This window comes from Kitasatospora sp. NBC_01246 (assembly GCF_036226505.1).
GTDB lineage: Bacteria > Actinomycetota > Actinomycetes > Streptomycetales > Streptomycetaceae > Kitasatospora.
On the sequence record NZ_CP108484.1, the window covers coordinates 5134637 to 5249979 of the forward strand.

Genomic DNA, 115343 nt, shown 5'->3' on the forward strand with positions numbered 1-115343 from the left:
CTCCAACCGCACCGCACCGCACCGCACCGCCAACGCCCCACGCCCCCGGCACGAGTGCCGCTCCCTGGCCGCCGGCCCGTTGAGCTGGAGTGGGAAGTCGGCGGGTCCGACTTCCTGCGCGCGTGCAGCGTGAGTCGGGCGAGCAGCGTGGCCCGTTGGGGCGGCTCGCCTGGGCCGGGTATGACTTTCGGCAGATTCGGTGCTGCTGCTCGCCTCCTACTGTCGTAGCCGTGAGGGTGAACGGTGAGTGGTGGAGCAGGTGGAGCAGGTGGCTCGACGGGGCGCTGCTGGTGGGTACGGCGGTGGCCACGGGGGCGTGCGCGGTGAGCATCTGGTGGGCGCTGCCCGCGATCGCCACGGCGTTCCTGGCCGGGTGGCGGACGGATCGCGTGCGCTGGGCCGTGACCGTGCTGGCCGCGGTCGTGGCGGGCGGGGTGACGGTGGCATTGGCGGTACCGGCCTGGATGGTCCCGGGGACGTCCTTCCTCTCGCTGGTGGTCTGCGCGGGCATGGCGCCCTGGATGGCGGGCCGGTTCTGGCGGCAGTCCCAGGAACTGGTCCGGGCCGGCTGGGAGCGGGCGGAGCGGCTGGAGCGCGAGCAGCAACTGGTGGCGGAGCAGGCCCGGCTGCGGGAGCGGGCCCGGATCGCCCAGGACATGCACGACGCCCTCGGCCATGACCTGAGCCTGATCGCCCTGCGGGCCGGTGCCCTGAAGCTGGCACCCGACCTCGCCCCGGCGCACCGGGAGGCGGCCCAGGAGATCCGCAAGGGTGCCGGAGCGGCCGTGGAACGCCTTGCCGAGGTGATCGGCATCCTCCGGGAGACGGACGCGGCGGGCGAGGCCGCCCGGGGCCCCGCCGACGCGGGGGTCGCCCACCTGGTGGAGGAGGCGGCCGCCGCCGGTCTGCAGGTCCGCCTGGCGATGACGGGCCCGGCGGACGCTCTGCCGCGCGCGGTGGAGCACGCCGTGTACCGGGTGACCCAGGAGGCGCTGACCAACGCGGCCAAGCACGCCCCACAGGCGAGGGTCGGCGTGCGGGTCGCCCACACGCCGGAGGGCGTCCGCGTCCAGGTGGTGAACGGGCCGCCACCGGTGGGTCCAGCGGCAGCACCGGCAGCACCGGCAGCACCGAACGCGGGCGGCCGTGGGCTGATCGGCCTGGCCGAGCGGGTCAGACTGGCCGGCGGCACCTTCCGGTACGGGCCGCGCGCCGAGGGCGGCGGGTTCGAGGTGCTCGCCCACCTGCCGCGCGCCGGCGCCGCCGTCACTCCGCCGCCCGGGCCCGCCCCGGTCTCCCCCATCCGTGAACTCAGCCGCGCCCGCCGCCGGGTGGGCCGGATGATGGCGGCGACCGTACTGGTGCCACTGGTCACCGTGCTGGCGCTGACCGCCGTCCTGCGGGGGTGGACGATCTACACGGCCGGCCGTGCCGTGCTGGAACCGGCGGACTACGCGTCGCTGCGGATCGGTCAGGACCGGGCGACGGTCCAGCGGTTTCTGCCTGCCCATCAGTTTCCGTACCATCCGTCCGTGGGGAACCCGCCACCCCGGGGAGAAGGAGTGACGTGCGAGTACTACGCGATCACCGCCGAGCCGTTCGACGACGACCGTTCCGGCGATGCGTACCGGCTCTGCTTCCAACGGGACGTACTGATCTCCTTGGAAGCGCTGATCGCGTGAGCGCCGGATGAGCGGCGGCGAGCGGGCCGCCGCCGGTACACCGATCCGGGTGGTGATCGCCGACGACGAGCCGATGGTCCGGGCCGGCGTCCGCGCCGTGCTCACCACCGATCCGGGGATCGAGATCGTCGCCGAGACCGGGGACGGCCGGGAGGCCGTCGAGCTGGTCCGCCGCCACCGCCCCGATGTCGTGGTGCTGGACATCCGGATGCCCGGCACGGACGGCATCACCGCCGCCGCCGAGATCCGCCGCTCCGGCGCGGCCACCGGGATCGTCATGCTGACGACCTTCGGCGAGGACGACTTCATCCTGCGGGCCCTAGGCGGTGGCGCCAACGGGTTCCTGATCAAGTCGGGTGAGCCGGAGGAACTGATCGCCGGGGTGCGGGCGGTGGCGGACGGCGCCGCCTACCTCTCACCCAAGGTGGCCGCGCGCGTGGTCGCCCACCTCGCCGCCAGCGGAGCCGGCGGGCCGGCCGACCGACGTTCCGCCGCGCTTGAACAGGTGGCCGCGCTGACCACCCGGGAGCGGGAGGTGCTGACGCTGATCGCCGCCGGACTGTCCAACGGGCAGATCGCCCGCCGGATCGGGGTCGTGGAGGGGACCGTGAAAGCCCATGTGAGCTCCGTCCTGGCGCGGCTCGGAGTGGCCAACCGGGCGGCCGCCGCCGTCCTCGCCCACGAGGCCGGCCTGACCACCGGCGGAACGTGCGCGGGCGGTCCGCGCGCCTGACGGCCGCGCCGCCGCCAGCGGGCCCAGCACCCGTATCCCGACCGGCGATGCCACCGCCGCCGTGGCGACCGGCAGGAGCGCGACGACCACCGCCGCGGTGATCGCCCCGCCGAGAACGGCCCCGGCGACCACGTCGTGCGGATAGTGCACCCCGGCGGCCACCCGCAGCGCGGCCGTCGCGATCCCGACCGGGACGACCAGCAGGGCCCAGCGCGGCCGCAGCAGGACCAGACCGGTCGCCAGGGCGGCGGCCAGGGTCGCGTGGTTGCTGGGGAAGGACCAGTCGCCCGGCGGCGGGCAGTGCGCGACGACGGGGTGTGCCGACAGGGCGTCGGGCAGGGCGCGACAGGGCCGCTCCTCGTCGACCACGACCTTCAGCACCTCGCTCGCCCCGTAGGCGAGGACGGTGCCGAGCCCGGTGAGCGCGACCCCCGCGACCGCGTCGGCGGCGCGTCGGCCGCGGGCCGTCCACCAGCAGAGCACCAGCAGCAGCCCGAGCACCAGCAACCCCGCCTCGCTGGCGGGCTCCAGCAGCGAGGCGAGCCGGTGCGGCGCGTCGACGACGACATCGGCCACCCGCCGGTAGCCGCCGGCGGACGCGCCGCCGGTCACCCGTACCGGCCCGCCGTGCCCGGCGGCCCGCCCACCGCCTGTCGGTGCCAGCCACCCGACCACGGCGGTGCCCGCACCCAGCACCGCCACCGCTACCGCCACCCGGGTGCCGGTCGCCCTGCTCGCCCCGACCCTTCCGGCCCCGACCCCTTCCGCCTCGACCGTCCTCGTCCTGACCGCTCTCTTCCTGGCCCTGTTCGTCATGGTCAGGACGGTAGGGGTGGCCGGGGGACCGACGCCCGGGTCGAAAGGCAGGGGGAGACCTGGACGATCGTCGGGGTTGACGCCGCACGCCGGGTGAGCCGTTCGGGGCACGGTCCGCGCCGAGGGGGCCGGGCCGCCCTACCCTCGGGACACCGTCCGGCCGCTCGCGGGAAGGCGCCTCCGAACGCCTGCCGCCCCCACCCCGGAGACCAGCCATGCACCGTCGGACCGCCGTCGTCGTCGGCGCCCTGCTCGCCGTCCCGACGCTGGCCGCCTGCGGGGCCGACGGGCTGACGCCGGGCACGGCGGCCGTGCTGGACGGCCGGCGGATCCCGGTGGCGGCCGTCGAGGCCCGGGTCGCGGAGCTGCGCGAGGCGGCCGGCGGCGCCTCCGCGGACGCCCGCCGGCCGCCGGACGGACTGGTACGACGGGCCGTCACGGACCTGGTGCTCGACGCGGTCGTCGCCCGCGCACTGGCCGACCGCGGGCTCGCGGTGGGCGGCGCGGAGGTGGCGGCGGCCCGGACGGCGGCGCAGGACCGGTACGGCGGTGCCGGCCCGCTCGCCCGCGTCCTGGCCGCCCGGGGTGTCCCCGGTCCCGGGGTCGACGACTACTTCCGTCGCGAGCTGAGCATCCGCCGCCTCGCCGCCGCCACGGGCCAGGACGCCGCCACCCCGGCGGGCGACCACACCGTCCGCCTCGCCCTGGCCGAAGCCGCCCTCCACCTGCGCGTCAACCCCCGCTACGGCACCTGGAACGCCGACCGGGTCGCCCTCCTCCCCGACACCCCGCCCTGGCTGGCCGGCTGACCCTCAGGCCCGACGAGCACAGGAAGTCGGACCGGCCGACTTCCCACTCCGCGCGCCGCGACCGGTACGCGCCCCTGCGGCGGAACGGGGCGGGCGGGGGCCCATGCCGGCTGGCCCTCAGGTTCGACGGGCACAGGAAGTCGGACCGGTCGACTTCTCACTCCGTGCCGCGCGACCGGCCCGCGCCGCTGCGGCCGAACGGGAGGGGCGAGGACCCATGGGCCTGCCGCCGTCCTTCGACCGAGGGGGCGGAGCCGGACCGGCACCGGGGCCTGCCGCTGCCCCTCTGTGTCGGGTGCGCCAGGCGGTGCGGGGCGGCGGGCCGGCACGTACCCCGACGTCGTCTTCCGGGTCGGGCGGAGGGCGGTGGGGCGCGGCCGACACCCGGGCCAGCCGTCGCCCTCGGGGGCGGGCGGAGTACGGCGGTGGGGCCAGTCCGGTGCCGTGGTCTCGCCGCCTCGGGGGCTGATGCCTGTCGCCCGTCGGGCCGGGCGGAGGGCGGTGCCGGACCCTGACCGGTACCCGCCCCCGGGCGATACCCGGTACGCGGCCTGACCGGCACCTGCCCCGCCGTCCCCCTGGCCGGGTGAAACGTGGAGGCGGGGGCTCACCGGGGCCGGGTAGGTTCGGGGTGTGACGAATCTTCCGGGCGCGAAGCTGATCCTGCTCACCACCACCCACCGGGTGGCTCCCGGCCTGCTGGCCTGGCCCGCCTGGGAGGCGCTGAGGTCGGCCGGGCGGGTGCTCGCCGGGGACGCCGCGCACCCGCAGCTGCCGGCGGTGCGGCAGGCGGGGGTCGAGGTGGAGGTGGTGGCGCCCGGTTCGGCGCCCGCGCTCGCCCGGCTGCTGACCGGACAGCCGGCCGCCTCGGGGCCGACGGTCTGGCTGGGCAGCCCGGACGGCGACCCCGGGCTCACCGACGCGCTGGCGCGCCTCGCGGTCGAGCACGCGGGCGAGGTGCCCGAGATCGAGGTGCTGCCCGGTTCGTACGACCTGCCGGGCGCGCGGCTGCTGGACCTGGTCTCGGTGATGGACCGCCTTCGCTCGCCCGGCGGCTGCCCCTGGGACGCCGAGCAGACCCACGCCAGCCTGGTGAAGTACCTGGTGGAGGAGTCCTTCGAGCTGGTCGAGGCGATCGAGGAGGGGGACCGCGACACGCTCCGCGAGGAGCTGGGCGACGTCCTGCTCCAGGTCTTCTTCCACTCCCGGATCGCCGAGGAGCACCCCACCGACGCGTTCTCCATCGACGACGTGGCGGGTGACATCGTCGAGAAGCTGATGTACCGCCACCCGCACGTGTTCGGGGATGTCGAGGCCGAGGGCGCCGCCGAGGTGGAGGCGAACTGGGAGGCGCTGAAGGCCGCCGAGAAGTCGGAGCGCGAGTCGGTGCTGGACGGCGTGCCGGCCGGTCTTCCCGCGCTGGCGTACGCGGCGAAGCTGGTGTCCCGGGTGCGCCGGGCGGGCTTCACCGGTGTGCCGGACGCGGCCTACGAGCTGCCCGCGGAGCTCACGGCGGAGTCGGCGGGCCGGCTGCTGCTCGCGGTGGCGCAGCGGGCGTTCGACGCGGGGGTGGACGTGGACGCCGCGCTCCGGGCGGCCGCGCGCGGCTACCGGGACGCCGTGCGCGCCGCCGAGGGGCTCAAGCCCGAGTAGCCCCGAGCGGCCCCCCGGAGCACGCCCGGGCCGAGACCCGCGCCCGGGCACGCCCGCACCGCGACCGCCGCCCGGGCACGCCGCCCGCACCGCGACCCGCCGCCCCCCGTCAGACCGCCGCGACGTCCTCCACCGCCCGGCGCTGCACCGGGACCACCTCGTCGACGACCTCGGCGATCGCCTCGCCGACCAGGGCGAGCAGTTCGGCCAGCCGCTCCAGGTCGAGGTGGTCCGGCAGCTCGGCGAGGGAGACGACGCGCTCGCCGCCCGGCCCGGCGACGCAGAACAGGTCGATCGGGCCGAGGTGCTTCTCGGTGGTGTCGACCAGGGCGGCGATGTCGCTCGGGCGGCGGATGTCGCCGCAGACGCCGACGACCGGGCAGCCCGGCCGGTCGAGTTCGGTGGCGAGGTCCTCGGCGATGCCGACCTGCTGGTCGGCGATGAGGACGCCGGAGGCGCCCGCGGCGGTGAACCGGCGGGCGAGGCCGGCTCCCGACCCGCCGGCGAGTACGGCGATGACCACGACTGCCCCGGTGACCCGCATGGTGCGCTCCTCCCTGTGGGCGGCTCCGCACCGGCGCCCACGCATTTTGCTTGCGGAGGATCGTAGGCAGGTCCTGACCCTCCGCAACAGGGATTACCCCTCAGGTGACCAGGCTCACGCCTGCCGCGCCGGGGTTCCCCACCGGATACGGTCGACACATGCCAGTTCAGCCCGATTCAGCCCGCCCGCCGCTCTTCACCTGGGAGTTCGCCGCCGACCCGTACCCGGCGTACGCGTGGCTGCGGGAGCACGAACCGGTGCACCGCACCACCCTGCCGAGCGGGGTGGAGGCCTGGCTGGTGACCAGGTACGCCGACGCCCGGCAGGCGCTCGCCGACAGCCGGCTCTCGAAGGACCCGGCCCACCACAGCGGGCACGCCCACCGCAGCGGCCGGGTCGGCATCCCCGGCGAGCGCCAGGCCAATCTGATGACCCACCTGCTGAACATCGACCCGCCGGACCACACCCGGCTGCGCCGGCTGGTCTCGAAGGCGTTCACGCCGCGCCGGGTGGCGGAGTTCGAGCCCCGGGTGCAGCAGCTCACCGACCGGCTGATCGACGGCTTCGCGGAGCGCGGCTCGGCGGACCTGATCCACGAGTTCGCCTTCCCGCTGCCGATCTACGCGATCTGCGACCTGCTCGGCGTGCCGGCCGAGGACCAGGACGACTTCCGGGACTGGGCGGGCATGATGATCCGCCATGGCAGCGGGCAGCGCGGCGGGGTGGGACGCGCCGTCAAGCGGATGCGCGCCTACCTGGCGGAGCTGATCCACCGCAAGCGGGCCGATCCCGGCGACGACCTCATCTCGGGGCTGATCCGGGCCAGCGACCACGGTGAGCACCTGACCGAGAACGAGGCCGCGGCGATGGCCTTCATCCTCCTCTTCGCCGGGTTCGAGACGACCGTGAACCTGATCGGCAACGGCACCTACGCCCTGCTGCGCAACCCCGGGCAGCGGGCGCTGCTCCAGGACTCTATCGCCCGCGGCGAGACCGCGCTGCTGGAGACCGGTATCGAGGAACTCCTGCGCTACGACGGTCCGGTGGAGCTCGCCACCTGGCGGTTCGCGACCAGCCCGCTGACCATCGGCGGCGTGGACATCCCGGTCGGCGATCCGGTGCTGGTGGTGCTCGCGGCGGCGGACCGGGACCCGGCGCGGTTCGCCGACGAGAACACCCTCGACCTGGCCCGGACGGACAACCCGCACCTCGGCTTCGGGCACGGCATCCACTACTGCATCGGTGCGCCGCTGGCCCGGTTGGAGGGGCGCGCGGCGCTCACCACCCTGCTCACCCGGTTGCCCGATCTGCGACTCGCCGCTAGCCCGGAGGAGCTCCGCTGGCGCGGTGGCCTGATCATGCGTGGACTGCGCGATCTCCCGGTGGAATTCACCCCCGAGAAGCCCTCCGCGGCACCGGTGGACGGGCTCTGAGCAAATCCGTCCGGCGACCCCCGGCGGTGTCTCGATCTCGTCGCGCCGAGACCCCGACACGCTGACGGGGTGTCGCCGACACGCCCTATCAGCGGGTATGAATCAGCATCAAACCGGACATAGCCCTGTCGTTGGTAGGCGATCGGCCACGCGCCGTAATTTATGTGTGATACCTGCGATATGAGCTTGTTATTGATGTGAGGATCTGTCTACCCTCCCTGGAGTTCGCAGCTGCGGACCTCGTGCGCGGAACGCCGAATCCTGCCCGCCGCGTTACGGGAAACCGACCAGAACCCTTGGGCAGGGGCGGGGGAACCAGGTTTGTTGCCGTCCCCCACGGCTTGGGGTGAAGCCGCCCGCGCGGGCAGAAGGCGTCCGCGTCGTGCGGCCGGGCCACCTCCCGGTCCGAACCCGACAGCTCACCTCGCAGGCGTGCGGAGAGGGACTTCCCCATGCTCTTCGTCGGAACCGGCCGTCACCGTCGTCGCACCCAGACCGAGAAGGCCATCGCCGTTGCCGGCGTGGCCGGCGTCGGACTCGCCCTGCCGCTCCTCACCGCCACCGGCGCCTCGGCCGCCCCGGCCTCGACCTGGGACGCGGTCGCCCAGTGCGAGAGCGGCGGCAACTGGGGCATCAACACCGGCAACGGCTTCTACGGCGGCCTCCAGTTCACCTCCAGCACCTGGAAGGCGTTCGGCGGCACCTCGTACGCGCCGCAGGCCCACCAGGCCAGCCGGGCGCAGCAGATCTCGGTCGCCGAGAAGGTCCTCGCCTCGCAGGGGCCGGGCGCCTGGCCGGTCTGCTCCCAGAAGGCGGGCCTGGCCAAGGGCGGGGCCGCGGCCTCGGTCGACACCTCCTCGGACGCCGAGCCGACGGCCGCCGCCAAGCCGGCCCAGTCGAAGCCCGCGCAGAAGCCGGCGCAGAAGCCCGCCCAGAAGCCGGCCCAGCAGCAGGCCCCCAAGCCCGCCGCCCAGCAGGACGACCGGGCTCCGGGCTTCGCCGGCCAGCCGGGCTGGGACGCCGACGCGAAGGTCTTCTGGTACCAGAGCGACGGCGCCTGGTACTGGACCAGCCACCAGAGCGTCTACCAGCAGTACGCCGGTCAGCAGGCCGCCCAGCAGACGAGCGGGTACGCGGGCCAGGACAGCCGCCCCGCCGCCGCCCACGGCGCCCCGGCCGCGGCCGCTCCCGCGGCCCAGCAGCGCACCGGGCACGGCTACACCGTCCAGTCCGGTGACACCCTGTCGACGATCGCCGCCGCCCAGGGCGTCGAGGGCGGCTGGCAGACGCTGTACGACGGCAACCGCGGCACCGTCGGCACCGACCCCAACATGATCCTCCCGGGCCAGCAGCTCGACCTCGGCTGACCGCCCGTGTGGTGACTCCCCGTGCGGTGACGCCACGAAGGGGGCCGGTTCGGCCCCCTTCGTCCGCATCCGGCCGCATTTCGTGGGACAACCAGGTGAACTACCGGTGGGTAGCCCGGCCACACGCTGAGACGGGACCGAGGTCGACGTGGTCCCGGGAGCCCGTGCGGTTAGGCTCTGGTCGTAACGACTCCGCAACCATCCGGCCGACAGCACCCATCGTCAGCCGAACCTGCTTCCGCTAGGAGATGCCTCGTGCCGTCCATCGATGTCGTCGTAGCCCGTGAGATTCTCGACTCGCGTGGCAACCCCACGGTCGAGGTCGAGGTCGGCCTCGACGACGGCAGCACCGGCCGTGCCGCTGTCCCGTCGGGTGCCTCCACCGGTGCCTTCGAGGCGCTGGAGCTTCGCGACGGTGACAAGAACCGCTACTTCGGCAAGGGCGTGGAGAAGGCCGTCCTGGCCGTCATCGAGCAGATCGGCCCCGAGCTGGTCGGCTACGACGCCACCGAGCAGCGCCTGATCGACCAGGCCATGCTCGACCTGGACGCCACGCCGGACAAGTCCTCGCTCGGCGCCAACGCGATCCTGGGCGTCTCCCTCGCCGTGGCGCACGCCGCCTCCGAGGCCAGCGACCTGCCGCTGTTCCGCTACCTGGGCGGCCCGAACGCCCACGTCCTGCCCGTCCCGATGATGAACATCCTCAACGGTGGCTCGCACGCGGACTCCAACGTCGACATCCAGGAGTTCATGATCGCTCCGATCGGCGCGGAGTCCTTCTCCGAGGCCGTCCGCTGGGGCGTCGAGGTCTACCACACCCTCAAGGGCGTGCTGAAGGAGCGCGGCCTGTCCACCGGCCTCGGCGACGAGGGCGGCTTCGCGCCGAACCTGGACAGCAACCGCGAGGCCCTGGACCTCATCACCGAGGCCATCCAGAAGGCCGGTTACGTGCCCGGCCGGGACATCGCGCTCGCCCTGGACGTCGCCGCCTCCGAGTTCTACCAGGACGGTGCCTACCAGTTCGAGGGCAAGGCGCTCTCCGCCGCCGAGCTCATCGAGTACTACGCCGAGCTCGTCGCCGCGTACCCGCTGGTCTCCATCGAGGACCCGCTGGACGAGTCGGACTGGGACGGCTGGAAGGCCATGACCGTCAAGCTGGGCGACAAGGTCCAGCTGGTCGGCGACGACCTGTTCGTCACCAACCCGGCCCGCCTGGCCAAGGGCATCGAGACCGGCACCGCCAACGCGCTGCTGGTCAAGGTGAACCAGATCGGCTCGCTGACCGAGACCCTGGACGCCGTCGAGCTGGCCCAGCGCAACGGCTACCGCTGCATGATGTCGCACCGCTCCGGTGAGACCGAGGACGTCACCATCGCCGACCTCGCCGTCGCCACCAACTGCGGCCAGATCAAGACCGGCGCCCCGGCCCGCTCCGAGCGCGTCGCCAAGTACAACCAGCTGCTGCGCATCGAGGAGATCCTCGACGACGCGGCCGAGTACGCCGGCCGCGGCGCGTTCCCGCGCTTCCGCTCCGCCGAGTAGTGACCGCGCGGCCGAGCAGTCGTCGGCCCGGGCCCGTCACGAGGGCCGATCGCGCCCAGTAGCGCAAGCCTGACCGGTGCCCCGCCGTTCACCCCGTAGGGTGGACGGCGGGGCACCGTCGCGATCAGGAGGGGACACGGGAGATGGCAGGCTGGAGGATCCCGGGCTTTGCCGCCCGGCCTCGCTTCACGAGCCGGGCGACCGTCCTCGTCCTGGTGCTCTGCTCCCTGGTCGCGATCCTGGCCTACCCGACCAGGCAGTTCATCTCCCAGCGTTCCGAGATCTCCGCCCAGCGGGCGAAGGCCGAGCACGCCCGGCAACAGGTCGAGCAGCTGCGCCGGGAGAAGACCCGCTGGCAGGACCCGGAGTACGTCAAGGCGCAGGCCCGCAGCCGGCTGCACTACGCGATGCCGGGGGAGACCCCGTACATCGCGGTGGATCCGGCGGGCCGGGGCGCCACCCAGTCCTCCGCCGTCCCGCCCGCCCCCTCCGACGGCGCGGCCAAGGCCGCCAAGCCCTGGTACTCGAGCGTCTGGGACTCGGTGGACGCCGCCGACACCGCCGCTCTCGCCCCGCCCTCTTCACCCGCCCCTGCCCCTGCTGGAGCCAGCTCCCCCCATGACCACTGAGAACCACCCCTCCGTCTCCGACACCGACGTCGCGGCCATCGCCGCACAGCTCGGCCGGGTCCCGCGCGGCCTGCGCTCGGTGGCGCACCGCTGCCCCTGCGGCAACCCGGACGTCGTGGAGACGGCCCCCCGGCTCGCGGACGGCACGCCGTTCCCGACGCTCTACTACCTGACCTGCCCCAAGGCCGCCTCGCTGATCGGCACGCTGGAGGCGGACGGCGTGATGAAGGAGCAGACCGCCCGGCTCGCCGAGGACCCGGAGCTGGCCGCCGCCTACCAGAAGGCGCACGAGGACTACATCGCGCGCCGCGACGCCATCGAGGTGCTGGAGGGCTTCCCCAGCGCCGGCGGCATGCCGGACCGGGTGAAGTGCCTGCACGTGCTGGTCGGCCACTCGCTGGCGGCCGGCGAGGGCGTCAACCCGCTCGGCGACGAGGCGATCGGCATGCTGGAGGACTGGTGGGCCAAGGGCCCCTGCGTCTCCCCCGACGAGGTCGAGGCCGCCGGCGAGCGGGTCGCGAGGAACCGTGCCAAGCAGCAGGACCACGAGGCCGTGATCGCCGCCAAGCAGCAGAAGGCCGCCGAACGCGCCGCCAAGCGGGCCGCGCAGGAGAATGCCGAGGAGCCCGACGCATGAGTGTCACCCGGGTCGCCGCGATCGACTGCGGTACCAACTCGATCCGCCTGCTGGTCGCCGACCTCGATCCGGAGACCGGGGCGATCACCGACCTCGACCGCCGGATGGTGATCAACCGGCTGGGCCAGGGCGTGGACCGGACCGGCCGGCTGCACCCGGACGCGCTGGCCCGCACCTTCGCGGCCTGCCGCGAGTACGCCGAGGTGATCGCCGGCTTCGGGGTGGCCCCGGAGCGGATCCGCTTCGTGGCCACCAGCGCCTCGCGGGACGCCGAGAACAGTGACGAGTACGCCAAGGGCGTGCGCGACATCCTGGGCGTCGGGCCCGAGGTGGTGAGCGGCGAGGAGGAGGCGCACCTCTCCTTCGTCGGCGCCACCAAGGAGCTCACCGGCGGCCAGTTCCCGGCGCCGTACCTGGTCTTCGACCTCGGCGGCGGCTCCACCGAGTTCGTGCTCGGCGCCGAGGACGTCCGGGCCGCCCGCTCGGTCGACATCGGCTGTGTCCGGCTGACCGAGCGGCACTTCGGCGGCGCCGAGCTGCCCTCGGCGGAGCAGGTCGCCGAGGCGCGGGCGCACGTCCGGGCCGAGCTGGACAAGGCGGAGGAGGTCGTCCCGCTGACCGGTGCGGCGACGCTGGTCGGTCTGGCCGGGACGGTCACCACGGTGTCGGCGATCGTCCAGGACCTGCCCGGGTACGACTCCGAGCGGATCCACCACTCGCGGATCACCCGCGAGGACGTGGCCCGGATCGCTTCCGAGCTGCTCGCCGCCACCCACGCCGAGCGTGCGGCCATCCCGTCGATGCACCCGGGCCGGGTGGATGTCATCGCGGCCGGCGCGCTGGAGCTGCTGGAGATCATGGAGCGGACCGGCGCCGCCGAGCTGGTCGTGAGCGAGCACGACATCCTGGACGGCATCGCCTGGAGTATCGCCTCCTAGCCCGGTGCGAGGCTTACCGCCCCGGCCCCGGAACCCCTTCGGGGGGTCCGGGGCCGGGGCGCGCCCGGGGCCCTGCGAGAAAGTTCGTGAATTTCTTCACATGGCGATCCAGCCATTCGTCGCGCTGACCGGTCCGCTACGTCCGAAATGTGGGACCGAAGGCCTGTCCGTCGTGTCGCCCGCTGGATCGCAGGTGACGCCCCCGTGCGGGTTTGAAAATCGAAATCACGCGCGGGAACCCAGGCGTGCCATGGATCGTTGCTGCTCAGCAGGGCCGTTCGGGTCCGTAGCCTCACGGGGAGGCGGGGAGGGCTGTGAGACGGCTCCCCGGGGCCGAGAAAGTGGCCGCGAAGTGTAGCACAGGGTGTCCAGGAGCTTGTGACGGGCCTCACGAAGGCTGCTCCGGACGGTGCTGGATACTTTCGGATATGAGCACCACGGAGCGTCCTCGCATCCTCATTGTCGGCGGTGGTTACGTCGGCCTGTATGCCGCGATGCGCATCCTCAAGAAGATGCGCTATGGCGAAGCGACCGTCACGGTCGTCGACCCGCGGTCGTACATGACGTACCTGCCCTTCCTCCCCGAGGCGGCCGGCGGCAACGTCGCGCCCCGCAACCTCGTCGCGCCGCTGCGCAGCGCCCTCAAGAAGGCGGAGGTGCTCACCGGTGCTGTCACCGGTGTGGACCACGCCCGCAAGGTCGCCACCATCCAGCCGGCGGCCGGCGACTCGTACGAGCTGCCCTTCGAGTACCTGGTCGTCGCGACCGGCTCGGTCTCCCGGACCTTCCCGATCCCGGGTCTGGCGGAGCACGGCATCGGCATGAAGACGGTCGAGGAGGCCATCAGCCTCCGGAACCACGTCATGGCGCAGCTGGACAAGGCCGAGTCCACCACGGACGAGGCGATCCGCCGCAAGGCGCTGACCTTCGTCGTCGTCGGCGGTGGCTTCGCCGGTGTCGAGACGATCGCCGAGATCGAGGACATGGCGCGCGACGCCGCCAAGATCTACAAGACCGTCAGCCGTGACGACATGCGCTTCATCCTGGTGGAGGCGGCCAACCGCATCCTCCCGGAGATGGGCCCGGACCTCGGTCTGTGGACCAAGGAGAAGCTCGAAGAGCGCAACATCGAGATCTACATCGAGACCTCGATGGACTCCTGCGTCGACCAGCACGTCGTGCTGAAGAACGGCGTCGAGGCGGACGCCTCCACCATCGTGTGGACGGCGGGCGTCAAGCCCAACCCGGTGCTGGCCAACTTCGGCCTCCCGCTGGGCCCGCGCGGCCACGTGGACACCGCCCCGACCCTGCAGGTCAAGGGCTTCGACTACGTCTGGTCCGCCGGCGACAACGCCCAGGTGCCGGACCTCGCCGCGGGCGAGGGCGCCTGGTGCCCGCCGAACGCGCAGCACGCCGTCCGGCAGGCCGCCGTCCTCGGCGACAACGTGATCTCGGGCATGCGCGGCTTCCCGCAGGCCGAGTACAAGCACAAGAACCTCGGTGCGGTGGCCGGTCTCGGCCTGCACAAGGGTGTGGCGATCCTCTTCGGCAAGTACAAGCTGAAGGGCCGTCCGGCCTGGTGGTTCCACCGCCTGTACCACGGCGCCATGGTCCCGACCATGAACCGCAAGGTGCGCGTCTTCACCGACTGGACGCTGGCGGTCTTCCTGAAGCGCGAGGCCGTCGGCCTGGCCCAGATGGAGAAGCCGTTCGAGGCGTTCCAGGAGGCCGCGGCGCCCGCGCCGAAGCCGGTCGAGGCCGCCAAGCCGGCCGCCGACAAGGAACTCGCCAGCAGCAAGTAAGCGACTGAGATCCCGGTGTGGGAGCACCGGGAAATGAGTCGGAGGCCCTCCGCCCGGCAGCGTCGCCGGACCACGACCTCCGTGGTGCTCAGCCGGCCGTGCGACCGGGCGGAGTACAGAAGTAGCGAAAGACCCCCACCGAACCCTCCGGTGGGGGTCTTTCCGTGTGCGGCGCCGGTGCGGTGCCCGGCGCCGGTGGGTCAGTCGGTCTTGATGCTCTCCAGGATGTCCAGCTTGGACGCCCGGCGGGCCGGCCAGATCGCGGCCACCAGGCCGACCAGGCCGGCGAGCAGGAGGAAGAGCAGCAGCTGGCCGTAGGGGAGCGTCGTGGTCAGGCCCGCCATGCTGGACTTCAGGGTGCCGAGGATCCCCCAGGCCGTGTAGCAGCCGAGCAGCACGCCGATGCCGGCACCGAAGACCGAGATCACCACCGACTCCAGGCGGACCATCCGCTTGATGCCGCTGCGGTCCAGGCCGATCGCCCGCAGCATCCCGATCTCGCGCTTGCGCTCGAAGACCGACATGGCCAGCGTGTTGACCACACCGAGGACCGCGACCAGCACGGACATCGCCAGCAGGCCGTACATCATGTTCAGCGCGATGGTGATGATCTGGCTGAAGTCGTCGCGGACGTCCTGCTTGGACTTGACCTCGATCACCGGGTTGGCGCCGGTGGCGTCCTTGAGCGCCTTCTTGAGCGAGTCGGTGGCACCGTCGGCGCCCTTGACCAGGACGTCGCTGATGTACGGCGTGGGCTCGTGCTTGACGATCTCGCTGTTGGCCAGCACCACCGGGCCGAGCATGCCGCCCGACTCGTAGACACCGCCGACGGTCAGCCGGCCCGTGGACTGGTCCGGGTAGGTGACGGTCAGGGTCGAGCCGGTGGTGACGTTGTTCTTCTTGGCGACGTCCGTGTCGATCAGGGCCTGGCCCTGGGCGAAGCCCGCGGTGGATCCGCTGGTCAGCTTGACGGAGACGAGCTGGTCGAAGGTGTCCGCGTCCAGGCCGCTGATCGACTTGGTGGTGCCGTTCAGGTCCCAGTAGACGGTGGTGAGCGGCGAGGAGGCCGTCACTCCGGCGGTTTTGGCGACCTCGGCGGGGACCTTCGGCGACAGGCTCATGTCGTTCGCGGTCGAGATCAGGTAGTCGGCCTTCATCGAGCTGGTGACGGCCTTGTCGAGGGCTCCGCCGACCGAGGCGCCGATCACCGTCAGGCCGGTGACCAGGGTCAGACCGATGGTGAGGGCGGCGGCGGTGGCGGCGGTGCGGCGCGGGTTGCGCACCGCGTTCTGCCGGGCGAGCTTGCCTGGCGTACCGGCCAGCTTGCCGAGCACCGGGCCGACCAGGGCGATCACCGGGCGGGAGAGCAGCGGCAGCAGGATGAAGACGCCGATCAGGGCGACCCCGGCGCCGAGGGCGACCGGTGCGCGGCCGTCGCCGTTGCCGGTGGAGGCGCCGTAGGCGACCAGCGCGCCGCCGCCCGCGGTGAGGATCGATCCGATGATGTTGCGGACCAGCAGGCTCTTCTGGCTGGTCGGCTGGTCCCCGCTGCTCATCGCGGCCACCGGGGCGATCCGCGAGGCGCGGAGCCCGGGCAGCAGCGCGGAGAGGACGGTGACCAGGACTCCGACCACCAGGGTGACCACCACGGTCAGCGGCTTGACCACCAGCGCGCCGGTGGGCAGGCCGTCGTTCAGCGAGTGGACGGCGGACTGCAGCCCGGCGCCGATCGCGATGCCGACCGCCAGGCCGGCCGCGGCCGAGAGGGCGCCGATCACCAGGGCCTCGATCAGCACGGACAGGGTGACCTGCTTGCGGCTGGCGCCGATCGCCCGCAGCAGGGCGAGCTCCTTGGTGCGCTGGGCGACCAGCATGGTGAAGGTGTTGGCGATGATGAAGATGCCGACGAAGAGTGAGATCCCGGCGAAGGCGAGCAGCATGGTCCGCATGCCGTCGGTGCTGCTCGTGATCATCTTCTGCTCGTCGTCCTTGAGCTGCTGACCGGTCTCGGCGTCGAACTGCCGGCCGGCCGGGAGCTTCTGCTGGGCCTCGGCGAGCAGCGCGGCCTCCGTGGTGCCGGGCTTGGCGGCGAGCACGACGCTGCTGTAGCGGCCCGGCTCCAGCAGCAACTGCTGGGCGGTGGCGCGGTCGAACAGGGTGAGCGTGCCGCCGGTGTTCACCACCGGGTCGTCGGTGGTGAAGACGCCGGTGAGCTTCGCCTCGGCCACCGGGCCGTTGGAGGCGATCCGGACGGTGTCGCCGACCTTGTAGCCGCCCTTCTCGGCCGTCCTGCGGTCGAGGGCGATCTCCTGGGCCTTCTTCGGGCCCTGACCCTCCGCCATCGGGTAGCGGACGTCCTTGCCGTCCGCGCCGGGCGCGAAGTTGGCGCCCTTGGCGGTCCAGGCCTGGCCGATCAGGTTGCCGCTCCGGTCGGCGACGCCGGTGAAGCCGCTGACCACGCCGCGGGCCGAGGCGGCCCCGGGGAGCGCGCCGAGTTGCTGGACGGTGGCGTCGGTCAGGGTGGCCGCGCTCGTCTCGCTCTTCTCCCGGGCGGAGGCGGAGGAGCCGGCCGACCGGTCGACGATCTGGACCGACACGTCGGAGTAGCTCTTGGAGTTGCTGTCCTGCATGGCCTTGCCGAAGGTGTCGGAGAAGACCATGGTGCCGGCGACGAAGGCGGTGCCGAGCATGACGGCGAGGGCCGTCATCAGGAGTCGGCCCTTGTGGGCCAGCACGTTGCGCAGTGCGGTGCGGTACATGGGGTGTCCTGAACTCTGCGGAGGGGCGGGCTGCTGTCGGCGGGGGGTCAGCTGGTGCGGCCCTTGGCGTCGAAGCGGCGCATGCGGTCCAGGACGGTGTCGGCGGTGGGGCCGGCGAGTTCGTCGACGATGCGGCCGTCGGCGAGGAAGACGACGCGGTCGGCGTAGGCGGCGGCGACGGGGTCGTGGGTGACCATGACGACGGTCTGGCCGAGTTCGCGCACGGAGTTGCGGAGGAAGGAGAGGATTTCGGCGCCGGAGCGGGAGTCGAGGTTGCCGGTCGGTTCGTCGGCGAAGATGATGTCGGGCTTTCCGGCGAGGGCGCGGGCGCAGGCGACGCGCTGCTGCTGGCCGCCGGAGAGCTGGCTGGGGCGGTGGCCGAGGCGGCCGGAGAGGCCGACGGTGTCGACGACGCGGTCGAGCCAGGCCTTGTCGGCCTTGCGGCCGGCGATGTCCATGGGGAGGGTGATGTTCTCCAGGGCGGTCAGGGTGGGGAGCAGGTTGAAGGCCTGGAAGATGAAGCCGATGTGGTCGCGGCGCAGCTGGGTGAGCTGCTTGTCCTTGAGCCCGACGAGTTCGGTGTCGCCGATGGTGGAGGAGCCGGAGGAGACGGTGTCCAGGCCGGCCATGCAGTGCATGAGGGTGGACTTGCCGGAGCCGGAGGGGCCCATGATGGCGGTGAACTCGCCCTGCGGGAACGTCACGCTGACGTTGTCGAGCGCGACGACGCGGGTCTCCCCGTCCCCGTAGACCTTGTTGAGGCCGGTGGCGCGGGCGGCCGCCCGGCCGGTACGGACGGCGGTTGCGGTCGACGTGGTCACGGGGTGCTCCTTGTGGTCGGGCTGCGGACGGCGCCGGGGTGCGGGACGGCTCCGGAGGGCCGGTCTGCGCAGGGGTTCGGCGGTATCTCCATGCTCGGCCACGTGGTCACGGCTTCTCGTCGCTCCGCCGGACGGTTGGCCTGACCACCGCTGGGCGTACGTCCGGAGAAAGCCCTCATCCTCGGGTATGACGTCAACCCTGACCGGATCCCGCTGGCCGGATAGCACGCTCGGATTGGCCAAATCACGAACTGTTCGTCAGATGGCAAGGAAACATGACAACTTCCCTGGCTGGGAACATGCGAAAGGGGGAGGCGGGCGACTAGGCTCGGGGATGGCCCGCACGGGGACGGAGCACCACCTCCGACTGTCGGCAGGGCAGGTCCTTGAAGGCCCGGATGGTGGAACGCAGACACGGGCAGCTTAAAACTGCTTGGCCGTGAGGCCGTGCCGGTTCGAGTCCGGCTCCGGGCACCGCTCGACCCGCGGGGACGCCACCGGGCGTCCCCGCCGGGCGCCGCTCCCCGGATCCTCCTTGCGGCGTATCCCTATTCTTTTGCCAACCCATTACCCTTGTGGTGCGGGCGGTGCAGTGCCGCCACGGAGGGAATGAGCAATGAGAAGCAGCAACCCGGTCTTCTCGCGGGAGGGGTCCTTCACCCGCGAGCCCGGCTACGCGGGTTTCGGTACCACGCAGGCCCCGCCGGCCGGGAGCCCGTACGCCGCAGGCCCCCCCGGCCAGAGCAGCCCGTACGGCGACAACCCGTACGGCAACAACCCCTACGCCCAGCAGCCGCAGGGCCAGGGTCCGCTGACCGACGAGCAGCTGGTCGAGATGTACGGCGCGCCGTCCGCCGGCCCGCTGGACACCGGGCGGATGACGCTCGACGACGTCGTCGCACGCACCGCCATGACGTTGCTCACCCTGGTCGCCTTCGGCGGGCTGGCCTGGTTCGCGCTGCCGGACCGGAACTTCGGCCTGGCCATCGGCGCCTCGCTGATCGCCTTCGTGGTCGGCCTGGTGATCTCGTTCAAGCGGAGTGTCAGCCCGCCGCTGATCCTGCTCTACGCGGGCCTGGAGGGCTTCGCGCTCGGTGCCGTCACCAAGGTGTTCAACACCATCTGGCCGGGCATCGCGATCCAGGCGGTACTGGGCACGGCGGCGGTCTTCGCGGCGATGCTGATCGCCTACAAGACCGGCCGGATCCGGGTCACCCCGCGGTACACGCGGATCGGCATCGCCATCGCCATGGGCTTCGTGCTCCTGCTGCTGGTCAACGCGGTCGCGTCGATGTTCGGTGCGGAGATGGGGCTGCGCTCCGGCCCGCTGGGCATCGTGGTGGGCCTGGTCGGCATCGGCCTCGGCGCGTTCTTCCTCTCGCTGGACTTCGCGGCCATCGAGCAGGCCATCGCCCAGGGCGCCCCGCAGAAGGAGTCCTGGCGGGCCGCCTTCGGGCTCACCCTGTCGCTGGTCTGGATCTACATCGAGATGCTGCGGCTGATCGCGATCCTGCGCGGCGACGACTGATCACCGCGCCCCCCGCGCACTGCCGCCGGGCCCCGGAGCCTTCCGCTCCGGGGCCCGGCGGCTTTCGTCTAGGCTCGCGCCATGCCTGAAGCAGCCTCCCTCGCCGAAGCCGTCGACGCCCTGGCGGACCGTTTCCGCTCGATGCCGCAGAGCCGGCTGCTGGGAGCCGTCCCCGGCCACCCCTCCCGGGCCGCCGCCGCGCTGGCGCTGGCCGGCCGGCTGGCGACGGCGGCGCAGGCCGCCGAGGGGGCGGCGGACGGCGCCGGCGGGCCGGCCGTGCCGCCGCGCGAGTTCCCGGACGCCGGTGCCTTCGCGGCAGGCGACCAGCTGGCCGTCGCCGGGCACGATCTGGCGGCCGCCCTGACGGCCCTGCCGGCCCAGGCGCTGGTGCCGCTCCCGGAGCCGCTGGGCGGCCCCGCGGCGGCCCCGGCGGTGCTCGCCCGGGCCCTGGCCGAGGTGGCCGCCACAGCCGCGCTCTGCGGCTGAGCCCGGGCCCGGCGGCAGCGGCCCGGCGGACGGCCGGAGTGGAACGGCCCGGTACGAGGGCCTGGTACGTGGGCCTGGTACGAGGGCCTGGTACGAGGGCCTGGTACGAGGGCCTGGGGGGCGGCCGGTGCGGGCCCCGGCGGGAAACGGCGGACGGGAACGCCGAGGGCCGACCGGATCGGTAACCCCTTGATCCGGTCGGCCCTCGGGTGAACGTCGGCCGCGGCTGTCGCGGCCGCGTCCGCGCGCGTGGTGTCAGATGCTGGCGACCACCCGGTCGGCGAGCACGTAGACGGCGTCGTCGTCGGTGGAGAAGGTCAGCGAGTACGAGCCGGAGAACCGCGAGCCGCCGAGCAGCCGGACGTCCTCGCCGGCCCGGACGGCGTCGATCAGCCGGTACGCGGCCTCCCGGTCGCCGGGGGCGACGCAGAGCGTGGTGCCGTCGGCGAAGGCGTACACGTCCAGCGTGCCGAGCGGGCCCGGGCGGACGTCCGTCAGCGCCACGCCCTCCTCGGCGAGGGTGGCCAGCCGGGTGTCGGTCCACTCGCGGGACGGCGCCTGGCTGGGCACGAAGTCCGGGTGCGAGGGGTGGCGGCGCGGGTCGGGGGCGGGCGCGGGCGCGTCCTCGACCATCGGCTCGGCGTCCAGCAGTCCGGCCTCCAGGCCGGTGGCCAGCAGGTCGGCCTCGCGGCGGGCCCGGGCGTCGCCGCCGCCCTCGGCGACCGGGACCCCCGCGGGGTGCCCCGGGCGCAGCGGGGCGCCGCCGTCGGTCCCGGGCGCGTCGGGCTCGGCGCCGCCCTCGTTGATCAGGTCCTCCAGCGCCGACCGCAGCGCCTCACCGAACTCCGGGTCCATGGTGCCCGCGTTGTCGGCGGCCTCCTGCGGACCGGTCGGCCGGGGGAAGAAGAGCGGCCACTCGTCGGTGGAGCCGAGCACACCGGCGAAGGGGGAGTCGAACAGTGGCGCGTCCTCGGCCGCGCGGGCCTCCTGCTCGGCCCAGAAGGCGCGGGCCTCGGTGATCTCCCGCTCGCGGTCGGCGGCGAGTGCCTCGGCGACGGCGCGGCGGATCGCGGCCTCGTCGACCGGTGCGGGCGTGGCGGTGGCCGCGGCCCGGGCGTCCAGCCGGCGGGAGAGCCCGCGGAGGTGGACCAGCACGGCGGTCGTCACGGCGATCAGTATCAGCAGGAGGAGGGTGTAGACGGCGCTCACGGAACGTACTCCTAGGGAGGAGTGGAACGGGGTTACCTCTCCACATTGCCCCATACGGGGCTGTTACCGCAGTGGCGAATGTCTAATTTGCCCGGGACTTTCGCTCTTGTCCCCAAATTGTTAGGTAACACCGTTCTACGCAGCGGAGTTGATCCGCTCCGCACTGTCGATTTCCGGGCCCGATTCGAAAGAAAAGAGGGCCGGATCGACCTCGCGGTGTGATCCGGCCCTCAATTACTGTGCGTCACTCCAAATGGGTGGTCTGGACCCTTCGGGGTTGACGCCGGGAGGTTCAGCTGAGCCGCTCGACGACCATCGCCATGCCCTGGCCGCCACCGACGCACATGGTCTCCAGGCCGAACTGCTTGTCGTGCCACTGGAGGGAGTTGATCAGGGTGGTGGTGATGCGGGCGCCGGTCATGCCGAAGGGGTGGCCGACGGCGATGGCGCCGCCGTTGACGTTCAGGCGGTCGAGGTCGACGCCCAGGTCCCGGTAGGAGGGGATGACCTGGGCGGCGAAGGCCTCGTTGATCTCGACGAGGTCGATGTCGCCGATGGTGAGGCCGGCCCGGCGCAGTGCCTGCTTGGAGGCCTCGACGGGGCCGTAGCCCATGATCTCGGGGGAGAGGGCGCTGACGCCGGTGGAGACGACGCGGGCGAGGGGGGTGATGCCGAGTTCGCGGGCCTTGGTGTCGGACATGATGACGAGGGCGGCGGCGCCGTCGTTGAGGGGGCAGCAGTTACCGGCGGTCACGGTGCCGTCGGGGCGGAAGACGGGCTTGAGGCCGGCGACGGCTTCGAGGGTGACGCCGGCGCGGGGGCCGTCGTCGGTGGAGACGACGGTGCCGTCGGGGAGGGTGACGGGGGTGATCTCGCGCTCCCAGAAGCCGGACTTGATGGCGGCCTCGGCGAGGTTCTGGGAGCGGACGCCGAAGGCGTCCTGGTCGGCGCGGGTGATGCCCTTGAGGGCGGCGAGGTTCTCGGCGGTCTGGCCCATCGCGATGTAGGCGTCGGGGACGAGGCCGTCCTCACGGGGGTCGTGCCACTCCCCACCGCCCTGCTCGGCGCGCTGGGCGGTACGGGCCTGGGCGTCGTCGAAGAGCGGGTTCATGGTGCCGGGCATGCCGTCGGAGGTGCCGTTGACGCTGCGGGAGACGGTCTCGACGCCGGCGGAGATGAAGACGTCGCCCTCGCCGGCCTTGATGGCGTGCAGTGCCATCCGGGTGGTCTGCAGCGAGGAGGAGCAGTACCGGGTGACGGTGGTGCCGGGGAGGTAGTCCATGCCCATCTGGACGGCGACGATCCGGGCGAGGTTGTGGCCCTGCTCGCCGCCGGGGAGGCCGCAGCCGAGCATCAGGTCGTCGATGTCGCGGGGGTCGAGCTGGGGGACCTTGGCGAGGGCGGTGGCGATGATGTGGGCGGTCAGGTCGTCGGGGCGGACGTCCTTGAGGGAGCCCTTGAAAGCCCGGCCGATCGGCGAACGGGTGGCGCTGACGATGACGGCTTCGGGCATGACGGGCTCCTCGCTGAGTGACCTTCGGGCGGTGGGGTGTCCGGGTGGCGGTCCGACGGGAACGACCGGGTGCGCGGGGGACGCCCGGGAGGAAAGTTACCGTCTGGTAGATCAGGCGTCACCCGCCCCGGCGTGTGAGCTGGCCGACGTGTTCCCGCGGTCGGGCCCGGCGGCCGGGGCCGACCGCCCGGCGGGCCCCTCGGCGGCCCAGGTGCCCGGCAGGCCGACTCGCAGCCGGTGGCGCAGCAGGGCCCAGCGCCGGCCCGCGCCCTCCGCGCCGACGGCGGCCACCTCGGTGCCGGAGCGGCCCGCCGCGGCGGCCGCGGCCACCGCCACCGGCAGCACCGTCTCGCCCGGCACGGCTCCGGCCGGCCGCTCGTCCTCGGGCCAGAGGCCCAGCACCGCGCAGAGCGAGGGCAGCACGGCCATCGCGGCCGTCGCGTACCCCTGGGCCGACGGGTGGTAGCGGTCGGCGGCGAACATCTCCGGCCGGGCCGCGAACTCCGGCCCGAGCAGTGAGCCCAGCGAGACCGTCCGGCCGCCGGCCTCCACCACGGCGATGGTCTGCGCCGCCGCCAGCTGCCGGCTGACCCGCCGGGCCACCCAGCGCAGCGGCGGCCGGACCGGCTTGATGGTGCCGAGGTCCGGGCAGGTGCCGACCACCACCTCGCAGCCGTTGGCGCGCAGCGCGGCGACCGCCTCGCCGAGGTGGCGCACCGCGAGCTGTGCCGGGCTGTGCCGGGTCACGTCGTTGGCGCCCACCATGATCACGGCGATGTCGGGGCGGTGCGGCAGGGCGAGCTCCAACTGGCCGGAGAGGTCGGCGGAGCGTCCGCCGGAGCGGGCCACGTTGACCAGCCGGACCGGCCGCTCGGCCACCGACGCCAGGCCGGCGGCCAGCAGCGCGCCCGGGGTGTCGCGGGCGCGCAGCACCCCGAGGCCGGCGGCGGTGGAGTCGCCGAGGAAGGCGAGCACCAGGGGCGGCTGGCCGGTGCTGCCGGCGTCGGCGAAGGCCTCGCCGTAGACGCCGTCGGCCCGGGGCGGGTCGCCCTCCAGGATGCCGATGGCCTGCACGGCCAGCTTGCTCTCGGTCAACAGCACGCCGACCAGGCCGACGCCCAGCAGGCCGAGCCCGCCGCCGCCGTAAGCCGCCGCGGTGGCGATGCGGCGGGCCACCCGGGCCCGCGACTCCTGTGCCCCTGGCATCCGGTGCCCCCTTCGCGTCCTCGTGCCGCCCCCAGTCGGAGCCGCCACTCGCGTTGCCTGTACACCTCCTACCCGTCCTCGGCCGTGCGCTATCGACGGGACTGGGCCATCCGTGGGCGCACCGCGCGGGCGGCGGTCGGGCGGCGGTCCGGAAGGGGGCCGCGTGGGGGCGGGGCGCAGGTGCGACGCAGGGGAGGGCCGGGGCCGGTGGCACGGCCTAGGCTTTGCAGTACCGAAAGCACTCGCATGCCCACAGACCGGGAGGACCCCCGTGCGGTACCACAACTCGATCATCGACCTGGTCGGCAATACGCCCTTGGTCAAGCTCAACAAGGTCACCGACGGCATCAGCGCGACAGTGCTGGCGAAGGTCGAGTACTTCAACCCCGGCGGTTCCGTGAAGGACCGGATCGCGATGCGCATGATCGAGGCCGCCGAGGCCTCGGGCGCGCTGAAGCCCGGCGGCACGATCGTGGAGCCGACCTCCGGCAACACCGGTGTCGGCCTGGCGATCGTGGCCCAGCAGAAGGGCTACAAGTGCATCTTCGTCTGTCCGGACAAGGTGTCCACCGACAAGATCAACACGCTGCGCGCGTACGGCGCCGAGGTGGTCGTCTGTCCGACCGCCGTCGCCCCGGAGCACCCGGACTCCTACTACAACGTCTCGGACCGGCTGGTCCGTGAGACGCCGAACGCCTGGAAGCCGGACCAGTACTCCAACCCGGACAACCCGGCCTCGCACTACCACTCCACCGGTCCGGAGCTGTGGGAGCAGACCGAGGGGCGGATCACCCACTTCGTGGCCGGCGTCGGCACCGGCGGCACCATCTCCGGCACCGGCAACTACCTGAAGGAGGTCTCCGGCGGCAAGGTCAAGGTCGTCGGCGCCGACCCGGAGGGTTCGGTCTACTCGGGCGGCACCGGCCGGCCGTACCTGGTCGAGGGGGTCGGTGAGGACTTCTGGCCGACCGCCTACGACCGTGGCGTCGCGGACGAGATCGTCGCCGTGTCCGACAAGGACTCGTTCCAGATGACCCGCCGGCTGGCCAAGGAGGAGGGCCTGCTGGTCGGCGGCTCCTGCGGGATGGCCGTGGTGGCCGCGCTGGAGGTGGCCGAGCGGCTGGGCCCGGACGACGTCGTGGTGGTGCTGCTGCCGGACGGCGGCCGCGGCTACCTGTCGAAGATCTTCAACGACGACTGGATGGCCGACTACGGCTTCCTGCCCTCGGCCACCGACGAGGCGCACATCGCCGAGGTGCTGGCCCGCAAGGACGCCATCGAGCACGAGGGCATCCCGCAGTTCGTCCACATGCACCCCAACGAGACCGTCGCCGAGGCGGTCCGGGTGCTGCGCGAGTACGGCGTCTCGCAGATGCCGGTGGTCTCCCCGGGGGCCGGCCACCCCGACATCATGGCCGGTGAGGTGATCGGCTCGGTCGCCGAGAAGCTGCTCCTGGAGGGCGTCTTCGCGAACGAGATCCAGCTGGACGACACACTGGACAAGGTGATGTCCAAGCCGCTGCCCGTGGTCGGTTCGGGCGAGACCGTCACCAACCTGATGACGGTGCTGGAGAAGGCCGACGCGGCCGTGGTGCTGGTGGAGGGCAAGCCGCAGGGCATCGTCACCCGCCAGGACCTGCTGGGCTTCCTGGCCGCCCGCAGCTCGCACTGACGGCGGCTCATCGAGGCCGCCCGCCCAAGCGGCTGAGGGCTCGTCCGGGGGCGAAGTGGTACACCGGCGTCACCTGCGCGCAGCACGCGCTTAACACGCGTCGGGCATCGTTGAGGTCAACGGCAAGACGCCGAACGAGGCGACGACAACCGTCCGGGAGCGGCTCCCCGGTGGTCGTGGTCGTCTCCGGACACGTCGGACGGCCCTGACCCGGCCGGCCGTGTCCTGCCCTTCGTGCCCGGTTGCGGGCGTGGAGGGGCCCACCGCGGGGGGCGTCGTCGTCCCGCCCCTGTCCGGCTCCGGCCGGTCATCAGGGTGCGGCGGCTCCCGCGGTCGTCACCGCGCCGTTTCGGCGCGTCTCCGCGGCTCCCGGGTGGGGGAGCCCCGGCGGAGACGGCAGGGCCGGTCCCTCCTCGGAGGGGCCGGCCCTTCCCGTGCGTCCGCCCGTCCCGTGGGCCGCTCGCCGCCGTGCCCGCGGGCGCCCCGGCCGGGAATCGCCGCCCCCCGGCCCCTCGGACCCGGCGTGCCTTCGGGCCGGAGCGGTTTCCCGTACGCTCGCACGCATGACCAGCACTGACACGACCGGCCAGGACGAACCGCGCTACGTCCGGCTCAGCATCGAGCTCATCGCCGAGATCACCGACGAGGGGGCGCTCAAGGCGGCGGCCCTGCAGCAGGTGGCGGACGACGAGTACCTCGACGACGAGGAGCGCGCCCAGTCCGTCGAGGCCATCGAGGTGGACCCGTCGGGTTCGCTCGCGCACTTCATCGACCCGGTCGCCCTGCTCGGCGACGTCCCGGGCGTCGAGCTCGCCTCGGCGACCTGGGAGTCCGCGCAGACCGAGTTCGACGCCGAGGGGGAGGGCTGGGACGAGTACACGGTGGACGAGCCCGCCGAGTAGTCCTCACCGACTTTCGTCACGGCCCGCGAGTGCCCGGTCTGCTTTCGCAGACCGGGCATTTTGTCCATATTTGGCAGGAAGTTGAGTAGTCTCATACGATCGCCACTCGTCGGTGATGGAACCGTGAAAGGGCGGATTGCGTTTCTCTATCCGTAATGCCCGGGATGATCAGCAGGGAGAAGGCGACGTGACGGCACGGGACGGGCAGGGTCGGGCGGCCGGCGGGAACTGGAGCCGGCGCGGTGTGCTGGCGGGTCTGATCGGCGCGCCGGTCCTGCTGCTGGCGGCGTGCAACGACAGCAAGGGCGACGGCGGGAGCGCCGCCGGCCCGGGCAGCGGATCCTCGGGCGGCGGCGCCACGGGCAGCGGCCCCGCGAGCGCGAGCAGCGCGCCGAAGACCTCCGTGGCCGTCATCACCGTCACCCCCGCCGACGGCTCCACCGCCGCCAGCTTCAGCGAGCCGGTCCGGGTCACCGTCACGGGCGGCACCCTCGGCTCGGTCAAGGTCACCGACTCGACCGGCAAGGCGCTGGCCGGGGAGCTCTCCTCGGACGGCACCGGCTGGACGTCCGCCGCCGCGCCCGCCAGCGGGACCAAGTACACCGTCACAGCCTCGGCCACCGACAAGGACAAGCTGGAGGCGGACGCCAACGCCGTCTTCACCACGGCGACCCCGGCCAACACCTTCGTCGGCTACTTCACCCCCGAGGACGGCTCGGTCGTCGGCGTCGGCATGCCGGTCTCGATCAACTTCAGCAAGCCGGTGACCGACCGCAAGGCCGTCCAGCAGGCGATCACCGTGACAGCCGAGCCCGGCGTCGAGATCGTCGGGCACTGGTTCTCCAGCACCCGCCTGGACTTCCGGCCGCAGGAGTACTGGGCCAAGGGCACCAAGGTCACCGTGCAGCTCCGGCTCAAGGACGTCCAGGCCGCCAAGGGCGTCTACGGCACCCAGTCCAAGGACGTCCGCTTCACCATCGGCCGCGCGCAGACCAGCGTCGCCGACCTCGCCGCCAAGAAGCTCACCGTCACCACCGACGGCCAGGTCAGCGCCGTCTACCCGATCTCCGGCGGCTCGCCGGAGTACCGCACCTGGGGCGGCAAGATGGTCATCTCGGAGCAGTACCAGCAGACCCGGATGAACTCGCAGACCGTCGGCCTCGGCAGCGAGTACGACATCGCCGACGTGCCGCACGCCCAGCGCCTGACCACCTCCGGCACCTTCATCCACGGCAACTACTGGTCCCCGGCGTCGATCTTCGGCAGCCAGAACACCAGCCACGGCTGCGTCGGCCTGAAGGACGCCAAGGGCGGCCAGGACCAGGGCCTGGACGGCTACAAGTTCTACAAGAGCTCGATGATCGGCGACGTCGTCGAGGTCGTGAACTCCGGCGACAAGACCGTCGAGCCCTCCAACGGCCTGAACGGCTGGAACCTGGGCTGGGCCGCCTGGAAGGCCGGCAGCGCGGTCTGAGGCCCCGGGCGGGCCGCCGCGGGCGCCGCGGGGCGGTCCGGGGCCGTCGAACGCGACGGCCGAAACCCGCCGGACACCGGGCGGTCCGGGCGGCAGGCTGGGCGGCATGAGCGATCCCACCGCACCCGCCCCGGCCGTCCGCCCGATCGAGCCGGCCGTCCACCTCGCCCTGCTGGAACGCGACGACGCGGGGCGCCCGCCGGTCCGGTCGGTGGACCGGACCGGCGGTGCCCCGCTGCGCTGCTGCCTCACCCGGGCGCTGCCCGGCGACCGGATCGCGCTGGTCGGCTACGCGCCGCTGCGCCGCTGGGCCGCCGAGACCGGCGCCGACCCGGGCCCGTACGACGAGGTCGGCCCGGTCTTCCTGCACGACCACGCCTGCGCCGGAGCGGGCCCGGCCTGGCCGGCCGGGTACCACCTGGGCGCGCGGGTGCTGCGGGCCTACGACCGGCACGGCCACATCCTGGGCGGGGTGCCCGTCACCCCCGACACCGCCGAGGCGGCCGCCGCGGAGCTGCTCGCCGACCCCGAGGTGGCCGTGGTGCACGTCCGCGCCGTGGAGTTCGGCTGCTTCCAGCACGAAGTCCGCCGGGCCTGAGGCCCGGCGCCGGGCGGGTCAGTCGCCGGTGCGGGCCACGCCGATCGGGCAGCTGGCGCCGGTGCCGCCGAGGCCGCAGTAGCCGTTCGGGTTCTTGGCGTCGGACAGGTACTGCTGGTGGTACGGCTCGGCCGGGTAGAACGGGCCCGCCGGGGCGATCTCGGTGGTGATCGGCCCCAGGCCGATCGCCGTCAGCGCCGGCTGGAACGCCTCGCGGCTGGCGGCCACCGTCGCGGCCTGGGCCGGGGAGTGGGTGTAGACGGCGGACCGGTACTGGGTGCCGACGTCATTGCCCTGCCGGTTGCCCTGGGTCGGGTCGTGCGCCTCCCAGAAGGTCTTCAGCAGCCGCTCGTACGAGACGACCGCCGGGTCGAAGACCACCCGGACCGCCTCGGTGTGCCCCGTCCGGCCGCTGCACACCTCCTCGTACGTGGGGTTGGGGGTGTGCCCGCCCTGGTAGCCGACCAGGGTCGTCCAGACGCCGGGCAGCCGCCAGAACGTGCGCTCGGCGCCCCAGAAGCAGCCCAGCCCGAAGTCGGCCACCTCCAGCCCGGCCGGGTACGGGCCGGTGAGCGGGTTGCCGAGCACGGTGTGCGGCTCGCGCAGGGTGAAGCCCGGCGTGTCCCGGCCGGGCAGCGCCTGGTCGGCGGGGACGAGCGAGGTCTTGTCGCGGTTGAACAGCACGGCCTGCTCCAGCTGGGTCGGGAACCGTTGTGCAGCTTTCAACGCTCACGGCCGCCGCCGGATTCCGGGCAGCCCCGGCGCTTTCCGGACGGCGGCACCCCTTCCGGGAGGCGGCCCGGCATTCGCCCACTACGCTCGTTGTCATGACCGAGCACCAGCTTCCCCAGGGCTTCGAGACCCTCGCCATCCACGCGGGTCAGGAAGCAGACCCCCAGACCGGGGCCGTCGTCACGCCGATCTACCAGGTGTCCACCTACAAGCAGGACGGGGTGGGCGGCCTCCGGGGCGGCTACGAGTACAGCCGTAGCGCCAACCCGACCCGGACCGCGCTGGAGGAGTGCCTCGCGGCACTGGAGGGCGGCTCCCGCGGCCTGGCCTTCGCCTCCGGCCTGGCCGCCGAGGACACCCTGCTGCGCACCATCCTCAAGCCGGGCGACCACATCGTGATCCCCAACGACGCCTACGGCGGCACCTTCCGGCTCTTCGCCAAGGTCCTGACCCGCTGGGGCGTCGAGTTCTCCGTCGCGAACTTCCAGGACCTGGCGACCGTCCGCGAGGCGCTGCGCCCCAACACCCGCGCGGTCTGGGTGGAGACCCCGTCCAACCCGCTGCTGGGCATCACCGACCTGACCGCGCTCGCCGAGGTCGCGCACGGCGCCGGCGCGCTGCTGGTGGTCGACAACACCTTCGCCAGCCCGTACCTGCAGCAGCCGATCGCGCTCGGCGCGGACGCCGTCGTGCACTCCACCACCAAGTACATGGGCGGCCACTCGGACGTCGTGGGCGGTGCGCTGGTGCTGGCCGAGGCGGGCCTCGGCGAGGAGGTCGCCTACCACCAGAACGCGATGGGCGCCGTCTCCGGCCCGTTCGACGCCTGGCTGGTGCTGCGCGGCATCAAGACGCTCGGCGTCCGGATGGACCGGCACAGCTCGAACGCGGAGAAGGTCGCCGAGCTGCTGGCGGGCCACCCCAAGGTGAGCCAGGTGCTCTACCCGGGCCTGCCCGAGCACCCCGGCCACGACATCGCCGCCAAGCAGATGAAGGCGTTCGGCGGCATGGTCTCGTTCCGCGTCAACGGCGGCGAGGAGGCGGCGGTCGAGGTCTGCAACCGCACGCAGCTCTTCACCCTCGGCGAGTCGCTGGGCGGCGTCGAGTCGCTGATCGAGCACCCGGGCCGGATGACCCACGCCTCGGTGGCCGGTTCGGCCCTGGAGGTGCCCGCCGACCTGGTGCGCGTCTCGGTCGGCATCGAGTCGATCGACGACCTGCTGGCCGACCTCCAGCAGGCCCTCGGCTGACGGTGCCTAGCCGCCCTGCCGGCCCGCCGTGTACGACTCCATGGAGTGGTTGAAGCGGGCCAGCAGGGCGCAGAACGCGCGCTGTTCCTCGGGCGGCCAGTCGGCCACCAGTCGGCGGGCCAACTCGGCCCGCCCGGCACGGACTTCGGCCAGCCGACGGGCACCGATCGGGGAGAGTGCGAGCCGTACGGCACGGCGGTCGGCCGGGTCCTGGACCCGGCCGACCAGCCCGGCCGCGACCAGCGGGGCGACCTGCCGGGTGACGGTGGAGGAGTCGACGCCCAGGGCGTCGGCCAGGGCCTTGACGTTGGCGGGTCCGTGCCGCTCCAGCCGGTCGAGCAGCAGATAGGCGGCCCGGTCCAGTACGCCCACCCCGTCGGAGCTGCGGACCTGTTCCATGCGCCGGGCGAACACCGCCAGCTGGTACTGGAGTTGGGCGTGCAGGGGGTCGGTGCGGTCGGTGGCCTGGGGCGAGGTCGTCGTCATCGCGGCTCACGATCGTCGTGCGGTGAGGGAGGCTCAGGACCAGCAGCGTACGCGGGCCGGGCGGGCCCGGGAACAGTGCCGACATCCCGGGTTGGCACTCCCGCCCGCCGTAGGCTGGCGCCATGCACAGCTGGCCGATCACCATCGACGATGTCCGCGGCGCCCAGAAGATGCTCGCCGGGGTCGCCCGGGTGACACCGATGGAGGGCAGCCGGCACCTGTCCGCGCTGATCGGCGCGCCGGTCCACCTGAAGTGCGAGAACCTCCAGCGCACCGGTTCGTTCAAGCTGCGCGGGGCGTACGTGCGGATCGCGGGGCTCTCGCCGGTGCAGCGGGCCGGCGGGGTGGTCGCGGCGAGCGCCGGGAACCACGCCCAGGGCGTGGCGCTGGCGGCCGCGCTGCTCGGGGTCCGCTCGACGGTCTTCATGCCGGTGGCCGCGCCGCTGCCCAAGGTCGCGGCGACCCGCGAGTACGGCGCCGAGGTCCGGCTGTCCGGTGCCACGGTGGACGAGGCGCTGCGGGCCGCGCAGCGCTACTCGGAGGCGACCGGCGCGGTCTTCATCCACCCCTTCGACCACTGGGACGTGGTCACCGGCCAGGCCACCGTCGGCCTGGAGATCCTGGAGCAGTGCCCGGAGGTGCGCACCATCCTGGTCGGGGTGGGCGGCGGCGGGCTGCTGGCCGGGATCGCGGCGGCGGTGAAGCCGATCCGCCCGGACGTGCGGGTGATCGGGGTGCAGGCGGCCGCCGCGGCCGCGTACCCACCCTCGCTGGCGGCGGGTAGGCCGGTGACGCTGGAGCGCTACGCCACCATGGCGGACGGGATCATGGTCGGCCGGCCCGGGGACATCCCGTTCGAGGTGATCAACGCCCTGGCGGACGGTGTGCGGACGGTCTCCGAGGACTCCCTCTCGCGGGCCCTGCTGCTCGGCCTGGAGCGGCTGAAGCTGGTGGTGGAGCCGGCCGGGGCGAGCCCGGTGGCGGCCCTGCTGGAGCAGCCGGAGTCCTTCGAGGGCCCGGTGGTGGCGGTGCTCTCGGGCGGCAACATCGACCCGCAGCTGATGCAGCGGGTGCTGCGGCACGGCCTGGCGGCGGCCGGGCGCTACCTGTCGCTGCGGGTGCGGCTGGCGGACCGGCCGGGCGCGCTGGCGGACCTGCTCGGGGTGCTCACCCGGGTGGACGCGAACGTGCTGGACGTGGCGCACGTGCGGATCGACCCGCAGCTCGGGCTGACCGAGGTCGAGGTGGACCTCCATCTGGAGACCAAGGGGCCCGAGCACTGCGCGGCGGTGCTCGGGGAGCTGCGCGAAGCCGGGTACGTCGTCTCGCACTGAGCGAGCGCGCCCGGCGCCGGGCGCTTCCGGGGCCCCTCGGAGCGACGGCCGAGTCGCCCGCCCGGCGAGGACCGAGTCGCCCGCCCGCCCGCATTCGGGGCAGAGTGGGACAGACCACTGGAATTCGCCCAAGCGACAGCGCCCCTATCGTCCGAGGAGATGAGGCAGGCCATGGCGCCAGCCATCCAAGCCGAGAACCTGGTGAAGACCTTCGGTGACGTACGAGCCCTGGACGGCGTCAGTCTCGACGTTCCCGAGGGCACGGTGCTGGGGCTGCTCGGCCCGAACGGAGCCGGCAAGACCACCACCGTGCGCGTCCTCACCACCCTGCTCCGGCCCGATTCCGGCCGTGCGGTGGTCGCCGGGGTCGACGTCCTGAAACACCCCAACCAGGTGCGCAGCCTGATCGGCCTCTCCGGCCAGTACGCCGCCGTCGACGAGTACCTCACCGGGTTCGAGAACCTGCAGATGGTCGGCGAGCTGTACCAGATGACCGGCCGGGCGGCGAAGGCCCGGGCGCTGGAGCTGCTGGAGTGGTTCAACCTCTCCGAGGCCAGGGACCGCACCGCCAAGACCTACTCCGGCGGCATGCGGCGCCGGCTCGACCTGGCCGCCGCGCTGGTCGTCCGGCCGCCGGTGATGTTCCTGGACGAGCCGACCACCGGACTCGACCCGCGCAACCGGCTGGCCCTCTGGGAGGTCATCGAGACCCTGGTCGAGCAGGGCACCACCCTGCTGCTCACCACCCAGTACCTGGAGGAGGCGGACCGCCTCGCCCACGACATCGCCGTGGTCGACCACGGCCGGGTGATCGCCCGCGGCACCGCCGACCAGCTCAAGGCGCAGATCGGCGGCGAGCGGATCGAGGTCGTGGTGCACCGCGCCGACCTCGTCGCCGAGGCCGTCGAGGCGCTGTCCGAGTACGCCAAGGGCGATCCGGCGGTGGAGAAGAACACCCGCCGGATCACCGTGCCGGTCAGCGGTGGCGCGCGAGTGCTCGCCGACGCCATCCGCGAGCTGGACGCCCGCTCCATCGAGATCGACGACATCGGCCTGCGCCGCCCGACCCTGGACGACGTCTTCCTCTCGCTCACCGGCCACGTCACGGCGGCCGAGGACGAGGAGGGCGGCGCCGCCGGCAAGGGCCGGGGCAAGGGGCACGGCGGGCACGGCGGGGGCCGGGCCGGCGGGGACGGCCAGGACCCGGACCAGCAGGCCGTCCCCGCCGGAAAGGAACGGTGAGATGACCACTGCCACCGAGCACGCCATCGGCGGGGCGGTACCCAAGCAGCGCCGGGGCGCGGCGGCCACCCTGCACGACTCCTGGGTGGTCGCCCGGCGCAACCTGCGCCGGATGACCCGGATCCCCGAGATCGTGGTCTTCGGACTGATGCAGCCCGTGATGTTCGTGCTGCTGTTCTCCTACGTCATGGGCGGGGCGATCCAGATCCCCGGGACGCAGGCCAGCTCCGACTCGTACATCCAGTTCCTGATGGCCGGCATCTTCGCCCAGACGGTCACCTTCGCGACGGCCGGTGCCTCCGCCGGCATCGCGGAGGACATGACCAAGGGGCTGGTCGACCGCTTCCGCTCGCTGCCGATGGCCCGCTCGGCGGTGCTGGTCGGCCGGACCCTGGCCGACCTCTGCCAGACCGCCTTCACCCTGGTGGTGCTGGCGGTGGTGGCGCTGCTGGTCGGCTGGCGGATCCACGAGGGGGTGCCGAAGGCGCTCGCCGCGTTCGGGCTGCTGCTCCTGCTCGGCTACGCGTTCTCCTGGATCGGCGCGCTGATCGGCCTCTCGGTCCGCAGTCCCGAGGCGGCCACCTCGGCCGGGCTGATCTGGCTCTTCCCGCTGACCTTCATCTCCAACGCCTTCGTGCCGATCAGCTCGATGCCGGGCTGGTTGCAGGGGATCGCCTACTGGAACCCGTTCAGCGCCACCGTGCAGGCCTGCCGCAACCTGTTCGGCAACCAGGTCGGGCCGGTGGACAGCGCCTGGCCGATGCAGCACGCGGAGCTGATGTCGGTGCTCTGGTCGGTGCTGATCACCGCCGTCTTCTCCTGGCTGTCGGTGCGCAAGTACCGCTCGGCCTCGGGCTGAGCCCGGCCGCCGGGACGCCGCGAGGGCGGCCGTGGACCTCGTCCACGGCCGCCCTCGGCGTCAGGTGCGGGGGATCAGCCGTTGTGCGGCTTGGCGTCGGTGACGGTGACCGAGGCGGCCTTGCCGTTCGGCAGCTCGTACGTCGCCTCGTCGCCGACCTTCTTGCCGTCGATGGCGCGGCCCAGCGGCGACTGCGGGGAGTACACGTCGAGGTCGTCGCTGCCGGCCATCTCGCGCGAGCCGAGCAGGAAGGTCATGGTGTCGTCCTCGTCGCCGTCGAAGGCGACCGTGACGACCATGCCGGGGGCCACCACGCCGGAGTCCGCGGGGGCCTCGCCGACCTTGGCGCGCTCCAGGAGCTGGGTGAGCTGGCGGATCCGCAGCTCGTACTTGCCCTGCTCCTCCTTGGCCGCGTGGTAACCGGCGTTCTCCTTGAGGTCACCCTCCTCGCGCGCCGCCTCGATCTTCTGGGCGATCTCGATGCGCCAGGGGCCGCTCAGATGCTCCAGCTCGGCCTTGAGCTGGTCGTAGCCGGACTGAGTGAGCCAGGTCACGTTCTCGCTGGTCTGGGTCACGGGTGCTCCTCGTAGGTGCTGGGGCTGTGCTGAGGGTGTGAGTCGTCAGCAGGGTGGCGGTGGAGATATCGGTCGTAACTACAAAGCAACGCCCGCTCCCGTACCTCTCGGTGCGGAAGGGGCGAAACCACGAGCCTAACAACTCCGGCCGACAAGCGGGAGAGTCGTCGGCGCGTCATTGACGACAGCATTGCGCCGAGATGTACAGGACCGGTGTGCGGGACATCCTGACGGATTCCCGCTCTTCCGATCGAATATGCGCCCGGGCGGGTCGCGATCGACGGCCGCTACTTCGCCGGCGTGCATCCCAGCAGCTCGGCGGTGGTGCCGCGGGCGGTGGTCCGCAGGCTGACCACGGCGTCGTAGTCGCCGCCGCCGGCCGGCACGGGGAAGTCGGCCACCCCGACCACCGCGCCGTTCTCGCCCTGCGAGCGGACGGTGCAGCTGCCCGCCGTGCCGTCGCTCTTGCGCACCGCCAGGTGCAGCTGCACCTCGGTGTCCGAGACGGCCTGGAAGGAGGGGACGCTGCCGTTGATGGTGGTCTCGCGGATCAGGTACGAGCCGCCCAGCCAGGCCACCAGGCCCAGCCCCAGCACGCCGCAGACCGCACCCGCCACCTTGAGGCGACGGTCGGACTCGCGGTCGCCGCGCCGGCCGTAGCGCCCCTCGGGCAGCTGCGGGGTGGTGGTGCCTGCGCTCATCGGGCTCAGTCCTCTCCGGGAGGTACCCCCCGCGGTGGTGCCGGGGGAATGCGACGCTCCTCCAGTCCGTCACTATAGGAGGGGCACGCCCGCGGCCGGTCCGGCGGGGGCGCTGCTCGGCCGTGTCGGCGTCGTGCCGGCGGCGTGGTGAGGTCCTGCCGCGGCGCTCCCGGCGGCGGGCCCGCGGTGACGCGGCCCGAACCGAGCGGCTCGGACGGTGGGCAGACCGGACTTCGCGGAAGGCCCAGACATTGTGGAAGGAACGCACGCGTTGACTGAGCAGTTGCGACTGATGGCGGTGCACGCCCACCCGGACGACGAGTCCAGCAAGGGCGCTGCCACCATGGCCATGTACGTCGACCAGGGGGTGGATGTGCTGGTGGCCACCTGCACCGGGGGGGAACGCGGGTCGGTCCTCAATCCGAAGCTGCAGGGCAAGCCGGAGATCGAGGAGAACATCCACGAGGTCCGGCGCAAGGAGATGGACGAGGCGCGCCGGATCCTCGGGGTCCGGCAGGCCTGGCTGGGCTTCGTCGACTCGGGCCTGCCCGAGGGCGACCCGCTGCCCCCGCTGCCCGAGGGGTGCTTCGCCCTGAAGGACGTCGCGGAGGCGGCCGAGCCGCTGGTCCGGCTGATCCGCGAGTTCAAGCCGCAGGTCATCACGACCTACGACGAGAACGGCGGCTACCCGCACCCGGACCACATCATGACCCACAAGATCACCATGCTGGCCTTCGACGCCGCCGGTGACCCGGACGCCTACCCGGAGTCCGGTGAGCCCTGGCAGCCGCTGAAGGTCTACTACAACCACGGCTTCCCGATGGGCCGGATCCGCGAGCTGCACGCGTACCTCACCGAGCACGGCCACGAGTCGCCGTACGGCGAGTGGATCGAGGGCTGGGAGAAGAGCGGCCGCAAGGAGCGCGAGATCACCACCCGGGTCCGCTGCGACGACTGGTTCGAGACCAGGGACCGCGCGCTGATCGCGCACGCCACCCAGATCGACCCGGACGGGCCGTGGTTCCGCGTCCCGCTGGAGGTCCAGCGCGAGGTCTGGCCGACCGAGGACTACGAGCTGGCCCGGACCCTGATCGACGTCGACCTGCCGGAGGACGACCTGTTCGCCGGCCTGCGCACCCCCACCCTGGCCGCCGAGGCCACCGACACGCGCGACTGAACCACCCCCCGATGGCCCGGCTCCCCGTGAGCCGGGCCACCATAGAGATATGAGTGCCCCCGTGAACCTCACCCACCTCGCCGCCGAGCTCGCCCTCGACGAGACCAAGGTGACCCCCGGACTGCTGGGCTTCGTCGTCTTCGCCGCCCTCGGCGTGGCCACCTGGTTCCTGGTCAAGTCGATGAACAAGCAGTTCAAGCGCGTCGACTTCGTCGAGGAGCCGGAGGCTCCGAAGGAGTGAGGGCCGCCCCCTCCACGCGCGCGATGCGCGAGGACGGGGGCATGCCGAACCGTCTCGCGGACGCGACTGCCGCCCCGCGCGGCTCACCCGGCGGCGACTCCCGGCGTCAGGCGGAGCCGCTCCGGGCGGGCCGGCGGGCGCAGCCGCGCGGGCGGCAGCAGATCGCGGCGGTCCTGCCACGCCAGCAGCCGGGTCCGGGCCTGCGCGTCGTGCTCCTCGGCCGCCGCGTCCGCGGCGGGGCCGGTCGCGGCAGGGCCGGGGGCCGCCTCGCGCAGCAGCACCCGGACCGGGCGGTCCTCGCCGCCGGGCAGGACGTCCAGGACACGGAAGCGCGAGCCGGGCGGGAAGACCACCTCCGGGTCGCCGTCGTCGGCGATCACGGACGTCCGGCGGCCGGTGGCCGACCAGACGAGGAACTCCGTCGACGTCCCCGGGGCGAGGTCGGCCTCCGGAGTCCCGACGACCGGAGCGGGCTCCGTCAGCAGCGCCCCCCGCACGTAGTGGCGCAGCACCTCCTCGCCCGCGTCCGAGCCCAGCAGCACGGCGCCCCGGTGGTTGGGCAGCCGGCGCAGCCCGGAACCCAGGCACGCCAGGTACAGCTCCAGCGATCCCGGTCCGCCGGGCCGGCGCGCCGCGGCCACCAACTCGGCGCGGGACGCGGGGATCCCGGTGTCGGCGTGGTGCAGGTACACGGCCGCGAGGTCGTCCTTCAGGTCGTCGCGGGGCTGTGAACGCAGCGCCGGCAGCCGCAGGGCGACCTGCTCGGCCTGGCTGGCGTAGCGGTGGAAGTGCGGGCCGAGCAGGGCCCGGAAGGCGGCCCGTTCGGCGGCGGTGGACGGCCGCCCCGAGCTGAAGGCGCCGTCCGGCGCGATGAGCCGGGGCACGGCGGGGACCTCGGCCGTGTCATCGCTGTCGCTGTCGCCGTCGCCCGCGCCGCCCGGTGCGGTCGTGGGCTCGGCGGCGTAGTCGCTGGTGGTGGGCAGGATGACGGTGGGTTCGGTGTCCGGCCCGGGGGAGCCGGTGGACTCCGGGCCCGTCTCCGCGGGCACGAGCGCCGGTCCGGCCTCCGGGCCGGGGGCGTCCGTGCCGTCCGGGTCCTGCCCGGCGGGGCCGGGTGCGGGGGAGGGGCCGGTGGACGTGGCGGTCGGCCTCGGCGGGGCCGGGAGGCCGGCATCGGTGGCGGCTTCGGTCGCGGGTGCGGTCAAGGGGGCGGGCGCGCGGGTGGGGCCGTTCAGGAGCAGTCCCGGTACCGCCGCGCCCGGGACGGTGAGGGCCGTCAGCAGGCCGTCCACGACAGCGAGCACCTCCGCCGGCACCGTCCGGTCGGCCGAGCCGACGATGAGCAGGGGGCGGTCCGGCCCGGGGTCGAGCAGCCGCGGGCCGTGGTCCCGCGGCGGCTCGTCGGGGCGCAGCCACAGGCCGGCCGGCACCGCCTCCAGGCGCCAGCCCGCCACCGGCGCGCGGTAGAGCGCGGGGCCGTCGGGCGGGGTGCCGTCGGGCAGGGGGCGCCAGGCCGAGGCGACCACGCGGCCCCGCCCGGGTGAGGCGGTCAGCTCGGTCAGCCACGGCTCCCAGCCGGGCGTGCCGTCGGCGGCCAGGACGCGGGCGGAGCAGCCGTCCGCGGTGCGCATCGGCAGGCCGACGGCGGCCCGGACGTCGCGGCCCAGCTCGGCCGCGAGGGCGGCGGTCAGCGCGACCAGCGCCGCGGTGGCCGCCCAGGGCGCGCTCACCAGCAGCTCGGCCGGAGCGGGCCGGACCCGGGCCAGTCGTTCGGCGACCCCGGCGGCCGCGGGCAGGGGCGCGCCGGGGTCGCCGACGACCAGGACCAGGGTGCCCGGCGCCGCCGTGGCGAGGTCCAACGGGCCGGAACGGACATCGGGGGCGGACTCGCCGTGGAGCCAGTAGCCGCCCGGCAGCTCGGTCACCAGCGGGCCCCCGCCGAGCGGGTCGCGCTCGTCGCCCGCCATCGGCGCCGGGGCAGGCGGAGGTGCCTGAGGGGCCGTCGCGGCCGGTACGGGTGTGCCGGCTGCCGGTACGGCGGGGGCGGACGCCGCCCGAGGGGCCGGCCCGGCGCTCCCGGGCCGCGGTGTCCGAGGCTCCGCCGGGTCCGCCGCCCACGCCCGGGCGGCCGTCACGTCCGCCGTCTCCGGCAGCGGCCACACCGGCCCGAGCCGGCGGGCCGGCCCGGCCGGAGTGAACAGCCACCAGGAAGCCGGCGATCCCGGCCCGGTCCCGTCGGCCAGCAGGGTCCCGTCGGGCCGCAGGGTGACGACGCCGTCCGGGGCGACGATGCCGGTGGCGGCCAGTTCGGCGATCCGCTGGGCGGGCCGTCTGCCGTCCGGCTGGGCGGTGGCCAGGCCGGAGGCCGCCAGGACCAGGATCCCGGCCCGCCGGACGGCCGCGGTGCGCGCCAGCTCCGCCAGGCTCGCGAGCAGGACGGGCTGCGCGTCGGCGGCCGCCGCCAGCACCGTCACGGTCCCGACCACGGACGGCAGTGCGGCGAGCGCGGCGGCGAGTTCGGCGGGCAGCGCTGGCGCCGCCGCGGCCCCGTGCGCGGCCCCGTGCGCCGCGCCGGGTGCGATGACGAAGTGCGGACCCGCCTCGTGCAGCACCGCGGGGGCCGGGGCGTCGCGGTGACGGGTCAGCCAGCGCCGCACCGGCGCGGCGCTCACTGCTGCGCCCCTGCGTCCTCGTCGACGGCGGCGGTCTGCACCTGCACCGTGCGGCGCCGGGTGATGTGCAGGGCCCGCCCGGGCGGGAGGGCGCGGGGCTTGGTGTTGCCGAACAGGAAGCCCTCGCTCGGCGGGCAGGACAGCAGCACCACCGGGGTGTTGACCTCCTCCAGCTTGCGCAGGAGCTGGTCCGAGGAGGCCCGTCCGATGCCGTTGGCGCTGCGCGCCACGATCAGGTGCAGGCCCAGCTCGACACCCTGCGCCAGGTAGTCCAGCAGCGGTGCGAACGGGTGGGCGGACATCCCGCCGGGGGAGCCGGCGACCAGCTCGTAGTCGTCGACCAGGATGAACAGCTCCGGGCCCTCCCACCAGTCCCGCAGCCGCAGCCGTTCCGGCGGGATGTCCACGCCGGGCAGCCGGTTGGCCATCGCCCGCGCCGCGCCGTCGACGATCTGACGCAGCGCGTCCACGGCGACCGCGTGCCCGAGCCGGTACTCCTGCGGTACCGCGCCCTGCAGCACCCGGCGGTAGTCGACCAGCATGATCCGCGCCTGGTCGGGGCGGTAGGCGCCGGTGATGCCGGCCGCCACCAGTTTCAGGAGGTTCGTCTTGCCCGACTCGCTGTCACCGACCACCACCAGGTGCGGCGTCTCCTCGAAGTCGTGCCACAGCGTGTCCATCGAGACGTCCTGGAGCCCCAGCGGGACGCGCAGTCGGCCCTCGGGGGCGGGCAGCGCGGCGGCGGGCAGCTGCAGCGGCAGCATCCGGACCTCGGGCGCGCGCGCCCCCGTCCAGTGCTCCGCCACGGCGTCGACCAGGTCCGCCACCCCGTCGCCGAGGTCGTCGGTGCTGCCGGTGCCGTCCATCCGGGGCAGCGCGGTGAGGAAGTGCAGTTCCTCGGCGGTCAGACCCCGGCCGGGGAGCTTGGGGACCGTCGCGGCGACCCGCATGCCGATCGCGGAGTCGACGGGATCACCGAGCCGCAGCTCGAACCGGGTGCCCAGCAGGTCGCGCAGCGCGCCGGTGACCTCGCCCCAGCGGGTGGTGCCCACGATCAGGTGAATGCCGTAGTTCAGGCCGCGCTGGGCGATCAGGGTCAGCGCCGGCGCGAGGTCGGGGAACTCCTGGCGCACGGTGTTCCAGCCGTCGATCACCAGGAAGACGTCGCCGTGCGCCTCTTGCGGCAGCTGGCCTGCCGCCAGCATCCGGCGGAAGGCCGCCACCGAGTCGATGCCGAGCTCGGCGAAGCGCAGCTCGCGCCGCGCGAGGATCGCGTTGACCTCCGCGACCGTGCGCACCACCCGCTCGGGGTCGTGCCGACCGGTGACCCCACCCACGTGCGGCAGACCGCGCAGCGCGGAGAGCGTGCCGCCGCCGAAGTCCAGGCAGTAGAACTGCACTTCGCGCGGAGTGTGGGTGAGGGCGAGCGCCGTCATCAGGGCCCGCAGCAGGGTGGACTTGCCGCTCTGCGGACCACCCGCGATCCCCACGTGGCCGTCGGCCCCCGAGAGGTCGGCGGTGAGCAGGTCGCGCACCTGGTGGAAGGGCCGGTCGACGACGCCGACCGGAACGCTCAGGGTGCCGCGGCCCGTACCGCCCTCGGTGGTCAGCCCGTACTCCGGGTGCGGCGCCAGCGGCGGCAGCAGCTCGTCCAGGGTGGGCGGCACCCCCAGCGGCGGCAGCCACACCTGGTGCGCCGGCGGTCCCGCGTCCAGCAGCTTGTCGGCCGCGATGGCGAGCAAGGTACCACCGTCCTGCGCCTCCTCCACCTGCGGCTCCTCCGGCACCGCGACGGGCTGACGCGGCGCCACGTACCCGGTGCCGTAGACGGCGACCTGCCCGGCCGCGGCCTGCTGGCGCGCGGCCGCGGGGCGCGGCGCCCGGTAGGGGCCGGAGACGTACGCGGCCTTGAACCGGGTCAGGGTGGCGATGTCGCTGCGCAGGAAACCGTTGCCGGGCTGGGAGGGCAGGTGGTAGGCGTCCGGTACCCCCAGCACGCCCCGGCTCTCCATCGCCGAGAACGTCCGCAGTCCGACCCGGTACGACAGGTGCGACTCCAGCGCGTGCATCCGGCCCTCGTCCAGACGCTGCGAGGCCAGCAGCAGGTGCACGCCCAGCGAGCGGCCCAGGCGGCCGATCATGACGAACAGATCCATGAAGTCGCGGTGCGCGGCCAGCAGTTCACTGAACTCGTCGACCACGACGAACAGCGTCGGCAGCGGCTCCAGATCGGCCCCGCCCGCCCGCGCGGTCTCGTAGTCCAGCAGCGAACTGTAGTTGCCCGCCGCCCGCAGCAGCTCCTGGCGGCGCACCAGCTCGCCGTGCAGCGCGTCGCGCATCCGGTCCACCAGCGCCGCCTCGTCGGCCAGGTTGGTGATCACCGCCGAGGTGTGCGGCAGCCGGTCCAGACCCAGGAACGTCGCGCCGCCCTTGAAGTCGACCAGCACGAAGTTCAGCACCTCCGAGGAGTGCGTCAGGGCCAACGCCAGCACCAGCGTGCGCAGCAGCTCCGACTTGCCCGACCCGGTGGCCCCGATCAGCATCCCGTGCGGGCCCATGCCGCCCTGCGCCGACTCCTTGATGTCCAGCTCCACCGGCGTGCCGTCCGCGGCGATGCCCAGCGGCACCCGCAACCGGTCGGCGATCCCGCGCCGGGTCCAGTTCTGCGCCACGTCGTGCCGGTGCAGGTTCCGGATGCCCAGCAGCGACGCCAGGTCGAAATCACCCGCCAACGGCTCCCCGGCCTCCAACTGGTCCCCGAGCCGGTAGGGCGCCATCAGCGCGGCCAGCCGCCGCGCCGCCGGCAACGACAACGCGTCGGGCCGCCCCAGCTCGGTCACCTCGTCACGGTGGTTGCGGTCCGCGCCGACCATCGCCAGCCGGCCCTCCTCGATCCGCAGCCGCAGCCGGTGCCGCAGTGGCTTCCACTCCAGCGCCTCACCCAGGTCCAGCAGCACCGCGTTGCGCCACCCCGCCAGCGCCGCCCGGCTGCCGGGACCGGCCGGTGCACCGTCCAGCACGATCACCGTGAACGGCTCGTCCCGGCCCGGCTGCGCCTCCGGCTCCCACGGCCCGCGCGCCGCGAACTCCTCGCCCATTACCTGCTCCAGCTCCGCGACCGACCCCGCCACCAGCCGCACCGGCCCCAGCGCGTCGGTGTCCACCGGGTGCAGCGCGTGCGGCAGCCACTTCGCCCACTCCCACTGCTCCCGGTGCTCCGCGTCCGCCACCACCGCGATCCGCAGCTCGTCCGGCGCGTGGAACAGTGCCAGCTGCGCCAGCATCGCCCGCGCCAGTGCCTGCGCCGCCGCCCGGTCGTCACCGCGCAGCAGCACCTGGGCGTACCCGCGCACGTACACCGCGATCGGCTGGTCCGCGACCGTGCCGTAGGCGTGGATGAACCGCCGCAGCGCGTGCGCGCACAACGGCTCCAGGTCCTCCACCGGCTTGGTCGACAGCGGCGCCAGCCGCACCGCCAGCCGCTGGTGCCCCACCCCGACCCGCACGTCACCGAAGTCCGGGTGCGTGCCGCGCCGCTCCCACAGCCGCGAGGTGCGGATCAGCGACGCCACCGCCCCCGGCGCCGGGTGCCGCCAGGCCGCCGCCTCCTGCTGACGCACGGTGTGCCCGCGCACCTGCCTGCGCATCTGTGACAGGTACCGCAGGTAGTCCCGCCGCTCGGCCCGCAGCTCCCGCTTGCGGTCGCTGGAACCGCGGATCAGCTGCGTCACCAGCATGCCCACCGCCGACAGGCCCATCATGCCCATCGCCATGTAGCCGAGCACCCCGCCGCCCTCACCCGGGCGCAGGAACACGAACACCATCGACAGCGAACTCAGCGCCATCGGCGCCATCGAGATCACGCTCGACATGCCGCTCTGCGACTCCGGCAGGACCGGCGGCTCCTGCAACTGGATCTCGCCGTCGGGCATCGCCGGACCGGGACGCCGCGGCGGACGGTCGACCAGCACCACACTCAACGAAAGCGCTCCTCGCACCAGGGGACGGCCCGCACCGTGCGCCGTCGCCCGGGACGCACACCGTCCACCCGGACCACGGCCACCACCCCGCCCCCGGTTCACCCCGCCCGGCCCGCTCCCGCCCGCGGTGAACCAACCACCCCCCGCCATCCGTGCCACCGGGCGGGGAGTGGCCGCCCGACCCGCCACCCCCGGACAGCCCCAGGCGGCCGCGCCCTCTTCCGAGGACCAGCCACCGCCGAGCCGGCCCCGCTCCCAGGCCCCCCGGCCCGGCCGGGGCCGCGGACCACGAGGGAGAACCGTGAACGGGAGTGCCAACGGGGCCGCCGTCGCCGCACTGTGCCGACTGAGGTTCCACGCCCCCCGGGCGGTGTTCGAACTCGCCGTCCCCGCCGACATCCCCCTGGCCGACCTGCTGCCCGCCGTCCTCGCCCACGCCGACCTCGACCCCGCCGAACCGGGTCTCGACGAACAAGGCCTCGAACACGACGGCTGGGTCCTCCAACGCCTCGGCCACCCGCCCCTGGACGAGGAACTCGGCGCCGACGCGCTCGACCTGCGCGACGGCGAGGACCTCTACCTGCGCCCACGCCGCGACGCCCTGCCCGAGGTCCACTACGACGACCTCGCCGACGGCGTCGCCACCGGCATGCGCGAACGCCCCGACACCTGGCGCCCGGCGCTCACCCACCACACCGCCCTCGTCCTGGCCGTCACCGCCCTGGCCGGCGGCATCGCACTCCTCCTCCTGCCCGGCCCGCCGCAGCTGCGCGCCGGCGCGGCCGCCATCACCGGCCTGTTCCTGCTCCTGGGCGCCCTCAGCGCCTCCCGGGCCGTCGGCGACGCCGCCGCCGGCACCGCCCTCGGCGCCACCGCCGTGCCCTACCTCGCCCTGGCCGGCGCCCTCCTCACCACCGACACCGGACCCTCCGCCACCGGAGCCCGACTCCTCGCCGGCGGCTGCGCCGGCGCCGGAGCAGCCGTCCTCGCCATGGCCGCCGTCGGCTGCTCCGCCCCGCTCTTCCTCGGCCTGGTCCTGTTCGCCCTGCACGTCACCGCCACCGGCGCCCTGCTGCTCACCGGACTGACCGCACCCGCCACCGCCGCCGTCCTCGCCGTCCTCCCGGTCGCCACCGCCGGCTTCCTGCCCGGCCTCTGCTTCCGCCTGTCCGGGCTGCGCCTGCCCGCCCTGCCCCGCAACGCCGAGGAACTCCAGGAAGGCATCGAGGCCGTCCCCGCCGCCTCCGTCCGCTCCCGCAGCGTCGTCGCCGACGGCTTCCTGACGGCCTTCCACCTCGCCCTCGCCCCCGTCCTCGCCGGGTGCCTGATCGCCCTCGCCGGTCAGGACGGCTGGGCCCCCACCGCCCTGACCTGCGCGCTGTCCCTGCTGCTCCTGCTGCACGCCCGCGGCATCGGCGCCATCCCCCAGCGCCTGGCCGTCCTCGTCCCCGGCGCCCTGGGCCCCGCCGTGCTCACCGCCCACCTCGCCGTCGGCCAGTCCCCGTCCGCCCGTCTGGTCCTGCTCGCCGCCCTGCTCGCCACCGGCGCCGTCCTGGCCGCCGTCTCGTGGACCGTCCCGGGCCGGCGCCTGCTGCCCTACTGGGGCCGCGCCGCCGACCTGCTGCACACCCTCGCCGCCATCACCGTGCTCCCGCTCGCCCTCTCCGCCGCCGGCGCCTACCAGGCACTACGCGCCATCGCCGGCTGAACCCGCACCGGCGGCACCCCCCACGCCCGGCCCCCGCCCACGCGAGCAACCCCACGCCCCGCCACCGAGGAGAACCACGCCATGCAGTCGAAGCGCGACCAGGTGCAGGCCCACCTGTTCGTGATGGGCCGCCTCGCCACCGGCATGCTCCGCGGCGAACCCGACGCCCCCGACGCCCCCACCGGGCGCACCTCCCGCGGCATCGTCACCGGCATCGTCATCGCCGTCCTCGCCTGCCTGATCGCCGCCGTCTACGGCGTCCTCGTCCCCGGTGGCGCCACCGGCTGGAAGAAACCGGGCACCCTCGTCCTGGTCAAGGAGAGCGGCGCCCGCTACCTCTACCTCGACGGCACCCTCCACCCCCTGCTCAACGAGACGACCGCCCGCCTGATCGCCGGCGAGCAGCTCACCGTCGACCAGGTCAGCGTCCGTTCCCTGGCCGGCACCCCCCGCGGCACCCCGCTCGGCATCCTCGGCGCCCCCGACGGCCTGCCCGCACCCGACCGCCTCGCCACCGCCCCCTGGCTCGCCTGCGCCGCCCTGCGCCCCGGCCCCTCCGGCGCCCGCCGGCCCCAACTGGCCGTCGCCATCGACCCCACCACCCGCGGCACCGCCCTCACCGACAACCAGGCCCTCCTGGTCACCGCCCCCGACGGCACCACCCACCTGCTGTGGCACGGCCGCCGCCTGCGCCTGGACACCCACAACGGCGCCCGCCTGGCCCTCGGCCAGAGCACCGCCACCGCCCAGCCCGTCCCCCAGGCCTTCCTCAACGCCCTGCCCGCCGGCCCCGACCTCGCGGCCCCCGACATCGACCAGCGCGGCACCCCCGGCCCCGACCTCGCCACCCGCCCCACCCGCATCGGACAACTCTTCACCGGCCCCGGTGGCGACCCCTACCTGCTCACCTCCGCCGGACTCACCCCGCTCACCAAGATGGCCTTCGAACTGCTGCGCAACGACTCCCGCACCCAGCAGATCGCCTACCAGGGCGCCGCCGTCACCCCCGCCGCCCTGCGCCCCGCCGACCTCGCCTCCCACAGCGCGCCCCCCGCGACGGCCGCCACCCCCACCACCGCCCTGCCCACCACCCCGCCCGAGCTCCTGACCGCCCCCCAGGGCCGCGACGTCTGCGCCGAGCTGCGCCCGGGCGACCCCGCGCCCACCACCGCCGTCACCCTCCTCGACGACACCGCCCTCCAGGGCCCCGCCCCCGCCGCCCAGCCCGGCGTCGAGGCGGCCTGCGCCACCGCCGACACCGTCGCGGTGCGCCCCGGCGGCGGCGCCCTGGTGCGCGCGCTGTCCACCGCCGGCACCGGCACCACCCTCTACCTGGTCACCGACACCGGGGTGAAGTACCCGCTGCCCTCGCCCGAGGTCGCCAAACAGCTCGGCTACGGCGAGGTCGCCCCCCCGGGCCTGCCCGAGGCGCTGCTGACCCTGCTGCCCACCGGCCCCAGCCTCGACCCGGCCGCGCTCACCGGCGCCGCCGCCGCACCGAGCCCGGCCGGCCCCACCTGCCTGCGGTGAACCGCCGCCCCCCGCAGTTCCGTTGAGTCGAGTGAGCCCGGCAGCCGAAGCCGGGCCCGGAGGAAGGAACCCCCGTGGCGGCACTCAACCTGAAGACGGACGACGCGGTCGTCCGGAGCGTCCTGGCGACCCTGGAGGGCCACATCGACACGATGATGCGCGCCGCGACGCAGGTCCAGGACGTCAACGGCGAGATCCAGCAGCACTTCCAGGCCGCGTGCAGCGCCAAGTACCAGGAGAAGATCGCGGACTGGCAGAACCGCTACCAGCAGCTCAAGAACGCGTACCAGTCCTTCCACGGCAGCTTCGCCGCCGGCCACACGCAGGTCAACACCGCCCACGACGAGGCCCTGGCGGCCGGCGGAGGCTGGGGCGGCGCCTCCGACGAAGTCCTGAACGGCCTCAACCCCCGCTGACCCCGGCCCCCTTCAGGCCACCCGACGACCCGACCGAGAGGACCCCCATGGCCAGCATCCTGCTCAACCACGCCAACATCGACGAGGCCGCCGACGCCCTGACCCAGGCCGGCCAGGGCATGCACGCCGCGATGGACGACTGCATGGCCGCCATCAAGGCCGCCGAGGCCCAGCTCAGCGGTGACCTCGCCACCGCCGCCAATGCCTTCTACCAGGCGCTCGCCAACCAGAACAGCGCCATGAACAACGACATCATCCAGGGCGCCGACGTCCTGCGCGTCATGCACGGCCTGCTGCGCGACGCCGACAAGCGTGCCGCGGGGGGCGTCGGCTGATGGCGACGCCGCCGGAGCCCGACTACGGGCACACGCTCAGCGTCCAGAGCGACGACCTCAAGTACTTCGCCGACACTCAGCTCGGCAACTACCTGAAGGTCCTCAAGGACGACCCCGGCTTCAAGACGATGCTGTCCTTCGGCGGTGACGGCGGCGGGGACTTCACCTCCCTGCTGGTGGGCCACGGCTCGGACCAGGTGATGCCCGTCGCAGGCAAGATCAAGACCGACTTCAAGAACCTGGCGACGGGCGTGGCCACTGACCTCAAGACCCTCGGCGTCCAGATGACCGAAGCCCAGCTGAGGATCCGGCTGGCGCTGACGCTCATGGACGCCGCCCACGAGGAGGCCATGACGGCCGCCGAGATGATGGAGGTCCTCACCAAGGTGTCGACCGCCACCGCTCCCAAGGCCGGCGGGCCGAACCCGGGCTGAGCGCCCCGCACACCTACGGAGAGATGGACACCCCATGCCGGATCCGAAGTGGGAGGACGTGCTGGGCTTCTTCGCGTCAGAGGCCCAGCGCTCCGCCAAGATCGTCACCAGGGAGCAGGTCGCCGGCCCCTCGAAGGACAAGCCCTGGCTCAGCCCGATCGACAAGATGGCCTTTGACAACAGCAAGTTCTACAACGGCTCGACGACTCAGGGCGGGGTCTCGGGGATGGGCTCCCCCGACGTCTGGTGGGCGTGGAACTTCACGCACAGCAACATCAACCACCACTTCCGGATCACGCTGAGCGTCAACTACAAGGACTGGGGCAACGACCGGGACAAGCCGCTGTCCCAGTTCATCCACCAGCACGAGGACATCTTCGCCCCGCTGGGCCCCGGTGGCGCCGGCAACGACACGGTCAACCCCGCCAGCCTGCGGTACGCCGCGCAGGGCATCGCGAATGTGCGCACGTGGCTGAGCACCTGGTACCCGCGGGTGCAGGGCTGGGCGGAGAAGATCAACGGGTCGGACAGCGACTGGCAGGGCGACGCGGCCGGTGAGTTCAAGCTCCTGCTCAAGCGGTACGCGCTGGAGATGGAGACCATTCGCCTCCAACTGGACAAGACCCCGTACGAGGCCGACCTCTACGCGGCGGCCGACCAGATCGGGCGCACCATCGGCGGGCTCCGGGACGCCCACTACCAGTGGTACGCCGGCGGGAACGTGTGGCCCTCCCACGCCATCTACCAGGCCCTGTCGCAGGCCCTGACGGGCGTCGTGCCGGAACTCAACCCTGACATGCACTCCATAAAGTCGATCAGCACCCCCCTCGGCGACCCCCGGGAGCAGGGCTTCTACGACCAGCTGGAGATCAGCGCGAAGAACATCTGGCTGGCCAACGTCGAGAGGCAGCTCGACAAGAGGCGCGTCATCCACGTCGTCGACGAACGGCAGGTCATGGAGGCCGATCCGATGCGAGCGCTGGAGACGGCCTACTCCAAGCTGGACGCCAACTTCCCCTTCGCCTACAGCAACGTGCACCTGGACCTGCCCACCGCGGCGCCGCCCGGCCCGGGGACGGGTGACGGCGGCGGTGGAGCGGGCGGAGGTGCGGGCGGAGGTGCGGGCGGAGGCGCGGGCGGCGGTGCCGGTGACGAGTCCGACCTGGGCGGTGGTGCCGGCGGAGGTGGCGGCGGCGACGGCAAGGGCGGCGGCAACAACACCCACCTTCCGCCGCCGCCCCCGGTCATCAGCCCCGGCGGTGGCGGTGGCGGCGGTGGCGCCGGCCTCGGGGGCGACGGTGCCGGCACGCCGATCCTCGACAAGGACCACAAGCCCGTCCTGGGCGCCGACAAGAAGCCGGTGATGCTGCCCCCGGGCGGCTACATCGGCAAGGACGGCCAGGTGTACGACGCCAACGGTCAGAAGGTGACCGGCAAGGACGGCAAGCCCGTCGTCGTCCCCCCGGGTTCGGACGTTCCGCCGGGCACCGGCGGTGGCATCTACGGGCAGAACGCCAAGGTGCCCAAGGGCTCGAAGGTCCGCGACGACGGGACGGTCATCGGGCCCGACGACAAGGAGGTGCTGGACCGCGACGGCAACCCGGTGGTGCTGCCCAAGGGCGGATCCATCGCCGGAGACGGCACGCTGCTCGACTCGACCGGTCGTCCGATCTCCGACATCTCCCAGCGCTATACCGACCGGCAGCACGCCATCGACGCGATGGTCGGCAGCGGCAGCGGCAGTGGCAGCAGCGGGGGTGGGACCGGTGGTGGTGGCATCCGTCCGCCGTCCACCGGGTCCGACTGGAATCTGGACCTCGGCTCCTCCTTCGGCGACTACGGCTCCGGCGGGAGCTCGGCCTCCGCCTCCGGCGGCCTCGGATCCTACGCCGGCCTCTTCGGCGGCGCCGGGGGAACCGGCCTCTCGTCGGGCGGCCTCTCGTCCGGCGGCGGCTCGTTGCCCCGGCTGGTCAGCTCCGGCGGCGGGCTGAGTCCGCAGGCCATCGAGAACAGCGGCGGGCTGGCTCCGGGCGGCAAGACGGCAGCCGTGGCGGCCGCCGAGGCCGCGGCCGCGGAGAAGGCCGCCACACAGAAGGCCGCCGCGATGGCTGCCGAGGAGCAGGCCGCGATGCGCGGCCGGTCGGTGTCCACCAGCGGCGGCGGAATGCCGATGATGCCGCCGATGGGCGGCATGGGCGGTGGTATGGGAGCGGGCCAAGGCGAGAAGGACCGTCAGCGCACCACCTGGCTGGCCGAGGACGAAGAGGTCTGGGGCACCGAGACCGGCGCGGTCGACGGTGTGATCGGCCGCTGAGCGCACGGCGCACCGGCAGGAAGGGGCGGCGTCCCGGGAGGGACACCGCCCCTGGACAAGGAAACGGAGAAGGTATGTCGCACTCGTTCGAGGACCAACTGAACCAGGCCATGGCCTCGTTGGAGGAGCAGAAGGAGAGGCTGGCCGAGTCGACGCGCAAGATGCAGGCGATGACCGCCTCGGCGACCAGCAAGGACCGGATGGTCACCGCGAAGGTCGGCCCCCAGGGCGAGCTGCTCGCGTTGAGCTTCCACACCACCGCCTACCAGTCCATGGCCCCGGCCCAGCTGAGCACTGTGCTGAAGGACGTGCTCAACGAGGCCAAGGCCCGGATGGGCGACCAGATCACCGCCGAGATGCGCAGCTTCGAGGGTGTCGGCGAGACGCTGCGGATGGACTTCACCGGTGAGCGCGGCGACGAGGAGGGCCTGTTCGGGATCGGCGGCGGACTGGACCTGGACGCGCTGCTGGCCCCGCTCACCGCGATGCGCCCCGGCGCCGACCGGACGGTCAAGCCTTCCCGCAACCAGGAGGAGTTCAATGGCTAAGACGCTGCGCAAGGAGGAGGGCCTCAAAGCGGCGTTCGCCAACTTCGACGTCGTGGCGGCACTGGTCGAGAAGATCAACACGGAGATGGAGGACATCAACCAGAAGAACGTCAAGGCCGGCGGCGGCGACGAGATCGGCAAGCAGTACCACGAGAAGATCGACAAGCCCACGGCCGACCTGTACAGCCTGACGTCGCAGATCCGCAACAAGCTGAAGGCGATGTCCGCGCACGGCCAGGGCACCGCCGACCTCTTCGACGCCACCGACGAACACGGCGCCGGCATGGTGTGAACGGCCTTCGTTAGGGCCTGAGTCAATCCGCCCGCCCCGCACCCTCGTACCGCCAGTCCCGCCCCCGGAGGCCCTGCGCCATGTCCCACTCGTCCATCCACGTCTCCCCGGGTGTGGCGAAGTTCTTCCACATCATCACCGGCATGCCCTGGCCGGAGAGCGACGAGGGGCTGCTGCGGGACGTCCGGGACGACTACCTCGCGCTGGCCCAGGACCTGCCGAAGCTGAGCGAGTACATCCTCGCGGCGGTCCAGACCTGCAACACGAGGATCGAGGGCGAGGCCGCCGAGGCCTTCAAGAAGGAGTGGGGACGGTTCACCAGCTCGGACCCGGCCGCCGACCCCCTGCGCAACGCCGCCGGTCTCTGCACCCAGCTGGCCGAACTGGCCGGCAAGGTCGCCAACACCGTCGAGTACACCAAGTGGATGGCGATCGGCCAGCTCGTCCAGCTGATCATCGAGATCGCCTTCGCCATCGCCTGGTCCATCTTCACCGGCGGTGCCTCCCTCGTGGCGCTGGAGTGGAAGAAGATCCTGACGAGGCAGTTCCTGATCCAGCTGCTGAAGAAGCTCGCGCAGCTGATCGCCCTGCACGCCTTCGGCGGCATCGTCGGCGGCCTGATCCTGGACTCGATCATCCAGGGCATCCAGTTCAAGCGCGGTGACCGGCACGAGTGGGACACGGAGCTCACCAAGCAGGCGGCGATCTTCGGCGCTCTCAGCGGTGCGATCGGCGGGCCGCTGAACCTGCTGGGCCTGGGCCTGGGCAAGCTGCTCGGCCCCCGCCTGGCCAAGCTGTTCGTGCAGAGCGCCCTCAACGACGTGATCAAGGGGCTGGCCGGGGGTGCCCTCAAGGGGGCGGGCAAGGAACTCGGCGAGGGAGCGGCGGCCGGTGCCCTCAAGGGGATCGGCAAGGGACTCGGTGAGGGCGCGGCGGCCGGAGCTCTCAAGGGGGTCGGCAAGGAGCTCGGTGAGGGCGCGGCGGCCGGTGCCCTCAAGGGCGCGGGCAAGGAGGCCGGTCAGGGCCTGGGCCACCTGCTCGGGAACGAGGCGGCCGAGCGGTTCGCCAGGGGCATCAGCACGCTGCTGAAGGAGAACGCCCAGTACCTGTCCAAGGGCTTCAAGGCCGGGCGCAAGGTGGGCGCCGCGACCGGCGAGAAGTTCGTGCGCCAGCTCGGGGAGCTCTTCGAGAAGGAACTCAAGCAGGAACTGGGCAGCAAGCTCGCCCGGGAGATGGGCGAGCAGGTCGGGAAGCAGTTCGTCCAGCACTCGCTCAAGACGGTGGCGAAGGAGAGCAGTCAGGAAGCGCTGAAGGAGGCCCTGGAGAACCTCGCCAAGGACGCCGGCAAGGTCGCGCTCACGCCCGAACTCAAGCTGCTGGTCGAGAAGATTCCCGAACTCGCGGGCGGCGTCAACAAGATGAACAAGATGTTCTACCTCGGGCATGTGCTGGGCAGCCAGATCGAGTCGGGCATCAACCAGTACCTCACCGAGGGCATCTACAACACGATCTACAACGGCGAGTGGCAAGCCAGCGGGATGAGCTTCGTCGGCGGCTTCATGATGGGCGGCATGCGGCACATGATCATGGGCCTGGCCTCGCCGCTGACCCTGCGGTACGCGGACTTCGTCCGCGGCCTGGAGAGCTCGCGCGTCACCCCGGAGAGCGGTAACAACTACGGATACCTCCACCCGCTGACCTTTCTCTCGGTGATCAGCAACATGGGCGGGTACTCGGCGCCGCTCCCGGTGCCCCGGCCCGGGCACATCGACCAGATCGCCGGGACGCGGCTGTCGGGCGGCGACGGTGCCTCGCTCAAGTCGGGCGCCGGCTCGCTGCCGTCCGTCCTCGGGTCCGGGAGCCACCACCCCGCGGAGAACGGCGAGGGCGTCCTCGCCGACCCCAGGGGCAAGACCAGCCACACCTCCTCGGTCGACGGCGGGTGGGACCCGAAGGCCCCCGCGCGACCGGTCGAGACGCAGTCCCGGGGCGACGGCCGGACGGGCGTGCCCGGTTCGTCCTCCGCGTCCCCGGCAGCCCCCGGCCACCGGGACGGCGCCGCTCCCTCACCCGCGCCCAGGACCCGAACGGGTGGCGGGCCCGAGAGCCCCGAGACCCCGAGGTCCGAGAACCCCAGGCCCGAGAACGCCGGCGCCGGGGAGCGCGGCAGGACCGCGACGGCGTCCGCGGACGCCAGCAACCAGGGCAGCACGAAGCCCCAGCCGCAGGCGCCCGCGCCCGACCCGGCGCGCCGCACCACGGTCGTCGACGAGCACGCCGAACCGCCCCTGAGCGAGCCCAGGAACGCGACGGGCGGGCCCGGGGGAGCGGGCGGACGAGCGGGGACGGACAACGGCCCGCAGCCGCAACCGCAGTCGCCCGCGAACGGTGACCGGAGCACGGCCCCGGTGCCGCCGCCCCTGCGCACCAGCACCGACGGCCCCGGCGACGCCACCGCGCCGACCCCGCCCGGCCGCCTCGACCCGAACCGCCCGGACGTACCGGCCGAGGGCTCGAAGACCCCGGACTCCAAGGGCCCGGAGCCCAGGACCCCGGACGTGCCGGTCGCGGACCCGAACCGCCCCGCCCCGAACGGGCCGGTTCCGCCCGCCGCCCCGCCCCGCGGTCCCAGGCCCGACGGTCCCACCGACCCGCACGACCCCGACGGCCCGCCCGTCCCCCTCACCACCCACACGCCCTCCGGTCACGCCTACCACCGGGTCGACGCACCCGAGCACGCCAAGGTGCCCGCCGGCGACGAGCGGCGCACGGCCTGGCAGGACAAGCAGCAGGAGCTCGCCGAGCGGCACGACACCGTGCTCGCCGAGGCCGAGGCGAAGGAAGCCCTGCACAGCGAGGTCGAGGAACACCTCATCGAGGGCCACGCCGAGCTGCCCCGGGAACTGCGCGCCCTGACCGGCCCGGGCACCGACGCGTGGCGACGCACCGCCGCCGACGTGCAGAGCGACATCGAGGCCCGCCCGCACGAGCGGGAGGAGATCCTCGCCGGCGCCGCCGACCGCCTGGAGCTGGCCGGCGCCCGCGAACTCGCCCTGCGGATCGCCGTCACCCGCTTCGACCACCTGCTGACCGAGCGCGGCCTCGACCCGGCGGCCACCGGTGGCGACCACCCGGGTGCGGAGATCCGCCGGGAGGTCTCCGAGCGCTTCCGCTCCGACGCCGAACGCGACATCTCCCAGCTGTACGCCACCCGCGCCGATCTCACCCCCGAACGCAACGCCCTGGCCACCCGGGCGCTGGAACACCGGCTGCGCCGGGCCGCCGGGGACCTGGACGTCCGGCAGGCCCGCGCCACGCAGACCGCGCGGATCGAGCGGGCGGTGGAGGACGCCCACGCCGACTGGAAGCGGGAGAACCTCTCCGAGTCGGACCGCGCGCTGCTGGACGCGGTCGGCGTGCCGAAGGACGCCCGGGTGTCGGAGGAGGCCCGCGACCAGGTCGCCGAGGCCATGCGCGAGCGGCTCGCCGAGGTCCACGGCCGCCACCAGGAGCGGACGGCCCTGGACGCCGACGAGAACGAGCCGGGCACCGGCCGCCGGGACGAGGACACGTTCCTGACGATCGAGGACGAGAACGGCGACGGCCTCGCCCCCTCCGACCCCACCCGCAGGGGAAGGGACCGGCTCGAAGCCGACTTCCGGGACGTCTTCGAGAGCCACCGCGGCGGCCTGTCCCACGACTTCACCGTCCAGGCGGTCCGCGAGACCGTGTTGAACCGCTCCATCGACGCGGTGAAGGACGCGGTCGGGGCGTGGAAGACCAGTGCCCCCGAGCAGTTCGGCGCCGAGGCGCTGAGCGCACTGGGCCTGGCCGCCGGCCCGTCCGAAGGCGCGGTTGCCGCCGCCCGCGCCCAGCTCGCCCGCCTCACCGACCGCGCGGTCACCGAGCACACCGCCGCCGACCGCGATCCGGCCCGGCTCAAGGAGGAACTCGACCGGCTGACCGACCCGGCCGAGATCAACCGCCTGCTGGCCCTGCACGGCGCTCGTGAGGAGGCGCTGCGCGTCGCCGAGGACACCGCCCGCACCAAGGTCCCGCACGACCTGGGCGGCCCCGACACCGCCGACGGCAGCGGCCGCGGGACGGCGACGGCCGCCTCCGTCGAGACGGCCCTGGGACGGCCGGCGCGCGGCAGCCGCACCGACCGCTCCGAACCGCCGGCCTCCGCCGCGGCCCGGCGCGTGCGCGAGGGCTACACCGAGCGGATCCGCGCGGCGTTCGAGGAGAACTTCCGCTCGCTGCTGCGCGACGCGGACGCCGACCACAAGGCCGGCCTGCCCGAGCGGCTGGAGCAGTGGCGCCTCGAACGGGAGCTGCTGACGGAGGGCCTGGACCGGCACGTCGCCTTCGAACGCGCCGTACTCCCCGCCCGCGAGCACGCCGCCGCCGGCTACGACCGCCTCGCCGAGAGCCGCAAGGTGTCGGACGAGACCGTCCAGGAGCTGAAGACCCGTTACGGCGGCGAGTTCTTCGACGCCTACAAGGACCACTGGGGTCCGGAGGACCTGAACGGCGAGCACTGGCGCGGCCACGAAGCGGCCAACGAGAACGTCTTCGGCCGCCGCCCGTCCGAGGAACGGCCCGAGCCCAGGCCCGAGGCCGAGACGAAGCCCGAGGTCAAGCCCGAGGCCGAGACGAAGCCCGAGGTCAAGCCCGAAGCCGAGACCAGGCCCGAAGCGGAGACGAAGCCCGAAGCGGAGACGAAGCCCGAGACCAAGCCCGAGCCGACCCCCGTACCCGGGCCGCTCACCCCGTCCGGCCCCCTCGTCCGTCCCCGGGACAGCGTCCGGGAGCCGTCCTCGGGCACGAAGCGGGACGGGGTCCGGCCCGAGGGTCACGAGCTCGCCGAGCAGGGCGACCGCCGCCCTCACACCCCCGCACCCGAGGACGGGGGGCCCGCGACCGCCGGGCCGTCGCAGGAGCGGGCACGCCCGACGCTCCTGACGACCGGGCAGGACCACGAGGGCACCGGGTCCCGCCGTGAGGTGCAGGAGCCGGTACACCAGGTGCCGGCCGGGAAGGAGCGTCAGGCCACCGAGGACGCCGTCTACCCGGTGGCGCAGCGCACGCCCGCGCAGGCCCCGCCGCCTCCGCCGCCCCCGCCGCCGGGCGGTCCGTTGGCACCCCCGCCGCCGGGCGGTCCGCCGCCCCCGCCGCCGCCGGGTGGCCCGTTGGCGCCGCCCGTACCGGGTGGTGGTGCGGGACAGCCCGTCGCCGCGCCGTTCGTGCCGGTGCCCTCGCACGGGCCGGTCCAGGAGATCCGGGAGCAGCACCGCGCCGAGGACGAACAGCACCTCGCCGCACTGCCGCCGCACACCGGTGGGACGCCGACCGTGTCCTCGGCCGACGCCGCACTCGGGCACCAGCTGAGCGAGCGCTACCCGCGGATCAGCCTGGTCGACCCGGGCTCGCCCGGCAGCGGCCACCAGGTCGCCTTCCTGCGAGTGCTGGAAGGCCTGGCCAGGATGGGCTATTCCGGCGAGGTCCATCTGACCTTCGCGCGCGGCAAGGCGCCGTTCTACGCCGAACGGCTCGGCCGTTCGGCCGACGTGGCGCACCCGCGGCGCTCCTACGAGCTGTTCCACAGTCCGTGGACGGGCATCCACCAGGGGATGCGGGTGACCGCACACCCGGCGGGAGCGCCGCTGGACGTCGCGTACAACCCGGTCGCGCGGCGGATCGCCGCCGACGTGGAGACGTACTGGAAGTACTTCGCCTGGAGCGGGGCGAGGCCCGAGGGGGCCTGGCTGGACTCCAGCAGGCCGAGCGCACCCGTGCGCAGCCGGTACCTGGGCGACAATCCGCAGATCCAGCAGGACTTCCGGGACTCCGTCATGAGGGAGGACAACCGCGACCGGCCGATCAGTCCCGACCAGCACCTGACCTCAGACGTCCTGACGGCCGGCGCCCAGTCCTCCGGGCAGGGCCGGACGCTGACCGTCTTCGCCGCCCTGGACGCTCCGCACGGCGGGGACACGGCCGGCTACTTCGAGCAGAACCTGACCTCGTCCCTGCGGGAGATGACCGGGGAGCAGGATCCGGACGTCCTGGTCCTGCAGCCCTTCCTGTGGGACAGCCACCCCCGGCAGATCCGCCGCGGGGACGACGTCCTGGCGGAGCTCTGGCACGACCAGGGCGCCACCGTCACCTACCCCTTCCGCCCGCAGCCCGTCCCGGAGGACCTCCCGGGCCACGTCCGCGACCACTGGCCGACGGCCACCGGCGCCGACGACCCGGTTCCGGACCTGGTCGCCGACCTCCTGCGGCGCGCCCAGAACAGCGAGATCCGGCTGGCCACCGCCTACTACGGAGATTCCATCGACGGCACGGTCCGCCACCGGGACATGGCCACCCGGATGGAAGCCGCGCTGCGGGAGGTCCCGGGCCCGCCCCGTCCGTCGGTCGTGGTCCTGCTGGGAGCCGGGCCGAACGAGCGACAGAACCCCGCGGAGCTGCTGGCCGGCCTCCGGGGCCTCTCCGACGCGCCGTCCGACGACCGCGGCGCCCACCAGCTGCGGCTGGGACGCGTGGAACCGGCGGTGATGGAACTGTTCGAGCGGTACTCGACCCTGGTCGTCACCGAGGGCGCCAACACGTGGCAGGAGATCCTCACCCTCGCCACCCCCGGCATCTCGGCCCGCCCGGGCGGCGAGACCCGCCCCTGGACGCTGGCACCGAACGGCACCCCGTCACAGGGCGGCCACCGGATCGGTGAGGCCTCCGCGGCGCTCGCCACCGGGAACACCGCGGAGCTGGCCACGTTCCTGCACGACCTGGACAACCCGACCGGCGAGGTGCGCGAGTACCTGGACGCGTGGCGCGACTCCCTGAGCGCCGACGCCAACGACCAGTTCCGCAGCGCGGTCGAACAGCTCCTCGGCCAGCCGGAACCCCCGGCCGGCGGGAACACCGCGGCGGCGACGGCGGTGCACCAGCCCGCCCAGGCGCCGGCCGGGCCCGCCGCCGTACCCCCGCCGGTGCGGGAGCCGGGCCCGGTCGCGCCGCCGGAGGGCGCGGGCACGGTGCTGCCCGCCTCGTCCTGGGCCGACATCCGCACGTCGGCGCCGCCCGCGCGGATGGAGACGGTGCGTTTCGACCCCCTGGTGCGCGGTCAGGGGGGGCCGGGCGCCATCGCCGGGCCCGGGGTGCGCGAGCAGTACGAGGCCCGGCAGTTGAGCCTGGGCGGGCTGCACGGCGCCGACACCACGATCAGCTACGACGCGCGGCGCTTCGAGGTCCGTCCCGGGCACTGGGTCACCGAGTTCACGCTGAACCTGCACCTGCAGGGGCCGGACGGCCGCCCGCTGCCCGCGCACGAGGCCACCCGGATGCTCGACCGGGTCCGGTCGGTGGTCGACGAACGCTTCAACGAGCGATTCCGCCTGCCCGGCGGGGACCAGGTGCACCTGCGGGTGGACGGCACGCCGGACGCGGCCGGCGCGCACCAGACGGTCACCGTGGTTCCCGGTCGCGAACGCAGCGACCAGTTCACCTGGTCCGACGAGAGCCCGCCCGGCGTGCTGCTGCACGAGGCGCTGCACTACCTCGGCCTGCCGGACGAGTACGTCGAACCGGCGGCGAAGCCGGGCGACGCGTTCGCGCTGCGCCGCCGCGACCGATGGGCCGGCGAGAACGGTGTGATGGGCACCTCGGCCCACCGGGACGACTTCACGGTGCTGCCCCGGCACCTGGAGCGGATCGAGGACGTCCTGCGCTCGGGCCCGGTCCTGCGTGACCTGCCACTCGGGCAGGAGCGCCCCCGCCCGGAGACGGTGGACGCGCCACCGACACAGCGGCACCCGGAGACGGTCGAAGCGCCGCTGACGCAGCGGCACCCGGAGACCGAGGGCTCCGGCGCGCTGACCCCGACCGGCAGCGCCACCCGCGCCGGCGACGTCGCCACCAGCAGGGCGCCGAACGCTCCGGCCCCGGTGCACGAATCACGCGTGAACGTGCTGGACGGGGGCCGGCTGTACCACGTCGTCGATGTGCCGGGCGACGGCGACTGCCTGCTCCACGCCGTCCTCGCCGGCGCCCGTGAGCTGGCCGGCTGGCAACACGGCGACCTCACCGTCAACGGGCTGCGCGAGCTGGCGTCGCAGTGGTTCCGCAGTGACGCCGGCGCCGTGCTGCGCCACAACGCCGACAACACCGGCCAGCGGCCCCAGGACCGTCTGGAACCCGACGAGCGGACCCGGACCTGGCAGGTGTACCGCAGCCCCGGGGACGAGCAGCCGTCGACGCTCTCCGCCGACCAGCTCGGGAACCTGCGCATGAGCGACCTGTACGACATGGGGCTGCGCAACCGGTCCCTGTGGAACACCTCCTTCTACGACCAGGCGCCGGTCATCATCGCCCACGCCCTCGGCATCCACCTCGTGGTCCACCAGGGGAACACCCGCGCCGCGTACAACTCCGACGTGCAGGGCCGCGAGGTGCACGTCTACCGCGATCCCGGCGAGGGCCTCGCCGCGCACTACTCGGCGCTGCGGCCCGACACCCGGGCGCCGGTGGCGGTGGAGACCACCCGCCCGGTCGACCCGCAGGTGGCGAACGAGCTGGCCGGCCGCGTCAAGCCGGACATGGTCGTCGTCACCATGGAGCCCGGGCAGCCGGTCTTCCGGGTGACCGATGCCGTGACGCTGCGGGGGTACCTCATCCAGGGCAAGATCGGCGCGGTCAAGAACAAGGAGGGGTGGTCCCAGCTGGGGCCCGGGCTCTACACCGGCCACGACTTCGGTCACGCCGCCGCCTACAGCGACACCCTCTCCAACCTGCCGGTGGTCATGGAGTTCGCCCTCTCCCGCGGGGCCACGGGCCTGAAGGTGGAGAACATCACCCAGAACTGGACGGACAAGGAAGTCCCGCAGACGCTCGCGAAGTACGACTTCCTCACCGACGGGACGCAGTTCAAGTTCCACCCCCGCTTCTACGACGGCCTCCTCCGGGAAGGGACGCAGCCCGCGGACAAGCAGAGCGGCCTGCGGATCGCCGGTCTGAAGGTGAAGGAGGGCGAAGCGCTCTGGAACCACTACCGGACCGAGGACTTCGTCCCGGAGTTCGACGGCTACCTGATCAAGGCGCACCAGGACAAGGCGGCCCAGCACCCGCGGAGCCAGGACGCGCCCGGCCCCCTCCGCGGGCCGGATCCGGTCCCGATGAACGCCGTCCTGGACGCCGCCCCGCCCGCCTCGCCCGGGGACCTCAGGCGGATCGCCTACCGCGAGCACGCCGAGGCCTTCGAGCGGCGGCTCGCCACTCACCTGCTCCAGCGCGAGGACGTCCAGCGCGAGGTCAAGAAGGTCGTGGACCTGGCCTGGGCCATGACCACCGGCGACAAGGACAAGGTCAAGTTCGGCTCCAGGAGCACGGGCACGACCGGCATGGTCGGTACCGACCGGCACCTGCTGCAGGAGGTCGTCGACCGCGGCAACCTCCGGGAGCGCATGGCCCTGCTCTACAACGGCTACACCTCCAACCACTTCGCCAAGCTCGTCCGACAGCGTCAGCTGCCGCGACCGGAGCAGCTGACGCGGGAACGGGCGGACCGCCACGACATCGGTGCCGAGGTCGTCAACCCGTTGACCGCGGAGATCAAGAAGGTCTACGGGGAACTGCTGAAGGGGCCCGTCGGCGAGTCCCAGCAGGAGGCGCCATTCGGATCGTTCCGCACCGACGAGCCGTACGGGCCCGTCATCGACCGCATCCGGGACGACTACACCCAGCGCCGGAGCGAGCAGATCGGGGACTGGAACCGCAAGCAGATCGTCGAGGGCGCGCAGAAGGCGGCGGAGCGCCGGGCCAGGAGCATTCTCGAAACCGACCGCAACCCGCTCGACGTCAACCCGCCGCTGGGCCGGGGCGAGTGGTACAGCGCCGTGGACAAGGACGGCCGGCTCGGTTGGCAACCGGGTGCCAAGAGCTTCCACTACAAGCTCGGTTCCAAGTTCCAGCAGGACGCCCACGAGAGCGGGGGACTGGTCGTCAGCGGCACCTCCGGCACGGCCTTCGGGATGCTCCAGGCCGTCAAGGAGCTCGCCAGGACGAAGGAGGGCAGAGCGGCCCTCGCCGACATGAAGGCCGAGCCCGTCGACTTCGAGCTGTTGAGGCTGGGGCTGCTCGGCTGGATGGTGGAGTCGGACGACCACACCTTCCACGAGATCATGACCGGTTCCCGGTTGTTCTCGGAGAGCCTCACCCCGGAGGAGCGCGCGGACCCGAACCTCGCCAGGACGGACCTCGCCTACAACGACACCTACCACCGCTACCGGTTCCTCGCGCCGCTGACCGAGCACGAGCTGCGGACGGACGTGGCGCCGGAAGGGCGCTTCCCGGACGAGCACCTGGTTGGGGACTGGTCACTCGACGACCTGGCCGACCCCCATCCCGACCCGGACCCCGACCCGGACCGCGTCCCCGACCCGGGCGGCGACCTCCACCGGCCGGCCGGCGCGCCGCCGGTCCCTGTCGATCCGGTCGCGGTGGACCTGGCCCGGCGTCACCTCACCGCCGCGGCCGAGAACCCGGCACTCCGCGAGTTCATGGGGCGGATCAGGAACGGCGCGTTCACGAGCAAGCGCGACGACGAGGGCATGCTCAGGGTCCGTGAAGGAGAGCGGTACGAGTCCCTGCTCGGAGACGTGCAGGCGTTCCTCGACCACGCGCAGGCGATCCAACCGGCCGGGGCGCAGGCGACGGAGGGATCGCTGAACCTGTACCGGGCGGTACGGATGGACCCCCAGGGCCGCGAACGGGACGTCTTCACCGAACTGCTGCCGTCGTCCACCTCCTTCGACCGGCAGTTCGTCCAGGACTGGATGGCGAACGGGGGCGGAGCCGACAACTACGCGCTGTTCGAGATCCATGTGCCGCTGTCCCATCCCATGCTGGCGCTGTCGTTCCCGCCGGGCCACGCCAGGGCGGAGAACGACCCGGCGCCGGTGAACGAGAACCAGTCCGAGGTGACGCTCGGCCCCAGCCACCTGAGAGTGATCGCGCGGGAGGAGGACGGCCGCTTCCACGTCATCCGGGTGGACACCGACCCCATGTCGGTCGACGACATCCGGGCCGAGGTCGCGAACTCGTCCAGCAGCATGTCGATGCCGGACGCTTTTCAGGCCTTCAGCCGGTTCTTCAGCGAGGGCTCGCTGCGGACCGCCTACCCCCACGACCTCAAGCCCCACCACCGCGTCACGGAGTCGTGGTCGGCGGACGGCCTCCAGAAGACCGTCAGGATCGAGCACCCGCACGAGCAGTTGAGCGGACAGTTCCTGGAGGTGACGATCAGCCACCAGGGCGAATCCGTCTCGGTCCTCTGGCGTTCCAGCGAAGACACCCCGCCCGATGGAGGCGAACCCTACAGGCGGGACCCGCTGGTCTACCGCGCCGCGACCATCGGCGAGGTGAGCGGGAGCCTTCGCGGGCAGAATCTGGCCACGAACCCCAGCTTCGAGTCGCTCGACCTCCCCTACGACTGGTTCGATTTCGACGGGGAGTTCGAGACGCAGGACGTGCCGAGCGTCCTCGACCACGGCTCCGACCGGCTTGAGCCCTTCACCGAGGGCGAGCTGGTGACCCACGCGATCGTCGGCGAGGACGGCGTCACCGTGGGGCGTTCCTTCCACACCGGGGAGGACTTCGGCCTGCGCCGGGAGACGCACCTGAACTTCCCCTCGGAGCGGACGGCCGCCGAGAACCAGGTCGCCAACCCGGACTTCGCACCGCAGCGGGCCGTCCGCCCCGACGGCGGCTTCGACTGGGCGGCCGTCCATCGGGGCGAGAACAAGCCCGGCGAGCGCGACGGCGACGACGCGGACGTCCAGGTGCCGTGGGATCCGAAGAGCAAGCCGTACTTCGCCAACCTGCACGGCGCCGGGAACTGGTTGAAGGTCGCCGTGCGCACGCCGGCCGGCACGGAGGGCTACAAGTCCGTCTCGTACAGGGACTTCGGCGGCATGCTGAACCGCCGGGCGAGCCTGTCCGCGCGGGCGGAGGAGTCGCCGGTCGTGCTGCTGGCGTGCAAGGCGGGCCTGTCCAGCGTGAACCTGGGGCTGATCGCCGACGCCACCGGACGTACCGTGCACGCGACGACCGGCAAGACCTACGTCGCCAAGGAGGCCGACGGCAGCACCAGGCTGGTCCAGCTGCGCCGGCCCGGCCAGGACCGCCCCGAGTTCGTCACCGTCCACCCCACCGGCAAGGACACCGGCGGCGACCCGGGCACGGCCGCTCACCGCACCGTCACCGAGACCACCGCCGCGCACGGGACCGACGAGAACACCCCCACCGTCCCCACCGTCATCGACGCCCACGACGAGATCACCGTCCTGGCGGAACACGGCGAGAGCACCGCGTCGCCCGCCCAGGACGGGAACGCCCGGCCGCCGCTCGACGGCGGGCCGATGCGCCTGACGGACCACCCGTCCGACGTCCCGATGCGCATGCCCGGCCCGGACGCCCTCGACCCGTTCCGGGCCGAGCGCGCGGGGGACCAGCTCGGCGACCTGCGCCGGCGGCTCGCCGACCTGCCCGAGGGCAGCCCCGAACGCCGGCAGCTGCAACGAGAGATCGACCGGACGCAGGAGAGGCTCCGGTCCGCCTTCACGACCTTCCTCGACCACGACGGGAGCGACCTCGCCGCCGCCGCGCGGGTACGTGAGCAGGAGATCGAACAGCTGCGGACGCAGACGCCGACCCCGGGGACCTGGCAGGAGGACCACCGGCGCCGGCAGCTGGACACGCTGGAGCTGGAGGTCCGCGCGCTCCAGGCCGAACTCGACCGCCACGCCCTGGACACCGAGTCCAAGCAGCGGATGGTCCCCAGCGCGCGGGACCTGGCACTGGTGGCGCACCTGCGGGAGCCGCAGAAGCACCCACTGGAGGATGGGGCACACGAGTCGGCGCTCCTGGACCGCCTCACCGGCGCCCGAGTCGACTGGACCGCCCTGCACCCGGTCCAGGCGGCCGCCCTGGTCATGGTCGAACGCAAGGCGATGGCCTTCGAGCAGCGCGACCGCGCCCTGCTCACCGAGCGGCTGACCGCGCCCACCGGCGAGTGGCGGTGGGCGGCGAAGTACCCCCGGGACACACCCGAGGCGGTCGACCGGCTGATCACCGACGTCGAGAACCACATGCGCGACACCATGTACATCGCCACCAACTTCCACTTCGACCAACCGCTCAACGCCAACCGCCAGACCACCTTCGGCACGTCCGGCCGCGGCTTGGGCGGGTGGGGATCGAAGTCGAAGACCCTGCTGGACAAGCTGATGGCCGACAAGCAGGGGCTGTTCCGCAACGCCTGGGAGACCGGCGCCTCGCAGGCCGCGGTCGTCCCCTCGCGCCGCGGCGGCGTCGAGGAGCACTTCGGCTACGCGCCCGCTCTGCGCCGCAGCCACGACACCCGCCACCTCTACCAGGACACCGGCAGCGACGACAGCCGGTTCAAGCCCGCGAAGGACGACCGCGGCCTGCTGCCCAAGTACGGGGCGCTGGTCTCCGACCTGCAGCCGTTCGGCGTGGCACGCCGCTACGGTGCGTTCGCGCTGCACTGGTCCGACGACATCCGGGGCCGCGTCACCCACACCCCCAACGACTCCTGGACGGCGCGCGAGAAGGGCGCCCTGTCGGTGACCTCCGACTCCCACCTGCTGCCGCTGCTGCTGTGGGGCGAACCGGCGATGGTCGAACGGGTATTCGGCGAGGCGACCGGTTTCCGGCACGACCCGGACTTCGGCGCGCGGATGCTCACCGAAGGCATGGACACCAACAGCTACTTCGAGACGCAGATCCACGGCCCGCTGTCCTGGCGCGACCTGCGCCACGTCGTCATCAGCCACCAGCGGCCGAGCGACACCCCCGTCCCCCGGCGCGACCAGCAACTGCCCACCCGGGAGCGGGCCGAGGAGATCGCCGACAAGCTCCGCGCGTTCGCGGCCAAGAAGGGCCACACCTTCACGGTGGAACTGCGCCCGGCCGGCACCATGCCGGAGCGCAACCGCCCGCAGGACGTCCTGGTCCCCACCGCCGCGCCCGCCCCGGCCCCGCAGCCGCACCCGGGTGCCGGCGCCGGCCTGACCACCAGCGGCAACGACCAGGTCCACAGCACGGCCGAGCAGCTCGTCGGCCAGCCCGAACCCCCGGCCGGTGGGAACACCGGCGCGACGACGGCGGTGCGCCGGCCCGCCCAGGCTCCGCCGGTTCCCGCCCAGGCTCCGCCGGTTCCCGCCCAGGCTCCGCCGCAGAGCGCCCCGCTGCCCCCCGCCGTCCAGCCCCCCGCCGTCCAGCCCCCTGCCGTCCTGCCGCCCGCCGTCCTGCCCCCCGCCGCGAACCGGGACGTCCCCGCCACCCGGACGGGCCTGCGGATGGCCTCCGGCGCGTTCGTCGGGGACGAAGGACGGAACAACAACCGCCCGGCCGACGTCCTGGCACTGAACCGCCGACTGGAGGACCTCGGCGCCGTGGCACCGGACCGGGCCGAACAGGTCCGGCAGGACACGGAGCCGTTGCAGCGCCGTATCGAGGCCCGGGCCAGGAACCGCAACGCCCCACCGCTCAGGCTGCCGGTGCCCCCGGCGACCGTCGAGCCGCTCGTCCGGGCCACGGCCGAACACCTCGCCTCGCCGCTGGTACCCGAGCACGCCGGCGCGCTCGGCCTGACGCTCTCCGCCAGTGTCGGCCCCGGTGGTGCCAACCACCGCGCGGACGTGACCGCGGTGGGCCGCAGGCTGCACGACCTGGACCTGCTCGCCGACAGCGACCGCGGCGCCCTCGACCACCCGGCCGACGGCGGCGCACTGCCACCGCCCGTCCTGGACGCCCTCCTGACGCTGCGCGCCGACCACCTGGCCGGCTGCTTCGACCTGCCCGCCGCGGAGGGCGGCCGGCAGCTGGCGCAGGCCATGCACGGCCTGTCCGAGCGCGGGGTCGTCCTGGACTGGCGTGCCTCGGGCGCCCTGGACCTGGAGCGCACCGCCTTCGCGGACTGGGCGCTGGAAGGCCCGGCGGACCAGCCGCCGCCGTTCGCGCAGGACACCACGCTCAACTGCTGGGAGTCCGTCCTGCTCACCGCCCACACGGCCGGGCTGATCAACTGGGACCGGATCCACGACCTCTACGCGGCCGACCTGACGGGCCCCCAGTGGACGGCCAACCTGATCGCCGGCCTGCTGCCGCACACCAGGACCACCTACGACGCGAACGATCCGCACACGCCGCTCCCGCGTGCGGGCGACATCGTCGTCTTCGGTCGGGGCGACCACGTCGCCGTCGCCACCGGCCGCACGGACGAGCACGGCGCGCCGCGCCTGCTGAGCTTCGGCGTCAGCCCCAAGGACGACCCGGCCGAGGTCAACCGGGTGATCGAGCTCAGCGCGCCGGACCTCTACGTGGGCCCCGCCGAGTTCGGACCCGGCCCCTGGAGCGAGCACCCGGCACCCGACCAGGTGGCGTCGCAGGAGTCCGCGGAGTCCGCGCACCCGGAGGCCGCGCTGACGACGGTGCCCGACGCCGGGCACTTCGGTCCGGGCCCCGAGCACACGCCGGCCGCGGACCCGCCGGTCACCGGCCGCCGCGGCGAGCTGCGCGAGGCGCTGGTCCACCACGAGGCCTCGGGCGCCTACCGGCTGGACGACCCGGCGGTCGGCGAGCAGGCCCGCCGACGGATGGCCGGGACGCTGGACCGCTTCCCCGCCGACGATCGCTTCCTCACCGTGGCGATGCACACCGGCCCCGACGGCGTGCCGCGCTGGCAGAACACCCGGGTCACCGAGGGCGAAGTCGCCGACCTGCTCGCCTCGTTGTACGAACAGCGGGCCTGGGACGGGAACAAGCCGGTGCAGCTGGTGGCCTGCTCGTCGGCCCGTGAGGGCGAGACGTCGTTCGCCGCCGGCGTGCTGCGGGAGCTGCGCCTGCGCCTGCCCGGCCTGGACCTGGAGGTCTACGCCCCCAGCGGCCTGGCCTGGTTCGCGCCCCCGGTCTCGGGGCCGTTCCGCAGCGACCCGCACGGTCCCGGGGCGCTGGTGGTCGCCCGGCAGGTCGCCTTCGACAGTGCCGGCCGTCCCGTCCTGGTGGAGGGCGGCGGCTGGGTGAGCCTGACGAGCCCGCGGGACGCGTCCCCCGACGCCCCGCCCGTGGTGCGCACCGTCGGCGCCCACCTGCCGGTGAACGGAACCCTCCCGCCGCGTTCGGAGCCGGCGCCCGAGGGCTACACCGTGATTCCGGACCGGTCCGCGCCGAACGGAAGCCAGTTGGCGTCGCACAGCGACGCGGTGGCGTTCTCCGGACGCCGGCGCAAGGGCGGGATCGCGGACTCGGACTCGAGTTCGGACTCGGGCTCGGACCCGGGCGAGGGCCCGAGCTCGGGCAAGCGCGTCCGGCCGAACGATCCCTCCGATTCGGACGAGGAGATGGTGTCGGACGACGACACCGGCAGTGAGCTCGCCGATTCGGCGGAGGACTATCGCGACCTCCTGCGGGTGGTAGGCAGGCGTTCCGACCAGCTCGCGGCCTTGTGGGGGAGGGCCGAGGTCGGCAACGCCCCCGATGCGGTCTTCACCCGGATCAGGGCCGAACGCGATGTGCTGACGGCCGTCCAGAACGTCGGCCTGGTGCACTCGGTGCGGGCGGCCGACGCGCTGCTGGGGCTGCTGAACCACGAAACGGAGAACCGGCGCCAAGACCTGACCGACCGCCGCGACGCCCTGGCCGAGCACGCCGTCCCACTGCCCTCCGCCGACCGGTTCCAGGCGCTCCACACCGAGGTGATGGGCCGCTACAACCCCGAGGGCGGCAACCTCGCCCAGAACTGCGAGTTCCGGGCCCACGCCCTGTCCGAGCTCATCGCCGCCGCAGACCCGGGGATCGGCCGCCAACACCTCGCCAAGGTCTGGGCCTATCCCGCTACTGAGCACGGGCGGCTCCACCCGGACCACGAGTGGAACCACCACGTCGCGGTGCTGGTCGAGACAGCGGGAGAGAGCCGGGTGATCGATCCGCTGCTCTTCCCCGACCGTGCGGTCCGGTTGGCGGACTGGCAGGCGGTGCTCGCCATGCCCGGGCAGGGCGCACCGCTGACGCACCGGGCGCCGTGGGAGTTCTTCGGCGCCCCGGACCGCGAAGGCCGGCTGGACACCGAGTCCGCTGCCCTGATCGACGGGGCGACCAGGCAGCAGATCGACGGCTGGAAGCGCCAGGGCCCGACCTCGGTGGACGGCGCGCACGTCTTCGGGGACGCCGACGCCAAGAGCACCGACGCCAAGAGCACCGAGTCCAAGAGCACCGAATCCAGGAGCACCGACGCCCTCACGTCCGACCTGGTCGAAATGGCGCTGTCGGGCAAGCGGACGGCGGCCGACGCGGACGGGGAGGGGAAGCCGGAGGAGGCGACGGAGGGCAAGGGCAAGGACAGGGCCGAGGACACCGCCGAGGACACCGTCGTGAAGCCGGACCCCGACACCGTGGAGGTGGCGAGGGCGGTACTGGACGACTCCCTCCTCGCTCCGCTCTTCGCCGGCACCGACGTGACCAAGACCTACGCCGTCATCGGCCTGGAGTTGAAGGGCGACAAGAGCTGGCAGACCACGGAGGCCGTCACCAACGGCAGGGACGAGTCCATCAACGGCAGCCGGTCGCTCCAGGCCGCCGACCGCTGGGCGCAGGAGAACGGCCTGAGGACGCAGCGCTACGACGCCGAGGTGAAGGGGCTGGCGAAGGCCTACCAGCAGATGAAGGACTGGGGCTTCGCGCCGGTGCCGTCTTCCGGCAAGCCGCCGGAGAAGGCCGCCCTGCGGCCCGGTGCCCAACTGCCGCCCCAGCCCGAGGGTGTGCTCACCGTGCTCTCCTCCCGAGGCACGTGCGCGAGCTGCAAGGAGGTCGTCAAGGACTTCCGGGAGGCGTTCCCGAAGGTCAGCACCTACGTGGGGTACACGATCGCCGCCAAGCAGAAGTCGACGTCCTCGGACCAGGAGCGCATGTACACGAGGGATGGTAAGGAGGTACCGGGCACCATCGAGTACGGCTGGAAGCAGACGTCCAGGCTCAACTCCACCAGCGCGTACCTGCCCAAGGGGAAGGACATCGCCTTCAAGTACTTCCCCGCGAAGGACGGCGAGGCCGCCTGGAACGAGAGGCTCGCGGACAGGGCGGCCGAGGAGGCGGCCGCGGCACGGCGGGCGGCGGAGGCCGAGGCCCTGAACGTGATCGACGGAGCGGTCAGGCCGAAATCGGCGGAGAGGGTGATGAAGTTCGTCGAGGACTACACCGGTACGGAGGACGACTTCGTCACGCAACTCGACAAGCACATGAAGAGCGGCTTTCTGGCGTGGAAGCTCACTCCCGAACTGCGAGCCGCCCTCCCGCTCTGGTTCAAGCGCAACCCGCGGCCGGCCATCAAGGGCAGCAGCTGACCGGCTCCGCGCCCCACCCGGTGAACACCGCCCGCTCCGGGCGCCGTTGCCCCGGGTGGGGGCACCCGGGGGGCGGGGCCGACAAGCGAGGGAGCAGGACATTGGATCAGCAGCAGGAGCACGAGGACGTCGGGGAGTTCCGGCTGGCGGCGGTGTTCGACATGGTCGACCCGGTGACCGGGCCGGGGTTCTCGGACCGCGCGGTGGTCGAGGACGCGACGGAGCGGGCCGCGCTGGCCGGGTACCTGCGGGCCGGCGCGGAGGTGCTGATGACGCCGATGCTCATGGACGACATCTTCGACACCTCCCGGCAGGGCGCCGTCCCGCTGAACTACCGCACCGACGGCGAGTGGATCTGGACCGACACCGTCACCTACTACCTGGAGGAGTACGACATCGCTCCCGAACCCGGGCTGCTGGCGCACCTGCGCGAGCGGGGCGACGCACGGCCCCAGCCGGACGCGGCGACCCTGGAGCGGGCGGCCGACTTCGTCCTCCACCCGCCGCAGCCGGCCGAGCCGGCCTGGCGCCCGGACACCGACTGAACCCCGCGTGCCCCGCCGTCCGTGAGTTCCTAAGGGACGGCTGTGTCGGGCGGCCGCTGCGGCCGGGACGGGCCGTCCCGGTCGGGTGTCGTTGTCGAGAGCCAGGAGGCCCGGGTGGGCAAGGTGCGCAACGGACGTGAGAGTCAGCCGTCGGGCGGGGGCGTCCAACTGCCCGCCGTGGCATGGGCGGTGCCCGAGCCGGCCGAGGAGGCCGGGCAGCCGGCGGAGGCCGCGGCCGGGCCCGCGCGGCGGGCGCCCGCCGCTGTGGGCGCCGCCGGGGCGATGCCCCCGGTCGGGGAGAGCGGCGCCGCGGCGCCCGGGCAGTCCCGCGCCGGGGTGAGCGCCGTGCCCGCACCGGCGGGAGCGGCCGAGGAGGAGGGCGGCCAACGCCGCCTCCCCAAGTCGATGGTGGCCGCCGCGGTGATCGCCGGCCTCGTGCTGGTCGGGGTGCCGCTGGCCCTCTCCGGGTTCGGCGGGGACGGCCCCCACCCCCCCGGCGCCGACGGCCCGCCGCCCGCCGGGTACTCCCAGCCGGACGGCGGCGGCGACGGCTACGTGCCGGGCCCCGACGCGCCCGGAAACCCGCCCGGTAACCCGCCCGGCGACCAGCCCCCGCAGCCCGGCCCGCCGGCCGACGGCCCGGCACCCGGGGAGGGCGTGGTCCCCGCCGCCGCCGGGGCCGCCGCCCTGCCCGACGCCGTCCAGGCCCCCGACCCGGGCCCGAGCGCGCGGCCCACCGGTCGTCCCGCCACCGGCACCGCGGCGAGCGCCCCCGCACCCGCCCAGGGCGCCGGACAGAGCACCGCCCAGACCAACGGACAGGCCGCCGGCACGCCGCAACCCCAGCCGCCCGCCGCCGAGCAGCCCGCCGTGCCCCCGGCCAAGCCCACCCAGCAGGCGGCCCCGCCGCCCCCGCCCCCACCGCCGACCTACTACGCCGTCGCGGGCCCCGGCTGCGGCGGGTCCACCTCCATGCAGCTGAACGGCTGGTACGACAAGGGCCAGGAAGGCTGGCGTCGCAACTCCGGCGGCTACACCGGCGACGGCTGCGGCGGTGGCTTCAGCTCGGTGCCGATGTCCGGCGACGCGAACGACGACAAGAGCAACTCGGTGGTGTGGACCTTCACCACCGGCCCGGTCACCACCGGCACCTGCAACCTGTCGGTCTTCGTGCCCGACGGGGACATCAAGGCGGTCGGCGGCGCCCCGACCTACTACACCGTGCAGGACAGGTCCTTCGAGGTGAACCAGGTCGCCCACCGGGGCCAGTGGGTCTCCGCGGGCACCTTCCCGCTCAGCGGCGGAAGGATCGCCGTGGTGCTGCACAGCCGCGGCAACGACTGGAAGGGCGGCACCCAGACCTACGCCCACCACGCCGCCTCCGCTGTCAGGGCCAACTGCACCGGCTGACCCGCGGCCCGCACCACCGGCGGCCCATCGACCGCCGCCCGTACCACCGCCCGCACCACCGCCCGACCAGCGTCACCGCCCCACGAACGACGGAGGAGAACGCCCGATGAGCCGCCATGTGCTGACGGTCTGCGCGGAGCCGAGCGGCGGCGGTTACCGCACGATCGGCGCCGCCCTGGAGGCGGCCCGCAGCGGAGCGGTCATCAGCGTCCGCCCGGGCCGTTACGAGGAGAACCTGGTGATCACCAAGATGGTGACCATCACCGCCGAGGAGGCCCGCGGCAGCGTGCGCATCTCACCCCGGCGCGGCGCGGTGGTGCAGGTGGTCGCCGAGGCCGTCCAGCTCACCGGCCTGGTCCTCCAGGGCCAGGACGAGGAACTGCCCACCGTCGACGTCCCGCGCGGCCAGGCCGCCCTCCAGGACTGCGAGGTGGCGGGCAACTCCTGGACGGCCGTGCTGGCCCGCCAGCAGGGCTCGCTGGCGATGCGCGGCTGCCGCGTCGTCAACCCCGCCGGGGCCGGCATCGTCGAGACCTCGACCGGCACCAGCGTCATCGAGGACTGCGTGATCGAACACCTCGGCAGCTCCGCCGTGGTGATCGGCGAACGCGCCAACCCCGTCGTCCGCGGCTGCGTCATGCGCGACGCCCGCGGCAACGGCGTGTGCGTCAACGGCGAGGGCCGCGGCTCGATCGAGGACTGCGAGATCTCCGCCACCGACAAGCCCGGCATAGCCCTGGAGGAGAACAGCTCCACCCGGGTGCTGCGCACCACCGTCCTGGACACCTCGATCGGCGTCTACGTCAGCTCCGCCGCCCAGGTGGTGCTGGAGGACTGCACCGTCAGCTCAACCCGCGGCCACGGCGTGGTGCTGGCCGGCGGCACCGACCCGCTGCTGCGGCGCTGCCGCACGGTGCGCACCAAGGGCCACGGCATCCACGTCACCGGCCGCTCCCGCGGCCGCTTCGAGGAGTGCGAGGTGGCCGCCTCGGAGCTGGCCGGGATCCTGGTGGACGAGTCCTCCAGCCCCGCCCTGACCCGCACCGCGGTCGCCGACAGCGCCGGGGCGGGAGTGGAGCTGACCGGCGAGAGCGCCGCCGAGTTCGACCGGCTGGAGGTGCGCGGCGCGGCCGGGGCCGGGGTGAGCGTGCGCGACGGCGCCAACCCGCTGCTGCGCCGCCTGGACATCGCGGAGGTGCGCGGCCACGGCGTCGAGGTGTTCCGGGAAGGACGCGGACGCCTGGAGTCGTGCGTGCTGTCCGCCACCGGGCGGGCCGCACTGCGGGTCGCCGACGGCGGCAACACCCAGGTCGGCGGCTCCACGGTGCGCGGCGGCGCCCCGGCCGCCGGCCCCGGCCGGGCCGCCGCGGTGGCCGGGGTCGAGGTCGGCCCCGGCGGCGTCGCCTCCCTGCGCGACTGCGACATCGCCGAATGGACCGGCGACGGCGTGCTGGTCGAGGACGGCGGCGAACTCACCATGGTCCGCGCCCGGGTGCACGGCAACCGCGGCCACGGCGTGCTGATGGCGGCGGGCAGCCGGGCCGCGCTGAACGGCTGCGAACTGACCGACAACGCCGGCGACGGCCTGCGGGTGGACTCCGAGGAACCGGTCCGGGTCACCGGGTGCACCGTCGCCGGCAACCGCGGCTCGGGGCTGCGCCAGACCAGGGCCGGCAGCCGGCTGGCGGTACAGGACCTCACCAGCCGGGACAACGGCCGCGCCGACAGCCACGGCAGCGCGAGCGCCGGCGCCGAGGACGGCCCCGCGGCGGTCCGACCGGCCGGCGCGCAGGACGGCACCGGCGTCGGCGCCGGGGACCGCGACGACGCCACCGACCCGGCGCGGCACTCGGCCGCCGCCCCGCCGCCGCCCGAGCCGGAGGGACCGCAGGCCGCGCTGCAGGCGCTGGTCGGTCTGGAGGGCGTCAAGGACCAGGTGGCCACCCTGGTCAACCTCAACAAGCTGGCCCGGCGCCGGGAACAGGCCGGCATGCCGGCTCTGCCGATGGGCCGCCACCTGGTCTTCGCCGGGCCGCCCGGTACCGGCAAGACCACCGTCGCCCGTCTCTACGGCGCCATCCTCGCCGAGCTCGGCGTGCTGCCGAGCGGCCACCTGGTGGAGGTGGCCCGCGCCGACCTGGTCGCCTCGATCATCGGCGGTACGGCGATCAAGACCACCGAGGTGTTCCAGTCCGCGCTCGGCGGCGTGCTGTTCGTCGACGAGGCGTACACGCTGTCCGCCGGCTCCGGCGGCACCGGACCGGACTTCGGCCGGGAGGCGATCGACACGCTGGTCAAGCTGATGGAGGACCACCGCGACGACGTGGTGGTGATCGTCGCCGGGTACTCGGACGAGATGCGCGACTTCCTCGCCTCGAACCCGGGCCTGGCTTCCCGTTTCAGCCGCACCGTGGACTTCCGCAACTACTCGCCCGAGGAACTGGTCACCATCGTCGAGCGGTCCGCCACCGCGCACGGCTACGAACTCGACGCCGTCACCGTGGACGCGCTCGGGACGCACTTCACGCGGATGCCCAAGGGCGCCGACTTCGGCAACGGCCGCGCCGCCCGCAAGGTGTTCGAGGAGATGGTGGACCGCCAGGCGTCCCGGCTGGCCGAGCTCGCCGAAGTCACCGACGCGGACCTGCCGCTGCTGCTGCCCGAGGACCTCGGCGCGGAGGCCGCCGCCGCGGCCCGGGCGGAGGCCGGCGCGGCGGGCGCCGATGGCGGCAAGGGCACCGAACTGCTGGAACAGCTGCGCTCGATGGTCGGCCTGGCCGCCGCCAAGGAGCAGGTCGAGAACCTGGTCAACCTCATCACCCAGGTGCGCCGCCGGGAGGAGGCCGGCCTGCCCACCGCGAAGATCAGCCACCACCTGGTCTTCGCCGGGCCGCCCGGTACCGGCAAGACCACCGTCGCCCGCCTGTACGGCGAGCTCCTCGCCGAACTCGGCGTGCTGCCCGGCGGTCAGCTGATCGAGACCGCCCGCGCCGACCTCGTCGGCCGCTACATCGGCCACACCGCCCAGCTCACCCGCGACGCCTTCGAACGCGCGCGCGGCGGCGTGCTGTTCATCGACGAGGCCTATACCCTGACGCCCCGCAACGGGGCCGGCGGGGACTTCGGCCAGGAGGCGGTGGACACCCTGATGAAGCTGATGGAGGACCACCGCGACGAGGTCGTGGTGATCGTGGCCGGCTACCAGGAGGAGATGGAGGGCTTCCTCGCCTCCAACCCCGGCCTGGCCTCCCGCTTCTCCCAGCAGATCGCCTTCGACCACTACAGCGCGGACGAACTCGTCACCATCGTCCGGCTGCAGGCCGAGCAGGCCGGCTACGTCTGCGCGCCCGAGACCCTCGCCGCCCTGGCGCAGCTGTGCGAAACCGTCCCGCGCGACCGCAACTTCGGCAACGGCCGCTTCGCCCGGCAGACGCTGGAGGCGATGGTGACCCGGCAGGCCGGGCGCCTGGCCCGGCTCGACATCGGCGACGTCTCGGAGCTGAGCCTGCTGCTGCCGCAGGACATCCCCGTGCCGGCGCGGGGGAGGGCTGGATGACCGGCGCTCGCTCCCGTGCGCGCCGCGCCGCGCGGATCCGACCGGCTGCGGGGGTGCGGCGGACGGGGGCCGGTCCGGCGGTGTGCGCCGTGCTGTGCCTCGGCATCCTGCTGGCGCAGGCCGGCCCGGCCGGCGCCGCACCCGGTGCCCCGGTCTCCGGTGCCCCGGTCCCCGGCACTCCCGCCGCGGCGGGTACGGCCCGTCCGGGACAGCCTTCCTCCGGCGGCGCCGAGCCGGGGTCGCTGCCCGTGATCGGGCAGAGCCGGAGCGCGGGCCGCGCGGACGGCTGCGTGAAGCCCTCCGACAAGGACACCGACCGGATGCCGTGGGCGCAGGCCTTCCTGCGTCCCGAGACCGCCTGGCAGCTCGGCCGCGGCGCCGGGGTGACCGTCGCCGTCGTCGGCTCCGGAGTGGACCCGGCCTCCGGCGTCCTGGGCGGGCGCCTGGTGCCGGGGCCGCGCGAGTACGGCGAGGGCGCCTCCACCCGCGACTGCGTCGGCCACGGCACGTTCCTCGCCGGACTGATCGCGGCCGGCCGGCGCGACGGCGTCGGCTTCGCGGGCATCGCCCCCGAGGCGCGCGTCCTGGCCGTGGCCGTGACCGATGACGCCGGGAACACCACCGCCGCCCTGCTGGCCAAGGGCATCCGCGACGCGGCCGACGGCGGCGCCCGGGTGATCGCGCTGGCCCTGCCCGTCGCGGCGGGTGACGAGGACCTCGCCGGCGCGGTCCGCTACGCAGGCGGCAAGGGGGCTCTGGTGGTCGCCCCGGCCGGGCCCGACCAGGGGAGCGGGTCCGGGTCCGGGTCCGCCCCGGCCCCCGCGGAGGTCCTGACGGTGTCCGACCTGGCCCCGAACGGTGCCCCGAACGGCGGCGGTACGGACTCCGGCGGGTCGGGCGGGGTCGGCTCGGGCACCTCCGGCACTTCCGGCGGCTCCGGTGCCCCGGGCGGCGGGGCCGGGCGGATCGACCTGGTGGCCCCGGGGGGCGCCATGATGAGCGTCGGGCCCGGCGGCAAGGGCTACTTCACCGGCTCGGGGCCCAGCTTCGCCGCCGCCGTGGTGGCCGGCACCGCGGCCCTGGTCCTCGGCTACCGGCCCGACCTCGGGCCGGCCGGGCTGAAGGACCGTCTGACGTCCACCGCCTACCACCCGGGCACCGCCCTGCCGGACCCCCGCGTGGGCTACGGCACGGTCGACCCGGCGGCCGCCGTCGGCGCCCCGGCGCCGGCCGCCGTCCCGCCGTCGCCCCGCCCGGCCCCGACCGTCGCCGCACTCCGGCCGCCGTCGCCGGACACCGCCGGGCACCAGGCGGTGGTGACGGCGGGCGCCGTCCTCGCCGGCGTCGCCCTGGTCACCGGCACCGCACTGGTCTGCGCGGCCGGCCGCCGCCGCGCCTGGCGCCCCGGGCGCTGGCAGGCCTGACGGGCCCTCCCAGGCCCTAGCCGGCGGGAACGGCGGCGCCTGGGTGGCTCATCCCCTCGGCGACCGCGGCGGCGAGTTCGAGGTGGGCGCGGCGGGTCCGGTGGCGGAGCTTCGCGGGCTCGAACGTCCCGCCGAGGGCCAGGTGCTCGTCGAAGGGCAGGACGACGGCGGCTCGGCAGAGGCTCTCGAAATGCGCCACCAGGTTCTCCGCCTTCACCACCCGGCCCGTGCCGCGGACGCCGGAGACCACGGTCACGCTGCGCCGTGCCAGCGGCCCGTAACCGTTCGCGTGCAGCCACTCCAGGGTGGCGTCGGCGCCGCTCGCGCCGTCGAGGCTGGCGGTGGCGGCGACGACCAACTGGTCGGCGAGGTCGAGCACGGCGCGTGTGGCGCCGTGCAGCAGGCCGGTGCCGCAGTCACTGAGGACGATCGGGTACTGGCGGGCGAGCAGGTCGACCAGCCGCTGGTAGTCCTCGCCGCCGAAGGCGGTGGCGACCGCCGGGTCCGGGTCGTTGCCCAGCACCTCCAGACCGCTGGGGGTCAGCGAGGTGAAGCGGCGGATGTCCATGTAGCCGGTGATCGAGGGAGCGGCTACCAGCAGGTCCTGGACGGTGGCCGTGGTCTCCCGGTGAACCCGCGCGCTCAGGGTGCCGGTATCCGGATTGGCGTCGACGGCGATCACCTTGTCGGACCGCGTCTCGGCGAGCACGGAGCCGAGCGCCAGCGTCACGGAGGTCTTGCCCACACCGCCCTTGAGGCCGACGACCGCGATCCGGTAGGAGCGGTGCAGCGGGGTGCGGACGACGGCCTCCAGCCGTTCCCGATCGACCCGGCCCAGGCCGAGCCCGGCGCCGAGGCCGATCCCGCGCAGGCCCCGCCGGGCGACGGGCGCGCCGACCCCCGGCACGGCTTGGGCCGGCTGTGCCGCCGGCTGGGGCGGGGCGGCGAGGGGAGCGGCCTCCGGGAGCACGGGCACCGTGCCCGTGGCGTCCAACGGCCGGTGCCGCTCGGGCTCCTGTGGCGGCGAGACGGGCCCGTACACCGGGGCGAGGTCCCAGTCCGCCTCCCGTTCCAGCCGCCGCACCCGTTCGATGACCGTGTGGTCGCCCGTCACGCCATTGCCTCCTGTCACCGCATCGCCCCGCCGCCCGCCTCGACTCAACGGCCCGGGGCGGCGAGCCGGTTCAACGCCGCATCCCGCCCCGGATCGACGGGGCGAACACCCGACGGGTGCGCGTCGGATCAGCTGCGGCAGCGGCCGGACGCCGAGCAGCCGTCCCCGGGCAGCCCCCGCGTCCCGGGCTTCGCGACCAGGACGCTCGACCACCGCCGGACCGCACCGCCGGCACTCGGGCGCACCGGGCCGCCGTTTCGACAGCTGTCCCGTCGCCTGCCATGAGTAGGGTGGCGGCGTGAATCGTCTCGCCGGTGCGACCTCGCCCTATCTGCTGCAGCACGCCGACAACCCGGTCGACTGGTGGCCCTGGGGCCCCGAGGCGTTCGCGGAGGCGGAGCGGCGCGGCGTGCCGGTGCTGCTGTCGGTCGGGTACGCGGCCTGCCACTGGTGCCACGTGATGGCCCACGAATCCTTCGAGGACGAGGCGCTGGCCGCGTACGCCAACGAGCGGTTCGTCGCGGTGAAGGTCGACCGCGAGGAGCGGCCGGACGTCGACGCGGTCTACATGGAGGCGGTGCAGGCGGCCACCGGGCAGGGCGGCTGGCCGATGACGGTCTTCCTCACGCCCGACAAGGACCCGTTCTACTTCGGGACGTACTTCCCGCCGGAGCCCCGGCACGGGATGCCGTCCTTCCGGCAGGTCCTGGAGGGCGTCGACGCGGCCTGGCGGGACCGGCGCGAGGAGGTCGGCGAGGTCGCCGCCCGGATCCGGGCCGACCTGGCCGAGCGGGCCTCGGTGTACGGGGTCGGCAGCGGGGTCCACCGGCCGCCGGGGGAGGCCGAGCTGCACGAGGCGCTGGTCGCGCTCGGCCGGGAGTTCGACGCCCGGCGCGGCGGCTTCGGCGGGGCGCCCAAGTTCCCGCCGGCCATGGTGATCGAGTTCCTGCTGCGCCACCACGCCCGGACCGGCTCGGCGGCCGCGCTGGAGATGGCCGTCCGGACCGCCGCGGCGATGGCCCGCGGCGGCATCCACGACCAGCTCGGTGGCGGCTTCGCCCGGTACGCGGTGGACGCCGGCTGGGTCGTCCCGCACTTCGAGAAGATGCTCTACGACAACGCGCTGCTGCTCCGCGCGTACCTGCACCTGTGGCGGGCCACCGGCTCCCCGCTCGCCCGCCGGGTGGCGCTCTCCACGGCCGACTTCCTGCTGCGTGAACTGCGCACCCCCGAAGGGGCGTTCGCCTCGGCGCTGGACGCCGACAGCCTGGACGGGAGCGGCGCCTCGGTCGAGGGGGCGTACTACGCCTGGACGCCGGGGCAGCTCGCCGAGGTGCTGGGGGAGGCGGACGCGGCCCTCGCGGCGGAGCTCTACGAGGTGACCGCGACGGGGACGTTCGAGCACGGCTCCTCGGTGCTGCAGCTGCCGGCCGACCCGCCGGACGCCGAGGCGGCCGAGCGGATCCGGGCGAGGCTCTTCGCGGCGCGGGCCGAGCGGCCGGCGCCCGCCCGGGACGACAAGGTGGTCGCCGCCTGGAACGGGCTGGCCGTCGCCGCGCTCGCCGAGACCGGCGCGCTGCTGGAGCGGCCCGACCTGGTCGAGGCCGCCGAACGCGCCGCCGACCTGCTGCTGGCGGTCCACCTCACGCCGGACGGCCGGCTGCTGCGCACCTCCCGGGACGGCCGGGCCGGTGCCCACGCGGGCGTCCTGGAGGACTACGCGGACACCGCCGAGGGCTTCCTCGCGCTGTACGCCGTCACCGGCGAGGCCGAGTGGCTGGAGCTGGCCGGCGGGCTGCTGGACACCGTGCTCAAGCACTTCGCCGACGAGGCGTCCGGCGCGCTGTACGACACCGCCGACGACGCCGAGGAGCTGATCCGGCGGCCCCAGGACCCGACGGACAACGCCACCCCGTCCGGCTGGACGGCCGCGGCCGGCGCGCTGCTGACCTACGCCGCCTACACCGGGTCGGCGCGCCACCGCACGGCCGCCGAGCGGGCGCTCGGCATCGTCGGGGCACTGGCCGGCCGGGCGCCCCGGTTCATCGGCTGGGGCCTGGCGGTGGCCGAGGCGCTGGTGGACGGCCCGCGCGAGGTGGCCGTGGTCGGATCGGCCGGGGATCCGGCGACGGCCGCGCTGCACCGGGCGGCGCTGCTGGGCACCGCGCCCGGCGCGGTGGTCGCGGTCGGCGCGCCGGACGCCGACGAGGTGCCGCTGCTGGCGGACCGGCCGCTGGTGGGCGGCGCACCCGCCGCCTACATCTGCCGGCACTTCGCCTGCGACGCACCGACCACCGACCCGGCGGTGCTGGCCGAACGACTGGGCGTCCTGGTGGAGTTGGACGACCCGGCGAGCTGAATCGAGTTGTGCCCGGCCGGGCGAGAATCGCCCATGACCTGGACCCTGGCCACGTCCCTGGACGACTTCCTCGCGCGGGCGGGCGGCTTCCTCCGCGCCCGCCCGGCCGAGAACACCGTCCTGCTCACCGTGAGCGACCGGCTGGTCGGGCGCGGGCCGCACGCCTTCGGCCCGCAGCCGCCGGTCTTCGGGTGGTGGAGCCGTGAGCCGCGCGGCCCGGTCGAGGGCGCGTTCCTGCGGACCCCGCCGTTCGAGCCGCGCCTCGGCGTGATGCCGGACCGGGCGGCGGCCGAACTCGCCGTAGAACTGGCTGCGGCGGGGCCGGACTTCACCGAGGTCACGGCAGTCTCCGGTGGCGAGTCGGCGGTCCACGCGTTCGCCGCCGCCTGGCAGGCCGCGACCGGCGCCACCGCGTGCGCGCGCTCCCGTCAGCGGCTCTACCGGCTCGACGGGCTGACCGGCCCGCCGCGCCCGCCGGCCGGCCGCCCCCGGGTCTGCGCTCCGGCCGACCGCGAGCTGCTGGTGGACTGGTACGGGGCCTTCGGGGCCGAGGTCGCCATCGAACTCCCGAACGCCCGGGACACGGTGGACGACCGGATCGCCGCCGGGCTGCTCCACGTCTGGGAGGACGGCGGCGCCCCGGTCGCGATGGCCGGGAACAGCCCGGTGATCGCCGGCATGTCGCGGATCGGCCCGGTCTACACCCCGCCCGAGCGGCGCGGCCGCGGCTACGCGAGCGGCGTCACCGCGGCGGCCTCGGCGCACGCGCTCGCGCAGGGGGCGGCCGAGGTGCTGCTGTTCACCGATCTGGCCGACCCGACCAGCAACTCGATCTACCGGCAGCTCGGCTACCGCCCGGTGGAGGACTGCCTGACGGTCGGCTTCCGGGGTTGAGCGGCGGGCGTCCCCGTCCGACGGTTCGGCGTCCGGGCGTGACCGGCGGGCGGCCCGTCCACGGCGCGGGGGGCGGGCTACTCCCAGTCCCACCGGACGCCGAGCAGGCAGGGCTGGAGAGCCGTCGCCACCAGGTGCACGCAGTGGTGGCCGTCGAGGGTCAACTCCTCCGTCTCGTAGGGCTTCTCGCCGGGGGAGCGGAGGGCGAAGCGGTGGCAGCGGACGGGCAGGGCGGCGGGGTGGAAGGTGACCTGAAGGACGTACTGGCCGGCGCCGGAGTTGAAGCCTCGGACGTACTCGCAGCCGGGCGTGGGTGACGGGCTGGCGTCGAAGCCGTAGCCCAGCAGGTGGGTGTCGCCGGCCCGGAGGCGGCGGTCGAGGAGGAGCTCGGCGACCAGCAGGTGATGGGTCTGGTCGCGGCGGATCCGGCCGGGGCGGCAGTTCTCCTCGGCGCGCACGCCGACCCGGGCGATGTCGCAACCCGGGTCCCCCTGGTAGATGGCCAGGTAGCGGTCGATGCCTTCGCGGTGGGCGCGCAGCGCGTGCTGGGAGTCCCGGCGCAGCAGTTGGCGGTCGGCGCCGATCCGGATCCGCTCGATGTGGGTGATGGTGTGCAGGCCGGTGTCGCGCGGGCCGGAGAGCTCGGCGAGCAGGTCGTCGACGGCGGCGGCCGGGGAGATGAGGTCCCGGTAGGGGCGCACGGGCGGGCCGGCCTGCTCGGCGGGGGTGGCCCGGCGGGGGCCGAGCAGCCGGGTGAGGGAGTGCTCGGGGAGTTCCAGCACCTCCTCCAGGGCCCGGACCGCGCGCAGCGATTCGGGCCGGTCGGGCCGGCGGCGGCCCTGCTGCCAGTAGCTGAGGCTGGTGACCCCGATGTCGATGCCGCGCAGGGCGAGGTGCCGGCGGATCCGGTGCAGGGCGAGGCCCCGGGCGGCGATGGCGGTGCGCAGGGCCACGTGGAACGGGCCGGTGCGCAGCGCGGTGGCGAGGTCGGCCTGGTCGCTCCGCTGCATGGCGGCCTCCTCGGTGGGCGGGCAGGGCGGACACCGGCTGGTCGTGAATATTCACATGTGGAAGGCCGTTTGTCACCGGTCCGGGCCTGCCGCGCGGGCGTTTCCGGGGCGGCGTTCACACCTGGGCCGGGCCGTTCACACCGCGTTCCGCGTGCTGTGAAGGCCGTTGACCTGCTTCTGTCAACGGGGCGATGCTCGGTGGCGCGATCCGGACCGCACCCAGACGGAACCCCCACTCCTCTGTCGTGCAAGGAGAAACTCCCCCATGCCAGTTCCACGGATACGTCCGCGCCGCGCCGTCGCGGCGCTCGCGCTGGGCGTGCTCGGCCCGGCGCTCAGCGTCGCGGCGACCAGCCCCGCCTCGGCCGCGCCGGCCCCCACCGGTGCGTCCGCCCAGGTTCGTCCGGCCGCGGCGCCGGGCAGTACGGCCGATCTGGCCGGCACGTTCAAGAAGCTCAACATCACCATGCAGCAGCAACAGCAGACCAACTGGTGCTGGGCGGCGAGCGGCAACACCATCGCCACCTGGTTCGGGTACGACTACAGCCAGAACCAGTTCTGCAACGCCGCGTTCGGCCGCTCGTCCAACTCCAGCTGCCCCAACAGCCAGGCCACGCTGGGCGACGTGCAGAACGGTCTCAGCCGAATCGGCATCAACCCCGGCTCGTACGTCACCGGGTACCTGCGCTACAGCACGGTGCAGACCGAGGTGAACGCCAACCGGCCGATCGAGACCCGGATCCAGTGGAGCTCCGGCGGTGGCCACATGCACGTCGTCTACGGCTACGACACCGGCAGCAACTGGGTGTACTGGGGCGACCCGTGGCCCTCCAACACCCGCTACAACTGGGCGGACTTCACCTACTACGTGTCCAACGGCACGTTCTCCTGGACCCATTCCCTGTACCGGATCGGCGCGTGAGGGCGGCCATGACCAGCATCCGTAACGCGGCCGTCGCCGTCCTGCTCGCCGCCGGCCTCGGTCTGGCCGTCACCCCGGCCGCCCAGGCGGACACCGCCGCGGACAGCTCCGCGGGCACCCCCGCCCCGGTCACCGCCGCCGACCTCGCGCAGGCCCGGGGCGCGGTCCAGGACCCGGCCGTCCTGGACCGGTTGGGCCACTTCTTCGCCCGCAAGGGCGTCCCGCCGACCCAGCAGCTCACCATCGGCGCGGCCGAGGAGGCGCGGGCGGCGAGCGCGGCCGCGCCGAGCCTCTCGGGCGACACCGTGCCGGTCTACACCCTGGACGCCGGCTTCGTGGCCGGCGCCGCGGGCGCACCGGTCGCGACGGCCGAGTACACCGCCAGCAAGGCCGTCTCGGCGGACGGCCAGGTGGCCTCGGTCTGGACGGTCAAACAGGGCGACGGCTGGCGGGTGGTCAACATCGCCTCGGGCGGCGACGAGACCGACTACGCGGCGCGGGCGGCGCCCGGCGGTGGCGGGACGGCGTTCCGCGAACCGCAGCTCAACGCCTGGTACGTGCTGCGGGACGGCCGGGTGCTGCCGCTGGACGACGAGGCGCGGCGTTCGGTGGGCGGGTCCGGGGTGAGCCTGGCGGCCTACCAGCGGCTGGTACACCAGCGGTACGGGGACAAGCTGCCCGGCTCGGCGTACGACCGGGCCGGCAAGGGCGGCGGCTACCAGCCGGACGCCACCGGGCAGGGGGCGGCCGCGGCGGACGGCGGCACGCTGCCGGCCGTCACGGCGGCGGCGGCCCTGGGGGCCACGGCGCTGGTGGGCGCGGGCCTCGCCCTGCGGCGACGGGCGGGCGCCCGGCGCGGCTAGCGGGTCCATCGGATGGCGCGTCCGTCGGATGGCGGGTCCATCGGCTAGCGCGTCCGTCGGATAGCGGGTCCGTCGGACGACGAGTCCGCCGGGCAGCGCGTCCACCGGGTGAGCGGCGGGGTCCGGCTCTGCGGCCGGGCCCCGCCGCGGCTTCGCCGGTGCGGCCCTAGAGGTCGGTGAAGCCGCGCTCCAGCACGGCGAAGGTGTGGTCGACCAGGTCGGCGATGTCCAGCTCGCCGTTGCTCTCGGCCCACCGCAGGACGGTCTCGCCGGTCGCCGCCCCCAGGGCGGCCGCGGTGACCCGCATCTCGAAGGTCGGCTCCTCGACGCCCCGGCGCCGGGTCAGGACGGCGAGGTAGAGGCGCTGCGGGTCGTTGGCGTTCTCGCGCATCCTGGCGCGCAGCGCGGGGACGTCGTGGATCAGCCGCAGGCGGGTGAGCAGCTCGTCGCGTTCGTCCTGGATCAGTTCGCGGATCAGGCCGACGATGGCTTCGCGGCAGGAGCGGAGAAACGGTTCGTCAGCGGGGCGGGCGAGCAGCGCGCTGACGATCGCCGGGTCGTACTCGTCGGTGAGGACGAGGTCCTCCTTGGTGGCGAAGTACCGGAAGAAGGTGGACTGCGAGACCTCGGCCGCGGCCGCGATCTGCTCCACGGTGGTGTTCTCGTAGCCCTGCGCGGCCATCAGCCGGTACGCCTCGCGGCGGATCGTCCGGCGGGTCCTCAGCTTCTTCCGTTCGCGCAGCGACAGCGGCGCCTCCAGCATCGCCCGGACCGAGTGGGCCGGGTCTGCCGGGGGCGCCGTGGTCGGCCGCGTTGCGCTCATACCTTCGATTATCCGTGATCGGCGGCGGGGACGGCGGTGGTCTCCGGGGCGGGACCGGCGCCGGTGCCCGGGCGCGGTTCGGCGGTCGGCATCCGCAGGGCGACCAGCACCGCCGAGAGCAGGGCGATCACCCCGGAGACGAGCAGGACGAGCGTCATCCCGTGCACGTAGGCGGCGTGGGCGGAGACGGTCAGGGCGCCGTCCCCGGAGGCGGCGGCCACCGCGTCGGCGGCGACCACCGACTGCCCGGCCCGGTGCGCGGCCTCGGCCGGGAGCGCGGCGGTGTCCAGCGCACTGCGGTAGGAGTCGGCCAGCATGCTGCCGAAGACGGCGACCCCGATCGCGCCGCCGACCTGGCGCAGCGTCTGCATCAGGCCGGAGCCGACCCCGGCCCGGGTCGGCGGCAGGGTGAGCAGGGCGGAGGCCTGGGCGGTGATCAGCGAGAGGCCCATGCCCAGGCCGAGCAGGGTGAGCCAGACGGCCGCCAGGCCGTAGCCGTCCACGACGGAGGTGCGGCTGCCGAGCAGCAGGGCGGCGGCCAGCGAGGTGAGCCCGAGGGCGATCACCGACCGGGGGCCGATCCGGGCGACCAGCCCCTCGCTGAGCTTGGCGGCCACCATCAGCCCGACCATCATCGGCATCAGCCGCAGACCGGTGCCGAAGGCGTCCGCGCCCAGCACGCTCTGGAAGTACAGCGGCAGGACGAAGAAGGCGCCGAAGAGCACCAGGGAGACCAGCGTCGCGGCCCCCGCGGCCCAGAGGAAGGTCGGGTCCGCGAGCAGGGTGAGGTCGAGCATCGGGGCGTGCTGGTGGCGGCTGCGCAGCACCAGGACGGTGAGGGCGACCAGCGAGCCGCCGATCATGCCGATCACCAGCGGGTCGGCCCAGCCGCGTTCGGGGCCCTCGATGATGCCGTAGGTCAGTGCGGCCAGACCGCCCGCGCCGAGGACGGTGGCGAGCACGTCGATCCGGGGTGCGGCGGGGTTGCGGGTCTCCGGCAGCAGCAGGACGCAGGCGACGATGCCGATCACCGTCAGCGGGACGTTGATCACGAAGATCGCACCCCACCAGAAGTGCTGCAGCAGGAAGCCGCCGATCAGCGGGCCGAGCGGGGTCCCGGCGGCGAGTGCGGCGGAGAGGATCGCGGTGGCGCGGCGCTGCTCGCCGGCCGGGAACAGACCGGGGATCACCGCCAGGGACATCGGCATCACCAGGGCGCCGGCCAGGCCCATCGCCGCACGGGCGGCGACCAGGGTGCCGGGGCTGTCGGCGAGCATGCCGACCGCGGAGGCGAGGCCGAACAGGGCGAGGCCGGTGGTGAGGGTGCGGCGGCGGCCGAAGCGGTCCCCGAGCAGGCCGGCCGGGAGCATCGCGGCGGCGAAGACCACCGTGTAGGAGTCGACGATCCACTGCTGCTGGCCGGTGGTGGCCCGCAGCTGGGAGGCCAGGGTCGGCAGGGCCACGTTGAGGATCGTCATGTCGAAGCTGATGACCAGGACGCTCAGCGCGACGGCGACCAGCGCCAGCCAGCGCCGCGGATCGGGGCCGGGCGGAGCGGGCGGGGCGGGTACGGCGGGAGGGGTCACGGCGGCCTCCGGAGCCTTCGGGGGAGTGACTGTCAAATGACAGTAACTTCCAAAAGAGGGCGGCCGTCAATGTCGCGCGCCACCGCGAGTAGTCGTGACCCACCGTGACGTGTCCTGGAAGTGTGCTTCCCGCACAAGGAATTGACGCAACGTTGATCTGGCGTTCGCCGCCCCGGGGCGGCTTCGGGTGACTGACGGTAGATAGGATGTGGCAATCGGTCAGTGCTGGCCGAAGCGTGCCGAGAGCGAGAAGGGGTGGGGCGGCAGGAGCCGACCACGTGCCCGGCGCAGGAAGGGGAGTCGAATGGCCGGCAGGGAGTCGAGCGCCCAGATCTGGGGTGCGGCGGTGGTGGTGGTGTCCGCGCTGGCCGTGGTCGCGGCCTACCTGATCAACGGTGCCGTCCTGGTGCTGGGGGTCGCCGGGGTCGAGGTGCTGCTGCTCATGGTGTACGTCGGCCGGCGCTGGCAGCAGCTGCACCAGCAGGCCGGGCCGCGCGAGCGCCGTCCGGCGCGCCGGCACCGCCCGGGGCGCGGCCGGCCGGACCCGGCGCACTGCGAGCGCTGCCGCCGGGCGCGCGAGGCGCTGGACGCGCGGCAGGCCGGCTCCCGTCCGTACGGGGTGCGTGAGCAGCTGATCCGCGAGTACCCGGTGCGCGGGTTCCCGGCGCCGGAACGTCGGACCTCGGAGCTTCCGGGCCACGCCCACTCGGCTGCCGGGCTCACGGGTCACGGCCACTCCGCCCCTGGGCTCGCGGGCCACGACCACTCGGCCGCCGAGCTTCCGGGTCACGACCGCGCGGCCCGCGAGCGCGCCGCACGGGAGCGTCCGGGGGGCGAGCGCCCGGGGCACGACGGCGCGGCGCACGAGCGCGGGGACCGCCGGCCGGGCCGGCCGGGTCCGGAGTGGACAGCGGAACGGGCGGCCGCCCGGTCACTGGACCGGCCGACCGCCCGTCGTGGGGCGCCGGGTTCAGCGGGTCGCGCTGTACGCCACCAGTGAGACCCCGATGTACTGCACGATGAAGGCCCCGAGGGTGAAGGCGTGGAACACCTCGTGGAAGCCGAACCAGCGCGGTGAGGGGTTGGGCCGCTTGAGCCCGTACACCACGCCGCCGACGCTGTAGAGCACCCCGCCGACGATCATCAGCACCAGCACCGCGACCCCGCCGGTGCGCAGGAAGTCCGGCAGGAAGAAGGCGGCGGCCCAGCCCAGCGCGATGTACACCGGCGTGTACAGCCAGCGCGGCGCGCCCACCCAGAACACCCGGAACGCTATCCCCGCCAGCGCACCGCCCCAGACCGCCCAGAGCAGCACCTGCTGCGCGGCGCCGTCCAGCAGCAGGATGGTGAACGGGGTGTAGGTGCCCGCGATGATCAAGAAGATGTTCGCGTGGTCGAGGCGGCGCAGCACGGCGTCGCCGCGCGGCCCCCAGGTGAAGCGGTGGTAGACCGCGCTGACCCCGAACAGCAGCCAGGCGCTGACCGAGTAGATCGTGCAGGCGATCTTGGCGGGCGTGGAGTCGGCCAGGCAGATCAGCACGATCCCGGCGGCCACCGTGGCGGGGAACATCCCGGCGTGCAGCCAGCCGCGCCAACTCGGCTTGATCTCCACGCGCTCCGTGCTCTTCAGGAGCTCAGCAGTCATGGGCAGCATGCTACCTGCTACCTACGGCTCCGTAGGTTACTGACGCGTAGGAAGTGGTCCTCATCACTACTTGGACGTTTTGGAGTGTTCGGGGGTCGGTCGGGTCGAGCTCGGGTCGGCCGAAGGAGCCGGATTACCAGCAAGTAACCAGACTGAATGTAGTAAAAGATGAGTCAATTTCACCGTTGCGCCGTGTTCTGGGCTTGAGGCCGGAGCTACGCTGCAAGCACCCTCAAACCCCCGCTACGCCGTCTCCGTGCCGAGATGGCGTGAAACGGAGCGATCGTGTCGTACGAGAACCTCGCTCTCAGCGCATCCGCGCCCACCCGTCACAAGCGCCTGCTGGCCTGGGTGAGCGAGATCGCCGAGCTCACCCAGCCGGCCCGCATCGAGTGGTGTGACGGGTCCGAGGAGGAGTACCAGCGCCTCGCGGACCTGCTGGTCGCTCAGGGCACCTTCAGGAAGCTCGACGAGAAGAAGCGCCCCAACTCCTACTACGCCGCCTCGGACCCCACGGACGTGGCGCGCGTCGAGGACCGCACCTACATCTGCTCCGAGCAGGAGAAGGACGCCGGTCCGACCAACAACTGGAAGGCTCCCGCCGAGATGCGGGAGGTCTTCCAGGGCGAGAACGGTCTCTTCCGCGGCTCGATGAAGGGGCGCACGATGTACGTCGTGCCCTTCTCGATGGGCCCGGTCGGCTCCCCGCTGGCCGCGTACGGCGTCGAGATCACCGACTCCGCCTACGTCGCCGTGTCGATGCGCGTGATGACCCGCATGGGCCAGGCCGTGATCGACCAGCTGGGCGAGGACGGCGAGTTCGTCAAGGCCGTGCACACCGTCGGCGCGCCGCTCGCCGAGGGCGAGGCGGACGTCGCCTGGCCGTGCAACAGCACCAAGTACATCTCGCACTTCCCGGAGACCCGCGAGATCTGGTCCTTCGGCTCCGGCTACGGCGGCAACGCCCTGCTCGGCAAGAAGTGCTACGCGCTGCGGATCGCCTCCACGATGGCGCGTGACGAGGGCTGGCTGGCCGAGCACATGCTCGTCCTCAAGCTCACCCCGCCGACCGGCGAGGCCACGTACGTCGCGGCGGCCTTCCCCTCCGCCTGCGGAAAGACCAACCTCGCCATGCTCCAGCCCACCATCCCGGGCTGGAAGGTCGAGACGATCGGCGACGACATCGCCTGGATGCGCTTCGGCGCCGACGGCCGGCTCTACGCCATCAACCCCGAGGCCGGCTTCTTCGGCGTCGCGCCCGGCACCGGCGTCGACACCAACGCCAACGCCATCGAGACCCTCTGGGGCAACACCGTCTACACCAACGTCGCGCTGACCGACGACGGTGACGTCTGGTGGGAGGGCCTGACCGAGGAGCCCCCGGCGCACCTCACCGACTGGCGCGGCAACGACTGGACGCCGGAGTCCGGCACCCCGGCCGCCCACCCCAACGCCCGGTTCGCCGTCCCGGCCGCGCAGTGCCCGACCATCGCCCCCGAGTGGGAGGACCCGGCGGGCGTGCCGATCTCGGCGATCCTGTTCGGCGGCCGCCGCGCCACCGCCGTCCCGCTGGTGACGGAGTCCTTCGACTGGCAGCACGGCGTCTTCCTGGGCGCGAACATCGCCTCCGAGAAGACCGCCGCCGCCGAGGGCACCGTCGGCGAGCTGCGCCGCGACCCGTTCGCGATGCTGCCGTTCTGCGGCTACAACATGGGCGACTACTTCGCCCACTGGCTGAAGGTCGGCGCCCAGGCGGACGCCGCCAAGCTGCCGAAGATCTACTACGTGAACTGGTTCCGCAAGAACAGCGAGGGCTCGTTCGTCTGGCCCGGCTACGGCGAGAACAGCCGCGTGCTGAAGTGGATCGTCGAGCGCCTGCAGGGCACCGGCGAGGGCGTCGAGACCCCGATCGGCGTGCTGCCGACCGTCGAGGGCTTCGACCTGGACGGCCTGGACCTCTCCGAGGCCGACCGGGAGCTGCTGTTCACCGTGGACGCCGACATCTGGCGTCAGGAGGCCGCGCTCGTCCCGGCCCACCTGGAGCTCTTCGGCTCCCACACGCCCACCGAGCTGTGGGACGAGTACCGAGACCTGGTCGCCCGCCTCGGCTGAGCCTGAGCCTCAGCCCGGCGAGTAGTGGTGGGTGCGTGGCACGAATCGCGCACCCACCGAGCGACAGGACGGCCGGAGTTCCGCGGACGATCTTTCCCCGACCAAGGAGATCGTCCGGACCGGGACTCCGGCCGTAGCTTTTCCCGGACCGGACCGGACCGGACCGGACCGGACCGGACCGGAGCGGACCGCGACGGCCAGCCGGACCGGACTGACCGCGACGGCCTGACCGTCCGGGCCCGCTACGGCTGGGTGTAGCCGCCGAGGAAGTCGCCGATCCGGGTGACGGCGTCGGTGATCTCCTCGGCCCGGGGCAGCGTGACCAGGCGGAAGTGGTCCGGCTCGGGCCAGTTGAAGCCGGTGCCCTGGACCAGCAGGATGCGTTCGGCGCGCAGCAGGTCCAGCACCATCTGGGCGTCGTCCTTGATCTTGTAGACCTTCGGGTCCAGCCGGGGGAACGCGTACAGCGCGCCCTTCGGCTTGACGCAGCTGACCCCCGGGATCTCGTTGAGCAGCCGGTACGCGGCGTCCCGGGACTCCAGCAGCCGGCCGCCGGGCAGCACCAGGTCCTTGATCGACTGTCGGCCGCCGAGCGCCGCGGCCACCGCGTGCTGGGCCGGCATGTTGGCGCACAGGCGCATCGAGGCGAGCACGGTCAGGCCCTCGATGTAGCTGCGGGCGCGTTGCCGGTCGCCGGAGAGCACCATCCAGCCGGAGCGGAAGCCCGCCACCCGGTACGCCTTGGAGAGCCCGTTGAAGGTGACGCAGAACAGGTCGGGGGCCAGCGTGGCCAGCGGGACGTGCTCGGCGTCGTCGTAGAGGATCTTGTCGTAGATCTCGTCCGCGTAGACCACCAGCTTGTGCCGGCGGGCGATCTCGACCAGGCCCTCCAGGACCTCGCGGGGGTAGACCGCGCCGGTCGGGTTATTCGGGTTGATCACCACGATCGCCCTGGTCCGGTCGGTGACCTTGGCCTCGATGTCGGCGAGGTCCGGGTACCACTCGGACTGCTCGTCGCAGCGGTAGTGCACGGCGGTGCCGCCGGCGAGCGAGACGGAGGCCGTCCAGAGCGGGTAGTCCGGCGCCGGGACGAGCACCTCGTCGCCGTCGTCGAGCAGGGCGGTCATCGCCAGCTGGATCAGCTCGGAGACGCCGTTGCCGAGGAAGACGTCCTCGACGGTGAGGCCGTGCAGCCCGCGCTCCTCGTAGTGCATGACCACGGCCCGGCGGGCGGCGAGCAGGCCCTTGGAGTCGCCGTACCCATGCGCGGAGGAGAGGTTGCGCAGGATGTCCTGGAGGATCTCCGGGGGCGCGTCGAAGCCGAACACGGCGGGGTTGCCGGTGTTGAGCTTCAGGATGCGGTGGCCCTGCTCCTCCAGCCGCATCGCCTCGTCGAGCACCGGGCCGCGGATGTCGTAGCAGACGTTGGCGAGCTTGCTGGACTGGATGACCTGCATGCCTGCCTACTTTAGGGGTATCCCGGGCCGGTCCGGCGCGGGTGCGGGGACACGCGCCGGACCGCCCTCAAGGGCCCCCTTCGAACGGCAGGCGGAGCTGTCAGCCGGCCTTCCAGATCAGGGGCTCGGTGTCCAGAACGCTGCCGAAGACGAGGAACTTCGGCGGGGTGTTGGTCGGAACGAGATAGACCGCACACTGCTGCTGGGTCTGGCCGTCCGCCAGGGTGCCGGGCTTCTTGCCGGAGTCGCACTGCGGGATCGACTTCAGGACGGTCGGCGCGGGCAGCACCCCGCCGGTGGCGGCGGTGTCCGACTTCACCTTGAACCGCATCATGAAGTACTCGTCGGTGAGCGGGCCACCGGTGCGGTTGGTGAACGAGACGGTCACGTAGTACGGCGTCTTGCCGTCGAGCTCGGCCGGCTTGAAGTTGTACGGCGCGACCTCGGCCGCGGTGCCCTTGACCACCGAGACCGGGGTGACGTCGGCCTTGGTCTTGCCCAGGTAGCTGCCGGTGGCGGTGGTCGCCAGCGGGTTGTCGTAGCCGATCTTCCCGCTGCCGGCGCCGCCGCCGGCGCCGCCGATCGGGTTCCCGCTGGTGGCGGCGGACGGGACGGCGTTCGGCGTGTTGCCGCCGGCGCCCGCCGTGCCGGCCGAGCCGGCCGTACCGCCGGTGCCCGCGGTGCCGGCGGAGCCGCCGGTGGCCGACGGGGCCCCGGTGGCGCCCGGCGCGGTGGTGGCGGCGGCGCTCGCGCCCGCGGCGCCCGCCGCGCCCGCGGCCGGGTCCTCGTTCTCCGGCCCGCAGGCGGTCAGCAGCAGCGCCAGCGCGGCGAGCGGGACGGCGGCGCGCAGCGCGTTCTGAGTGTTGGTCACAGTGGTTCCCCGTGGATGATGTGGTCGGTGCGGCGCCGGAATGCGGATGTGGCGCCGCGAGGTCGGACGCCGGCGAGTGCCGGGCGGTTCCCGGGGAACCGTACCGGTGCCCGGGGACAGTGACCGACGGTGGACGAGAGGGGGCGCCGTGATCGCGGCCGTGCTCGGGGCGGTGCTGGGCGGCCTGCTGGTGGCGCCCGCGCTGCGGGGTCTGGTGGTGCGTTACGCCGTGCCGGAGGGCGGGCCGTGGTGCACCCGGTGCCCGGCGTGCGAGCGGCGGTTGCGCGGTCTGCCGCCCGGCGGGCGCTGCCCGGGCTGCCGGGAGCGGCTGGGGCCGGGGGCCTGGCAGGTGGAGGCGGTGACGGTCGCGGTGGCGGCGGCCGCGCTGTCGGCGGCGCACCCGGCCGACGCGGTGCTGCTGCTCTGGGCGGCCGGCCCGGGCGTGGTGCTCGGCTTCACCGACGCCCGGGTGCGGCGGCTGCCGTACCCGCTGAGCTGGGCGCTGGCGGCCGGCCTGGCCGCGCTGCTGGTGGTGGTGGAGCTGGCGGCCGGCAGTCCGGGTGTGCTGCTGCGCTGTCTGCTGGTGGCGCTCGTCGCCGCCGCGCTGTTCGAACTGCCCGGCTGGATCGGTCTGATGGGCCCGGGGGACACCGTGCTGGCGCTCGGCCTGGGCGCGCTGCTCGGCCGGTACGGCTGGTCGGCCGCGTTCACCGGGCTCTTCGCGGCGTCGGTGCTGGCCGGGCTCTGGGCGGTGGTCCGGGCGGTGGCGGCCCTGGCGCGGCGGCGGCCGGTGCGCGGGCTGGAGCTGCCGATGGGCCCGTTCCTGCTGCTCGGCACCCTGGCCGCGGTCCTGCTGCAGTAGGAGGAGGGGGGACGAGCGGGGCCCGCCGTACCGGTCCGGTACGACGGGCCCCGCCGTCGGCGCGCGAGCCCCACCCTCAAGGAGCGGCGCGCCGGGGGGAGTTACGGCATCTGGTGGACGAACGGGCCGACCGCGTTGGAGAAGGCGTTCCCGTTGTTGGCGTCCCAGTTGGTGGACCAGGTCATCGCGCCGCGGATGGTGGGCCACTTGGCCGGCGGGACGAAGCTGCCGCAGTTCTTGCCGGTGGCCAGGCAGTCCAGCGCGTTGTTCACCACGGTCGGCGAGACGTAGCCACCGCCGGCCGCCTTGCTGGAGGCCGGGACGCCGATGCCGACCTGGTCGGGCCGCAGGCCGCCCTGGATCTGGGTGCAGACCTGCGCGGTGATGAAGTCGATGGTGCCCTGGTTGTAGACCTTGCCGTCGCAGCCGTTCATGCCGCCCGAGTTGTAGAACTGGGTGTTGACGACGGTCAGGATGTCCTTGGTGTTCAGCGCCAGTTGGAAGTAGGCGCCGGCGGTGCTGTACATCCCGATGGTCTCCGGGGCCATCGTCAGGATGAAGTTCGAGCCGACCTTGGCCTGCAGGCCGTGCAGCGCGTTCCCGAGGTAGGTCGGGTTGACGCCGTTCTCCAGGTCGACGTCGATGCCGTCGAAGCCGTAGTCCTTGATGATCGCGTAGGCGCTGTCGGTGAACGCGGCCGCCGCGGCGGCGTCACCCACGCTGATCGCGCCGTTCTGGCCGCCGATCGAGAGGACGACCTTCTTGCCGGCCGCCTGCTTGGCCTTCAGGTCGGCGCGGAACTGCGCGTCGGTGTAGCCGCCGAGGGCCTTGGCGAGCCCCAGGTCGAGGGTGAAGCTGATCGCCCCGCCCCTGGTCGGCACGGCGTCGGCGAAGGAGACCGCGATGATGTCGTAGGCGCTCTGGACGTCGCTCAGCTTCTGGACGGTCGCGCCGTTGTCGAAGTTGTGCCAGTAGCCGGTGACCACGTGCTTCGGCAGGCCGGTGACCGGCGGGGCGGTGGTGGTCGCGGTCGCCGTGGGCGTCGGCGTGGCGGTCTGGGTCGGGGTGGCGGTCGCCGTGGGGGTGGCGGTCGCGGTCGGCGTCGCGGTGGCCGTGGGCGACGCGGTGGCGGTCGGCGTGGCGGTGGGCGTCGCGGTCGGGCTCGGCGTGGAGGTGCCGCCGGGGCCGCTCAGCGTGATGTCGTCCGCGAGGTAGGCGCTCTGGCCGTACCAGCCGTGCACGAACAGCGTGACGTTCTTGACGTTCGCGCCGGTGGTGAAGGTGGAGGAGAGCTGGTTCCAGCTGTTCTGGTTGGACCAGCTGCTCGGGTCGGTGCCGCCGGTGCCGCGCGCGCCGAGGTAGACGTACGGACCCTGGACCCAGGCGCTCAGGGTGTAGCTGGTGTTGGGCAGCACGCTGATGGTCTGGGTGCACTCGGCGGTGTCCGCGGCGCCCGGCGTGGCCTGCAGCGCGCCGGTGCCGGAGTGGACCGGAGTGGAGACGGTGCCCGCGGCGCCGGTACAGACCCAGCCGGCGGTCGAACCGGAGTCGAAGCCGCCGTTGGAGACCAGGTTGCCGGCGGCCGCGCTGGCGCCGCCGGCGAAGAGGGCGAGGCCGCTGCCGGCGAGGGCGAGGGCGGTGGCACCGGCGGCGAGGGCCGGAAGGGTGCTGCGCCGGCGCTTGTGCGCGGGCTGGTTCAGCGTACGGGCCATGGAGGTGCGCTCCTGGGGGAGGAGCGGCCGCCGCGGTGGGGGGCGCGGCGGCCGCGTGTGGGGGAGGGCTCCCGCCGGGCCGACGAGCGTGCCCGGGCCGAGGACGACGGACGGTCGGCGGTGTGGGAGCACCGGAGCGAGGAGCGTCGTGTTCGGTTCGGGAACGCCCGGGGGCGAGGAGGGAATTGCGTCCGCAGTACTGCCTCGGATGGGGCGGCGGTGGTGCGTGTTCCGCCCTGGGTCACAAGCTGGACTAGACCATTGGTGGTCGTCAAGCATTGAACCGTCGGCTTACGGATTCTTTAAGGAACCGGATACCGTTCCGTATCCGGAGCCCCGGGAGCCACCGGGCGTTCGTGCGGGTGTGTTCCGGCCACTTCCGCCACGCGGCCCTCGACCTGCTCCGCACAGGACTGTGACCGGACTGCTACCTGCGGCTTTACCCACTGCCTCCGGGCCGGAGTAGGCTGCGCCGGGGGTTGTGACGTCCCCCGGTGAATGAGTACGGAGGGGCCGAAAACCATGGGTCTGCGCGATGTCGTCGAACGCACGCCGGGTCTGCGCACCCTGCTGGACGGTATGTACGGCCTCTACGGTCGCCGGGTCGAGGTGCACCTCGCCCGGACCCCCCATCACATCGGCGTGATCCTCGACGGCAACCGCCGCTGGGCCAAGGCGACCGGTGGCTCCACCGCCTACGGCCACCAGCGCGGCGCCGACAAGATCAGCGAGTTCCTCGGCTGGTGCGACGAGACCCACGTCAAGGTCGTCACGCTCTGGATGCTCTCCACCGACAACCTCTCCCGGCCGGCCGACGAGCTCGTCCCGCTGCTCGGGATCATCGAGGACGCCGTCACCGGCCTGGCCGCCGCCCGCCGCTGGCGGGTCAACCCGGTCGGCGCGCTGGACCTGCTCCCGCAGCACACCGCGGACGTGCTCAAGCGGGCCGCCGACGAGACCGCCGGGATCGACGGGATCACCGTGAACGTCGCCGTCGGGTACGGCGGCCGGCACGAGATCGCCGACGCCGTCCGCTCGCTGCTCCAGGAGCACGCCGGGCGCGGCACCTCGATCGAGGAACTGGCCGAAATCCTCGACGTCGAGCACATCGCCGAGCACCTCTACACCAAGGGCCAGCCCGACCCGGACCTGGTCATCCGCACCTCGGGCGAGCAGCGGCTGTCCGGCTTCCTGCTCTGGCAGAGCGCGCACAGCGAGTTCTACTTCTGCGAGGCCTACTGGCCCGCCTTCCGGAAGGTCGACTTCCTCCGGGCACTGCGCGCGTACGAGGAGCGCCACCGGCGGATGGGGCTCTGACGCCCACCGGCCCCCACCCGCCCCCGCCGACCCCCCAGTAGGGCTGGAGTACCCGGCGGCGGCGCGAGGCCAAACGTTCACCGGCAATGATCCGTCAGTTCGCCGAGTGCGTGAATGCACCGCCCCTCGCCTGGGAATACTCCGAGCAGACCGGCCCCGAGGCCACCGGGGCAGCGGGGGCCGGCTTGCCGCGGATGACGCAGGGTCATCCGCTCTGGAGGCCTAGTGGTCAGTTCCAAGAGCCGCCGGACACCAGACCGGCGGACCTACGTTCTCGACACCAGCGTGCTTCTGGCGGACCCGCTCGCCATGACCCGCTTCGAGGAGCACGAGGTCGTCCTGCCGGTGGTCGTGGTCACCGAGCTGGAAGCCAAGCGGCACCACCCGGAGCTGGGCTACTTCGCCCGCCAGGCGCTGCGGCTGCTCGACGACTACCGCATCCGTTTCGGCCGGCTCGACGAGCCGATCCCGGTCGGGGAGCTCGGCGGCACCATCCGGGTCGAGCTGAACCACTCCGACCTGTCGATACTGCCGGTCGGCTACCGGTCCGCGGGCGGCGAGGCGGACAGCCGGATCCTTGCGGTGGCCCGCAACCTGCAGGCCGAGGGGTACGACGTCACCGTCGTCTCCAAGGACCTGCCGCTGCGGATCAAGGCCAGTTCGGTCGGCCTGCTCGCCGAGGAGTACCGGGCCGAGCTGGCGATCACCTCCGGGTGGACCGGCATGGCCGAGCTGCACGTCCCCGCCGACCAGGTGGACGCGCTGTTCGCGGCCGGCCACGACGCCGCGGTGGACGTCGAGGGCGCGGCCGAGCTGCCCGTCCACACCGGACTGGTGCTCGGCTCCGAGCGCGGCCGGGCGCTGGGCCGGGTCACCGGCGACGGCCGGGTGCGGCTGGTGCGCGGCGAGCGCGAGGCCTTCGGGCTGCGCGGGCGCAGTGCCGAGCAGCGGGTGGCGTTGGACCTGCTGCTCGATCCGGAGGTGGGCATCGTCTCGATGGGCGGGCGGGCCGGTACCGGCAAGTCGGCGCTGGCGCTGTGCGCGGGGCTGGAGGCGGTGCTGGAGCGGGGGCAGCACCGCAAGGTGATGGTGTTCCGGCCGCTGTACGCGGTCGGCGGCCAGGAGCTCGGCTACCTGCCCGGGTCCGAGACGGAGAAGATGAGCCCCTGGGCGCAGGCGGTCTTCGACACCCTCTCGGCCGTGACCACCCCGGACGTCATCGAGGAGGTGATCTCCCGGGGCATGCTGGAGGTCCTGCCGCTGACCCACATCCGGGGGCGTTCGCTCCACGACGCCTTCGTGATCGTGGACGAGGCGCAGTCGCTGGAGCGCAACGTCCTGCTGACGGTGCTCTCCCGGATCGGCCAGGGCTCCCGGGTGGTGCTGACCCACGACGTGGCCCAGCGCGACAACCTGCGGGTCGGCCGCTACGACGGCGTCGTCGCGGTGGTCGAGAAGCTGAAGGGCCATCCGCTGTTCGCCCACATCACCCTTACCCGCTCCGAGCGCTCCCCGATCGCGGCGCTGGTCACGGAGATGCTGGAGGACATCAACCCGTGATTCGCCCGCACTAGGGCATAGTCGGACAATACGGTCAACTCTGGGCGTGGGGCCCGCTCCTGACAGGAGCGGGCCCCGTCCCTTTCATCACATCGAGTGCTTTCTGTCCGGAGAACTCCAGTGCGGTGAATGTGAGATGCGCCACGCAACAGGGAATTGCGTCGACAGTGCCCGGTGCGGCATGGTGAGGGTTCTGTCAGGCCCCGCGTACGGCATGACAGGGCCCCCGGGAGACCGTGGGCCCGGTCCGGACGGTCCGCCAACTCCGGTAGGTGGACGCACAATTGAACACCGATGAGCCGTACGCCGCCCGATCGCAACGCCCGGTCGCCCACCGCTTCCGGACGCCGGGTCAGTACCTCCCGTGACCAGCACCGTACGGAGGGCAGCGCAAAGGGGCATCTTGCGCCCGTACGGTCACGCGTGGGCGATGCTGGAAGGAAACCATGTGACTCGGATCTCGGTCCGGGGAGTCGCTGTGGCCTCCGCCACCGCCGTCACCGCAGTCGGTGCCGTCGTGGGTATGGCCTCGGGCAGCGAGGGCAAGACGACGCAGACGGTCGATGTCGCCGGCGCGACCCTGCTTGCCGAAGTCCCCTCTGGCGCCCAGGCGCAGACCATCAGTGACAACATCGGCACGCAGGCCTCCGCCCAGCAGGCCGCCGCCGATGCGGCCGCGAAGGCCGCCGCGGAGCAGAAGGCCGCCGAGGAGGCAGCGCGCCAGCAGGCCGCAGCCGACGCGCAGGCCAAGGCCGACGCGCAGGCCAAGGCCGACGCGGAGAAGGCCGCCAAGGCGGCCGAGGAGAAGCGGAAGGCCGACGAGGCCGCCGCCAACCGCTCCAAGGCGCGCTCGGCGATGGCAGCCACCGACACGTCGGCCCCCCCGGTTTCGGTCAGCCCCGGTTCGGTCCAGGAGATCGCCCAGCAGATCGTCGGCAGCGACGCTCAGTTCCAGTGCTTCAGCCAGATCGTGAAGCGCGAGAGCGGCTGGGACTACACCGCGACCAACAAGAGCTCCGGTGCGTACGGCCTGGTCCAGGCGCTGCCCGGCACCAAGATGGCCTCGGCCGGTGCCGACTGGCGCACCAACCCGGCCACCCAGATCAAGTGGGGCCTCAGCTACATGAACAGCCGCTACGGCAGCCCCTGTGGCGCCTGGTCCTTCTGGCAGTCGCACCACTGGTACTAGGAACCACCGGTACCCGCAGCACGCCGTACCACCTCGGCCCCCGACCGCTCTCCTGCGGTCGGGGGCCGAGGTGTGTGGTGGGCCGCCCCGCCGCCATGGCCGTGCGCCGGGCGGGGCTGCCGCGCTGGACGGGCCGCGCCGCCCGGGCCGCGCTGACCAGTGCGCTCGCGGGCGGTGCGGGCCCGGGTGCGGACGCGGGGCGCGGGGAGGGGTCCTGGTTGCTCCCCGCACCGGCCGGTCCGCCGACAGATGGCTCCTGTACTCGTTCGGAGTCCTCCCCGTTGCCCGATGCCTGAAACCACCCGGTCACCACCGGTTTGTCCGGATACGGACCGGCCGCCCGACCGGCCCGCGGGCGGCCGAGACCGGCCGCCCGGCGCCCGTCGGTCTCCGCCGGCCGACCGGTCAACCGCCCCGCCCGGCGGACTCGTGCCGGGCCGGGCGGGTAGTTTCATCCCTGACGGCCGTGGCACGACCCACGGCGTACCGCCGGCACGGCGGCCCAACGGGGGAGCGGTGGTAGCGAGGATGGCGCGGGGCGGGAAGGCCTTCAAGGCCGTGGCCAAGGGCATGGCCGTGGTGGCGAGCGCGGCCGCCGTGATCGAGCGGCGCCGGCGGGCCGCGATCGCGGCCGAGTACCACGAACCCCCGGACCCGCTGCCGGTACCGGAGCAGGTGCCGGCCCCGGCGCCCGCCGCCGTGGCCGCGGCACCGGCCCCGCTGCCGGCGCCGCGCGGGGAGCACGCCGAGGCGGGCCGGGGCCAGGCCCCGGTCGCGCCGGCCCCCACCCACGGCGCCTTCGGGCGCGAACTCCACCCCGGCCGGCCCGCCACCCCGGCCGAGGCGGTGCCCTGGGGCCTGCGGGTGGCGGCCGAGTCGACCTGGCGGCTGCTGCTGCTCGGCGCCGCGCTCTACGTCGTCTTCATGGTCGTCGACATGCTGCGGCTGGTGGCCTTCGCGGTGCTGGCCTCGCTGCTGATCTCCGCGCTGCTGGAGCCCACCGTCTCCTGGCTGCGCCGGCACGGCGTACCGCGGTCGCTGGCGGCCGGCGGGGTGTTCATGAGCGGTCTGGCCGGGATCGGCCTGGTCGGCTGGTTCGTGGTCTGGCAGGTGACCACCAACCTGTCGACCGTGACCACCAAGGTCCAGGACGGTGTGGCCACCCTCCGGGACTGGCTGATCACCGGGCCGCTGCACCTGACCCAGCAGCAGATCACCGACTTCGCGAACCAGATCACCAAGGCGATCAGCACCAACACCGAGCAGCTCACCTCGGTCGGCCTCACCGGTGCGCAGATCGCCGTCGAGGTGCTGACCGCCGTCCTGCTCGCCTTCTTCACCACCTTCTTCTTCCTCTACGACGGCGAGCGGATCTGGAACTGGGTGCTGCGCGGCCTGCCCCGGCACTCCCGCTACGCGATGGCCGGGGCCGGTCCGAAGGCCTGGGCCACGCTCACCGCGTACGTGCGCGGGACGGTCTGCGTGGCCTTCATCGACGCGGTCTGCATCGGCGTCGGCATCCAGATGCTCGGGGTGCCGATGGCGCTGCCGCTGGCGGTGATCATCTTCCTGGGGGCCTTCGTCCCGCTGGTCGGGGCGCTCGTCACCGGCACCGTCGCGGTGCTGATCGCGCTGGTCACCGAGGGTCCGTTCACCGCGCTGATGGTGCTGGTGGTGCTGATCGCCGTCCAGCAGATCGAGGGGCACGTGCTGCAGCCGCTGATCCTCGGCCGGGCCGTCCGGGTGCATCCGCTGGGCGTGGTGCTCGGGGTGGCCGCCGGCTCGATCATCGGCGGCATCGGCGGCGCCATCGTCGCGGTGCCGCTGATCGCGGTCACCAACACGGTGGTCGCCCACCTGCGCCGCCGCAACGAGGCCGGGCAGGCCGTCTTCACCGCGATGGAGGCCGCCCGTGAGGCGGCCGTCGCCCGGACGGCGGCGGCCACGTCCGCGGGTGCCGCGGGCGCCGCGGCGCCCGGTGGGACGGGTGCGCCGGTGAGCGCCGAGTAGGTCCGGCCGGGCCCCGGCCCACCCGGACGCGCGAGGGCCCGCCGGACGGAAGTCCGGCGGGCCCTCGTGGTGTGGCGTGGGATCAGGCGTCGACGCCGGCCAGGGCGGCCTCGGAGTCGAGGACGCCGGCCACGGCCTGCAGCACGGCGGCGATCTTCACGGAGGCCTGGATGACCTCGCGCGCGACACCGGCCTTGCTCAGCACGCCCTCGTGGGAGTCGAGGCACTGGCCGCAGCCGTTGATGGCCGAGACCGCGAAGCACCAGAGCTCGAAGTCGATCTTCTCGACGCCCGGAGTGCCGATGATGTTCATCCGCAGGCCGGCCCGCATGCCGCTGTACTCCTTGTCGGAGAGCAGGTGCGTGGTCCGGTAGTAGACGTTGTTCATCCCCATGATCGCGGCCGCGCCCTTGGCGGCGTTGTACGCCTCCGGGGAGAGGTTGGCCTTGGCCTCGGGCTCCAGCGCACGCAGCACGGCGGGGCTGCGGGTGGCCATCGCGCAGGAGAGCACGGTGCCCCAGAGCTGCTGGGCGGGGAGGTCGGAGTTGCCGATGACCGCGCTCAGGTTGAGCTTGAGGTCCTTGGCGTAGTCCGGGAGGGCGGACTTCAGGTCGTCGAGAGCCATGTCGGTCAGCCCGCCAGCAGGGCCTGGGCGTCGAGGGTGTCCTCGCCCTTGGTCCAGTTGCACGGGCACAGCTCGTCGGTCTGCAGGGCGTCCAGCACCCGCAGGACCTCCTTGGGGTTACGGCCGACGGAGCCGGCGGTCACCATGACGAACTGGATCTCGTTGTTCGGGTCGACGATGAAGACCGCGCGCTGGGCGGTGCCGTCAGCGCCCTCGACGCCACAGGCACGCATCAGCTCGTGCTTGACGTCGGCCAGCATCGGGAAGGGCAGGTCGCGCAGGTCCTTGTGGTCCTTGCGCCAGGCGTGGTGCACGAACTCGGAGTCGCCGGAGACGCCGAGGATCTGGGCGTCGCGGTCCGCGAACTCCTCGTTCAGCTTGCCGAACGCGGCGATCTCGGTCGGGCAGACGAACGTGAAGTCCATCGGCCAGAAGAAAACGATCTTCCACTTGCCCTCGTAGGACTTGTGGTTGATCTCGGCGAAGGCGTTCGCGGCGTCCAGGTCGACGCAGGCGTTGAGTTCGAACTCGGGGAACTTGTCACCGATCGTGAGCACGTTCGCTTCTCCTGAAGTGATGAGGGGAGTTTGTCCGGATTGCGGAACGGCTTCCACGATTCCACATCGTGGACTGATCAGGGAAATAGCTACACTCGATGTGTCTGATCGGAGAGAGTTATCAATACCCCCACGCCCCCCTCCCGCCCCAGGCCCCGCAGGGGCACCACGCGCAAACCCGAGGCCGCTGTGGGGAGCGCCACACCCCGCGGCCCCCGCGCGCCCACCGTCGCCCAGCTCAAGGCCTTCGTGGCGGTGGCCGAGCACCGGCACTTCCGCGACGCGGCGGCCGCCACCGGGACCAGTCAGCCCGCCCTGTCGGGAGCGGTCGCGGCGCTGGAGGAGTCGCTGGGCGCGCAGCTGGTCGAGCGTACGACACGCAAAGTGATCGTCACTCCCCTGGGGGAGCGCGTGCTCGAACACTCGCGCCGGGTGCTCGCCTCCTTGCAGGCCCTGACCGAGGAGGTGGAGGCCGCCCGCCGGCCGTTCACGGGTCCGCTGCACCTCGGCGTCATCCCGACCGTCGCCCCGTACCTGCTGCCCACCGTGCTGCGGCTGGTCCGCGACCGCTATCCGGAGCTGGAGCTGCACGTCCACGAGGAGCGCACGCCCTCGCTGCTGGAGGGGCTGGCCGCCGGCCGGCTGGACGTGCTGCTGCTCGCGCTCCCGGCCGGCGGGGCCTCGCCCACCCGGGACATCCCGCTGTTCGACGAGGACTTCGTGCTGGTCACCCCGCCCGGGCATCCGCTCGCCGGGCGGATCGACGTCCCGCGCGACGTGCTGCTCGACCTCGAGGTGCTGCTGCTGGAGGAGGGCCACTGCCTGCGTGACCAGGCCCTCGACATCTGCCGCGAGGTCGGCGCCGACCCCGGCGGCTCCACCACCCGGGCGGCCGGGCTCTCCACCCTGGTCCAGCTGGTGGCCGGCGGCCTCGGTGTCACCCTGCTGCCCACCACGGCGCTGGACGTCGAGGCGGGCCGGACCGACCGGCTGGCCGCCGTCCGCTTCGCCGCCCCGGCGCCCGGGCGCCGGATCGGGCTCGCCACCCGGCCGGGCTCGGCCCGCAGCGCGGAGTACGACCGGTTCGCGGCCTCGCTGCGCGAGGTGCTGGCGGAGCTGCCGGTCCGGATCGTCGAGTAGTCGGGCCGGGGCGCCGGGCCGGGCTGCCGGTCCGGCCCCGGGCGGCGCCCGCCCCGCACCCGCCCCGCGTCAGCCGGTCCGGGCCGCCGAGCCCAGGCAGAGTCCGACCGTGGTGGCGACCAGTAGGTCCAGCGCCCGCAGCGCCTCGGCGTCCGGCTGCTCGCCGGTGCTGCGCAGCACCAGGTAGCGGTCGGTCAGCCCGTCGAAGCCGGTCAGGAAGTGCGTGGCGATGTCGCGCGCGGGCAGGGGCAGCTCCAGGCCGTGGGCGGCCGCGAGGGCGTCGAGCATCTGCGAGGCGGTGTCCTCGATCTCGTGCTGCAGCCCGCGCATGATCTCCTGGAGGTCGGGGTCGCGCAGCGCCAGCGCCGCGAACTCGTCCAGCAGGACGCAGCGCCCCTCCTCGCCGGTGGCACCCGCCCAGAGCGCGTGCACCATGGCCCGGATCTGCTCGCCGAAGGGGCCGTCGCCCGGGGCGGCGTCGCGCACCTGGCCCACGAACTCGGCCGTCAGCTGTTCGACCACGGCGCGGTAGAGGTCCTTCTTGGTGCCGAAGGTGTAGTGCACCGTCGCCTGTGCCACCCCCAGCTCGGCCGCGATCGCCCGGGTACTGCCGGCGGCGACGCCCTCGCGGGTCATCAGGTCGATGGCGGCCCGGACCAGTTGCGGGCGCCTTTCGGAGGCGGGGACATGTGCCATTGGGCCAGGGTAGCGCCACGGTCAAATAACTCGGTCGAGTGAACCTGTCGGTCGATTATGTCGACCAACTTTGTCAGGTGACAAAGTTGGTCGTACGGTGGAGTCCGACCTGTTCGGGCACCCGCTCGCCGACCGACGTGATCGAGGGTTCACTCATGGCCACGTACCTGTACCGCCTGGGCCGCTACTGCTTCCGTCGCAGGCGCGCCGTGCTCGCCGTCTGGCTCGCCGTGCTGATCGCGGTCGGCGGGGCCGCCGGGGCCTTCGCCGGCAAGACCAGCGACGAGTTCAAGGTGCCCGGCACCGAGGCGCAGAGCACCCTGGACCGCATCAAGGGCACCTTCCCGGAGCAGGGCCACGGCGCGGCCCAGGTGGTCTTCGGCGCCCCGGCGTCCGGCGGCATCACCACCGCCGAGGCGGCCGGGGCCGTCAGCGCGGCGGTCGGCCGGATCGCCGCCGTCCCCGGGGTCGCGGCGGTGCCCGACCCCTACGCCACCGGCGCGCTCTCCCCGGACGGCAGGGTCGCGCTGGCCCTGGTCTCCTTCGACCGCCCGCTCGCGGACGTCACCGACCAGCAGCGCGACGCTGTCCGGGCGGCCGCCGGCCCGGCCGGCGACGCCGGGCTGACCGTTGCCTTCGGCGGCGACGCCTACAACCGGATGGCGCAGGTCGACGGCGGCGAGGCCGTCGGCCTGATGGTGGCCGGCGTGGTCCTGGTGATCACCCTGGGCTCGCTGGTCGCCGCCGGGCTGCCGCTGCTGACCGCCCTGCTCGGGGTCGGGGTGGCGATGGCCGCGCTGCTGGCCCTCTCCGGCTCGTTCGAGATCATCACCACCGCGCCGGTGCTGGCCCTGATGGTCGGCCTCGCGGTCGGCATCGACTACGCCCTGTTCATCCTCTCCCGGCACCGCCGGCACCTCGCCGAGGGCCTGGAGCCGGAGGAGGCGGCGGCCCGCGCCAACGCCACGGCCGGCAGCGCGGTGGTCTTCGCGGGTCTGACCGTGGTGGTCGCGCTCGCCGGGCTCGCCGTCGCCGGGGTGCCGTTCCTGACCGTGATGGGTCTGTCCGCCTCCGGCGCCGTGGTGGTGGCGGTGCTCGTCGCGATCACCCTGCTGCCCGCGCTGCTCGGTTTCGCCGGCCGGGCCATCGACCGGCTGCCGGTCTGGCGGCGGGCGCTGAAGGCCCCCGGCCGGACGACCCTGGGCGAGCGCTGGGCGACCTTCGTGGTGCGCCGCCCGCTGGTCGTGCTGTTCACCGGGCTGGCCGCGCTGGGCGTCCTCGCGGTGCCGGCCGCGAGCCTCAGCCTCGGCCTGCCCGGCGGCGGCTCACAGGCCGCCGGCACCGACGCCCGTACCGCGTACGACCGGATCGGCGAGAGCTTCGGCCCCGGGTTCAACGCACCGCTGGTGGTCGTCGTCGACGCAGGGAGCGCGGCGCGGCCGGAGCAGGCCGTCCAGGGCGTGGCCGCGAAGCTGGGCACCCTGGAGGGGGTGCGGACGCTGCTGCCCCCGACCGTCGACGGGCCGAGCGGCACGGCCCTGCTCACCGTTATCCCGACCACCGGCCCGGACCACGCCGACACCAGGAAGCTGGTCGGGGAGATCCGCGACCAGCGCGACGACCTGCGGGCCTCGACCGGCGCGCGGATCGACGTCACCGGCACCACGGCCGCCAACATCGACGTCTCCGCCAAGCTCGGCGACGCCCTGCCGCCCTTCGTGGCGGTGATCGGCGGCATCGCGCTGGTGCTGCTGGCGCTGGCCTTCCGTTCGGTCCTGGTGCCGCTGAAGGCGGTGGCCGGCTTCCTGCTCAGCATCTCGGCCTCGCTCGGCGCGGTGGTCGCCGTCTACCAGTGGGGCTGGCTGGACGGGCTGATCGACGTGCCGAAGGTGGGCCCGGTGGTGAGCTTCGTGCCGATTCTGCTGATCGCGGTGCTGTTCGGGCTGGCGATGGACTACGAGCTGTTCCTGGTCTCCGGGATGAAGGAGCACCACGTGCACGGCATGGCGCCCCGGGAGGCCGTGGTCGCCGGGGTGAAGAACGGCGCGCGGGTGGTCACGGCGGCCGCCCTGATCATGGTCGCGGTCTTCGGCAGCTTCGTCTTCGGCCACGACCCGATCGTCCAGCCGATCGGCTTCGCGCTGGCGGTGGGCGTGCTGGTGGACGCCTTCGTGGTGCGGATGGCCCTGGTGCCGGCCGCGATGACGCTGTTCGGCAGGGCGGCCTGGTGGTTCCCGAAGAGCCTGGAGAGGGTGGTGCCGCGGGTGGACATGGAGGGCGAGCAGCTGATGGCCCGGCTGGAGTCGGAGCGGGCCGCGCCCGAGGGCACGACCGGGGCCGGGGGCGCCGAGGAGAGCGGCGCGGCGAAGGAGCCGCAGCGGGTCTGACGGGCCCGTCCCGGAGGGCGTCCGGCCACGACGGCCGGGCGCCCTCCGGCGTACCCGGCGGGCCTACGGCAGCCGCTGTTCGAACCAGACGACCTTGCCGGTGCCCAGGCGGGTGGCGCCCCAGCGCTCGGCGCACCTGGCCACTATCTGCAGCCCGCGCCCGCGTTCGTCCTCCGGTCCGGTGCGCCGCGGTCGGGGCAGCAGCGGGCTGTCGTCGCCGACCTCGCAGCGCAGCCGGGAGGTGCGGACCAGGCTCAGGGTGACCGGGCGGGTGGCGTGCTGGACGGCGTTGGTGACCAGCTCGCTGACCATCAACTCGGTTGCCTCACTGAGCTCTTCGAGCCCCCAGCGGCGCAGCGTGTGGGCGGCCAGCCGGCGGGCCCGGCCGGGCGTCTCGTTGCGCGGCTGGAGGTACCAGTGCGCGACGTCCCCGGCCGGGATGCCGTCGAAGCAGGCGGCCAGCAGCGCGATGTCGTCACCGCGGTCGCCCGGCGGCAGGATCCGCAGCGCCTCCTGGCAGAGCTGCTCGGGGGTGTGCCGCTGGGTGGCGGCCAGCCGGGCCCGGAGCAGCTCCAGTCCGTCGCTGAGCGGGCGGGTGCGGGTCTCCACCAGGCCGTCGGTGAAGAGCAGCAGGGAGGAGCCGGGCGGGGCGGGCAGCTCGACGGAGTTGAAGTCGACCCCGCCGACGCCGATCGGCGCGCCCGAGTCCAGCTCCAGCAGCTCGGCCGTGCCGTCCGGCCCGACGAGCACCGGCGGGACGTGCCCCGCGTTGGCGAGCACCACGCGGTTGGCGATCGGGTCGTAGACCGCGTACACGCAGGTGGCCAGGTGCTGTTCGCGGCCGAGCCGCTGGGCCTGTTCGTCCAGGTGGTAGAGCACCTCGTGCGGGGGCAGGTCGAGCGCGGCCAGGGTCTGGGCGCTGGTGCGGAGCTGGCCCATGATGGCGGCCGAGGTCAGCGAGTGGCCCATCACGTCGCCGACGATCAGCGCCACCCGGTTCCCGGGCAGCGGGACGGCGTCGTACCAGTCCCCGCCGACCTGCGCGCCGCGCTCGCCGGGCAGGTAGCGCTGGGCGAGCCGGACGCCGTGCGGCTGGGGCAGGCGCAGCGGCAGCATGCTGCGCTGGAGCTCGTTGGCTATCTCCCACTCGCGGGCGTACCGCAGGGCGGTGTCCACGGCGAGCCCGGCCTGGGTGGCGAGGTGGGCGGCGGTGGCGGTGTCGGTGGCGTCGAAACTGGGGCGGCCGGTCTTCTCGGGCGGCCGGCGGATCAGCACCAGCAGGCCGAGGACGGCCTTGCGCCCGCGCAGCGGCAGGGCGAGCACCGAGGAGCCCGGGCCGAGCCGGGCCAGCCCGCGCGGGCCGTACAGCTCGCGCAGCAGCTCGGTGGTCCGGTCGGGGCCGGCGGCCGGGGAGCCGGCCGCCCCGAGGACGGCGGCCTCGGCGGGGCGGCGGCTCAGCAGGGTGTGCGCGAGCGCACCGCCCCGGGTGACCGGGGTGGCGGGCCCGGTGTCGGCGGTCGAGCGCGAGCCGTACCGGGTGCCGTAGCGGGAGCCGCGGTGGTCGGAGCCGGTGGTCGGCCGGCCGCGGCGGCCGAGCCGGGTGCCGCGGCTGTGGTGGATCCGCAGGTCGTCGGGGAAGCCGGGTTCGCGCTCGACGTTGGGCAGCGGGTCGCGCAGGTGCACGACGGCGGCGTCGGCGAGGGTCGGTACGAGGACGCGGCAGATGTTGCGCAGCGTCGCGGCCAGGTCCAGGGCGCTGTTGATCCGCCGGGTCGCGGAGTCCAGGTAGGCGAGCCGCTCGGCGACCTGTCCGGTGGCGCTCGGCCCGCTCCCCTCCGGGGCCGGTGGCGTGCGGCGCGGGCCCGGGAGGGCAGGCGGCTGTCCGGCCTCGGGTTTGAGCTGGTCGCGCACGGCTGCCTGTCCTGGGATTGATGGGGAGTGGTGGCTCTGCTGGTCCGGCGGTCGGTCGGTGGGGCGGTGTGGCGAACGGTCAGCCGACGCGTCGGCAGCAGAGGAACAGCTGCTCCTCCGGCGGCAGCGAGGTGCTGGCCGGCGCGTACGGATGCCCCGACTGCTCCTCGACCGCGAACCCGGACTCCACCAGGACCCGTTCCAGATCCTCCCGCAGATACCCGCTGATCCGCAGCTCCCGTCCGAGGAACGGCAGTGGAACGTGATCCAGGTCCGCCTCGACCATACCGAGCGCCAGCAGACCGCCGGGCCGCAGGAGCGCGCGCAGCCGGGTCAGCACGGTGGGGATCTCCTCCTGGGGGAGGAGGATGAGGGAGAAGAAGGCGGTGACGGCGTCGAAGGTGCCGCGGCCCCGCGGGCCCAGGGCCGGGAGGTTCCAGGCCCGGTCGGCGCGCCGGGTGGCCAGGTCGTACATGTCGATGCGGTGGAAGGCGGGGGCGAACGGCCCGTTCGGCGCCGCCGCGCGGGCCAGGGTGAGCATGACGTCCGAAAGGTCTATACCGGTGACGCGCATCCCGGCGGCGGTCAGCTGTCGGACGGTCGGGTCGCCAGTGCCGCAGCCGATGTCCAGCACGGTGGCGCCCGGTTCGAGCCGGGCCAGCAGCCGGCGGCCGCAGGCGAGCTGGCCGCGCTTGGCGGGGAAGGCCTCTCCGTAGCCGGCGCCGATGGTGTCGAAGGCGACGGCCTGCAGGGCCCGCTCGGCACGGCGGCGCAGGACGTCGGGGCCGTCGTCGCCGTCCGCGTCCTCGTCGAGGGGGGACGGGTCGGATATCTGTCCGGTCGTCACGATTGAGAGGCACCTTTCCACCCGGGCCTCCGGTCGGCCGGACGAGGCCGGCCCGCCGTCCTGCCGGCGCCCGCGTTGCCCCGCCGGCCCGCTGCCGGTGGCGGTACGTCACGCTCCCCGCGTCACACTGACTGCACGCTGACACTTTGCACAGGGACACTCTGCACCGCGGGAGCGCCGTCGCGCTGCCGTTTCCGGACGATCCGCCGGACGGGTGCCGTCATGTCTGTACTGGCATCTGAGAATATGCGTGATCACTGCGCCGTGGGGTCCCTTTCCGGCCAACTCGTGACGGTTGGGGTGCTGTGGCCCGGCTTGCGGAAGCACGGGGGGTGCGGGCCAGGGTGGTGCGGTCGGCCGCCGCACGCCGCGGGGCCCGTCGGAGCACGCTCCCGACCTGCGGATCCGTCCGCGTCCGGGGCCGGCAAGGCGACGTTTATCGAACGTCAATCGGCCCGGTGCACAGTGGAGTCCAGCGCCGGGGAAGCGTTGAGGGTGCTCCCGCAGCCGGGGGGCTGCGGGAGCACCGAACGCACGGGGGTCGGCCCCCACGGGGGAAGCACGGGGGTGTGCGGGGCCTACGGCGCGGGGGGAGAGAGGGGCTCGGTGTGCTGCTGGGAGATGAGGTCCGCCACGGGGGAGGCCTCGGGCACACCGAGCCGCGTGAAGATCGCGTGCGCCTCGCGCAGACAGGCCAGCCCGCGGGCCGGCTGGGCCAGGCCGAGCAGCGCCTCGCCGAGCGCGGCGTTGGCGAGGCCCTGGCAGTAGGCGGAGTCCATCTCCTGCCCGATCGCCAGCGACTCCTCGGCCGCCTCGGCCGCGTCCGCGTGCTGCCCGGCGGCGAGCAGGCTCACCCCGAGGCGGGCCAGCGTGTAGCCCTCGCGGAGGCGGTTCTGCTGGGAGCGGTAGAGTCGGTGCGCCTCATGGAGGTGGGCGACGGCGGTGCCGGGCGCGCCGCCGGAGGAGAGCACGACGCCCAGCTGGTACAGCGTGTCGGCCAGGCAGGGGCCGTTCTTCGAGGCCCGGGCGCTGGCCACCGCGTCGGTGGCGGAGCGGACGGCGGACCGCGCGTCCCCGACGTCGAGCTGCGCCCGGGCGATGTTGCCCAGCAGCCGGGCCTCGCCGATGGGGGCGCCCACCACCCGGCTGATGGCGAGGGACTGCTCGAAGAAGGGCAGCGCCTCGGCGGAGCGGTCGGCGACGCTGAGGATGATGCCCAGGGTGTTGGTGGCCATCGACCGCAGGATGGTCAGGTCGTCGCTGTCCTGGAGGCTCAGGCTCTTCAGCAGCGAACGCTCGGCGCTCTGGAAGTCGTTGGTGACCGACTGCAGGGTGCCGCGGGCGAAGTGCACCCGGGCCAGCACGGCGGAGTCCTGGTACGACTCGGCGTTGTGGTCGGCGACCTCCAGCATCCGCCGGACCCGTGGACCGTGGGTCGGGTCCTCCACCAGGCTGTCCAGGACGATCAGCAGGTCGACGGCGGGTCGCAGCAATTCGCCGGGCCCGCTCACGGCGGCCTCGACCAGGCTGAGCAGCACCGCGATCTCGCTGCGCAGCCACGCCTGGGCCGATTCGCCGTCCGACAGGCTGAGACCGGGGGAGTTCAGACCGTTGAGCGGCTCCGGCAGCTGGTCGTCCGGCTCGATCGCCTGGGCGGCGTTGCGGACGGTCGGCAGCATCAGGTCGAGCAGCCGCCGCACCGCGGCGTGCTGCTCCTCGACGTCGCCGATCCGCTCGTTCTTGCGCTGCGCGTAGAGCCGCAGGAGGTCGTGGTACCGGTAGCGGCCCGGAGCGAAGCACTCCAGCATGTTCGCCTCGACGAGCGCCTCGGCGAGGTCCTCGGCGGTGTGCTCGTCGACGCCCAGCAGGGCGGTCACGGACGACAGCGGGAGGTCCGGAGAGTCGATCAGGGAGAGCAGTCGAAAGGCCCGCGCCTCGGGGGCGGAGAGCTGCGCGTAACCCAGTCCGATGGTGGTCTCCACCGCCAGGTTGCCGAGCTGGAGCTCGTCCAGCCTGCGCCGTTGATCGGCTAACCGCCGGGCGAGGTCGGAGACGCTCCAGCGCGGCCGGCTGGCCAGCCGGGCGGCGGCGATCCGGACGGCGAGGGGCAGGAAGCCGCAGGCGGTGACCACGGCCATGGAGGCCTCGGGCTCGGCCGTCACGCGCTGCTCGCCGACGATGGCCGAGAAGAGCGTGAGCGCCTCCTCGGGCGTCAGCTCCTCGACGTCGACCAGGTGGGCGCCGGGGATTCCGGCGAGCCGGGACCTGCTGGTGGCCAGCACCGAGCAGCCGGACACCCCGGGGATGAGCGGCTGGATCTGCTGGGCGTCCTGCGCGTTGTCCAGCAGGATCAGCATCCGCCGGCTGGCGAGCAGCGAGCGGTAGAGCGCCGCGCGCTGGTCGAGCGAGTCGGGGGTCTCGGTGACGCCGAGCGCGTGCAGGAAGTCACCGAGCACCACGGCCGGGTCGGCGGGCGAGGCGCCCGCGCCCCGGAGGTCGACGTACAGCTGTCCGTCCGGGAACTCGGCGCGCACCCGGTGCGCCACGTGGACGGCGAGAGTGGTCTTCCCGACGCCGCCGATGCCGGCCAGCGAGGTGACGACCACGGCCTGGCCGGTGGCGTTCATCAGGACGGCGGAGAGGTCGGCGACCAGCTCGGTGCGTCCGCTGAAGTCCGAGACGTCGGCGGGCAGCTGGGCCGGCGGGGTCACCGGGAGCGGCGCGTCCTCCCGGGCGGCGGCGCCGATCGGGGCGACGGCGGGGAGGGTCAGGGCGGGGTCGGCGGCCAGGATGCGGGAGTGCATGGTGGAGAGCCCGGCGCCGGGTTCGACGCCGAGCTCGTCGATCAGCAGCTTCCGGGTGTCCGTGTAGACCCCGAGCGCCTCCGCCTGGCGGCCGCACCGGTAGAGCGCGAGCATCAGCAGCTCGCGCAGCCGCTCCCGGAGCGGGTGTTCGGCGGTCAGGGAGCTCAACTCGCCGACCATGTCGGCGTGCAGGCCGATGTCGAGGGCCACCGCACACCGTTCCTCGGAGACGGTGACGTGCCGCTCGGCCAGACGCAGCCGCTGGGACTCCGCGTACGGGCCGGGAACGCCGGTCAGCGCCCGGCCGGTCCAGAGGCCGAGCGCGCCCACCAGGAGGCGGTGCGCCTCGTGCAGGTCCCCGGCCACCCGGGCCGCGGTGGCCTCGGACGCCCGGCTCTCGAAGACCGTGACGTCCAGGGCATCGGGCGGAATACGCAGTGCGTACCCGTCACTGACCGATACGAGCAGTTCGGCGGGGCGGCGAATTTCGCGCTTCGGCTCGATGACGGCGCGAAGGCGCGAGATATATGTCCGCAATGCGGCAATGGCCTGTGTCGGGGGCCGATCTCCCCACAGCCCGTCGACGAGATCCTGGGTGGTGACTGGACGGCCGCCGTGCAGAAGCAGTGCGGTGAGGACGGCCTGTTGCTGCGGTGAGCCGAGGGGCACCGGGGCGCCGTCGAGCCAGGCCTGTACGGGACCGAGTACCTGGAAGCGCAGCGCCGACGCGGGCGGCGTCTCCCGAAACTCCATGAAATCCCCCGATGGCCTGTGCTGTCGATTCCGTGAAGGGCGCTCGGCGGTCCGCCGTGTGATGGCTTCAGCTTAGGCGGAGGGCCGACTCTGCCGGACGAACCGGCAAGCCGCACGATGTTTATCGGACATTTAATCAGCCCTACGATACTGACGGCGTGCCCGCACCAAACCGGTGGGGCGGAAGACATTTGATGACCGAAAGGCGGCCGCCCATGGCCAACGACCAGCGCGACACCCCCGCGTCGACCACGGAGGCCGCTGCGGAGGCGGGCGCGGCCGTCGAGGGCGCGGTGGCCGCGTCCCCGGACCAGGCCGAGTACACCGAGCCGACCGCCGACCGGAAGGCGGACCTGGAGGACGACCTCTTCGGGGGCGAGGCCGACCGGATCGTCGAGCCGGTCGCGCCGAAGACCGAGAAGGACGGGCCGTACGAGCCCCAGGGCGTCATCGCCAGCCGTCCGTAGTCGTTCGGAAGCCGGTGCCCCGTACCCCGCGCTCGGTGGGGCGCGGGGCGCTCGTCGTTCTGCCCGGCGCCGCGTCCCCTCCCACCGGGGCCACCGCCGGCTCCGGCGGCCGGGCCCCTCAGGCGACCCGGCTCTCGTTGAGGCGCGAGTCCTGGTTGCGGGCGGCGAGCCGGGCGCTCAGCCGGGCCCGGCTCTCCGGCGCGGTCCGGGGGCGGGGCGGCCCGGGGGCCGGGCCGGGGTCGTCGGGGGACGGGTCGGGTGCCGGGCCGACGCGGTCGGGTGGGGCGGTCCACTCGCGGCCGCCGCCCGGGGGCCGCAGGTAGTGCTCTCCGCCGAGGGTGTCCATGTAGATGCCAGTGCGTCCGGTCCTGGTGTCGAGGACGAGTTCACCCACACGCGGTCGGTAGGCCGCGGCGTTGCGCTTACGGGTGCTCACCGCAGTGCTCCTTGCTCTGCTGCGGACGCGGCGGTGGATGCGCCGGTCCTGGTCGCTGTCGGTGCCTGTGTTCTGCTCGGCGACTACCCAGCATCTCTAGAGAAGCTAATATCTCTAGAGATGTCAACGGGCCCGACCGGTCATACCGACGTACCGGCGGCCGGCGGTGGGCCTACGATTTCCGCGAGGACGAGGGAGCAGGCGATGGTCGGCAGCAGCGGCGGGAAACGGCCCAAGTACCAGCGGATCGCCGACGCGCTCAAGGCGGCCATCGACACCGGGGAGTACCGCGCCGGCGACCGGCTGCCCGGCGAGAACGACCTCATGGAGACCTACGGCGTGGCCCGGATGACGGCCCGCCAGGCGCTCGGCGTCCTGCAGAGCGAGGGCATCGCCGAGGCGCGCAAGGGCGCCGGGGTCTTCGTCCGGGACTTCCGGCCGCTGCGGCGGCGCGGCATCCAGCGGCTCGCGCAGGGGCAGTGGGGATCGGGACGGTCCATATGGTCGGCGGACATCGACAACCGGACGCTGGTGGTGGACCAGGTGTCGGTCACCGAGCAGGGCGCGCCGGAGCACGTGGCGCGGGTGCTCGGGGTCGATCCGGGGGCGCCGATGTGCGTGCGGCACAGACGGTTCGTGCTGGACGGCAAGCCGGTGCTGCTCTCCACGTCCTACCTGCCGGCGGAGCTGGTCGCCGGGACGGCGATCACCCGGGAGGACACCGGGCCGGGCGGTACCTATGCGCGGCTGGCCGAGATCGGCGCCAAGCCGGTGCACTTCCGCGAGGAGGTCCGGTCGCGGATGCCCAGCGCGGAGGAGGGCGTCCGGCTGGAGCTGTCGGCGGGCACGCCGGTCATCCTGATATGCCGCACCGCCTTCGCCGACGAGGGCCAGGTCGTCGAACTCAACGAGATGACGCTCGACGCGGCGTCCTACGTGCTGGAGTACGACTTCGACGCCTGAGCGCCCGCGTGCCTGACCGCGTGAGCCCCCCGCGCGCGCCCGCCCCGGTCGCGGAGTTCGCGGCCGGGGCGGTCGGGGCGGACGGCGGAGCGCCCGGCCGCTACTCCTTGGAGCGCACCCGCAGGCTGGTGATCAGCGGGCCCTCGGTGGTCTCGCGGAAGAAGTCGTTGCCCTTGTCGTCCACCACGATGAAGGCCGGGAAGTCCACGACCTCGATGCGCCAGACGGCCTCCATGCCCAGCTCCGCGTACTCCAGCACCTCGACCTTCTTGATGCAGTCCTGGGCCAGCCGGGCCGCCGGGCCGCCGATGGAGCCGAGGTAGAAGCCGCCGTGCGCGGCGCAGGCGTCGGTGACCTGCTTGCTGCGGTTGCCCTTGGCGAGCATCACCATCGAGCCGCCGGCCGCCTGGAACTGGTCGACGTAGGAGTCCATCCGGCCGGCCGTGGTGGGGCCGAAGGAGCCGGAGGCGAAGCCCTCGGGGGTCTTAGCCGGGCCGGCGTAGTAGACCGGG

General features: G+C 73.6%; 80 protein-coding genes, 1 tRNA gene, 1 pseudogene and 1 riboswitch (1 of these 83 cut by a window edge). Of the genes and pseudogenes, 53 read left to right on the forward strand and 29 right to left on the reverse strand.

Annotated elements, in window-relative coordinates:
* Window positions 1–230: 230 nt before the first annotated feature.
* Window positions 231–1682: a sensor histidine kinase gene (locus tag OG618_RS22510; RefSeq protein ID WP_329489336.1), complete on the forward strand. Its 1452-nt coding sequence runs from the start codon at window positions 231–233 to the stop codon at window positions 1680–1682.
* 7 nt (window positions 1683–1689) lie between these two features.
* Complete coding sequence (locus tag OG618_RS22515) at window positions 1690–2415, forward strand: response regulator transcription factor (protein ID WP_329489337.1); 726 nt, start codon at window positions 1690–1692, stop codon at window positions 2413–2415.
* A gap of 141 nt (window positions 2416–2556) precedes the next feature.
* Here the strand turns inward: OG618_RS22515 and OG618_RS22520 are convergent.
* A pseudogene (locus OG618_RS22520) lies at window positions 2557–2898 on the reverse strand (phosphatase PAP2 family protein); the annotation flags it as partial.
* On the opposite strand from OG618_RS22520, the gene OG618_RS22525 reads away from it, so the two are divergent.
* The 3 genes from OG618_RS22525 (at window position 2834) to OG618_RS22535 (ending at window position 5693) form a co-directional block, all read left to right on the forward strand.
* Window positions 2834–3001 (forward strand): hypothetical protein, encoded by a 168-nt coding sequence (locus tag OG618_RS22525; protein ID WP_329492413.1) that lies wholly within the window; start codon window positions 2834–2836, stop codon window positions 2999–3001. The pseudogene OG618_RS22520 and the gene OG618_RS22525 overlap by 65 nt on opposite strands.
* A 445-nt stretch (window positions 3002–3446) precedes the next feature.
* On the forward strand, window positions 3447–4040 hold the full coding sequence (locus tag OG618_RS22530; protein ID WP_329489338.1) for a hypothetical protein: 594 nt from the start codon (window positions 3447–3449) through the stop codon (window positions 4038–4040).
* 633 nt (window positions 4041–4673) lie between these two features.
* Window positions 4674–5693, forward strand: a complete 1020-nt coding sequence (locus tag OG618_RS22535; RefSeq protein ID WP_329489339.1) for a MazG family protein — start codon at window positions 4674–4676, stop codon at window positions 5691–5693.
* Window positions 5694–5802: 109 nt separating this feature from the next.
* Here the strand turns inward: OG618_RS22535 and OG618_RS22540 are convergent, their stop codons facing one another.
* Window positions 5803–6237, reverse strand: coding sequence for an SDR family NAD(P)-dependent oxidoreductase (locus OG618_RS22540; protein ID WP_329489340.1), 435 nt, complete (start codon window positions 6235–6237; stop codon window positions 5803–5805).
* A 158-nt stretch (window positions 6238–6395) separates the two neighbouring features.
* On the opposite strand from OG618_RS22540, the gene OG618_RS22545 reads away from it, so the two are divergent.
* The 7 genes from OG618_RS22545 (at window position 6396) to OG618_RS22575 (ending at window position 14585) form a co-directional block, all read left to right on the forward strand.
* Window positions 6396–7670, forward strand: a complete 1275-nt coding sequence (locus tag OG618_RS22545; protein WP_329489341.1) for a cytochrome P450 family protein — start codon at window positions 6396–6398, stop codon at window positions 7668–7670.
* 274 nt (window positions 7671–7944) lie between these two features.
* Window positions 7945–8117: riboswitch (cyclic di-AMP (ydaO/yuaA leader) on the forward strand.
* Between the two features lie 5 nt (window positions 8118–8122).
* Window positions 8123–9037, forward strand: a complete 915-nt coding sequence (locus OG618_RS22550) for a transglycosylase family protein (protein WP_329489342.1) — start codon at window positions 8123–8125, stop codon at window positions 9035–9037.
* 255 nt (window positions 9038–9292) lie between these two features.
* On the forward strand, window positions 9293–10579 hold the full coding sequence (gene eno, locus OG618_RS22555) for a phosphopyruvate hydratase (RefSeq protein ID WP_329489343.1): 1287 nt from the start codon (window positions 9293–9295) through the stop codon (window positions 10577–10579).
* 143 nt (window positions 10580–10722) lie between these two features.
* Window positions 10723–11208 carry an FtsB family cell division protein gene (locus OG618_RS22560; protein WP_329489344.1) on the forward strand — a complete coding sequence of 162 codons (486 nt, stop codon included), beginning with the start codon at window positions 10723–10725 and terminating at the stop codon, window positions 11206–11208.
* Window positions 11180–11845 carry a DUF501 domain-containing protein gene (locus tag OG618_RS22565; protein WP_380390315.1) on the forward strand — a complete coding sequence of 222 codons (666 nt, stop codon included), beginning with the start codon at window positions 11180–11182 and terminating at the stop codon, window positions 11843–11845. Before OG618_RS22560 ends, OG618_RS22565 begins: the two co-directional genes overlap by 29 nt.
* Window positions 11842–12783 (forward strand): Ppx/GppA phosphatase family protein, encoded by a 942-nt coding sequence (locus OG618_RS22570; RefSeq protein WP_329489346.1) that lies wholly within the window; start codon window positions 11842–11844, stop codon window positions 12781–12783. The genes OG618_RS22565 and OG618_RS22570 overlap by 4 nt, the downstream gene beginning before the upstream one ends.
* Window positions 12784–13211: 428 nt before the next feature.
* Window positions 13212–14585 (forward strand): NAD(P)/FAD-dependent oxidoreductase, encoded by a 1374-nt coding sequence (locus OG618_RS22575; RefSeq protein ID WP_329489347.1) that lies wholly within the window; start codon window positions 13212–13214, stop codon window positions 14583–14585.
* A 200-nt stretch (window positions 14586–14785) separates the two neighbouring features.
* Here OG618_RS22575 and OG618_RS22580 read toward each other — a convergent pair whose 3' ends face one another.
* Window positions 14786–17344, reverse strand: coding sequence for an ABC transporter permease (locus OG618_RS22580; protein WP_329489348.1), 2559 nt, complete (start codon window positions 17342–17344; stop codon window positions 14786–14788).
* A gap of 47 nt (window positions 17345–17391) precedes the next feature.
* The gene (locus tag OG618_RS22585; protein ID WP_329489349.1) at window positions 17392–18165 is read right to left on the reverse strand and encodes an ABC transporter ATP-binding protein; all 774 of its coding nucleotides are present in this window, start codon (window positions 18163–18165) and stop codon (window positions 17392–17394) included.
* A 392-nt stretch (window positions 18166–18557) separates the two neighbouring features.
* On the opposite strand from OG618_RS22585, the gene OG618_RS22590 reads away from it, so the two are divergent.
* The 3 genes from OG618_RS22590 to OG618_RS22600 all read left to right on the forward strand — a co-directional run bounded on the left by OG618_RS22590 (window position 18558) and on the right by OG618_RS22600 (window position 20179).
* Window positions 18558–18639 (forward strand) — tRNA-Leu (locus OG618_RS22590).
* 142 nt (window positions 18640–18781) lie between these two features.
* Window positions 18782–19693: a Bax inhibitor-1/YccA family protein gene (locus OG618_RS22595; protein WP_329489350.1), complete on the forward strand. Its 912-nt coding sequence runs from the start codon at window positions 18782–18784 to the stop codon at window positions 19691–19693.
* Between the two features lie 81 nt (window positions 19694–19774).
* Complete coding sequence (locus tag OG618_RS22600; RefSeq protein ID WP_329489351.1) at window positions 19775–20179, forward strand: hypothetical protein; 405 nt, start codon at window positions 19775–19777, stop codon at window positions 20177–20179.
* Between the two features lie 255 nt (window positions 20180–20434).
* Here OG618_RS22600 and OG618_RS22605 read toward each other — a convergent pair whose 3' ends face one another.
* The 3 genes from OG618_RS22605 to OG618_RS22615 all read right to left on the reverse strand — a co-directional run bounded on the left by OG618_RS22605 (window position 20435) and on the right by OG618_RS22615 (window position 24107).
* Window positions 20435–21388 carry a hypothetical protein gene (locus tag OG618_RS22605; RefSeq protein WP_329489352.1) on the reverse strand — a complete coding sequence of 318 codons (954 nt, stop codon included), beginning with the start codon at window positions 21386–21388 and terminating at the stop codon, window positions 20435–20437.
* Between the two features lie 292 nt (window positions 21389–21680).
* A complete protein-coding gene (locus OG618_RS22610) occupies window positions 21681–22901 on the reverse strand; it encodes an acetyl-CoA C-acetyltransferase (RefSeq protein ID WP_329489353.1) in 1221 nt (406 codons plus the stop codon).
* A 111-nt stretch (window positions 22902–23012) separates the two neighbouring features.
* Window positions 23013–24107, reverse strand: coding sequence for an SGNH/GDSL hydrolase family protein (locus tag OG618_RS22615; protein WP_329489354.1), 1095 nt, complete (start codon window positions 24105–24107; stop codon window positions 23013–23015).
* 271 nt (window positions 24108–24378) lie between these two features.
* Here OG618_RS22615 and OG618_RS22620 point away from each other — a divergent pair, with 271 nt between their 5' ends.
* The 4 genes from OG618_RS22620 to OG618_RS22635 all read left to right on the forward strand — a co-directional run bounded on the left by OG618_RS22620 (window position 24379) and on the right by OG618_RS22635 (window position 28753).
* A complete protein-coding gene (locus OG618_RS22620) occupies window positions 24379–25779 on the forward strand; it encodes a cystathionine beta-synthase (protein WP_329489355.1) in 1401 nt (466 codons plus the stop codon).
* 563 nt (window positions 25780–26342) lie between these two features.
* The gene (locus OG618_RS22625) at window positions 26343–26681 is read left to right on the forward strand and encodes a hypothetical protein (RefSeq protein WP_329489356.1); all 339 of its coding nucleotides are present in this window, start codon (window positions 26343–26345) and stop codon (window positions 26679–26681) included.
* Between the two features lie 187 nt (window positions 26682–26868).
* The gene (locus tag OG618_RS22630; protein ID WP_329489357.1) at window positions 26869–28155 is read left to right on the forward strand and encodes a L,D-transpeptidase; all 1287 of its coding nucleotides are present in this window, start codon (window positions 26869–26871) and stop codon (window positions 28153–28155) included.
* A 106-nt stretch (window positions 28156–28261) separates the two neighbouring features.
* A complete protein-coding gene (locus tag OG618_RS22635) occupies window positions 28262–28753 on the forward strand; it encodes a DUF1203 domain-containing protein (protein WP_329489358.1) in 492 nt (163 codons plus the stop codon).
* Between the two features lie 18 nt (window positions 28754–28771).
* Here OG618_RS22635 and msrA read toward each other — a convergent pair whose 3' ends face one another.
* Entirely contained in the window at window positions 28772–29437 is a 666-nt protein-coding gene (msrA, locus tag OG618_RS22640; protein ID WP_329492227.1) for a peptide-methionine (S)-S-oxide reductase MsrA, read from the reverse strand.
* Between the two features lie 143 nt (window positions 29438–29580).
* Between msrA and OG618_RS22645 the strand changes: the two genes are divergently transcribed.
* The gene (locus OG618_RS22645; RefSeq protein WP_329489359.1) at window positions 29581–30735 is read left to right on the forward strand and encodes a cystathionine gamma-synthase; all 1155 of its coding nucleotides are present in this window, start codon (window positions 29581–29583) and stop codon (window positions 30733–30735) included.
* A gap of 6 nt (window positions 30736–30741) precedes the next feature.
* Here OG618_RS22645 and OG618_RS22650 read toward each other — a convergent pair whose 3' ends face one another.
* The gene (locus OG618_RS22650; RefSeq protein ID WP_329489360.1) at window positions 30742–31221 is read right to left on the reverse strand and encodes a MarR family winged helix-turn-helix transcriptional regulator; all 480 of its coding nucleotides are present in this window, start codon (window positions 31219–31221) and stop codon (window positions 30742–30744) included.
* Between the two features lie 122 nt (window positions 31222–31343).
* Between OG618_RS22650 and ilvA the strand changes: the two genes are divergently transcribed.
* The 3 genes from ilvA to OG618_RS22665 all read left to right on the forward strand — a co-directional run bounded on the left by ilvA (window position 31344) and on the right by OG618_RS22665 (window position 34656).
* On the forward strand, window positions 31344–32555 hold the full coding sequence (gene ilvA, locus OG618_RS22655; protein ID WP_329489361.1) for a threonine ammonia-lyase: 1212 nt from the start codon (window positions 31344–31346) through the stop codon (window positions 32553–32555).
* A 171-nt stretch (window positions 32556–32726) separates the two neighbouring features.
* A complete protein-coding gene (locus OG618_RS22660) occupies window positions 32727–33797 on the forward strand; it encodes an ATP-binding cassette domain-containing protein (protein ID WP_329489362.1) in 1071 nt (356 codons plus the stop codon).
* Between the two features lies 1 nt (window position 33798).
* Complete coding sequence (locus OG618_RS22665; protein WP_329489363.1) at window positions 33799–34656, forward strand: ABC transporter permease; 858 nt, start codon at window positions 33799–33801, stop codon at window positions 34654–34656.
* 74 nt (window positions 34657–34730) lie between these two features.
* Here OG618_RS22665 and greA read toward each other — a convergent pair whose 3' ends face one another.
* Window positions 34731–35231 (reverse strand): transcription elongation factor GreA, encoded by a 501-nt coding sequence (gene greA, locus OG618_RS22670; protein ID WP_329489364.1) that lies wholly within the window; start codon window positions 35229–35231, stop codon window positions 34731–34733.
* Window positions 35232–35518: 287 nt separating this feature from the next.
* Window positions 35519–35932, reverse strand: a complete 414-nt coding sequence (locus OG618_RS22675) for a DUF4307 domain-containing protein (RefSeq protein ID WP_329489366.1) — start codon at window positions 35930–35932, stop codon at window positions 35519–35521.
* Between the two features lie 271 nt (window positions 35933–36203).
* On the opposite strand from OG618_RS22675, the gene mca reads away from it, so the two are divergent.
* Complete coding sequence (gene mca / locus OG618_RS22680; protein WP_329489367.1) at window positions 36204–37109, forward strand: mycothiol conjugate amidase Mca; 906 nt, start codon at window positions 36204–36206, stop codon at window positions 37107–37109.
* Between the two features lie 49 nt (window positions 37110–37158).
* Complete coding sequence (locus tag OG618_RS22685) at window positions 37159–37350, forward strand: hypothetical protein (RefSeq protein ID WP_329489368.1); 192 nt, start codon at window positions 37159–37161, stop codon at window positions 37348–37350.
* 83 nt (window positions 37351–37433) lie between these two features.
* On the opposite strand, the gene OG618_RS22690 is transcribed toward OG618_RS22685, so the two are convergent.
* Together OG618_RS22690 and eccCa are read right to left on the reverse strand one after the other, a co-directional pair.
* Window positions 37434–40022 carry a hypothetical protein gene (locus tag OG618_RS22690; protein WP_329489369.1) on the reverse strand — a complete coding sequence of 863 codons (2589 nt, stop codon included), beginning with the start codon at window positions 40020–40022 and terminating at the stop codon, window positions 37434–37436.
* Window positions 40019–43954 (reverse strand): type VII secretion protein EccCa, encoded by a 3936-nt coding sequence (eccCa, locus tag OG618_RS22695; protein ID WP_329492228.1) that lies wholly within the window; start codon window positions 43952–43954, stop codon window positions 40019–40021. Before eccCa ends, OG618_RS22690 begins: the two co-directional genes overlap by 4 nt.
* Before the next feature lie 349 nt (window positions 43955–44303).
* Here eccCa and eccD point away from each other — a divergent pair, with 349 nt between their 5' ends.
* The 13 genes from eccD (at window position 44304) to OG618_RS22760 (ending at window position 76939) form a co-directional block, all read left to right on the forward strand.
* Window positions 44304–45710, forward strand: coding sequence for a type VII secretion integral membrane protein EccD (gene eccD, locus OG618_RS22700; protein WP_329489370.1), 1407 nt, complete (start codon window positions 44304–44306; stop codon window positions 45708–45710).
* A gap of 81 nt (window positions 45711–45791) precedes the next feature.
* Entirely contained in the window at window positions 45792–47240 is a 1449-nt protein-coding gene (gene eccB / locus OG618_RS22705; RefSeq protein ID WP_329489371.1) for a type VII secretion protein EccB, read from the forward strand.
* Window positions 47241–47314: 74 nt separating this feature from the next.
* Window positions 47315–47656 carry a hypothetical protein gene (locus OG618_RS22710; RefSeq protein WP_329489372.1) on the forward strand — a complete coding sequence of 114 codons (342 nt, stop codon included), beginning with the start codon at window positions 47315–47317 and terminating at the stop codon, window positions 47654–47656.
* A 47-nt stretch (window positions 47657–47703) separates the two neighbouring features.
* Window positions 47704–47991, forward strand: a complete 288-nt coding sequence (locus OG618_RS22715) for a hypothetical protein (RefSeq protein ID WP_329489373.1) — start codon at window positions 47704–47706, stop codon at window positions 47989–47991.
* Entirely contained in the window at window positions 47991–48425 is a 435-nt protein-coding gene (locus tag OG618_RS22720) for a hypothetical protein (RefSeq protein WP_329489374.1), read from the forward strand. Before OG618_RS22715 ends, OG618_RS22720 begins: the two co-directional genes overlap by 1 nt.
* A 34-nt stretch (window positions 48426–48459) precedes the next feature.
* Entirely contained in the window at window positions 48460–50739 is a 2280-nt protein-coding gene (locus OG618_RS22725) for a hypothetical protein (RefSeq protein ID WP_329489375.1), read from the forward strand.
* Between the two features lie 74 nt (window positions 50740–50813).
* Window positions 50814–51287 carry a YbaB/EbfC family nucleoid-associated protein gene (locus OG618_RS22730; protein WP_329489376.1) on the forward strand — a complete coding sequence of 158 codons (474 nt, stop codon included), beginning with the start codon at window positions 50814–50816 and terminating at the stop codon, window positions 51285–51287.
* Window positions 51280–51579, forward strand: coding sequence for a hypothetical protein (locus OG618_RS22735; protein WP_329489377.1), 300 nt, complete (start codon window positions 51280–51282; stop codon window positions 51577–51579). Before OG618_RS22730 ends, OG618_RS22735 begins: the two co-directional genes overlap by 8 nt.
* An 80-nt stretch (window positions 51580–51659) precedes the next feature.
* On the forward strand, window positions 51660–70004 hold the full coding sequence (locus OG618_RS22740; protein WP_329489378.1) for a WXG100-like domain-containing protein: 18345 nt from the start codon (window positions 51660–51662) through the stop codon (window positions 70002–70004).
* Between the two features lie 101 nt (window positions 70005–70105).
* Window positions 70106–70549: a hypothetical protein gene (locus tag OG618_RS22745; protein ID WP_329489379.1), complete on the forward strand. Its 444-nt coding sequence runs from the start codon at window positions 70106–70108 to the stop codon at window positions 70547–70549.
* Between the two features lie 123 nt (window positions 70550–70672).
* Entirely contained in the window at window positions 70673–71959 is a 1287-nt protein-coding gene (locus OG618_RS22750) for a hypothetical protein (protein ID WP_329489380.1), read from the forward strand.
* 106 nt (window positions 71960–72065) lie between these two features.
* On the forward strand, window positions 72066–75515 hold the full coding sequence (locus OG618_RS22755; RefSeq protein WP_329489381.1) for a right-handed parallel beta-helix repeat-containing protein: 3450 nt from the start codon (window positions 72066–72068) through the stop codon (window positions 75513–75515).
* On the forward strand, window positions 75512–76939 hold the full coding sequence (locus OG618_RS22760) for a S8 family serine peptidase (RefSeq protein ID WP_329489382.1): 1428 nt from the start codon (window positions 75512–75514) through the stop codon (window positions 76937–76939). Before OG618_RS22755 ends, OG618_RS22760 begins: the two co-directional genes overlap by 4 nt.
* Window positions 76940–76955: 16 nt before the next feature.
* Here the strand turns inward: OG618_RS22760 and OG618_RS22765 are convergent, their stop codons facing one another.
* Entirely contained in the window at window positions 76956–78053 is a 1098-nt protein-coding gene (locus OG618_RS22765) for a MinD/ParA family ATP-binding protein (RefSeq protein ID WP_329489383.1), read from the reverse strand.
* A gap of 298 nt (window positions 78054–78351) precedes the next feature.
* On the opposite strand from OG618_RS22765, the gene OG618_RS22770 reads away from it, so the two are divergent.
* Entirely contained in the window at window positions 78352–80412 is a 2061-nt protein-coding gene (locus OG618_RS22770; RefSeq protein WP_329489384.1) for a thioredoxin domain-containing protein, read from the forward strand.
* 33 nt (window positions 80413–80445) lie between these two features.
* Entirely contained in the window at window positions 80446–81306 is an 861-nt protein-coding gene (locus OG618_RS22775) for a GNAT family N-acetyltransferase (RefSeq protein WP_329489385.1), read from the forward strand.
* A 77-nt stretch (window positions 81307–81383) separates the two neighbouring features.
* Here OG618_RS22775 and OG618_RS22780 read toward each other — a convergent pair whose 3' ends face one another.
* Window positions 81384–82316: a hypothetical protein gene (locus OG618_RS22780; protein ID WP_329489386.1), complete on the reverse strand. Its 933-nt coding sequence runs from the start codon at window positions 82314–82316 to the stop codon at window positions 81384–81386.
* 265 nt (window positions 82317–82581) lie between these two features.
* Here OG618_RS22780 and OG618_RS22785 point away from each other — a divergent pair, with 265 nt between their 5' ends.
* Together OG618_RS22785 and OG618_RS22790 are read left to right on the forward strand one after the other, a co-directional pair.
* Complete coding sequence (locus OG618_RS22785; RefSeq protein WP_329489387.1) at window positions 82582–83238, forward strand: papain-like cysteine protease family protein; 657 nt, start codon at window positions 82582–82584, stop codon at window positions 83236–83238.
* A gap of 8 nt (window positions 83239–83246) precedes the next feature.
* Window positions 83247–84101 carry a hypothetical protein gene (locus OG618_RS22790; RefSeq protein ID WP_329489388.1) on the forward strand — a complete coding sequence of 285 codons (855 nt, stop codon included), beginning with the start codon at window positions 83247–83249 and terminating at the stop codon, window positions 84099–84101.
* Window positions 84102–84267: 166 nt separating this feature from the next.
* On the opposite strand, the gene OG618_RS22795 is transcribed toward OG618_RS22790, so the two are convergent.
* Together OG618_RS22795 and OG618_RS22800 are read right to left on the reverse strand one after the other, a co-directional pair.
* The gene (locus OG618_RS22795) at window positions 84268–84924 is read right to left on the reverse strand and encodes a TetR family transcriptional regulator (RefSeq protein WP_329489389.1); all 657 of its coding nucleotides are present in this window, start codon (window positions 84922–84924) and stop codon (window positions 84268–84270) included.
* An 8-nt stretch (window positions 84925–84932) separates the two neighbouring features.
* The gene (locus tag OG618_RS22800; RefSeq protein ID WP_329489390.1) at window positions 84933–86510 is read right to left on the reverse strand and encodes an MFS transporter; all 1578 of its coding nucleotides are present in this window, start codon (window positions 86508–86510) and stop codon (window positions 84933–84935) included.
* A gap of 304 nt (window positions 86511–86814) precedes the next feature.
* On the opposite strand from OG618_RS22800, the gene OG618_RS22805 reads away from it, so the two are divergent.
* Complete coding sequence (locus OG618_RS22805) at window positions 86815–87510, forward strand: hypothetical protein (RefSeq protein ID WP_329489391.1); 696 nt, start codon at window positions 86815–86817, stop codon at window positions 87508–87510.
* On the opposite strand, the gene trhA is transcribed toward OG618_RS22805, so the two are convergent.
* Complete coding sequence (gene trhA / locus OG618_RS22810) at window positions 87481–88164, reverse strand: PAQR family membrane homeostasis protein TrhA (RefSeq protein WP_329489392.1); 684 nt, start codon at window positions 88162–88164, stop codon at window positions 87481–87483. The genes OG618_RS22805 and trhA overlap by 30 nt on opposite strands.
* A 276-nt stretch (window positions 88165–88440) precedes the next feature.
* On the opposite strand from trhA, the gene OG618_RS22815 reads away from it, so the two are divergent.
* Window positions 88441–90267, forward strand: a complete 1827-nt coding sequence (locus OG618_RS22815) for a phosphoenolpyruvate carboxykinase (GTP) (RefSeq protein WP_329489393.1) — start codon at window positions 88441–88443, stop codon at window positions 90265–90267.
* 242 nt (window positions 90268–90509) lie between these two features.
* On the opposite strand, the gene OG618_RS22820 is transcribed toward OG618_RS22815, so the two are convergent.
* Both OG618_RS22820 and OG618_RS22825 read right to left on the reverse strand, forming a co-directional pair.
* Entirely contained in the window at window positions 90510–91724 is a 1215-nt protein-coding gene (locus tag OG618_RS22820; protein WP_329489394.1) for a pyridoxal phosphate-dependent aminotransferase, read from the reverse strand.
* A gap of 100 nt (window positions 91725–91824) precedes the next feature.
* Window positions 91825–92595, reverse strand: a complete 771-nt coding sequence (locus OG618_RS22825) for a hypothetical protein (RefSeq protein WP_329489395.1) — start codon at window positions 92593–92595, stop codon at window positions 91825–91827.
* A 148-nt stretch (window positions 92596–92743) separates the two neighbouring features.
* Between OG618_RS22825 and OG618_RS22830 the strand changes: the two genes are divergently transcribed.
* The gene (locus OG618_RS22830) at window positions 92744–93457 is read left to right on the forward strand and encodes a prepilin peptidase (RefSeq protein WP_329489396.1); all 714 of its coding nucleotides are present in this window, start codon (window positions 92744–92746) and stop codon (window positions 93455–93457) included.
* A gap of 101 nt (window positions 93458–93558) precedes the next feature.
* Here OG618_RS22830 and OG618_RS22835 read toward each other — a convergent pair whose 3' ends face one another.
* The gene (locus tag OG618_RS22835) at window positions 93559–95169 is read right to left on the reverse strand and encodes a chitinase (RefSeq protein ID WP_329489397.1); all 1611 of its coding nucleotides are present in this window, start codon (window positions 95167–95169) and stop codon (window positions 93559–93561) included.
* A gap of 522 nt (window positions 95170–95691) precedes the next feature.
* Here OG618_RS22835 and OG618_RS22840 point away from each other — a divergent pair.
* From OG618_RS22840 to OG618_RS22855, 4 genes are all read left to right on the forward strand, one after another.
* Window positions 95692–96486, forward strand: a complete 795-nt coding sequence (locus OG618_RS22840; protein WP_329489398.1) for an isoprenyl transferase — start codon at window positions 95692–95694, stop codon at window positions 96484–96486.
* 225 nt (window positions 96487–96711) lie between these two features.
* Entirely contained in the window at window positions 96712–98046 is a 1335-nt protein-coding gene (locus OG618_RS22845; RefSeq protein ID WP_329489399.1) for a PhoH family protein, read from the forward strand.
* Between the two features lie 430 nt (window positions 98047–98476).
* Complete coding sequence (locus tag OG618_RS22850) at window positions 98477–99235, forward strand: transglycosylase SLT domain-containing protein (protein WP_329489400.1); 759 nt, start codon at window positions 98477–98479, stop codon at window positions 99233–99235.
* Window positions 99236–99763: 528 nt separating this feature from the next.
* Window positions 99764–101245 carry an AI-2E family transporter gene (locus tag OG618_RS22855; RefSeq protein ID WP_329489401.1) on the forward strand — a complete coding sequence of 494 codons (1482 nt, stop codon included), beginning with the start codon at window positions 99764–99766 and terminating at the stop codon, window positions 101243–101245.
* Between the two features lie 82 nt (window positions 101246–101327).
* On the opposite strand, the gene OG618_RS22860 is transcribed toward OG618_RS22855, so the two are convergent.
* Entirely contained in the window at window positions 101328–101870 is a 543-nt protein-coding gene (locus OG618_RS22860) for an alkyl hydroperoxide reductase (protein WP_329489402.1), read from the reverse strand.
* A gap of 5 nt (window positions 101871–101875) precedes the next feature.
* Window positions 101876–102427 carry a peroxiredoxin gene (locus tag OG618_RS22865; protein ID WP_329489403.1) on the reverse strand — a complete coding sequence of 184 codons (552 nt, stop codon included), beginning with the start codon at window positions 102425–102427 and terminating at the stop codon, window positions 101876–101878.
* Between the two features lie 189 nt (window positions 102428–102616).
* Here OG618_RS22865 and OG618_RS22870 point away from each other — a divergent pair, with 189 nt between their 5' ends.
* Window positions 102617–103567 carry a LysR substrate-binding domain-containing protein gene (locus OG618_RS22870; protein WP_329489404.1) on the forward strand — a complete coding sequence of 317 codons (951 nt, stop codon included), beginning with the start codon at window positions 102617–102619 and terminating at the stop codon, window positions 103565–103567.
* Between the two features lie 69 nt (window positions 103568–103636).
* Here the strand turns inward: OG618_RS22870 and OG618_RS22875 are convergent, their stop codons facing one another.
* Entirely contained in the window at window positions 103637–104263 is a 627-nt protein-coding gene (locus OG618_RS22875) for a TetR/AcrR family transcriptional regulator (RefSeq protein WP_329489405.1), read from the reverse strand.
* 155 nt (window positions 104264–104418) lie between these two features.
* On the opposite strand from OG618_RS22875, the gene OG618_RS22880 reads away from it, so the two are divergent.
* Window positions 104419–106650: an MMPL family transporter gene (locus OG618_RS22880; protein ID WP_329489406.1), complete on the forward strand. Its 2232-nt coding sequence runs from the start codon at window positions 104419–104421 to the stop codon at window positions 106648–106650.
* 63 nt (window positions 106651–106713) lie between these two features.
* Here the strand turns inward: OG618_RS22880 and OG618_RS22885 are convergent, their stop codons facing one another.
* From OG618_RS22885 to OG618_RS22895, 3 genes are all read right to left on the reverse strand, one after another.
* On the reverse strand, window positions 106714–108561 hold the full coding sequence (locus tag OG618_RS22885; protein ID WP_329489408.1) for a SpoIIE family protein phosphatase: 1848 nt from the start codon (window positions 108559–108561) through the stop codon (window positions 106714–106716).
* Between the two features lie 79 nt (window positions 108562–108640).
* Window positions 108641–109408, reverse strand: a complete 768-nt coding sequence (locus tag OG618_RS22890) for a class I SAM-dependent methyltransferase (protein ID WP_442906853.1) — start codon at window positions 109406–109408, stop codon at window positions 108641–108643.
* Window positions 109409–109986: 578 nt separating this feature from the next.
* Window positions 109987–112965, reverse strand: a complete 2979-nt coding sequence (locus tag OG618_RS22895) for an AfsR/SARP family transcriptional regulator (protein WP_329489409.1) — start codon at window positions 112963–112965, stop codon at window positions 109987–109989.
* A 215-nt stretch (window positions 112966–113180) separates the two neighbouring features.
* On the opposite strand from OG618_RS22895, the gene OG618_RS22900 reads away from it, so the two are divergent.
* Window positions 113181–113432 (forward strand): hypothetical protein, encoded by a 252-nt coding sequence (locus OG618_RS22900; RefSeq protein ID WP_329489410.1) that lies wholly within the window; start codon window positions 113181–113183, stop codon window positions 113430–113432.
* A gap of 118 nt (window positions 113433–113550) precedes the next feature.
* Here the strand turns inward: OG618_RS22900 and OG618_RS22905 are convergent, their stop codons facing one another.
* Entirely contained in the window at window positions 113551–113868 is a 318-nt protein-coding gene (locus OG618_RS22905) for a hypothetical protein (RefSeq protein WP_329489411.1), read from the reverse strand.
* Between the two features lie 204 nt (window positions 113869–114072).
* On the opposite strand from OG618_RS22905, the gene OG618_RS22910 reads away from it, so the two are divergent.
* A complete protein-coding gene (locus OG618_RS22910; protein ID WP_329489412.1) occupies window positions 114073–114831 on the forward strand; it encodes a GntR family transcriptional regulator in 759 nt (252 codons plus the stop codon).
* Window positions 114832–114931: 100 nt separating this feature from the next.
* Here OG618_RS22910 and OG618_RS22915 read toward each other — a convergent pair whose 3' ends face one another.
* Window positions 114932–115343, reverse strand: partial view of a fumarate hydratase gene (locus OG618_RS22915; protein ID WP_329489413.1) — the final stretch only. It continues 1256 nt past the right edge of the window; 412 of the gene's 1668 nt are visible here — the last part of the coding sequence; its start codon lies beyond the right edge, outside the window; it ends in the stop codon at window positions 114932–114934.

Coding starts and splice junctions, on each gene's coding strand:
- OG618_RS22780 (WP_329489386.1), bottom strand. CDS start 82,316: ATGCAGCGGAGCGACCAGGCCGACCTCGCCACCGCGCTGCGCACCGGC.
- OG618_RS22580 (WP_329489348.1), bottom strand. CDS start 17,344: ATGTACCGCACCGCACTGCGCAACGTGCTGGCCCACAAGGGCCGACTC.
- OG618_RS22730 (WP_329489376.1), top strand. CDS start 50,814: ATGTCGCACTCGTTCGAGGACCAACTGAACCAGGCCATGGCCTCGTTG.
- OG618_RS22550 (WP_329489342.1), top strand. CDS start 8,123: ATGCTCTTCGTCGGAACCGGCCGTCACCGTCGTCGCACCCAGACCGAG.
- OG618_RS22545 (WP_329489341.1), top strand. CDS start 6,396: ATGCCAGTTCAGCCCGATTCAGCCCGCCCGCCGCTCTTCACCTGGGAG.
- OG618_RS22675 (WP_329489366.1), bottom strand. CDS start 35,932: ATGAGCGCAGGCACCACCACCCCGCAGCTGCCCGAGGGGCGCTACGGC.
- OG618_RS22515 (WP_329489337.1), top strand. CDS start 1,690: ATGAGCGGCGGCGAGCGGGCCGCCGCCGGTACACCGATCCGGGTGGTG.
- OG618_RS22900 (WP_329489410.1), top strand. CDS start 113,181: ATGGCCAACGACCAGCGCGACACCCCCGCGTCGACCACGGAGGCCGCT.
- eccB (WP_329489371.1), top strand. CDS start 45,792: ATGCAGTCGAAGCGCGACCAGGTGCAGGCCCACCTGTTCGTGATGGGC.
- OG618_RS22650 (WP_329489360.1), bottom strand. CDS start 31,221: ATGACGACGACCTCGCCCCAGGCCACCGACCGCACCGACCCCCTGCAC.
- eccCa (WP_329492228.1), bottom strand. CDS start 43,954: ATGCCCGACGGCGAGATCCAGTTGCAGGAGCCGCCGGTCCTGCCGGAG.
- OG618_RS22840 (WP_329489398.1), top strand. CDS start 95,692: ATGGGTCTGCGCGATGTCGTCGAACGCACGCCGGGTCTGCGCACCCTG.
- OG618_RS22600 (WP_329489351.1), top strand. CDS start 19,775: ATGCCTGAAGCAGCCTCCCTCGCCGAAGCCGTCGACGCCCTGGCGGAC.
- OG618_RS22790 (WP_329489388.1), top strand. CDS start 83,247: ATGACCAGCATCCGTAACGCGGCCGTCGCCGTCCTGCTCGCCGCCGGC.
- OG618_RS22645 (WP_329489359.1), top strand. CDS start 29,581: ATGACCGAGCACCAGCTTCCCCAGGGCTTCGAGACCCTCGCCATCCAC.
- OG618_RS22570 (WP_329489346.1), top strand. CDS start 11,842: ATGAGTGTCACCCGGGTCGCCGCGATCGACTGCGGTACCAACTCGATC.
- OG618_RS22625 (WP_329489356.1), top strand. CDS start 26,343: ATGACCAGCACTGACACGACCGGCCAGGACGAACCGCGCTACGTCCGG.
- OG618_RS22720 (WP_329489374.1), top strand. CDS start 47,991: ATGGCGACGCCGCCGGAGCCCGACTACGGGCACACGCTCAGCGTCCAG.
- OG618_RS22805 (WP_329489391.1), top strand. CDS start 86,815: ATGGCCGGCAGGGAGTCGAGCGCCCAGATCTGGGGTGCGGCGGTGGTG.
- OG618_RS22875 (WP_329489405.1), bottom strand. CDS start 104,263: ATGGCACATGTCCCCGCCTCCGAAAGGCGCCCGCAACTGGTCCGGGCC.
- OG618_RS22850 (WP_329489400.1), top strand. CDS start 98,477: ATGCTGGAAGGAAACCATGTGACTCGGATCTCGGTCCGGGGAGTCGCT.
- OG618_RS22785 (WP_329489387.1), top strand. CDS start 82,582: ATGCCAGTTCCACGGATACGTCCGCGCCGCGCCGTCGCGGCGCTCGCG.
- OG618_RS22635 (WP_329489358.1), top strand. CDS start 28,262: ATGAGCGATCCCACCGCACCCGCCCCGGCCGTCCGCCCGATCGAGCCG.
- OG618_RS22855 (WP_329489401.1), top strand. CDS start 99,764: ATGGCGCGGGGCGGGAAGGCCTTCAAGGCCGTGGCCAAGGGCATGGCC.
- OG618_RS22735 (WP_329489377.1), top strand. CDS start 51,280: ATGGCTAAGACGCTGCGCAAGGAGGAGGGCCTCAAAGCGGCGTTCGCC.
- OG618_RS22725 (WP_329489375.1), top strand. CDS start 48,460: ATGCCGGATCCGAAGTGGGAGGACGTGCTGGGCTTCTTCGCGTCAGAG.
- OG618_RS22575 (WP_329489347.1), top strand. CDS start 13,212: ATGAGCACCACGGAGCGTCCTCGCATCCTCATTGTCGGCGGTGGTTAC.
- OG618_RS22820 (WP_329489394.1), bottom strand. CDS start 91,724: ATGCAGGTCATCCAGTCCAGCAAGCTCGCCAACGTCTGCTACGACATC.
- OG618_RS22755 (WP_329489381.1), top strand. CDS start 72,066: ATGAGCCGCCATGTGCTGACGGTCTGCGCGGAGCCGAGCGGCGGCGGT.
- OG618_RS22685 (WP_329489368.1), top strand. CDS start 37,159: ATGAGTGCCCCCGTGAACCTCACCCACCTCGCCGCCGAGCTCGCCCTC.
- OG618_RS22615 (WP_329489354.1), bottom strand. CDS start 24,107: ATGCCAGGGGCACAGGAGTCGCGGGCCCGGGTGGCCCGCCGCATCGCC.
- OG618_RS22835 (WP_329489397.1), bottom strand. CDS start 95,169: ATGGCCCGTACGCTGAACCAGCCCGCGCACAAGCGCCGGCGCAGCACC.
- trhA (WP_329489392.1), bottom strand. CDS start 88,164: ATGCTGCCCATGACTGCTGAGCTCCTGAAGAGCACGGAGCGCGTGGAG.
- OG618_RS22860 (WP_329489402.1), bottom strand. CDS start 101,870: ATGGCTCTCGACGACCTGAAGTCCGCCCTCCCGGACTACGCCAAGGAC.
- OG618_RS22665 (WP_329489363.1), top strand. CDS start 33,799: ATGACCACTGCCACCGAGCACGCCATCGGCGGGGCGGTACCCAAGCAG.
- OG618_RS22740 (WP_329489378.1), top strand. CDS start 51,660: ATGTCCCACTCGTCCATCCACGTCTCCCCGGGTGTGGCGAAGTTCTTC.
- OG618_RS22795 (WP_329489389.1), bottom strand. CDS start 84,924: ATGAGCGCAACGCGGCCGACCACGGCGCCCCCGGCAGACCCGGCCCAC.
- OG618_RS22610 (WP_329489353.1), bottom strand. CDS start 22,901: ATGCCCGAAGCCGTCATCGTCAGCGCCACCCGTTCGCCGATCGGCCGG.
- OG618_RS22660 (WP_329489362.1), top strand. CDS start 32,727: ATGGCGCCAGCCATCCAAGCCGAGAACCTGGTGAAGACCTTCGGTGAC.
- OG618_RS22540 (WP_329489340.1), bottom strand. CDS start 6,237: ATGCGGGTCACCGGGGCAGTCGTGGTCATCGCCGTACTCGCCGGCGGG.
- OG618_RS22775 (WP_329489385.1), top strand. CDS start 80,446: ATGACCTGGACCCTGGCCACGTCCCTGGACGACTTCCTCGCGCGGGCG.
- OG618_RS22880 (WP_329489406.1), top strand. CDS start 104,419: ATGGCCACGTACCTGTACCGCCTGGGCCGCTACTGCTTCCGTCGCAGG.
- OG618_RS22910 (WP_329489412.1), top strand. CDS start 114,073: ATGGTCGGCAGCAGCGGCGGGAAACGGCCCAAGTACCAGCGGATCGCC.
- OG618_RS22530 (WP_329489338.1), top strand. CDS start 3,447: ATGCACCGTCGGACCGCCGTCGTCGTCGGCGCCCTGCTCGCCGTCCCG.
- OG618_RS22595 (WP_329489350.1), top strand. CDS start 18,782: ATGAGAAGCAGCAACCCGGTCTTCTCGCGGGAGGGGTCCTTCACCCGC.
- ilvA (WP_329489361.1), top strand. CDS start 31,344: ATGCACAGCTGGCCGATCACCATCGACGATGTCCGCGGCGCCCAGAAG.
- OG618_RS22760 (WP_329489382.1), top strand. CDS start 75,512: ATGACCGGCGCTCGCTCCCGTGCGCGCCGCGCCGCGCGGATCCGACCG.
- OG618_RS22715 (WP_329489373.1), top strand. CDS start 47,704: ATGGCCAGCATCCTGCTCAACCACGCCAACATCGACGAGGCCGCCGAC.
- OG618_RS22560 (WP_329489344.1), top strand. CDS start 10,723: ATGGCAGGCTGGAGGATCCCGGGCTTTGCCGCCCGGCCTCGCTTCACG.
- OG618_RS22895 (WP_329489409.1), bottom strand. CDS start 112,965: ATGGAGTTTCGGGAGACGCCGCCCGCGTCGGCGCTGCGCTTCCAGGTA.